The 115,343-nt window shown below is 72.4% G+C and carries 95 protein-coding genes, 1 tRNA gene and 1 other RNA gene (2 of these 97 running past the window's edge); 59 read left to right on the top strand and 38 right to left on the bottom strand.

Annotation, left to right across the window (positions count from 1 at the left end; genetic code table 11):
- Window positions 1–819 carry the 5' portion of an Rv3235 family protein gene (locus IE258_RS41155; RefSeq protein ID WP_373309744.1) on the bottom strand. 39 nt of this gene lie to the left of the window's left edge, so only the first 819 of its 858 coding nucleotides appear in the window; the start codon lies at window positions 817–819; its stop codon lies beyond the left edge, outside the window.
- A 330-nt stretch (window positions 820–1,149) separates the two neighbouring features.
- Between IE258_RS41155 and IE258_RS12020 the strand changes: the two genes are divergently transcribed.
- The 3 genes from IE258_RS12020 (at window position 1,150) to IE258_RS12010 (ending at window position 7,865) form a co-directional block, all read left to right on the top strand.
- Window positions 1,150–1,653, top strand: coding sequence for a DUF6912 family protein (locus IE258_RS12020; protein ID WP_189742577.1), 504 nt, complete (start codon window positions 1,150–1,152; stop codon window positions 1,651–1,653).
- Window positions 1,654–1,711: 58 nt separating this feature from the next.
- Window positions 1,712–2,383, top strand: a complete 672-nt coding sequence (locus tag IE258_RS12015) for an HAD family hydrolase (protein ID WP_189742575.1) — start codon at window positions 1,712–1,714, stop codon at window positions 2,381–2,383.
- A 520-nt stretch (window positions 2,384–2,903) separates the two neighbouring features.
- Window positions 2,904–7,865, top strand: coding sequence for an NAD-glutamate dehydrogenase (locus tag IE258_RS12010; protein WP_189742573.1), 4,962 nt, complete (start codon window positions 2,904–2,906; stop codon window positions 7,863–7,865).
- A gap of 184 nt (window positions 7,866–8,049) precedes the next feature.
- On the opposite strand, the gene IE258_RS12005 is transcribed toward IE258_RS12010, so the two are convergent.
- From IE258_RS12005 to IE258_RS11990, 4 genes are all read right to left on the bottom strand, one after another.
- The gene (locus tag IE258_RS12005; protein ID WP_189742571.1) at window positions 8,050–9,771 is read right to left on the bottom strand and encodes a glycosyltransferase family 2 protein; all 1,722 of its coding nucleotides are present in this window, start codon (window positions 9,769–9,771) and stop codon (window positions 8,050–8,052) included.
- On the bottom strand, window positions 9,768–12,014 hold the full coding sequence (locus IE258_RS12000) for a CDP-glycerol glycerophosphotransferase family protein (RefSeq protein ID WP_189742569.1): 2,247 nt from the start codon (window positions 12,012–12,014) through the stop codon (window positions 9,768–9,770). The genes IE258_RS12005 and IE258_RS12000 overlap by 4 nt, the downstream gene beginning before the upstream one ends.
- Window positions 12,015–12,158: 144 nt before the next feature.
- Window positions 12,159–13,055, bottom strand: coding sequence for an ABC transporter ATP-binding protein (locus tag IE258_RS11995; protein WP_189742567.1), 897 nt, complete (start codon window positions 13,053–13,055; stop codon window positions 12,159–12,161).
- Window positions 13,048–14,004 carry an ABC transporter permease gene (locus tag IE258_RS11990; RefSeq protein WP_189742565.1) on the bottom strand — a complete coding sequence of 319 codons (957 nt, stop codon included), beginning with the start codon at window positions 14,002–14,004 and terminating at the stop codon, window positions 13,048–13,050. The genes IE258_RS11995 and IE258_RS11990 overlap by 8 nt, the downstream gene beginning before the upstream one ends.
- Window positions 14,005–14,176: 172 nt before the next feature.
- Between IE258_RS11990 and IE258_RS11985 the strand changes: the two genes are divergently transcribed.
- Window positions 14,177–14,809, top strand: coding sequence for a TetR/AcrR family transcriptional regulator (locus IE258_RS11985; protein ID WP_189742564.1), 633 nt, complete (start codon window positions 14,177–14,179; stop codon window positions 14,807–14,809).
- 47 nt (window positions 14,810–14,856) lie between these two features.
- Window positions 14,857–15,270, top strand: coding sequence for a nuclear transport factor 2 family protein (locus IE258_RS11980; RefSeq protein ID WP_308434158.1), 414 nt, complete (start codon window positions 14,857–14,859; stop codon window positions 15,268–15,270).
- Between the two features lie 79 nt (window positions 15,271–15,349).
- On the opposite strand, the gene IE258_RS11975 is transcribed toward IE258_RS11980, so the two are convergent.
- Window positions 15,350–16,177, bottom strand: a complete 828-nt coding sequence (locus tag IE258_RS11975; RefSeq protein ID WP_189742562.1) for a M55 family metallopeptidase — start codon at window positions 16,175–16,177, stop codon at window positions 15,350–15,352.
- An 88-nt stretch (window positions 16,178–16,265) separates the two neighbouring features.
- On the opposite strand from IE258_RS11975, the gene IE258_RS11970 reads away from it, so the two are divergent.
- Together IE258_RS11970 and IE258_RS11965 are read left to right on the top strand one after the other, a co-directional pair.
- Window positions 16,266–16,877: a DinB family protein gene (locus tag IE258_RS11970; RefSeq protein WP_189742560.1), complete on the top strand. Its 612-nt coding sequence runs from the start codon at window positions 16,266–16,268 to the stop codon at window positions 16,875–16,877.
- Window positions 16,874–17,311, top strand: coding sequence for a glutaredoxin domain-containing protein (locus IE258_RS11965; protein ID WP_189742558.1), 438 nt, complete (start codon window positions 16,874–16,876; stop codon window positions 17,309–17,311). The genes IE258_RS11970 and IE258_RS11965 overlap by 4 nt, the downstream gene beginning before the upstream one ends.
- Before the next feature lie 189 nt (window positions 17,312–17,500).
- Here IE258_RS11965 and galE read toward each other — a convergent pair whose 3' ends face one another.
- Window positions 17,501–18,481 (bottom strand): UDP-glucose 4-epimerase GalE, encoded by a 981-nt coding sequence (gene galE, locus IE258_RS11960; protein WP_159329917.1) that lies wholly within the window; start codon window positions 18,479–18,481, stop codon window positions 17,501–17,503.
- A gap of 76 nt (window positions 18,482–18,557) precedes the next feature.
- Complete coding sequence (locus tag IE258_RS11955; RefSeq protein ID WP_189742556.1) at window positions 18,558–19,028, bottom strand: MarR family winged helix-turn-helix transcriptional regulator; 471 nt, start codon at window positions 19,026–19,028, stop codon at window positions 18,558–18,560.
- Between the two features lie 129 nt (window positions 19,029–19,157).
- Between IE258_RS11955 and IE258_RS11950 the strand changes: the two genes are divergently transcribed.
- Entirely contained in the window at window positions 19,158–19,571 is a 414-nt protein-coding gene (locus tag IE258_RS11950; protein ID WP_189742554.1) for an organic hydroperoxide resistance protein, read from the top strand.
- A 13-nt stretch (window positions 19,572–19,584) separates the two neighbouring features.
- Here IE258_RS11950 and IE258_RS11945 read toward each other — a convergent pair whose 3' ends face one another.
- The 10 genes from IE258_RS11945 to IE258_RS11900 form a co-directional block, all read right to left on the bottom strand.
- Complete coding sequence (locus IE258_RS11945) at window positions 19,585–21,138, bottom strand: hypothetical protein (protein ID WP_189742552.1); 1,554 nt, start codon at window positions 21,136–21,138, stop codon at window positions 19,585–19,587.
- A gap of 103 nt (window positions 21,139–21,241) precedes the next feature.
- Window positions 21,242–22,573: a hypothetical protein gene (locus tag IE258_RS11940; protein ID WP_189742550.1), complete on the bottom strand. Its 1,332-nt coding sequence runs from the start codon at window positions 22,571–22,573 to the stop codon at window positions 21,242–21,244.
- Window positions 22,570–24,804, bottom strand: a complete 2,235-nt coding sequence (locus tag IE258_RS11935; protein ID WP_189742548.1) for a bifunctional glycosyltransferase/CDP-glycerol:glycerophosphate glycerophosphotransferase — start codon at window positions 24,802–24,804, stop codon at window positions 22,570–22,572. Before IE258_RS11935 ends, IE258_RS11940 begins: the two co-directional genes overlap by 4 nt.
- A 7-nt stretch (window positions 24,805–24,811) precedes the next feature.
- Window positions 24,812–27,022 carry a bifunctional glycosyltransferase/CDP-glycerol:glycerophosphate glycerophosphotransferase gene (locus IE258_RS11930; protein WP_189742546.1) on the bottom strand — a complete coding sequence of 737 codons (2,211 nt, stop codon included), beginning with the start codon at window positions 27,020–27,022 and terminating at the stop codon, window positions 24,812–24,814.
- A 64-nt stretch (window positions 27,023–27,086) separates the two neighbouring features.
- Window positions 27,087–29,372 carry a bifunctional glycosyltransferase/CDP-glycerol:glycerophosphate glycerophosphotransferase gene (locus IE258_RS11925; protein WP_189742544.1) on the bottom strand — a complete coding sequence of 762 codons (2,286 nt, stop codon included), beginning with the start codon at window positions 29,370–29,372 and terminating at the stop codon, window positions 27,087–27,089.
- A gap of 165 nt (window positions 29,373–29,537) precedes the next feature.
- Window positions 29,538–30,455 (bottom strand): carbohydrate ABC transporter permease, encoded by a 918-nt coding sequence (locus tag IE258_RS11920; RefSeq protein WP_189742542.1) that lies wholly within the window; start codon window positions 30,453–30,455, stop codon window positions 29,538–29,540.
- The gene (locus tag IE258_RS11915; protein WP_189742680.1) at window positions 30,452–31,735 is read right to left on the bottom strand and encodes a carbohydrate ABC transporter permease; all 1,284 of its coding nucleotides are present in this window, start codon (window positions 31,733–31,735) and stop codon (window positions 30,452–30,454) included. Before IE258_RS11915 ends, IE258_RS11920 begins: the two co-directional genes overlap by 4 nt.
- A gap of 94 nt (window positions 31,736–31,829) precedes the next feature.
- On the bottom strand, window positions 31,830–33,233 hold the full coding sequence (locus IE258_RS11910; RefSeq protein ID WP_189742540.1) for an ABC transporter substrate-binding protein: 1,404 nt from the start codon (window positions 33,231–33,233) through the stop codon (window positions 31,830–31,832).
- Between the two features lie 159 nt (window positions 33,234–33,392).
- Complete coding sequence (locus tag IE258_RS11905; protein ID WP_373309743.1) at window positions 33,393–33,842, bottom strand: TIR domain-containing protein; 450 nt, start codon at window positions 33,840–33,842, stop codon at window positions 33,393–33,395.
- Between the two features lie 64 nt (window positions 33,843–33,906).
- Window positions 33,907–37,926 carry an FHA domain-containing protein gene (locus IE258_RS11900; RefSeq protein ID WP_189742538.1) on the bottom strand — a complete coding sequence of 1,340 codons (4,020 nt, stop codon included), beginning with the start codon at window positions 37,924–37,926 and terminating at the stop codon, window positions 33,907–33,909.
- A 408-nt stretch (window positions 37,927–38,334) separates the two neighbouring features.
- Here IE258_RS11900 and IE258_RS11895 point away from each other — a divergent pair, with 408 nt between their 5' ends.
- The 4 genes from IE258_RS11895 (at window position 38,335) to IE258_RS11880 (ending at window position 43,704) form a co-directional block, all read left to right on the top strand.
- Window positions 38,335–39,957: a serine/threonine-protein kinase gene (locus IE258_RS11895; RefSeq protein WP_189742536.1), complete on the top strand. Its 1,623-nt coding sequence runs from the start codon at window positions 38,335–38,337 to the stop codon at window positions 39,955–39,957.
- 105 nt (window positions 39,958–40,062) lie between these two features.
- Window positions 40,063–41,325, top strand: coding sequence for a serine/threonine-protein kinase (locus IE258_RS11890; RefSeq protein ID WP_189742534.1), 1,263 nt, complete (start codon window positions 40,063–40,065; stop codon window positions 41,323–41,325).
- A gap of 77 nt (window positions 41,326–41,402) precedes the next feature.
- A complete protein-coding gene (gene prfB / locus IE258_RS11885; RefSeq protein WP_159328787.1) occupies window positions 41,403–42,509 on the top strand; it encodes a peptide chain release factor 2 in 1,107 nt (368 codons plus the stop codon).
- Between the two features lie 325 nt (window positions 42,510–42,834).
- The gene (locus IE258_RS11880; RefSeq protein ID WP_189742532.1) at window positions 42,835–43,704 is read left to right on the top strand and encodes a hypothetical protein; all 870 of its coding nucleotides are present in this window, start codon (window positions 42,835–42,837) and stop codon (window positions 43,702–43,704) included.
- A gap of 145 nt (window positions 43,705–43,849) precedes the next feature.
- Here IE258_RS11880 and IE258_RS11875 read toward each other — a convergent pair whose 3' ends face one another.
- Window positions 43,850–44,044, bottom strand: a complete 195-nt coding sequence (locus IE258_RS11875; protein WP_159328789.1) for a hypothetical protein — start codon at window positions 44,042–44,044, stop codon at window positions 43,850–43,852.
- A 214-nt stretch (window positions 44,045–44,258) separates the two neighbouring features.
- On the opposite strand from IE258_RS11875, the gene ftsE reads away from it, so the two are divergent.
- From ftsE to ssrA, 5 genes are all read left to right on the top strand, one after another.
- Window positions 44,259–44,948, top strand: a complete 690-nt coding sequence (gene ftsE / locus IE258_RS11870; RefSeq protein ID WP_019325705.1) for a cell division ATP-binding protein FtsE — start codon at window positions 44,259–44,261, stop codon at window positions 44,946–44,948.
- A 42-nt stretch (window positions 44,949–44,990) separates the two neighbouring features.
- A complete protein-coding gene (gene ftsX / locus IE258_RS11865; protein ID WP_052841736.1) occupies window positions 44,991–45,908 on the top strand; it encodes a permease-like cell division protein FtsX in 918 nt (305 codons plus the stop codon).
- A gap of 68 nt (window positions 45,909–45,976) precedes the next feature.
- Window positions 45,977–47,164: a S41 family peptidase gene (locus IE258_RS11860; RefSeq protein WP_189742530.1), complete on the top strand. Its 1,188-nt coding sequence runs from the start codon at window positions 45,977–45,979 to the stop codon at window positions 47,162–47,164.
- Window positions 47,165–47,210: 46 nt separating this feature from the next.
- Window positions 47,211–47,690, top strand: a complete 480-nt coding sequence (smpB, locus tag IE258_RS11855; RefSeq protein ID WP_007450171.1) for an SsrA-binding protein SmpB — start codon at window positions 47,211–47,213, stop codon at window positions 47,688–47,690.
- A 104-nt stretch (window positions 47,691–47,794) separates the two neighbouring features.
- Window positions 47,795–48,193, top strand: a transfer-messenger RNA (tmRNA) gene (ssrA, locus tag IE258_RS11850).
- A gap of 105 nt (window positions 48,194–48,298) precedes the next feature.
- Here the strand turns inward: ssrA and IE258_RS11845 are convergent.
- A complete protein-coding gene (locus IE258_RS11845; RefSeq protein ID WP_189742528.1) occupies window positions 48,299–49,594 on the bottom strand; it encodes an MFS transporter in 1,296 nt (431 codons plus the stop codon).
- Window positions 49,595–49,677: 83 nt separating this feature from the next.
- Between IE258_RS11845 and stgR the strand changes: the two genes are divergently transcribed.
- The 7 genes from stgR (at window position 49,678) to IE258_RS11810 (ending at window position 59,850) form a co-directional block, all read left to right on the top strand.
- The gene (stgR, locus tag IE258_RS11840) at window positions 49,678–50,649 is read left to right on the top strand and encodes a LysR family transcriptional regulator StgR (RefSeq protein ID WP_189742526.1); all 972 of its coding nucleotides are present in this window, start codon (window positions 49,678–49,680) and stop codon (window positions 50,647–50,649) included.
- Between the two features lie 853 nt (window positions 50,650–51,502).
- Window positions 51,503–52,444: a hypothetical protein gene (locus tag IE258_RS11835; RefSeq protein WP_189742524.1), complete on the top strand. Its 942-nt coding sequence runs from the start codon at window positions 51,503–51,505 to the stop codon at window positions 52,442–52,444.
- Complete coding sequence (locus IE258_RS11830; protein ID WP_189742522.1) at window positions 52,444–54,648, top strand: bifunctional polysaccharide deacetylase/glycosyltransferase family 2 protein; 2,205 nt, start codon at window positions 52,444–52,446, stop codon at window positions 54,646–54,648. The genes IE258_RS11835 and IE258_RS11830 overlap by 1 nt, the downstream gene beginning before the upstream one ends.
- Window positions 54,649–54,767: 119 nt before the next feature.
- On the top strand, window positions 54,768–56,000 hold the full coding sequence (locus IE258_RS11825) for an acyltransferase family protein (protein WP_189742676.1): 1,233 nt from the start codon (window positions 54,768–54,770) through the stop codon (window positions 55,998–56,000).
- 116 nt (window positions 56,001–56,116) lie between these two features.
- Window positions 56,117–57,058, top strand: coding sequence for a hypothetical protein (locus tag IE258_RS11820; protein ID WP_189742520.1), 942 nt, complete (start codon window positions 56,117–56,119; stop codon window positions 57,056–57,058).
- A 135-nt stretch (window positions 57,059–57,193) separates the two neighbouring features.
- Complete coding sequence (locus tag IE258_RS11815) at window positions 57,194–58,552, top strand: nitrate/nitrite transporter (protein WP_189742517.1); 1,359 nt, start codon at window positions 57,194–57,196, stop codon at window positions 58,550–58,552.
- Window positions 58,553–58,662: 110 nt separating this feature from the next.
- Complete coding sequence (locus IE258_RS11810) at window positions 58,663–59,850, top strand: uroporphyrinogen-III synthase (RefSeq protein WP_189742514.1); 1,188 nt, start codon at window positions 58,663–58,665, stop codon at window positions 59,848–59,850.
- Window positions 59,851–60,366: 516 nt separating this feature from the next.
- Here IE258_RS11810 and IE258_RS11805 read toward each other — a convergent pair.
- Window positions 60,367–60,927: an anthrone oxygenase family protein gene (locus tag IE258_RS11805; RefSeq protein WP_189742511.1), complete on the bottom strand. Its 561-nt coding sequence runs from the start codon at window positions 60,925–60,927 to the stop codon at window positions 60,367–60,369.
- A gap of 213 nt (window positions 60,928–61,140) precedes the next feature.
- Between IE258_RS11805 and IE258_RS11800 the strand changes: the two genes are divergently transcribed.
- From IE258_RS11800 to IE258_RS11775, 6 genes are all read left to right on the top strand, one after another.
- The gene (locus IE258_RS11800) at window positions 61,141–61,731 is read left to right on the top strand and encodes a CGNR zinc finger domain-containing protein (RefSeq protein WP_189742509.1); all 591 of its coding nucleotides are present in this window, start codon (window positions 61,141–61,143) and stop codon (window positions 61,729–61,731) included.
- Window positions 61,732–61,926: 195 nt separating this feature from the next.
- On the top strand, window positions 61,927–62,451 hold the full coding sequence (locus IE258_RS11795; RefSeq protein WP_007450155.1) for a sigma-70 family RNA polymerase sigma factor: 525 nt from the start codon (window positions 61,927–61,929) through the stop codon (window positions 62,449–62,451).
- 71 nt (window positions 62,452–62,522) lie between these two features.
- The gene (gene rsuA, locus IE258_RS11790) at window positions 62,523–63,308 is read left to right on the top strand and encodes an anti-sigma U factor RsuA (protein ID WP_189742506.1); all 786 of its coding nucleotides are present in this window, start codon (window positions 62,523–62,525) and stop codon (window positions 63,306–63,308) included.
- 82 nt (window positions 63,309–63,390) lie between these two features.
- Entirely contained in the window at window positions 63,391–65,718 is a 2,328-nt protein-coding gene (locus IE258_RS11785; RefSeq protein WP_189742504.1) for a HelD family protein, read from the top strand.
- Window positions 65,719–66,136: 418 nt separating this feature from the next.
- Window positions 66,137–67,552, top strand: coding sequence for an NAD-dependent malic enzyme (locus IE258_RS11780; RefSeq protein WP_189742501.1), 1,416 nt, complete (start codon window positions 66,137–66,139; stop codon window positions 67,550–67,552).
- 352 nt (window positions 67,553–67,904) lie between these two features.
- Entirely contained in the window at window positions 67,905–68,186 is a 282-nt protein-coding gene (locus tag IE258_RS11775; RefSeq protein WP_004987462.1) for an HU family DNA-binding protein, read from the top strand.
- Between the two features lie 182 nt (window positions 68,187–68,368).
- On the opposite strand, the gene murA is transcribed toward IE258_RS11775, so the two are convergent.
- Complete coding sequence (gene murA / locus IE258_RS11770) at window positions 68,369–69,715, bottom strand: UDP-N-acetylglucosamine 1-carboxyvinyltransferase (RefSeq protein WP_030180233.1); 1,347 nt, start codon at window positions 69,713–69,715, stop codon at window positions 68,369–68,371.
- 233 nt (window positions 69,716–69,948) lie between these two features.
- Here murA and IE258_RS11765 point away from each other — a divergent pair, with 233 nt between their 5' ends.
- From IE258_RS11765 to IE258_RS11720, 10 genes are all read left to right on the top strand, one after another.
- Window positions 69,949–70,521 carry a YqgE/AlgH family protein gene (locus IE258_RS11765; protein ID WP_161381962.1) on the top strand — a complete coding sequence of 191 codons (573 nt, stop codon included), beginning with the start codon at window positions 69,949–69,951 and terminating at the stop codon, window positions 70,519–70,521.
- Between the two features lie 30 nt (window positions 70,522–70,551).
- Window positions 70,552–70,836, top strand: coding sequence for a DUF3039 domain-containing protein (locus IE258_RS11760; protein ID WP_030402030.1), 285 nt, complete (start codon window positions 70,552–70,554; stop codon window positions 70,834–70,836).
- 231 nt (window positions 70,837–71,067) lie between these two features.
- Window positions 71,068–72,366 carry an extracellular solute-binding protein gene (locus tag IE258_RS11755; protein WP_189742498.1) on the top strand — a complete coding sequence of 433 codons (1,299 nt, stop codon included), beginning with the start codon at window positions 71,068–71,070 and terminating at the stop codon, window positions 72,364–72,366.
- The gene (locus IE258_RS11750) at window positions 72,363–73,328 is read left to right on the top strand and encodes a carbohydrate ABC transporter permease (protein WP_189742494.1); all 966 of its coding nucleotides are present in this window, start codon (window positions 72,363–72,365) and stop codon (window positions 73,326–73,328) included. Before IE258_RS11755 ends, IE258_RS11750 begins: the two co-directional genes overlap by 4 nt.
- Window positions 73,325–74,170, top strand: coding sequence for a carbohydrate ABC transporter permease (locus IE258_RS11745; RefSeq protein WP_052841721.1), 846 nt, complete (start codon window positions 73,325–73,327; stop codon window positions 74,168–74,170). The genes IE258_RS11750 and IE258_RS11745 overlap by 4 nt, the downstream gene beginning before the upstream one ends.
- 4 nt (window positions 74,171–74,174) lie before the next feature.
- A complete protein-coding gene (locus tag IE258_RS11740; RefSeq protein WP_189742491.1) occupies window positions 74,175–75,815 on the top strand; it encodes a beta-N-acetylhexosaminidase in 1,641 nt (546 codons plus the stop codon).
- 266 nt (window positions 75,816–76,081) lie between these two features.
- The gene (locus tag IE258_RS11735) at window positions 76,082–76,975 is read left to right on the top strand and encodes an FAD binding domain-containing protein (RefSeq protein WP_159328805.1); all 894 of its coding nucleotides are present in this window, start codon (window positions 76,082–76,084) and stop codon (window positions 76,973–76,975) included.
- Window positions 76,972–79,278, top strand: coding sequence for a 2Fe-2S iron-sulfur cluster-binding protein (locus IE258_RS11730; RefSeq protein ID WP_189742488.1), 2,307 nt, complete (start codon window positions 76,972–76,974; stop codon window positions 79,276–79,278). The genes IE258_RS11735 and IE258_RS11730 overlap by 4 nt, the downstream gene beginning before the upstream one ends.
- A complete protein-coding gene (locus tag IE258_RS11725) occupies window positions 79,275–81,596 on the top strand; it encodes a xanthine dehydrogenase family protein molybdopterin-binding subunit (RefSeq protein ID WP_189742486.1) in 2,322 nt (773 codons plus the stop codon). The genes IE258_RS11730 and IE258_RS11725 overlap by 4 nt, the downstream gene beginning before the upstream one ends.
- A 171-nt stretch (window positions 81,597–81,767) precedes the next feature.
- Window positions 81,768–82,472, top strand: coding sequence for an SUKH-4 family immunity protein (locus IE258_RS11720; RefSeq protein WP_229892059.1), 705 nt, complete (start codon window positions 81,768–81,770; stop codon window positions 82,470–82,472).
- Here the strand turns inward: IE258_RS11720 and IE258_RS11715 are convergent.
- The 3 genes from IE258_RS11715 to IE258_RS11705 form a co-directional block, all read right to left on the bottom strand.
- Entirely contained in the window at window positions 82,439–83,449 is a 1,011-nt protein-coding gene (locus IE258_RS11715) for an aldo/keto reductase (RefSeq protein WP_189742483.1), read from the bottom strand. The two genes, IE258_RS11720 and IE258_RS11715, sit on opposite strands and share 34 nt — an antisense overlap.
- Before the next feature lie 93 nt (window positions 83,450–83,542).
- Window positions 83,543–83,617, bottom strand: a tRNA-Cys gene (locus IE258_RS11710).
- A 222-nt stretch (window positions 83,618–83,839) separates the two neighbouring features.
- On the bottom strand, window positions 83,840–84,214 hold the full coding sequence (locus IE258_RS11705; protein ID WP_189742480.1) for a MerR family transcriptional regulator: 375 nt from the start codon (window positions 84,212–84,214) through the stop codon (window positions 83,840–83,842).
- A 69-nt stretch (window positions 84,215–84,283) separates the two neighbouring features.
- Here IE258_RS11705 and IE258_RS11700 point away from each other — a divergent pair, with 69 nt between their 5' ends.
- The 5 genes from IE258_RS11700 to IE258_RS11680 all read left to right on the top strand — a co-directional run bounded on the left by IE258_RS11700 (window position 84,284) and on the right by IE258_RS11680 (window position 90,116).
- Window positions 84,284–84,619: an EthD domain-containing protein gene (locus IE258_RS11700; protein ID WP_189742477.1), complete on the top strand. Its 336-nt coding sequence runs from the start codon at window positions 84,284–84,286 to the stop codon at window positions 84,617–84,619.
- Between the two features lie 294 nt (window positions 84,620–84,913).
- A complete protein-coding gene (locus IE258_RS11695; protein WP_189742475.1) occupies window positions 84,914–86,365 on the top strand; it encodes an MFS transporter in 1,452 nt (483 codons plus the stop codon).
- Window positions 86,366–86,509: 144 nt separating this feature from the next.
- Window positions 86,510–88,306 (top strand): DEAD/DEAH box helicase, encoded by a 1,797-nt coding sequence (locus IE258_RS11690; RefSeq protein ID WP_161377752.1) that lies wholly within the window; start codon window positions 86,510–86,512, stop codon window positions 88,304–88,306.
- 313 nt (window positions 88,307–88,619) lie between these two features.
- Window positions 88,620–89,279, top strand: coding sequence for an IclR family transcriptional regulator (locus tag IE258_RS11685; RefSeq protein WP_159328811.1), 660 nt, complete (start codon window positions 88,620–88,622; stop codon window positions 89,277–89,279).
- A gap of 57 nt (window positions 89,280–89,336) precedes the next feature.
- On the top strand, window positions 89,337–90,116 hold the full coding sequence (locus IE258_RS11680; RefSeq protein WP_189742472.1) for a S16 family serine protease: 780 nt from the start codon (window positions 89,337–89,339) through the stop codon (window positions 90,114–90,116).
- Window positions 90,117–90,139: 23 nt separating this feature from the next.
- Here the strand turns inward: IE258_RS11680 and IE258_RS11675 are convergent, their stop codons facing one another.
- From IE258_RS11675 to IE258_RS11655, 5 genes are all read right to left on the bottom strand, one after another.
- Window positions 90,140–91,108 (bottom strand): glycine betaine ABC transporter substrate-binding protein, encoded by a 969-nt coding sequence (locus tag IE258_RS11675; protein ID WP_189742469.1) that lies wholly within the window; start codon window positions 91,106–91,108, stop codon window positions 90,140–90,142.
- The gene (locus tag IE258_RS11670; protein ID WP_189742467.1) at window positions 91,105–91,983 is read right to left on the bottom strand and encodes an ABC transporter permease; all 879 of its coding nucleotides are present in this window, start codon (window positions 91,981–91,983) and stop codon (window positions 91,105–91,107) included. The genes IE258_RS11675 and IE258_RS11670 overlap by 4 nt, the downstream gene beginning before the upstream one ends.
- A complete protein-coding gene (locus IE258_RS11665) occupies window positions 91,980–93,191 on the bottom strand; it encodes a betaine/proline/choline family ABC transporter ATP-binding protein (RefSeq protein ID WP_189742674.1) in 1,212 nt (403 codons plus the stop codon). The genes IE258_RS11670 and IE258_RS11665 overlap by 4 nt, the downstream gene beginning before the upstream one ends.
- 112 nt (window positions 93,192–93,303) lie before the next feature.
- Window positions 93,304–93,951, bottom strand: coding sequence for an ABC transporter permease (locus tag IE258_RS11660; RefSeq protein ID WP_159328817.1), 648 nt, complete (start codon window positions 93,949–93,951; stop codon window positions 93,304–93,306).
- Between the two features lie 29 nt (window positions 93,952–93,980).
- A complete protein-coding gene (locus IE258_RS11655) occupies window positions 93,981–94,496 on the bottom strand; it encodes an Lrp/AsnC family transcriptional regulator (RefSeq protein WP_179235632.1) in 516 nt (171 codons plus the stop codon).
- Between the two features lie 101 nt (window positions 94,497–94,597).
- Here IE258_RS11655 and hppD point away from each other — a divergent pair, with 101 nt between their 5' ends.
- Window positions 94,598–95,743 (top strand): 4-hydroxyphenylpyruvate dioxygenase, encoded by a 1,146-nt coding sequence (gene hppD, locus IE258_RS11650; protein WP_052841708.1) that lies wholly within the window; start codon window positions 94,598–94,600, stop codon window positions 95,741–95,743.
- 23 nt (window positions 95,744–95,766) lie between these two features.
- Here hppD and IE258_RS11645 read toward each other — a convergent pair whose 3' ends face one another.
- The gene (locus IE258_RS11645) at window positions 95,767–97,203 is read right to left on the bottom strand and encodes a tetratricopeptide repeat protein (protein ID WP_189742464.1); all 1,437 of its coding nucleotides are present in this window, start codon (window positions 97,201–97,203) and stop codon (window positions 95,767–95,769) included.
- Between the two features lie 91 nt (window positions 97,204–97,294).
- On the opposite strand from IE258_RS11645, the gene IE258_RS11640 reads away from it, so the two are divergent.
- The gene (locus IE258_RS11640) at window positions 97,295–98,773 is read left to right on the top strand and encodes an FAD-binding oxidoreductase (protein ID WP_373309742.1); all 1,479 of its coding nucleotides are present in this window, start codon (window positions 97,295–97,297) and stop codon (window positions 98,771–98,773) included.
- Between the two features lie 13 nt (window positions 98,774–98,786).
- Here IE258_RS11640 and IE258_RS11635 read toward each other — a convergent pair whose 3' ends face one another.
- Entirely contained in the window at window positions 98,787–99,215 is a 429-nt protein-coding gene (locus tag IE258_RS11635; protein WP_159328819.1) for an SsgA family sporulation/cell division regulator, read from the bottom strand.
- Between the two features lie 246 nt (window positions 99,216–99,461).
- Here IE258_RS11635 and IE258_RS11630 point away from each other — a divergent pair, with 246 nt between their 5' ends.
- Entirely contained in the window at window positions 99,462–100,964 is a 1,503-nt protein-coding gene (locus IE258_RS11630) for an RDD family protein (protein ID WP_189742458.1), read from the top strand.
- A 288-nt stretch (window positions 100,965–101,252) separates the two neighbouring features.
- The gene (locus tag IE258_RS11625) at window positions 101,253–101,909 is read left to right on the top strand and encodes an RDD family protein (RefSeq protein ID WP_189742454.1); all 657 of its coding nucleotides are present in this window, start codon (window positions 101,253–101,255) and stop codon (window positions 101,907–101,909) included.
- Between the two features lie 19 nt (window positions 101,910–101,928).
- Here the strand turns inward: IE258_RS11625 and IE258_RS11620 are convergent, their stop codons facing one another.
- The gene (locus IE258_RS11620; RefSeq protein ID WP_189742451.1) at window positions 101,929–102,222 is read right to left on the bottom strand and encodes a hypothetical protein; all 294 of its coding nucleotides are present in this window, start codon (window positions 102,220–102,222) and stop codon (window positions 101,929–101,931) included.
- A gap of 437 nt (window positions 102,223–102,659) precedes the next feature.
- Between IE258_RS11620 and IE258_RS11615 the strand changes: the two genes are divergently transcribed.
- On the top strand, window positions 102,660–105,005 hold the full coding sequence (locus tag IE258_RS11615) for an immune inhibitor A domain-containing protein (RefSeq protein WP_189742448.1): 2,346 nt from the start codon (window positions 102,660–102,662) through the stop codon (window positions 105,003–105,005).
- Between the two features lie 146 nt (window positions 105,006–105,151).
- Window positions 105,152–105,496 (top strand): hypothetical protein, encoded by a 345-nt coding sequence (locus tag IE258_RS11610; RefSeq protein ID WP_159328823.1) that lies wholly within the window; start codon window positions 105,152–105,154, stop codon window positions 105,494–105,496.
- A 15-nt stretch (window positions 105,497–105,511) separates the two neighbouring features.
- On the opposite strand, the gene IE258_RS11605 is transcribed toward IE258_RS11610, so the two are convergent.
- Window positions 105,512–106,099 (bottom strand): nicotinamidase, encoded by a 588-nt coding sequence (locus tag IE258_RS11605; RefSeq protein ID WP_159328824.1) that lies wholly within the window; start codon window positions 106,097–106,099, stop codon window positions 105,512–105,514.
- A 120-nt stretch (window positions 106,100–106,219) separates the two neighbouring features.
- Window positions 106,220–107,551, bottom strand: coding sequence for a nicotinate phosphoribosyltransferase (locus tag IE258_RS11600; protein ID WP_189742446.1), 1,332 nt, complete (start codon window positions 107,549–107,551; stop codon window positions 106,220–106,222).
- A gap of 109 nt (window positions 107,552–107,660) precedes the next feature.
- Between IE258_RS11600 and clpS the strand changes: the two genes are divergently transcribed.
- The 7 genes from clpS to IE258_RS11570 all read left to right on the top strand — a co-directional run bounded on the left by clpS (window position 107,661) and on the right by IE258_RS11570 (window position 112,537).
- A complete protein-coding gene (clpS, locus tag IE258_RS11595) occupies window positions 107,661–107,978 on the top strand; it encodes an ATP-dependent Clp protease adapter ClpS (RefSeq protein WP_003975895.1) in 318 nt (105 codons plus the stop codon).
- Window positions 107,979–108,031: 53 nt separating this feature from the next.
- Entirely contained in the window at window positions 108,032–108,640 is a 609-nt protein-coding gene (locus IE258_RS11590) for a DUF2017 domain-containing protein (RefSeq protein ID WP_189742443.1), read from the top strand.
- Between the two features lie 368 nt (window positions 108,641–109,008).
- Complete coding sequence (locus tag IE258_RS11585; protein ID WP_189742440.1) at window positions 109,009–110,436, top strand: amino acid permease; 1,428 nt, start codon at window positions 109,009–109,011, stop codon at window positions 110,434–110,436.
- Between the two features lie 168 nt (window positions 110,437–110,604).
- Complete coding sequence (locus IE258_RS11580) at window positions 110,605–111,027, top strand: M67 family metallopeptidase (RefSeq protein ID WP_030180146.1); 423 nt, start codon at window positions 110,605–110,607, stop codon at window positions 111,025–111,027.
- A 79-nt stretch (window positions 111,028–111,106) separates the two neighbouring features.
- On the top strand, window positions 111,107–111,202 hold the full coding sequence (locus IE258_RS42025; RefSeq protein WP_328822939.1) for a putative leader peptide: 96 nt from the start codon (window positions 111,107–111,109) through the stop codon (window positions 111,200–111,202).
- A gap of 99 nt (window positions 111,203–111,301) precedes the next feature.
- Window positions 111,302–111,580, top strand: a complete 279-nt coding sequence (locus tag IE258_RS11575) for a MoaD/ThiS family protein (RefSeq protein WP_159328827.1) — start codon at window positions 111,302–111,304, stop codon at window positions 111,578–111,580.
- Window positions 111,581–111,586: 6 nt separating this feature from the next.
- Window positions 111,587–112,537 (top strand): PLP-dependent cysteine synthase family protein, encoded by a 951-nt coding sequence (locus tag IE258_RS11570; protein WP_189742437.1) that lies wholly within the window; start codon window positions 111,587–111,589, stop codon window positions 112,535–112,537.
- 48 nt (window positions 112,538–112,585) lie between these two features.
- Here IE258_RS11570 and IE258_RS42020 read toward each other — a convergent pair whose 3' ends face one another.
- Window positions 112,586–112,762, bottom strand: a complete 177-nt coding sequence (locus IE258_RS42020; RefSeq protein WP_189742432.1) for a hypothetical protein — start codon at window positions 112,760–112,762, stop codon at window positions 112,586–112,588.
- A 204-nt stretch (window positions 112,763–112,966) separates the two neighbouring features.
- On the opposite strand from IE258_RS42020, the gene IE258_RS11560 reads away from it, so the two are divergent.
- Window positions 112,967–113,719 (top strand): MBL fold metallo-hydrolase, encoded by a 753-nt coding sequence (locus IE258_RS11560; protein ID WP_159328829.1) that lies wholly within the window; start codon window positions 112,967–112,969, stop codon window positions 113,717–113,719.
- A 126-nt stretch (window positions 113,720–113,845) separates the two neighbouring features.
- On the opposite strand, the gene IE258_RS11555 is transcribed toward IE258_RS11560, so the two are convergent.
- Both IE258_RS11555 and IE258_RS11550 read right to left on the bottom strand, forming a co-directional pair.
- Window positions 113,846–115,096, bottom strand: coding sequence for a PTS transporter subunit EIIC (locus IE258_RS11555; RefSeq protein WP_127894851.1), 1,251 nt, complete (start codon window positions 115,094–115,096; stop codon window positions 113,846–113,848).
- Between the two features lie 227 nt (window positions 115,097–115,323).
- Window positions 115,324–115,343, bottom strand: the final stretch of a protein-coding gene (locus tag IE258_RS11550) for a PTS transporter subunit EIIC (protein WP_189742429.1). The gene runs 1,276 nt beyond the window's last position; 20 of the gene's 1,296 nt are visible here — the last part of the coding sequence; its start codon lies off the right edge, out of view; it ends in the stop codon at window positions 115,324–115,326.

Raw genomic sequence — 115,343 nt, 5'->3', positions numbered from 1 at the left:
TTCCACCGCCGTGCAGCGCCAGCGCAGGTCCCGGCCCTGCTCCAGGCGGAACGCCATCGCACGCAGCCGGTCGCCCGCGCCGATGCGCGCGAAGACCTCCAGGGCGCCCGGCCGGGGCTCGAAGTAGCCGATGTCGCGGACGACGGGCAGGGTGCCGCGGGTGCGCAGCGGGCCGCGTTCGGCGAGGTGTGCCAGGTCGTCGTAGGCGCGGCCGACGGTGTGCCGGAGCATCGAGTGGACGGGGCGCCGACCGCTGAGGACGCCTAGCAGGAGCTCGGCGAAGTGGTCGGTGGGGCGCAGCTGCGGGACGGGCCGGCGAGGCGTCTGAGCGGGGACTACAGGCGCCGTGGAGGGCCGGGTGGCCCGGCCCGGTCCCGCCGTGGGCGGGCGGGTGTCCGCCGGTCGCGTACGTGAGCGCTGGGAGCGGCCGGGAGCCCCCGGCGGCCGCCCGCCGGACGCCGCGGCCCGCCCCGCACGCTCCCCCGGCCTGCGGGGCGGCGCACCGCCGCTCGCCCGGGGCGGGGCCCCGCCGGGTTCACCGGACACCGTCGCCCCCGGGCCGTACGACGGTGAGGCCGCCGGGCTGTACGACGGCGCGGTTCCCGGGGCGTAGGCCCCTGACGCCCCCGGGCCGTCCGACACCGTGGCTCCCGGAGCGTAGAAGGGCGCGGCCCCCGCGTCGTACGACGGTGTGGCCGCCCGGGCGTAGGAGGGCAGGGCGTCCGTGCCGGCGTGGGGCGGTGTGGCTCGCGGGCCGTAGGGCGGCGGTGGGGTGGGCGGGGAGGCGAGGGCGGTGGGGCGGGGCTGGGTTCGGGTCATGACCTTGCGCATGGGGGTCCCCGTTCGGCGGCCCGGTTGATACCGGGCGGTAACTTCGCGGTCGGTGATCTTGTACGGGGTGGAGGGGTGGCACGGCAAGGACGCGGGGGGTCGGGGCGAGGGGGTCGGGAGGTTCACCTATCAGAGTGATTCGAGGGAGCGGGGAGGCCCGGACTGCGGGGTGGGGAGGGTGAATTCGGGGACCGGGGTGGACGTGTCGGACGCCTTGGGTGGGGACCCGAAAGGGGACACCCGCACGTATCCTGAAGGCTCTCCCGCCGGGCATCCGAGCGCTCCGGCGGCGTCCCCGACCACGAAAGCGGCAGACTCATGCGCGTCTACGTCCCCCTGACCCTGTCCGGCCTCGCCGAGGCGCACCGGGCGGGGGAGCTGGGGACCGGGCCGCTCGTCGCCTACGCCGTCACGCCCGCGCTGCGCGAGTGGTACCTGTCGGACGACATCGAGGAGCTGGAGTACGCCGCCCTCAACCGGGCCGCCCTGGCCTCGCTGCGGCTGCTGGCGGCCGACCCGGCCACCGCACGGCGCCGGGTCGTGGTCGCCGCAGACGTACCCGACGGCGCCGCCGCGGCCGATCCCGACCGGGGTCTCGATCCGGCGGCGCTGGGCGAGGTGCGGGTCACCGGGCCGCTGCCGCTGGCCAAGGCGGCCGCGGTGCACGTCGACTCCGCCGACGCGGAGACGGACGTGAGCGCCGCGGCCGAGGCACTCGCGGCGGCGGACGGCGGGGACGACGACGCCCAGTTCGTCGTGGACGGCGCTGAGGACCACGAGCTGCTCTGGTACGCGACGCAGGAGCTCCCGAACCTGGTGTGACCAGGCACGTCGCATCGCGGTGTCCCGATTGTCAGTGGCGGCGGGTACGTTTTCGGGCATGGGGATGCAGACGGGCGCACACATCGTGTGGGACTGGAACGGCACGCTGTTCCACGACAACGACGCGATCATCGGGGCGACGAACGCGGCGTTCGCCGAGCTGGGGCTGGCGCCGATCACACTGGAGCGTTACCGGGCGCTGTACTGCGTGCCGGTGCCGAAGTTCTACGAGCGGCTGATGGGCCGGCTGCCCACCGACGCCGAGTGGGCGGTCATGGACGCGACCTTCCAGCGCCACTACAGCGTGCACCGGAGCCGGTGCGCGCTCGCGGACGGCGTCACGGAGCTGCTCGCCCAGTGGCGGTCGGCGGGGCGCAGCCAGTCGATCCTCAGCATGTACGGCCATGACGAGCTGGTGCCCCTGGTCAAGGGCTTCGGCATCGAGGCCCACTTCATACGCGTCGACGGGCGGACCGGGCCGTCCGGGGGCAGCAAGGCCGAGCACATGGTGCGGCACCTCGCGCAGCTGGAGCTGTCCGGGGTGGAGCCCGCCCGCACCGTGGTGATCGGCGACGCCGCCGACGACGCGGTGGCGGCGCGCCATGTGGGTGCGGGGGCGGTGCTGTACACCGGGGGGTCGCACAGCCGGGCCAGCCTGGAGGGGGCCGGGGTGCCGGTGGTGGACACGCTCGGGGAGGCCGTGGCGGTGGCGGAGCGGCTGGCGGGATGACACCGCCGTCCGGCGCCGGGGCGTGCCGGGCATCGGGCGTACCGGGACCACAGGGGTTACCGGTTGCGGGGCGTGCCCGGCGCCGCGTCGTAGCTGTGCGGAACGTCCAAGTTGTGGGCCCGGTTTTGTACACATGCGGCTCATGACGGGGAGCCCGTGGAGGGCGATAGCCTTGTGGGCGTGATCAGCGCGATAGCTCGCGGGGGCACTGGTGCCCCTGCCCTGCGCCCGGCACTCACGGACGACATCCGTGGCCGGGCGGCGGTCGCTGATCCTCGCGGGCGGGACGGGGCATCGAAGACCCCCGGTACGGCGCCGCGCACTCCCCGGACGGTGACGGCGAGAGCGAAGTCACACCCGGTGGGAGCGGCGACATTGGCTGATATGCCCCCGCTCCTCTCATCTTGCGGCATAGCGTCGGAGCAGACCGGACACCCCGTGTCCCGACGTCATGCCGGAAGGCAGGAGACCGTACTTCCTTCTACGTCACGCAACGGCGCGCGACAGGAGTCAGAGGACAATGCAGACCAAGCTGGACGAAGCCAAGGCCGAGCTGCTCGAAAGGGCTGCGCGGGTAGCTGAGAACAGCCCGGTCGGGGGGCACCTACCGACCGGGACGACGGGCGAGGGAACTCCGGGCACCCCGGACGGCCCGGACGGCGCCCCGGACTACGCATCCGTGTTCGCGTTCCTCCAGCGCTACTACCGGCACACCGCCCCGGAGGACCTCGCCGACCGCGACCCGGTCGACATCTTCGGGGCCGCCGTCTCGCACTACCGGCTGGCCGAGAACCGCCCGCAGGGCACGGCGAACGTCCGGGTGCACACCCCGACGGTCGAGGAGAACGGCTGGACGTGCAGCCACTCCGTCGTCGAGGTGGTCACCGACGACATGCCCTTCCTCGTCGACTCCGTGACCAACGAGCTGACCCGGCAGGGCCGCGGCATCCACGTCGTGGTCCACCCGCAGATCGTGGTGCGCCGCGACCTCACCGGCAAGCTCGTCGAGGTGCTCACCGGCGGCCCCGCCGCCGACCTGCCGCACGACGCGCACGTCGAGTCCTGGATCCACGTCGAGATCGACCGCGAGACCGACCGCGGCGACCTCAAGCAGATCACCGCCGACCTGCTGCGCGTGCTGAACGACGTCCGCGAGACCGTCGAGGACTGGGGCAAGATGCGGGACGCTGCCGTCCGCATCGCGGACCAGCTGTCGACCGAGGCGACCCCCGAGGACCTCCCGGCGCGTGAGCTGGAGGAGGCCCGCGAGCTGCTGCGCTGGCTGGCCGACGACCACTTCACCTTCCTCGGCTACCGCGAGTACCAGCTGCGCGAGGACGACTCCCTCGCCGCCGTCGCCGGTACCGGTCTCGGCATCCTGCGCTCCGACCCGCACCACGCGGCCGACGAGAGCCACCCCGTCAGCCCCTCCTTCGAGCGGCTGCCCGCCGACGCCCGGGCCAAGGCCCGCGAGCACCGGCTGCTGGTGCTGACCAAGGCGAACAGCCGGGCCACCGTGCACCGTCCCTCGTACCTCGACTACGTCGGCGTCAAGAAGTTCGACGAGAACGGCAACGTGGTCGGCGAGCGGCGCTTCCTCGGCCTGTTCTCCTCCGCCGCCTACACCGAGTCCGTCCGCCGGGTGCCGGTCGTGCGGCGCAAGGTGGAGGAGGTGCTGGAGCGGGCCGGGTTCTCGCCCAACAGCCACGACGGCCGGGACCTGCTGCAGATCCTGGAGACGTACCCGCGCGACGAGATGTTCCAGACCTCCGTCGAGGAGCTGGAGCCGATCGTCACCTCCGTGCTCTACCTCCAGGAGCGGCGCCGCCTGCGCCTCTACCTGCGCCAGGACGAGTACGGCCGCTACTACTCGGCCCTCGTCTACCTCCCCCGCGACCGCTACACCACCGGTGTCCGGCTGCGGATCATCGACATCCTCAAGGAGGAGCTCGGCGGCACCAGCGTCGACTTCACGGCCTGGAACACCGAGTCGATCCTGTCCCGGCTGCACTTCGTGGTCCGGGTCCCGCAGGGCACCGAGCTGCCGCACCTGTCCGACGCCGACAAGGAGCGCGTCGAGGCCCGTCTGGTCGAGGCCGCCCGCTCCTGGGCCGACGGTTTCGGCGAGGCGCTGACCGCCGAGTTCGGCGAGGAACGCGCCGCGGAGCTGCTGCGCCACTACGGGTCCGCCTTCCCCGAGGGCTACAAGGCCGACCACGGCCCGCGCTCCGCCGTCGCCGACCTCGGCCACCTGGAGCAGCTCGACGAGGAGAAGACCTTCGCGCTGAGCCTGTACGAGCCGGTCGGCGCCGCGCCCGAGGAACGGCGCTTCAAGATCTACCAGAAGGGCGGCTCGGTCTCCCTGTCCGCCGTGCTGCCGGTGCTCAGCCGGCTCGGCGTCGAGGTCACCGACGAGCGGCCCTACGAGCTGCGCTGCGCGGACCGCACCACGGCCTGGATCTACGACTTCGGCCTGCGCATGCCCAAGGCCCCGGCCGGCGGCGCCGACTACCTCGGCGACGACGCCCGCGAGCGCGTCCAGGACGCCTTCGCCGCCACCTGGACCGGCAAGGCGGAGAACGACGGCTTCAACGCCCTCGTGCTCAGCGCCGGCCTGACCTGGCGCGAGGCGATGGTGCTGCGCGCGTACGCCAAGTACCTGCGGCAGGCCGGTTCGACCTTCAGCCAGGACTACATGGAGGACACCCTCCGCAACAACGTCCACACCACGCGCCTGCTCATCAACCTGTTCGAGGCGCGGATGGCGCCCGAGCGGCAGCGGGCCGGGCGGGAGATCGTCGACGCCCTGCTCGAAGAGGTCGACGCGGCCCTCGACCAGGTCGCGAGCCTCGACGAGGACCGGATCCTGCGGTCCTTCCTCACCGTCATCAAGGCGACGCTGCGGACGAACTTCTTCCAGGAGGCGGCGGGCGGCAAGCCGCACGACTACGTCTCCATGAAGTTCGACCCGCAGGCCATCCCCGACCTCCCGGCGCCGCGCCCGGCGTTCGAGATCTGGGTGTACTCGCCGCGCGTCGAGGGCGTCCACCTGCGCTTCGGCAAGGTCGCCCGCGGTGGTCTGCGCTGGTCGGACCGTCGCGAGGACTTCCGCACCGAGATCCTCGGCCTGGTCAAGGCGCAGATGGTGAAGAACACCGTCATCGTGCCGGTGGGCGCCAAGGGCGGCTTCGTCGCCAAGCAGCTGCCCGACCCGAGCGTCGACCGCGACGCCTGGATGGCGGAGGGCATCGCCAGCTACAAGACGTTCATCTCGGCGCTGCTCGACATCACCGACAACATGGTGGCCGGCGAGGTCGTGCACCCCGCGGACGTCGTCCGGCACGACGAGGACGACACCTACCTCGTCGTCGCCGCCGACAAGGGCACCGCGAAGTTCTCCGACATCGCCAACGAGGTCGCCGAGTCCTACAACTTCTGGCTCGGCGACGCCTTCGCCTCCGGCGGCAGCGCGGGCTACGACCACAAGGGCATGGGCATCACCGCCCGCGGTGCCTGGGAGTCCGTCAAGCGGCACTTCCGGGAGCTGGGCGTGGACACCCAGACCCAGGACTTCACCGTCGTCGGCATCGGCGACATGTCCGGTGACGTCTTCGGCAACGGCATGCTGCTCAGCGAGCACATCCGCCTGGTCGCCGCCTTCGACCACCGGCACATCTTCATCGACCCGACACCGGAGGCGGCCACCTCGTACGCCGAGCGCCGCCGGCTGTTCGAGCTGCCCCGCTCCTCCTGGGAGGACTACAACACCGAGCTGCTCTCGGCGGGCGGTGGCATCTTCCCGCGCACGGCCAAGTCCATCCCGGTCAACGCGCACGTCCGCGAGGCCCTCGGCATCGAGTCGGGCATCACCAAGATGACCCCGGCCGAGCTGATGAAGGCGATCCTCAGCTCCCCGGTCGACCTGCTGTGGAACGGCGGCATCGGCACGTACGTCAAGGCGTCCACCGAGTCCAACGCGGACGTCGGCGACAAGGGCAACGACGCCATCCGCGTCGACGGCAAGGACCTGCGGGTCCAGGTCGTCGGCGAGGGCGGCAACCTGGGTCTGACCCAGCTGGGCCGGATCGAGTTCGCGCTGCAGGGCGGGCGGATCAACACCGACGCCATCGACAACAGCGCGGGCGTGGACACCTCCGACCACGAGGTGAACATCAAGATCCTGCTCAACGGTCTCGTCAAGGACGGCGACATGACCGTCAAACAGCGCAACAAGCTGCTCGCCCAGATGACCGACGAGGTCGGCGCGCTGGTCCTGCGCAACAACTACGCGCAGAACACGGCGATCGCCAACGCGCTCGCCCAGTCCAAGGACATGCTCCACGCCCAGCAGCGCTTCATGCGGCACCTGGTCAGGGAGGGCCACCTCAACCGGGCCCTGGAGTTCCTGCCCACCGACCGCCAGATCCGCGAGCGGCTGAGCAGCGGACACGGTCTGACCGGCCCGGAGACGGCCGTACTGCTGGCGTACACGAAGATCACGGTCGCCGAGGAGCTGCTGCACACCTCGCTGCCGGACGACCCGTACCTCAAGGGTCTGCTGCACGCCTACTTCCCGACGGCGCTGCGCGAGCAGTTCGCCGAGCAGGTCGACGGCCACCCGCTGCGCCGCGAGATCACGACGACCGTCCTGGTCAACGACACGGTCAACACGGGCGGTACGACGTATCTGCACCGGATGCGCGAGGAGACCGGTGCGTCGCTGGAGGAGATCGTGCGGGCGCAGACCGTGGCCCGGGCGATCTTCCGCTCGTCCCCGGTGTGGGACGCGGTGGAGGCCCTGGACACCAAGGTCGACGCCGCCGTCCAGACCCGGATCCGGCTGCACTCGCGCCGCCTGGTCGAGCGCGGAACGCGCTGGCTGCTCAACAACCGGCCGCAGCCGCTGGAGCTGGCCGAGACGGTGGAGTTCTTCGCCGAGCGGGTCGAGCAGGTGTGGTCGCAGCTGCCGAAGCTGCTGCGCGGCGCGGACGCGGAGTGGTACCAGCACATCCACGACGAGCTGACCGCCGCCGGGGTGCCGGACGAGCCGGCCACGCGGGTGGCCGGGTTCTCCTCGGCCTTCGCGACGCTGGACATCGTGTCGGTGGCCGACCGCATGGGCAAGGAGCCGCTGGAGGTCGCGGAGGTGTACTACGACCTCGCCGACCGGCTGGGTGTCACCCAGCTGATGGACCGGATCAGCGACCTGCCCCGGGACGACCGCTGGCAGTCCATGGCCCGTGCGGCGATCCGCGAGGACTTGTACGCGGCGCACGCGGCGCTGACCGCGGACGTTCTGGCGGTGGGCAACGGGTCGTCCACGCCGGAGCAGCGGTTCAAGGCGTGGGAGGAGAAGAACGCGGCGATTCTTGGGCGGGCGCGGACGACGCTGGAGGAGATCCGGGGGTCGGACGCGTTTGATCTGTCCAACCTTTCGGTGGCTATGCGGACGATGCGGACGTTGTTGCGTACGCATTCGTAGGCGGGCGGCGTTTGCGTCGTTGCTGTGAGAGGCGCCCTGGGCCGGGTTCGGTCCGGGGCGCCTTTGCGTGTGCGGCGGGGTGGGGGCTGGCCGGGGGTGGGTGCGCAGCCCGGCGTTGCGGGGTGCCGCCTGCGCCCACCTGTGCCGCCCCAGCGGCACGACTGCCCGCAGGTAGGGGGCCGGGTCAACGGAGGACGTTGGACACCAGGCGGGCTGCTCTGCGGGTGCGAGGGGTGGAGAGGCGGCGGGCTGCCGGGCCGAGGATCCTGGCCGTGGCGCCCACCGGCTGCCAGGTGATCTGGAGGCGGCCCGGGTTGTGGCCCTCCGGGCGGAGGGTGACCCGGTGGGGGGTGAGGCCGGCGCGGTGGGGGACGCGGGCCGTGAGCGGTGGGAAGGCCAGCGGCGCCAGGAGGATGCCCGTGTGGGTGCGGCCCCGGTGGCGGAGGCGGAGCACGGGATGGCGGGTGCCGCCGAAGCCGTGGACCGGGAGACGCGCCGCCGCCAGGTCCAGGCGGACGCGGCCCTCGAAGAGACCGGGGCCGACGGGTGACAGGCGGAAGGGGACCGTCAGGCGTCGGCGGCCCGGGGAGAGGTGGAGCACCGCGCGCTGGGGGCCTACCGGAAGGCGCAGGGCCGGGTCGTAGGTGCGGACGGTGAGGTCGACCGAGGCACCGGGGCCACGCGTGATCTCCGTGATCTCGTGCCGGAGCAGGGCGGTGAAGAACGGGCGGGTGTCCAGTTCCAGGTCCGTCAGGTCCAGCTCGCGCCGGGACTCGGGGGAGGCCGGGACCTCCTCGCCCCAGTACACGCGGCCGCCCTCCTCGTCCGGCGTCACCCGGCGCGGTGCCACGTCGTGGCCGAGTCCCCGGGCGGCCGTGCGTACGTCTGCCAGGCGCCGGTCGCGCAGCAGCCGCAGGACGACCCGTTCGGCGCGGGGCAGCCGGGCGTAGGCGCCCTCGGCGAGCGTGTCGAGGTAGGGGTTCATCAGGTCCGCGAAGGCGGTCAGCCACGCCTCGTCCCGGTAGGGGAGGTCACCGGCGTACATCCGGAAGTCGTGCTTGAGGAACTTGAAGTCCTTGTCCTCGCGCAGCGCCTCGTGCCCGCTCTCGGCCAGGAAGGCGTCGATGAGGCGCTGCACGTGGACGCGGTCGCGGACGTTGGTGAGCCTGTGCCGCTGGTTGGAGATGGAGGCGGCGTCGGAGGCGGCGTACGGGGCTATGTACCAGCGGTAGACCGGTTCGGGGACGACCGTGAACGTCTTGGCCAGGCAGTACGCCTGCGCCGAGAAGAGCTGGTCCTCGTAGTGGATGCCCTCGGGGAAGCGCAGGCCGTGCCGGTCGAGGAAGGGGCGGGCGTACATCTTGCTGGTGGACAGGTGCTCGAAGAGGAGCCGCGGGTCGGCCTCGATGCCGTCCAGGGTGCGGCGCTCGGCGACCAGGTGCGGCATCCAGGTCGTACGGCGTCCGCCGTCCACGCGGATGCGGTGCACGGCGCCCATCGCGAAGTCCAGGTCGCGTTCGCGGTGGGCGGCGAGCAGGACCTCGACGGCGCGTTCGGGCAGTTCGTCGTCGCTGTCCAGGAACATCAGGTAGGGCGCCCGCGCGATCTCCAGGGCGCGGTTGCGCGGGGCGCTGCACCCGCCGCTGTTCTCGGGCAGCCGCAGGTACACGATCCGCGGGTCCCGGGTGGCCAGTTCGCGGGCCACCTCCTCGGTCGCGTCGGTCGAGTGGTCGTCGCTGATGACGACCTCGATGTTCGCGTGGGTCTGGCGGAGCACGGACGCGACGGCGCGGGGGAGGCGTTCGGCGTCGTTGTACACGATGACCGTGACGGTGACGTCCGGGGTGCCCGGCGAGAGGGGCGCGAGCGTGTCCGTGGCCGGGCTCGCGGTGGTGGCTGTCCTCATGACGCGCTGGCCTCCTCGGGGCTCGGGGCCGGGGTGCGGTCCTCGACCGGCAGGACCGGGGGCAGGGTCCGTTCGTCCTCGCCGAGGAAGACCCGGCGTACGACGCGTTCGGCGGCGTGGCCGTCGTCGTACTCGCAGAACCGGCGCCGGAAGGCGGCCCGTGCCTTCGTCGCGCGCTCGTCGTGCCAGGCGTCGGTGGTGAGGATCTCCGTCAGCTCCGCCTGGGTGCGGGCGACCGGGCCGGGGGCCTCGGCCATCAGGTCGAAGTAGACGCCGCGGGTGGTGCGGTAGGTCTCCCAGTCGTCGGCGTGGACGACGATCGGGCGGTCCAGGTTGGCGTAGTCGAACATGATCGACGAGTAGTCGGTGACCAGCGCGTCGGCGGCCAGGCACAGTTCCTCGACGGGTTCGTAGGAGGAGACGTCGACGAGGCGGCCGGTGCGACGGAGGCTCCCCAGCAGGCCCCCCAGGGGGGAGGCGGTGCCGTCGTAGAAGTAGTGGGCGCGCACCAGCAGAACCGTTTCCTCGCCGAGTCGGTCGGCGAGGCCGGCGAGGTCCAGGCGCGGGGTCCAGCCGGCCTCGTAGTCGCGGTGGGTGGGCGCGTAGAGGACCGCCCTGCGGCCGGGGGCGATGCCGAGCCGTTCGCGGGCCGCGCGGACCTCCGCCGGACCGGCGGTGTAGTACACGTCGTTGCGCGGATAGCCGTGGTCGAGGGAGATGTGGCGGGACGGGTAGGCCCGCTGCCACATGCGGGTGGAGTGGCTGTTGGCGGAGACGCTGAAGTCCCACTTGTCGACGCGCTCGAGGAGGGCCTGGAAGTCCAGGCCGTGCGCGGCGGCGGGGTACGGCAGCTGGTCCACGCCCATGCGCTTGAGCGGGGTGCCGTGGTGGGTCTGGAGGTGGACGGTGCCGGGGCGCTTGACCACCGCGTCCGGGAAGTTGACGTTGTTGACCAGGTACTTGGCGCGGGCCAGCACCTCCCAGTAGCGGCGGGTGCCGGGCACGACGTGGTCGGTGCCGGGCGGCAGCAGGGCGGCGCCCGCGGCGGTGACCACCCACACGGGGTGGACGCTCGGGGCGAGTTCGGCGAGCTTGGCGGCGATCGCGGCCGGGTTGCAGGCCACCCCGCGGTTCCAGTACGCGGAGAAGACCGCGAGGTGCGGGTCGACCGGGCGGGCCAGGGCGGCGCGGTACTGGAGGGCGCGCAGCCGGGTGCCGGCCCGGCGTCTGCCGGTGCGCGCGGCGGAGCGCACCTCGCGGCGGGCGTGGTTGGCGGTCTGGAGGGCGCGGTACTTGCCGTAGGCGCCCTCCTCGAGGAGAGACCGGCGTACGCCCTCCAGGCCGGCCGGGCGCCGGAGCCCCTCGGGGCGGTGGCGCCGGGCGGTCACGGACGCCCGGTGGAAGAACTCCCGCGCCACGTCGTCCGGCATCCCGGCGCGGGCGAAGGTGTGCAGGCAGTCGCGGATCATCAGGTCGTACAGGACACCGTGGACGGCGGGCCGGTCGGCGGTGAGGCCGAGGAGCGCCTCGTAGCGGTCGACCAGCGCGTACCGCTCGGCCGGCGTGGGCGGCGGGAGGCTCTCGGGCCGCAGCCTGCGGTCCTCGTACGCCGGGTGCGGCAGGCAGGCGACGCGGTCGGCGAGCAGCAGTGCGGCGTACGCGGCGAAGGGCTCGTCCTCGGTGGTCAGGAGCCGTTCACGGGCCCGCCAGAAGCCGGCGCGCACGACGCGGTTGCCGAGCAGCGGGGTCAGGCGGAGCAGCGCCGCGCGGTCGTCGAGGGCGAGGTCGGCGCGGCCCGCGCGGGCGAGGCGGGGGCCGTCGGGGGAGGGCAGGCCCGAGGCCCGCCAGGAGCTGCGGACGTGGTCGAGGAGCAGAACGTCCACGGTGTCGGGCAGGCCGCCGACGCGCTCGGCGACGGCGGGCGCGGCGCCGACGGGCAGCCCGTCCTTGGCGTGCACGAAGTGCAGCCACCGGCCCCGCGCCCGGGCCGCCCCCGCCGAGCGGCCCGCGGCGTCGCCGGCCCCGTCCGGCAGGGGCACCACCGTGAAGGCGGGGGCGTGCCGCTCGGCGACCTCCCGCGCCCAGTCCCCGACGGCGGCGACGATCACCTCGACGCCGGGGAGGGGGTGGGCGTCCAGGGAGTCGAGGAGGTCGGGCAGGTGGTCCTGGACGTTGCGGCCGTGGACGACGATGCTGAGTTCGGGGGCCGTCTCGGCGAACGGATCGGGGACCGTCTCGGGCATCGCGGGGACTCCTTCGCCTCGGCCTTCGCTTCGTCGCTCCCGGGTCACTCCTGTGGGTCGTTTTCTATTCGGTCATAGTGACATCATTCGGGCAAAAGGATTAATCGGGAGGGCGGTGAGTACGCCTTCCGGGGGACGGGGCGCTCAGGCGACCGCCTCGGCCTTGGGGGCGGGCTTGGGGGCTGCCTTGGTCGCTGCCTTGGGAGCCGCCTTGGGTTTCGCCGCCGGTCCGCCGGTGAACTTCTCGTACTCCTTCAGGACCTCCTCCGTCGGCCCGTCCATGCGCAGCTCGCCGCGCTCCAGCCACAGCACCCGGTCGCAGGTGTCGCGGATGGACTTGTTGCTGTGGCTGACCAGGAACACCGTGCCGGCGTGCTCGCGCAGCTCCCGGATGCGTTCCTCGGACCGCTTCTGGAAGGAGCGGTCGCCGGTGGCCAGGGCCTCGTCGACGAGGAGGACGTCGTGGTCCTTGGCGGCGGCGATGGAGAACCGCAGGCGGGCGGCCATGCCGGAGGAGTACGTGCGCATGGGCAGGGTGATGAAGTCGCCCTTGTCGTTGATCCCCGAGAAGTCGACGATCTCCTGGTACCGCTCCTTGACCTGCGTGCGGGACATGCCCATCGCCAGGCCGCCGAGGTACACGTTGCGCTCGCCGGTGAGGTCGTTCATCAGGGCGGCGTTGACGCCGAGCAGGGAGGGCTGCCCGTCGGTGTAGATCCGGCCCCTCTCCACCGGGAGCAGGCCGGCGACGGCCTTGAGCAGCGTCGACTTGCCCGAACCGTTGGTCCCTATCAGGCCGATGGCCTCGCCGCGGTACGCCACGAAGGACACGTTCTTCACGGCGTGCACCCGGCGCACGCCCGCGGCCTTCTCGGTCTTCTTGCGACGCAGGATGCGGTTGAGGGCGGCGGTCGCGGAGCCGCGGCCGGCCCCGGTGCCGTTGACCCGGTAGACGATGTCGACGCCGTCGGCGACGACGGTGGGCACGCGCTCGGCGGGGGCGTTGCCGGCGGGTGTGTTGTCAGCGGGGGTGTCAGCCACGACCGTACGTCTCCTCGGCCTTCCAGAAGTAGATGAAGCCGCCGATCCCGGCGACCAGGGCCCAGCCCACCGCGAGCGCCCACACGTGGGGCGGCAGCTGGCTCCCGGCGAAGCTGTCGATCAGCGCGAAGCGCATCAGGTCGATGTAGACGACGGCGGGGTTGAGCTGGAGGGCGGTGCCCACCCAGGACGGCAGGCCGCTGTCCGGGCCGGTCATGTGGTGGATGCTGAACATGACGCCCGAGGCGTACATCCAGGTGCGCAGCAGGAACGGCATCAGCTGCGCCATGTCGGGGATCTTCGACCCCACCCGGGCCATGACCATGGCCACGCCCGCGTTGAACAGGAACTGCAGCACCAGCGCCGGGACCGCGAGCACCCAGGACGGAGCGGGCGGCACACCGAAGGCCAGCAGGATCACGAGGAGCGCGGCCATCGAGAACAGCAGTTGCTGGAGCTGCTGGAGGCAGAACGACACCGGCAGCGCCGCCCGCGGGAAGTGCAGGGCGCGCACGAGGCCGAGGTTGCCGGAGATGGCCCGGGTGCCCGCCATGATCGAGCTCTGCGTGAACGTCCACACGAACACGCCGGTGACCAGGAACGGGACGAAGTCCTCCACGCCGCGGCTGGTGTTCATCAGCATGCCGAAGATGAAGTAGTACACCGCCGCGTTGAGCAGGGGCGTCATCACCTGCCAGACCTGGCCCAGCTTGGCCTGGCTGTACTGGGCGGTCAGCTTCGCGGTGGAGAAGGCGCCGATGAAGTGCCGGCGCGCCCACAGCTGGCGGACGTACTGGGGCAGGGAGGGGCGGGCACCGCTGACCGACAGCCCGTGCCGGGCGGCGAGCGCCGCGAGGTCGTGGTCGGCTCCGGCGGGGCCGGGTGCGGTGGCTGGGGCGGCCTGGGCCGATGCCCGGGTCGGGGGTGGGGGGTCGAGGACCTGGCTCACATCCGGTGCTTTCGCTCGGGGGAGGGGGCGAGAGGGCGACGCCCGTCGTTCACCTGGGTGACCGTGTGTGTTCACTTACGTCGGGACGGCACCGTATCGTCGTAACGTGAGCGTAGGGCGTGGCGACGCCGGAACGCAACCGTTTCGTCGTGACGCCCTATGCTTGGCCCGCATGACGACCAACGCCGCCGCCGACGAGCCGACGCCGCGCCCGCGCCGCCGGGCCCCCGCGGGGGCGGCGGTGCTCCGCGAGGACGTGACGGAGGCCATCCGGGCGGCGGTCTTCGAGGAACTGGCGGCGGTCGGCTACGCCCGGATGTCCATCGAGGGCATCGCGCGCCGCGCGGGCGTCGGCAAGACCGCCGTCTACCGGCGCTGGCGCTCCAAGCTGCACCTGGTGCTCGACGTCGTCTCCGCCCTCGCCGTGCAGGGCCTGCCCGCGCCGGACACCGGCTCCCTGGAGGGCGACCTGCGGCTGCTGTACGAGGTGACCTCCCGCGCCCTGCGCCACCCGGTGGCCTCGCAGATCATCCCCGACCTCCAGGCGGAGGCGGCCCGCAACCCCGACATCGCCGAGGCGCTGCAGAAGACCCTGCGCGAGGGCCAGGACGGCGTCGCCAGCAGGATCCTCGCGGCGGCGACCGAACGCGGCGAACTGGGTCCCGCCCTCGACACCGACCTGGCCCTCGACCTGATCTCGGGCCCGCTGTACTGGCGCGCGGTGGTCGTCCGCAGCCCGAAGCTGCCGAAGGGCTACCTGGGATCGCTGGCCCGCGCCACGGCGGAGGGCCTGAAGGCGCTCTGAGCAGGGCCGGAGCGCGAATGTCAGTGCCCCCTGGCAAGCTGCGTCCCATGACACGCACACCGTCCGTGGAACCTTTGGAAGCTGTGGAACCGGCTGCGATAGTGCGGGAGTTCTGGGCCCGCATGCAGGCCCGCGACTGGGCGGGCCTCGGTGCGTTGCTCGCCGATGACCTGGTGGTGGAGTGGCCGGTCAGCGCCGAGCGGATCGAGGGCCGCGCCGACTTCGTGAGCGTCAACGCGGAGTATCCGGAAGGCTGGTCGATCGAGGTGATACGCGTCGTGGCCGAGGGCGGGACCGTGGTCTCGGAGGTGGAGGTCCCGCACGAGTCGATGGGCGTCCACCGGGCCGTGTCCCTGTGGACCGTCCGGGGCGGGCGGATCACCGGCGGCCGCGAGTACTGGTCGGCCCTGGGCTCGGACCCGTCACCGCAGTGGCGGGCCCGCTTCGTCCGACCGCTGTAGGCGCCCGCGCGACTCCCGGTGTCCGCACCCCGGCCCGTCAGGGATTCGGCGACACGGTAGCCCGGTGATCGAACCTCGGTCAGCAGTACGGTTGCTGGTTGGTCATGGAAGCCGCCACCCGCATCCAGATGCCGAACTGCCGGTACAGGCCGGGCAGGAGGCCCCGGGCCTGGACCGTGCGGGAGTCCCGGGCGGTGACACCCGGGATCCCTTGGAGTACCGAGGCCACCGAAGCCGACTGCCATCGGACCGCCAGGACGGCCGGGTCCGGATTCGCCGCCGCGATCCTCGATCCGGCCAGAGCCGTGGCAACGGCCTCCTCGATCGCCGCGCGTGCTTCCTCCGGGGGACGCAGTTCGGCGGCGAAACGGTCGTGGGCGTACTTCACGGCCACAGTGGTGACCGAGGGGTCCCACTCCGTCATCTCCTCGCAGGCGCGGTCGTCGCCGGTGAGGACCGCCACGGGAACCCCGAGAGCGGCCGCGGTCGCGTGGGCCAGGCCGATCTCGCCCACCGGTCGGCCGTCGAGCCACATGTCCTCGATCTCGTGTCCCATGAAACTGTGGCTCAGCACACCCAGTTCGCCGGCCCTGGAGTGGTAACCGACGCAGAGCACGGCGTCGTGGCCGGACGTGAGGCCGTCGAGCATGCCCATGTTCTTGGGTTTGCCACGGATGAGCTGTGCGGCCGGGTGCAGGGCCTCCGGCAGGAGGTTGCGCATGGGGCCATGTGCGTCGTTCACGGTGACGTGGGTGGCGCCCGCGGCGACGGCTCCTCTGATCGCCGCGTTGACGTCCTCGGCCATCATCCGGCGTCCGCGCTCGTAATCCCGGCCACTGGGCTGGACGTCGTCGGCGTCGACGAGCCCCGTAATGCCTTCCATGTCCGCGCTCAAGTAGATCCGCACTGAGTCAACTCCTCCGAAAAACCCGATCACCTGGACGACATCACTCAAGTGATCGACGGTTCCCCGGACGGGAGCGGAAACTGGCCCCATGATCCCAACAGACCCCAAGGCCGCCCTCCGCTTCTACCTCCAGTCCGCGCGGGACGCGCTGCTCTGGAAGCTCGAAGGGCTCTCGGAGTACGACATACGGCGTCCGGCGACGCCGACCGGTACCAATCTGCTCGGGCTGGTGAAGCATGCCGCCACCGTGGAGCTGGGCTATCTCGGCGAGGTCTTCGGGCGGTCGTCGGGGGAGCGGTTGCCCTGGATGGAGGAGGGCGCCGAGGCCGACGCGGACATGTGGGTCACCGCCGACGAGTCGCGCGAGTACGTCGTCGGGGTGTATCGCCGGGCGTGGGCCCACGCGGACGCGACGATCGACGCGCTGGCGTTGGACACGGTCGGCAAGGTGCCCTGGTGGTCGGCGGGCAAGGACGAGGTGACGTTGCATCACGCCGTGATCCGCGTGATCGCGGACACCCAGCGGCACGCCGGTCACGCCGACATCGTCCGGGAGTTGACGGACGGCGCCGTGGGGATGCGCGAGGACAACGTCGCGGTGCCGGAAGGGGATGCCGCGTGGTGGGCGGCGTACCGGGACCGGATCGAGCACGCGGCTCGGGAAGCCGGGCGCCGGGGGACGTCGGACCGGACCCGATGAGGCGGGCGTGGTCGGGCCCGGTGCTGCTGCTGATCGCCGGAGCGGGGGCCGTGACCGGGCCGTTCGTCCAGGGGCGCACCGGGACGGGTGCCGTGCTGCTGCTGGTGTTCGTGCTGCTGGCCGGGCTGACCTCGCCGCTGGTGTTCCCCAGGTCGATCGGGGCGCCGGAGGCGCGGCGGCGCAGTGCCGTCGACGGGCGGCCGGTCGTCTTCTGGCGGCCGGGGTGTGCCTACTGCATGCGGCTGCGCATCCGGCTGGGGCGGAAGGCGCGGCGGTTGCACTGGGTCGACATCTGGCGGGACCCGGCCGGGGCGGAGCTGGTGCGGGAGGCCAACGGCGGCGACGAGACCGTGCCCACGGTGCTCGTCGCGGGCCGTACGTACACCAATCCCGATCCGGCGTGGGTGCGCGAGCAGGTCTCCGAGTCCCGCTGACCCGGCGCCGGGCGCGGAGCCCCGCTGCCCAGCCCCGCCGACCCGGGCCCCCTGCCCTGCCTCGCCGGCCGGCGTCCGGCCTCACCGACTCGGCGCCCAGCCGCGCTGCCCCGGCGCCCTGCCTCGCCGGCCCGGCGTCCGGCCCCACCGACCCGGTGCCGACGCTCTGCGTCCCACCCCCAGGGGGCGTCAGTCCCGCGCCGCCTCCGGGTGGAGCCGGACCCAGCCCGCCCAGGCCGAGGCGATCATGTCCTCGACGTCGTACTTGGCCTTCCAGCCCAGTTCGACGGCGGCGCGGTCGGCCGAGGCGACGACGCGGGCCGGGTCGCCGGGGCGGCGGGGCGTGACGGTCGGCGGCTGGTCGTAGCCGGTGAGGGCGTTGATGCGGTCGATCATCTCGCGGACGGAGACGCCCTCGCCCCGGCCGATGTTGAGCGTGAGGGCACGGCCCGGCGAGGACTGCAGGGCGCGGGCCGCCGCCACATGGGCCTCGGCCAGGTCAACGACGTGGATGTAGTCGCGCACGCAGGTGCCGTCCGGCGTCGCGTAGTCGTCGCCGAAGATCCGGGGGGCGGCGGACTCCGTCAGCTTCTCGAAGACCATCGGGACCAGGTTGTACACGCCGGTGTCGGCCAGCTCCGGGCTCGCCGCGCCCGCCACGTTGAAGTAGCGCAGGGACGCCGTGGCCAGCCCCGCGGCCTTGCCGGTGGCCCGGACCAGCCACTCGCCGGCCAGCTTGGTCTCGCCGTACGGCGACATCGGCACGCAGGGCGTCTCCTCGGTCACCAGGTCGACGTCGGGCATGCCGTACACGGCGGCGGAGGAGGAGAAGACGAAGGACGGGACCTCGGCCTTCGTGACCGCGTCCAGCAGGACGCGCAGCCCCTCCACGTTCTCCCGGTAGTAGTGCAGCGGCAGGTCCACCGACTCGCCGACCTGCTTCTTGGCGGCCAGGTGCACCACGCCGGTGACGGAGTGGTCGGCCAGGGCGCGCGTGACCCGTTCGCCGTCCAGGACCGAGCCCACCACCAGGGGGACGCCGTCGGGCACGCGCTCGGCGATCCCCGTGGACAGGTCGTCGTAGACCACGGCCTTCTCGCCCGCTTCGGTCATCGCCCGTACGACGTGCGCCCCGATGTATCCGGCGCCGCCGGTGATCAGCCAGGTCATTCGGCCGTCCCTTTCGTTCAGTGGTCCTTGGTAGCCATGATCCGTCATCGCGGCGCCGGCCGGGCGCCCGCACCCGTCAGGACGGTCCCGGGGCCGGATCGGTGCCGTACGCGTCCAGCGCCGCCGTGAGCCGGTCGAGGCGGGCGCGCAGGTCCTGGACCTCGGCGAGGTCCAGGCCGGTCGCCGCGGAGATCCGGCGCGGCACCTCGACGGCCCGCTCGCGCAGCGCCACGCCCTCCTCGGTCAGCCGCACCTCCACCGAGCGCTCGTCGCGCGCGCTGCGCTCACGCCGGACCAGACCGGCCGCCTCCAGCCGCTTGAGCAGCGGCGACAGCGTGCCTGAGTCGAGACGCAGGTGCTCGCCGAGCTTCTTCACCGGCAGCTCGCCGTGCTCCCACAGCACCAGCAGGACCAGGTACTGCGAGTAGGTGAGCCCCAGATCCTTGAGGACGACGCGGTAGACGCCGCCGAAGGCGCGCGACGCGGCGTTCAGGGAGAAGCAGATCTGCTGGTCCAGGCGGAGCCAGTCGGTTGCGGGCGTGGTCATGCGCTCCAGGGTAGCCGACCTGACCTCGTCCACAATCTAGTTGCGTGTAATTAAGTTGCGCACAACTGGATTGAGTGCTCTACTTGTGGAGGTCAGCACGCAGCCCCTCCTGAAAGGGACGGTTCTCCCATGGACGCGCTCTACACCGCCGCCGCCACCGCCACCCACGGCCGCGACGGCCGTACCGTCAGCTCCGACGGCAGGCTCGACCTCGCCCTCGGCGTCCCCGTCGAGATGGGCGGCAACGGAGAGGGCACCAACCCCGAGCAGCTGTTCGCCGCCGGGTACGCCGCCTGTTTCGGCAGCGCCCTCGGTGTCGTCGGCCGGGCGGCGAAGGTCGACGTCAGCGACGCCGCGGTGACCGCCGAGGTCGGCATCGGCAAGCAGGGCGAGGGCTTCGCGCTCGCCGTCACGCTCCGGGTCGAGCTGCCCGAGGGCCTCGACGAGGAGACCGGCCGCAAGCTGGTCGAGCAGGCCCACCAGGTCTGCCCCTACTCCAACGCCACCCGCGGCAACATCCCGGTCGAGCTCGTCATCGAGTAGTCCCCGGGGGCCTTCACCCGACCCGCGCCAGCACCTCCCCCGTCCGTTCGCTCCACGCCACCACCACCGCCTCCTCGGGCACCGGGTGCCAGCGGGTCAGCAGCAGCCAGCGGACGTGGTAGCGGCGGGTGACGGCGGTGCGCTCGGTGCGGGTCGAGTCCGGCGCGAGGTACGCCTCGACGTCGGCCACCCGCCGCCGCCGCTCCCGCTCGTCCAGCGACGGGTCCGGCCAGGCGGGCGCCGCGAGGTTCGGCCCGTACCCGGCGATGGCGTGCCCGGCGTAGTAGCCGTCGGTGATCACGACCTCGCCGGGGCCGATGTGCCGGGCCGCCCACGCGTACGCCGGCCACTGGGGCGGCTGCTCGAAGCCCACCGGGTCCAGGGCGCGCGGCAGCACCGCCCCCGCGTGGACCGTGAGGAAGCCGAGCAGGGCCCCGGCGGTCGCCGTCCAGCCCAGCGCCGCCCGCCACCGCCCCCAGGGCCGGGGCGCCGCCAGCTCCACCGCCAGGGCGAACTGCAACGGCACCAGCGCGAGCCCGAGGATCCGGCCGTAGGTGTAGTGCCCGCTGAACCAGCCGTACGCCACCGCCGCGCAGTCCAGCGCGAACATCAGCACCAGCGGGTCCCGTGCCGAGCGCCGCCCGCGCGCCCACAGGGCGGGCAGGCCCAGCAGGGCCAGCCAGAACTCCCCGGGCAGGTGGAGGTAGAGGACCCGGTGCATCGCGTCCACGCTGCCGTCGCCGGCCAGCGCGAACACGTCGAAGTACGGCCACAGCGCCCCCGCCCCGACCGCCACGGCGCCCGTCAGCGCCCACCGTCCCACGACCGGCCCACGCCACCCGCGCTGCCATCCGGCCACCAGCGCCACCGCGCCGAGCACCGCCGCCACCGAGGTGATCGGGTGGACGAGGAGGACCAGGGCGTAGAGGACGCCGAGCCCCGCGTATCCGGGCAGGCCGCGCTGTCCGCTCGGCCCCACGTACCGCACCCGCCGCGTGTCCCGCGCCCGTGCGCCGGTCAGTGCCCAGGCCCAGAAGGTGAGTCCGATCGCGAACGTCGACGGGTAGCCGAGGTTGCCCGTCATCGACATCAGCCCGAGGTACCCGCTCCACCAGGCCCGCTCGGTGCCCCACAGCAGCGTCATCGCGCCCAGCGCGAGCACCGGCGCCCACGGCCGCGGGGTCAGCACCCGCACGAAGCGGTTCAGGCCGGTCAGCAGCACCAGCAGGTTCAGCGGCCCGGCGAGCCGCACCACCTCCCAGCCGCCCAGCCCGGTCAGCCGGGCGAACGCGCCCTCGGCCACCGCGTACGGCGAGTAGTACGCGCTGCCCGCACCCGGCAGGTCGGCCATCGGATGCCGGGGGTGGAGGAGGTTCTCCTTCAGGCGCTCGACGACGGCCGCGTGCTGACCGGCGTCGCAGCACAGCGGCACCGCCCAGTACGCCAGCGTCATCACGAGGAAGAAGAGGAAGCCGGCGGCCTGGTACGGGCTGGGGCGCCAGACGCGTCCGCCGCGCAGCGCCGTCGCGCCGCGCACCGGACGTCGGACGAGGACGCCGGCGCTCACGAAGCAGCGGGAGTATGGGGCATTCGGGACATTTGGCGTATGTTCCCGGTGGGGTCGCCCCCGTCAATCGCTCAGCGGCCCAAGTCACCCGGGTAGCGGATGCTCAGCCGACCGCGCCCGCCCGGTCCGGCTGTCCCTGCGCCGGCAGCGGCACCCGGCCGCCCCGCACCACCGGCGCCAGCAGCAGCGGCACCCCCACCACCGGCAGCAGCCACGCCAGCACGATCAGCCGTTCGCCCCAGATGTTGATGTCCGGGTGCCCGGCCTGGGTGAGGATCCCGGTGCACGCCGCCGCGACCAGGAAGCCGCCGACCGCGCCCCCGCGCCGCAGTGCACCCCACGCCCCGGCGGCCAGCGCCGCCGCGAACAGCGGCTGCCACGCCTGCCTGCGCAGCCACTCCACCCAGAAATTGCCCTGCAACTGCCAGAACTCCGGCCACGGATGCTTCCGGTCGGGGCGGTTGAAGTGGTCGGTGAGCAGGTCCTGGAGGCTGTCCGCCTCGGACGGGTAGTGCAGCAGCCGCGCCAGCAGCAGGGTCGCGACCGCACCGGCCAGGCCCACGGCCGCGAGCGCCAGCACGTCCAGGGAGGCCGGACCGCCCCGGCCCCGCAGCCGCCGACGCCGCCGCCGGTACCGGCGCAGGGCGATCGCCCCGCCGGCCGCCGCCAGGCACAGGCCGAGGAACAGCGCCTGGGAGTGCTTGACCGTGAACAGGGCGATCAGTGAGCCGGCGACCACCGCCAGGCCGGCCCGGTTCCGCCCCGTCCGCAGCACGAGTGCGCAGCCCCAGACCGCCGCCAGGGTCAGCGCCATCAGCAGGCCCTCGGTCATCGGGCGCATCGCGGTCGTCCCGCACGGCAGCACGTAGTACAGCGCCTGCCCGGCCAGCGCGAGCGGCACCGGCACGGACAGGGTCCGCAGGATCAGGAAGACCAGGACGCCGCCCGCGCCCGCGATCACGACCCCCGCCGTCCACAGGCCCCAGGTCACCCCGAAGGCCAGGACGAACGGCACCAGGAACGCCGGATAGCCCGGCCGCGCCTCGAAGATCGCCATGAAGCGCTCCGACATGTACGGCACCGTGTGCCCGCCGGTCTGCCCGGCCGCCAGCCGCGGCCGGACCGCCGCCCACTCCTGCTTCCGGCATTCGGCCAGCACCTCGGCGGTGGGGTCGGGGCGGTGGAAGCGGACCACGTGCACGCTCTGGTCCCGGCGGGCCCGCTCCGCCCGGCTCGCGCACACGTAGTCGATGGTGGCCGTCGCCGCCGCGCGCTTGCTCTCACCGGTCAGACTCAGCGCGTACGACAGGTAGTTCCTGGTGTCGGGCGTGTCCCGGCCGGTGACGTTCGCCAGCTGGAGCACGGCGAACACGGCGGCCAGGACCAGCACCCCGACGCCGGCGCCCCGGCCGCCCACCCGGCTGCCGGGTCTCATGTGGAGGGCAGCAGGTCGCGTCCGGCCGGGACGGCGCGGGCACCGGGAACGCCGGACGGCTCCGGCGCGGGCATCGGCTCGCCGAGCAGCAGCGTCCGCACCACCCGCTCGGCCGCCCTCCCGTCCTCGTACTCGCAGTACCGGGCCCGGAAGGACGCTCGCAGCCGCGCCGCCTCCTCGTCCCGCCACGCCCCGGACGCCAGCAGCCACGCCAGCTCCCGGTAGGAGCGCGAGACGTGCCCGGGTGCCTCCTCGGTGATGTCGAAGTACGTGCCGCGGGTCGCCGTGTACGGGCCCCAGTCGTCGGCGTGGACCAGGATCGGCCGGTCCAGCAGGGCGTAGTCGAACATCAGGGCGGAGTAGTCGGTGATCAGCAGGTCGGAGGCGAGCATCAGGTCCTCCACGTGCGGTTCGTCCGTCGCGTCGACCACCACGCCCCGCCGGTGCAGCTCCGCGAGGCCGAGGCCGCGCGCCGGGCCGGTGGCGAGGGACGGGTGCAGCCGCACCACCAGGGTGTGGCCCTCGCCGAGGTCGGCGGCGAGCCGGGCCACGTCGAGGCGTTCGACGAGCCCCCCGCGCCGGTACTCGCGGCGGGTCGGCGCGTACAGCGCGACGGTGTGGTCCTCGGGGACGCCGAGCCGCTCGCGGACCCGGCGGCCGTCCTCGGGACCGGCGTTGACCAGGACGTCGTTGCGCGGGCTGCCGGTGCGCGCGGAGGTGAAGTGGCAGGGGTAGGCCCGTTCCCAGATCCGCTCCGCGTACCGGCCCGCGACCAGGCTGTGGTCCCAGCGGTCGGCCCGGCGCAGCATCTGCGGCACGTCCAGGCCGTGCCGGGCGCCGGGCCTGCCCAGCAGGTCGACGCCCATGTACTTGAGCGGGGTGCCCTGGTGGGTGTGGATGTGGACGCTGCCGTCCCGCTTGGCCACCGTGCCGGGCCAGTTGACGTTGTTGACGAGGAACGCCGCCCGCTCGGTCACCCGGCGGTAGGCGGCACTGCCCAGGACCACGTGCTCGGTGCCCGGCGGCAGCAGCGCGGGGTCCGCCGCGCACTCCTCGTCCCGCACCACCCACACCCCGCGCAGGTGCGGGGCGTGCTCCCGGGCCGCGCGGTGGATCGCGGCGGGGTCGCCGAGCACGCCCCGGTGGGAGAACGCCGAGTACACGACGAGGCCGGGGTCCACGGCGCGGCGGGGGAGCACGGCGGCGACCCGGCGGGCCCGGCCCGCGACCGCGCTCCGCGCCTGCCGGGTCCGGCGCTCCGCCTCCCGCGCCGCCCTCCCCGACTGCCGGCGCACCCGGTAGGCGGCGTACGACCCCTCCAGCACCCGCAGTTCGGCCGGGACCGACGCACCTTCCGGCCGGTACGCGCGGAACATCTCGGCGGTGCGGTGGAAGAACTCCGCCCGGTCGGACGGCGGCAGCCGGTCCGGCTTGGAGAGGATGTCCAGGCAGTGCTCGCCCATCTTGGCGTGCAGGAACGACCGCCACCTGGCCGCCAGTTCGGGGCGGTCGCCCAGGAAGGCGAAGACCCGCTCGTACTGCGCGTGGACGTCGAAGTGCTTGCGGCTGGTGGTGGACAGGATGTTGCCCTGGCGGCGCTGGCGGTAGTTCAGGCAGATCCGGTCCAGGGCGGCGATCCGCTCCGCGCTGAACATGACCGGGAAGGTCCAGGGCGTGTCCTCGTAGTAGCCGGGCGGGAAGGTGAAGCCTTCCCGTTCGACGAAGTCGCGCCGGTAGACCTTGTTCCACACCACCATCAGCAGGTCGAGGATCTCGGGGTGCCCGGCGGCGGTGAAGGTGCCGTCGCCGGCCTCCGCGAGCACCCGGGCCAGGACGTTGCGCCGGGTGCCGCCCCACCAGTAGGTGCGCGCGTAGTCGAAGACCAGCACGTCCGGATCGTCCGTCTCCGCGAGCCGGTCGGCCATGGCGCGCAGGGCGCCCGGGGTGAGGGTGTCGTCGCTGTCGAGGAAGAAGAGGTAGTCGCCGGTGGCGTGCGGCATCCCGGCGTTGCGGGCCCGGCCGAGGCCGACGTTCTCCTCCAGGTGCAGCACCCGCACCCGCTCGTCGCGGGCCGCGTACTCGTCCAGGATCGCCCCCGAACCGTCCGGGGAGCAGTCGTCGACGGCGATCACCTCGATGTCCCGGAAGGACTGGTCCAGGACCGAGTCGAGGCACTCGCGCAGGAAACCCTGCACCTTGAAGCAGGGGACGATGACGCTGAAGCGGGGCACGGCGGGGTCAGCTCCTCACGAGGGTGGCGGCGGCGGGGGCCGGGACGCGCTCCGCGAGCGGGAGCACCGGCGGCAGCGCCTCGGGCGGTTCGCCGAGCAGCACCCGGCGCACGACGCGCTCGGCGGCCCGGCCGTCGTCGAACGCGCAGAACCGCTCCCGGAAGGCCGCCCGCAGCGCCGTCGACTCCCGGCCCGCGTGGGTGCCGTCGGCGAAGACGCGGGCCAGTTCCTCCGGGGTGCGCGCCACCGGTCCGGGCGGGGCCGCCATGAGGTCGAAGTAGACGCCGCGGGTCTCCCGGTAGACGTCCCAGTCCTCGGCGTACACGACGATCGGGCGGTCCAGGTTGGCGTAGTCGAACATGATGGAGGAGTAGTCGGTGACCAGCGCGTCCGCGGCCAGGCAGACGTCCTCGGAGGAGCGGTGCGCGGTCACGTCGATGATCCGGCCGGTGCGTTCGCGGCTCGCGCCCCGGTCGTAGAAGTAGTGCGCGCGCAGCAGCACCACGACGTCCTCGCCGGCCGCCTCGCAGAACGCCTCCAGGTCCAGGCCGCCCGCGCCGAAGCCGGTCTCCCAGTCCCGGTGCGTGGGCGCGTACAGCACCGCCGTCTTCCCCTCCGGGACGCCCAGTTCGCGCCGGACGCGGGCCACGTCCTCGGCACTCGCCGTGCAGTAGACGTCGTTGCGCGGATAGCCGTACTCCAGGTGCTCGTAGGAGCCCGGGAAGGCGCGCTCCCACATCTGGGTGGAGTGCCGGTTCGCGGACAGGTTGAAGTCCCAGCGGTCCACGCGGGCGAGGAGCTTGGTGAAGCTGCCGGTGGCCGCCGCCACCACCGGGTACGTCGACTGGTCCACGCCCATCGTCTTCAGCGGCGTGCCGTGCTGCGTCTGCAGGTGCACGCTGCCGGGGCGCTTGACGACGCCCTCGGCGAAGTTGGCGTTGTTCACCAGGAACTTGGCGCGGGCCAGCACCTCCCAGTACCGGTGGCTGCCGATGACGGCGTGTTCGACGCCCTCCGGCACCGTGTGCGCCTGGTCGGGCTCCACCAGGAACACCGACTTCAGGTGCGGGGCGAGTCGGCGGGCCTCGGCGTGGATCGCGGCCGGGTTGCAGGCGTAGCCGCGGCCCCAGTAGGCGCAGTACACGACGAGGTTCGCATCCAGCGGGCGGCGCAGCTGCCGGCGGTAGCGCAGCCGGGTGCGCAGCCCCCGCGGCCACGGCAGGCGGCGCAGCAGGCCGGTCGCGGCCCGGTTGGCGGCGCGCAGCGCGCGGAACCCGGTGTACGACCCCGACGCCAGCAGCCGGTGCTGCACGCCGAGCCGTCCGCCCGGCGGCCTGAAGCCCGCGGGGCGGTGGCGCCGGTAGAGGCGGCTCGCCCGGCGGTAGAAGGCACGCCGCCCCCGCCCGGTCAGGCGCCGGGGGTGGGCGGCCGTCTTCAGGACCGTCGCGAAGAGCTGCTCGAACAGCGGGCCGCGCCGCTCGGGCGGCAGGCCCAGCTCGGCGGCGTGCGTGAGCGCCAGTTCGACCTGGTCGAGCAGGTCGGCGTGGTGCTCGCCGGGCAGGTTCAGCCGGTTGCCCTGGCGCCGCACCCGGTGCCGCACGACCACCTCGCGCAGCACCGCGACCCGCTCGGCGCGCGCCGCGACCCGGGCGCCGAAGCCGACGTCCGTGTAGTGCCCGGCGGGGAAGTCGAGGCGGCGCTCGGTGAGGAAGGTACGGCGGTGGACCGCGCTCCACGCGGGCAGGTGCACACCGGTCAGCTGCGGGGCGCGCTCGGGGGCGAAGGCGCCGTCCGGTGCCCTCGCGAGCAGCGGGGCGGCAGGGTTGGTGGCCTCGCCCTCCCACCAGGGCACGCGCTCGTACTCGACGTACAGGACGTCGACGCCGCCGGTGTCCGCGAGGCGTGCGTCGAGGGCCGCCAGCGCCCCCGGCACCAGGACGTCGTCGCCGTCCAGGAACAGCAGGTAGGCGCCGGTCGCCGCCCGCATCCCGGCGTTGCGGGCCCCGGCGAGACCGGCCGACGGCGGCGAGTGCACGGGCGTCACCCGGGAGTCCCGCTCGGCGTGCTCCCCGGCGACGTCGGCGGCGGTGCCGTCCGGGGCGTCGCAGACGGGGATCAGCTCGAAGTCGCCGAAGGACTGGCCGAGGACCGAGTCCAGAGCCTGGGAGAGCCGCCCCGCGACCCCATGGGACGGGACGATGATGCTGAAGCGGGGCATACTGCTCTTTCTCTTCTTTCGCTCGTCGGACGGGAGCCCGCGGGCCCCGATGGACAAACGGTGGTCAGAGGCTGTCGGTGACGGTGCGGGGACCCGCGGGTTGCGGCACCGTGGCCAGCGGGGTGCGGGCGAGGGCGGCAGCCGCCGAGGGCGCGGGGCGGCGTTCGGCGAGCGGGACGACCGGCGGCAGGTCCGTCTCGCCCAGGACGACCCGGCGCACGACGCGTTCGGCGGCGCGGCCGTCGTCGTAGGGGCAGAACCGCTCGCGGAAGGCGGCCCGCAGCCGCGCCGACCGGGCGCCGTGCCACTCGCCGCTCGCGAACAGGCCGATCAGCTCGTCCTCGTCCCGCGCGATCGCGCCCGGCGGGAAGGACCGCAGGTCGACGTAGGTGCCGCGGGCCGCCTCGTACGCCTCGGCCTCGTGCGCGTGGATCACGATCGGGCGGTCCAGGCCCGCGTAGTCGAACATCAGGGACGAGTAGTCGGTGACCAGGGCGTCCGAGGCCAGGCACAGCGACTCGACGTGCGGATGGTCGCCGACGTCCAGCACCCGGCCGCCGGACGCGGCGAGCGGGCCGCCGTGGCGGGGATGGGCGCGGGCCAGCACCACGAAGCGCGGACCGAGCCGGCGCACGACGCGCTCCAGGTCCAGGGCGGCGCGCTGGGTGCGCCGGTAGTCGCGGTGGGTGGGTGCGTACAGGATCGCGACCGTGCCCTCGGGGATGCCGAGGGTCTCGCGCAGCCGGACCACGTCCGCGGCCGTCGCCCGCTGGAGGACGTCGGTGCGAGGCTGGCCGCACTCCAGGGTGGTCCAGCCGCCCGGGTGGACGCGTTCCCAGGTCAGGGTGGAGTGGCGGTTGGCGCAGACCACGTAGTCCCAGGAGCCGGCCTCGCGCAGCAGCCGGGCGAAGTCGGTGCCCCGGGCGGCGGCCGGGTGCTCCTGGAGGTCGAGGCCCATGTGCTTGAGGGGAGTCCCGGCCTGCGTCTGGACCAGGACCTGCCCCCGGCGTCTGGCCAGGCCCGCGTCGAAGGCGGCGTCGGACACCAGGTAGCGGGAGCGGGCCAGGGCGGTCCAGTGAGCGGCCGTGCCCGGGGCCAGGCGGCGGGTGCCGGGCGGCACGGTGTGGTGGTGCACCGGGTCGGCGGCCCACGCCGTGCGCACGTGCGGCGCGAGGCGGCGGAACGCCTCCTCCAGCGCGCCCGGGTCGCGGCCGTACCCCCGGTGGCCCTCCACGGCGAAGACGGCACGGTCGGCGCGGAGCGGGAGGCAGCGCTGGACGCGGTAGTGCAGGCGCAGGAGCCCGGTCCGGGCGGTGCGCGCCAGGCTCCCGGTGACCCTCGCGGTACGGCGGCGCAGGGCGGACGCCAGCCGCAGCGCGCCGTAGGTGCGGCGCAGCCCGAGGCGGAGCAGGGCGTGGCGCAGGCGGACCGGCAGCGGGGCCCGGGCGCCGGGGACCCGGTAGCGGCGGCAGTGGACGCGGGCCCGGCGCAGGAACTCGGCACGCAGGGAACGCGGGAGGCGGTCGGGTCGGGTGTACACCGTCGTCAGGTGGTCGGCCATGCGGCGGTACAGGACCGGCCGCCAGCGGGCCAGCTCCTTGCGCGACTCCGGGTGCGTCTCCATGCGCGCCTGGAGGAACGCGAAGACGCGGTCGTACTGGGTGAACACGTCCAGGTGCCGCTCGCCGGGCGTGCCCAGGATGCTGCCCCGCAGGCGCTGCCGGTAGTGGACGCAGACCCGGTCCAGGGTGGCGACGGAGCCCGCGGTCATCAGGACCGGGTACGTCCACGGCGTGTCCTCGTAGTAGCCCGGCGGGAAGGCGAAGCCCTCGCGCACGGCGAACTCCCGCCGCACCGCCTTGTTCCAGGCCACCATCAGCAGCTTCAGCAGGCCCGGCCGGTCCGCGAGCCGGAACGGCGCCGGGCCCTGCTCGGTGAGGTGCGCGGCGGCCTGGTTGCGGACCGTCTCGCCGGTCCAGTACGTGCGCGCGTAGTCGTATACCAGGACGTCCGGCTCGCCCGTCTCCTTGATCCGGTCGGCGATGCCGCGCAGCGCGTGCGGGACGAGGGTGTCGTCGCCGTCGAGGAAGACCAGGTAGTCGCCGCCCGCCCGTTCCATCCCGGCGTTGCGGGCGGGGCCCAGGCCCTCGTTGCGTGCCAGGCGTACGACGCGGACGCGCGGGTCCAGGGCCGCGAACTCGTCGGCGATCGCGCCGCAGGCGTCCGGCGAGCAGTCGTCGACCACGATCAGTTCGAAGTCCGGGTACGACTGGGCCAGCACCGACTCCAGGCACGCGTGCAGATACGCCTGCACCTGGTACGCGGGAACGATGACACTGAACCTGGGCACGGGGACATCCATCGGTCGGCGGGATCGGTGCGGGCGTTCTGCCCGGCAACGGCCGGTGGAGCGGCTTGGTTACGGTCCCCGGGGCATTCGGGGGACGTTGTGCCCGTACGGATGAGGGGGCGGACCGATGACCGGCCCGCCCCCTCACGAGTGGTGTCGCGGCGGCTACTTGACGGCGCCCGCCATGACGCCGGAGACGAACTGCCGCTGGAACGCGAAGAACACGGCCAGCGGGATCACCATGGAGATGAACGCTCCCGGCGCCAGCACGTCGATGTTGTTGCCGAACTGCCGTACCTGGGTCTGCAGGGCGACCGTGATCGGCTGGCTCCCGGAGTCGGAGAAGATCAGCGCGACCAGCATGTCGTTCCACACCCACAGGAACTGGAAGATGCCCAGGCTCGCGATCGCGGGCCCGCCGAGCGGCATCACCACCCGCGCGAACAACCGCAGTTCGCCCGCGCCGTCCAGCCGGGCCGCCTCCAGCAGCTCCCTCGGGATCTCCGCGAAGAAGTTCCGCAGCAGGAACACCGCGAACGGCAGACCGAAACCGACGTGGAAGAGGATCACGCCGAGCATCGAACCGAACAGGCCGATCTTGCCGAAGAGTTCGGCGATCGGGATCAGGGCCACCTGCACGGGCACGACGAGCAGCCCGACCACCGCCAGGAACCACCAGTCGCGGCCCGGGAAGTCCATCCACGCGAACGCGTATCCGGCCAGCGCCCCGATGACCACGACCAGGACGGTCGCGGGGACGGTGATCAGCGCGGTGTTGAGGAGGGAGGAGGTGATGTCGCCGTTCTTGAGCAGCTCCTCGTAGCTCTGGAAGGTGAGCTGCGACGGCTCGGTGAAGACCTTCCACCAGCCGCTCGCCGCCATGTCCTCGGGCGTGCGCAGCGAGGACAGCAGCAGCCCGATCGTCGGGACCAGCCAGAACAGGCCCACCACGATCAGGAACACCCGGACGAGACCGCCGCTGACGGCCTCGGCGAGCCGGGACCCGAGCGGCTGCCTGGCCTTGACGACCGTCTCGGGTGGCTGTGTCGCCGCCGGGATGACGGAACCCGCGTCCGCGGTCATCGCCGCACCTCCCGCCTCAGTCGCCGTACGTTGAACCACATCACCGGGATGACCAGGAGCAGCAGGAACACCGCGATGGCGCTGGCGACGCCCGGCTGGTCCGAGGCGAAGCCCTTGCGGTACAGCTCCAGGGCGAGCACGTTCGCGTCGTCCTGGGAGGAGCCCGGGGCGATGATGAAGACCAGGTCGAAGACCTTCAGCACGTTGATCATCAGGGTGACGACGACGACCGCGAGGACCGGTGCGAGCAGCGGCACCGTGACCCGCCGGAAGACCTGCCACTCGTTGGCGCCGTCGACCCGGGCGGCCTCCAGGAGCTCCCGGGGCATGCCGGCCAGGCCCGCCGCGATCAGCACCATCGCGAAGCCCGCCCACATCCACACGTACGATCCGATGATCGCCGGGGTGACCAAAGAGGGGCCGAGCCAGTTCAGGCCGTTGTACGGCTCCTTGAAGTTGTCGCCGGGCAGCCTCAGCAGCGCCCCGTCGGCCGCTTCGGGCAGCGTGAACGTGCCGTCGCCGGCCGCCGTGGCCGTCGCGACGACCTCGCCGTCCTTGACCGCCTCGATCCTCATCCCGGCATAGCCCAGCTCGGCCGCGTCGACGCCGCCCAGCTTGCCGACGCCCTTGCCGCGGGTGAAGTCCTGCCAGGTGGTGCCGGTGACCTTGCCGTCCGCGGGCCGGGCGGTCGCGGCCTTCTCGGCGTCGTCGGGCATCAGGTCGGGGGCGACGCCCACGAGGGGCAGGACGACCGGGGTGCCCGCGGTCACCGGCTGCTTCGTGATGAACGCGCCGCCGCCCGCGGGCTTCAGCGGCGAGTCGCGGCCCGGGTGCGCCTTCGGGAACGCGGACGACTCGGCGAACGTGTCGTGCACCCCGACCCACACCGCGTTGGCGACGCCCTTGTCCGGGTCCTGGTCGTACACCAGCCGGAAGATGATGCCGGCCGCGAGCATCGAGATGGCCATCGGCATGAAGACGACCAGCTTGAACGCCGTGCCCCAGCGGATGCGTTCGGTCAGCACCGCGAAGATCAGACCGAGCGCGGTGGCGACCGTCGGCGCGAACACCACCCAGATGACGTTGTTCTTCAGGGCGGTGCGGATGCCGTCGTCGGTGAACAGCGTCTCGTAGTTGTCGAACCCGGCGAAGGAGTCGCCGGACTGGTCGTAGAAGCTGCGGATCAGCGAGTACCCGATCGGGTAGACCACGAGCGCGCCGAGCAGCACCAGGGCGGGCAGCAGGAACAGTGCCGCCACGGACCTGCGGGTGCCGGTCACGCTCTTGCGCGACTTGGGTGTCCTGGGGGCGGCGGGGACCGGTGGGCCCTCGGGGGCCGGTCCGGTCCCCGCCGCCGTGGCCGACGTCATGGCGTCAGCCCCCGTAGGCGGCGGCCGCGTCCGCCTCCAGCTTCGCCTGGGCGCCCGCGACGTCCTTCGGGTTCTTGAGGAAGTCCTGGAGCGTCTTCCACTCGCCCTTGCCGGGAGTGCCGCCGAACGCCTGCGGGGCCTGGTCCGACATGTCGAAGCGGAAGTCGTCACCGGCCGCGATCAGCGCGTCGGCGATCTTCTTCTGCACCTCGTTCGGGTACACGGAAGCGTCCACGCTCTTGTTGGGCGAGAGGAACCCGCCGAGCTTCGCCTGGATCGCCGCCGCGTCCGGCGAGGCCAGCCAGGTGGCCAGCGCCTGCGCCGCCTTGGAGTCCTTGAAGACCACGGCCGCGTCGCCGCCGGACACCACCGGCGCGGTGTCGCCCACGGCCGGGAACGGGAACACCTTCGCGTCCGTGCCGACCTTCGCCTTCGTCTCGCCGATGTTGACCTGCACGAAGTCGCCCTCGTAGACCATGCCCGCCTTGGGCTGGTCGCCCCCGGTGAAGGTCTGCGTCACCGAGGCCGGGAACTCCGTCTGGAGCGCGCCGGACGCGCCGCCCGCGACGAAGTCCTTCTTGCCCCAGATCTCCGCGAGGGTGGTCAGGGCCTCCTTCACGGACGGGTCCGTCCACTTGATCTCGTGCTTGGCGAGCTGGTCGTACTTCTCCGGGCCCGCCTGCGAGAGGTAGACGTTCTCGAACCAGTCGGTGAGCGTCCAGCCGTCCGCGCCGCCCACGGAGAACGGGGCGACGCCCGAGTCGTAGACCATCTGGGCCGTGTCGAGCAGCTCGTCCCAGGTCTTGGGCTCGGCGGCGCCCGCGTTCTCGAAGACCTGCGCGTTGTACCAGATCAGCGACTTGTTGGCGGCCTTGTAGTACACGCCGTACTGCTTGCCGCCGACCTTGCCGATGTCCTGCCAGCCCTGCGAGTAGTTCTCGCCCAGCTCCTTGGTCGCCTCGGCGCCCAGCGGCTTGGCCCAGCCCTTGTCCACGGCCTGCTTGATGGCGCCGGGCTGTGGGAGCATCGCCACGTCCGGCGGGGCGCCGCCCGCGATCTTCGAGCCGAGGAAGTTGATGATCGGGTCCTGGGCGGGCACGAAGGTCACCTTGGCGCCGGTGCGCTTCTCGAACTCGGTGAGGACCTGCTTGAAGTTCTTCTGCTCGGTGCCCGTCCAGACGGCGGCGACCTCCAGGCTCTCGCCGTCCAGCTTGGGGAGGGTGACGGAGGAGGCCGGTGCCTTGGTGCCGCCGTCCTTGTCGCCGTTGTCACCGCCGCCGCCGCCGTTGTCGTCGTCGCCGCCGCACGCGGTGAGCGAGAGGGCGAGTGCCGCCACGGCGAGGGTGGCGGCGGCGCGGGTGGTCCTCTTGACGGTTCTGCCTGTCCGGATGGTGCTGCTCGTGCGCATCACTGCCCCGTTCTTCGTTCATCGTCGAACGCTCGGCGCTGTTCCGTGCGCTCTGGTGTACGCCAGGGGGGTGAGGGCGGCAAGGGCGCGTCCGCTGTCAAGAGGGCTTTCGTGACCGCGTCGTGACCGTGATCGGGCACCCGGCGCGGGTGCTGAGGGTCAGGGAGCGGGGGGACAGGCGCCGGGGTCGGCTTCGGGGTGCGTGAACCGCACGGGCTTGCCCAGCGACCGGGCGTAGGTGATTTCGGCCCGGGTGCTGTCTCCGACGTAGGGGCCGACCACGAGCACCTCGTCGGCGAGCCTGATCTTCGCTCGGTGCAGCTCGCCGAGCCGGGTCTTCAACGCGTCGGCCTCGGCAGGGCCGGACCGGAGCCCGTGCGGCGACTTCATGTCGACACCCGGCCTGACGACGATCCTTCCGGCGCAGGTCTCCCGCAGGTCGGCCTCGGCCATCTCGGTCATGAAACGGGTGGAGCCGCAGATCACGACGATGGGCGGGAGGTGCAACCGCTGCTTCGCCTCGGCGAGTTCCGTCTCGCCGAGTTCTGCCTCGGTCGGCTTCTCGGCGGCCGGTTTCTCCTCGGGCGTGAGCGGTTGCGGGTATGACACCGGTTCCTCCTGACGGTGTGGTTCAAGGGGTGTCCGGGGAGACCGAGCCGGGATGGGACACGCATCACAGGAGTGAGGGGACCTCCGCGGCCGAGACCTCCCGGGCCGCCCGCTCCAGGGCGCTGGCCAGGAGGGCCAGGTCGGTGGGGCCGTTGCCCAGTTCGCGTACCGGGCGGCGGGTGGGCGGGTCGCCCATCCGGTGCCACTCCAGGGGGACCACCGTGGGGCGCAGGGTCGCCGTGCGCGGGATGCGGCCGGTGACGCGGCCGCCCTGGAAGACGGTGGTGCGACCGTCGGGGCGGGCCAGCCTCCCGCGCCCGGGCGCCGGTTCGTCCGGGCCCGGCACCGGTGTGTCCAGGGTGACGCGCAGGGTCGCGCGCAGGGCCGGTTCCGTGTTCTCCGTACGGCCGCCGGGGGCGGTCGCCGCCACCAGGTGGACGCCGAGCCGCTCGCCCTCCCGCGCTACGGCCTCCAGGGCCCGCATCACCGACCCCGCCGCGGGCCGCCCGGGGGAACCGAGCGGGGGCGCCACGAGCGCGTCGAGGTCGTCGACGACCACGACCAGGCGGGGGAGCGGCGGAACGGGTCCCGTGCGGCGCTTGGCGGCGGGCCGCAGGCGCAGGGTGGAGCTGGGCGGGGACTCGACGTCCCCGGAGTCGGAGCCCGGCGCGGGCGCCGCCGTGGTCGGTGTGCGCTGGGTGACCAGTCGGCCCGACACCTCGCGTCCCGTGTGCCACTCGGCGAAGTCGGAGCGCCCGAGCAGCTCGGCGCGCCGCTTCAGCTCGGCGCTCAGCGACTGCGCGAACTCCCGCATCCGCACGGGGTCGTTGGCGGTGAGGTGGGTGGTGACGTGCGGTACGTCCGTGCACACGCGCAGGCCCTCGCCGTGGGCGCCGCCCGAACTCACGCTGTCGCGGCCGTCCATGAGGACGACGCCGAGCCGGTCGGGGCGCTCGGCGGAGGCGAGCGAGGCGACGAGCGCCCGCAGCAGCTCGGTGCGGCCGCTGCCGGGCGGCCCCTCGACGAGCAGGTGCGGGCCCTCGGCGGCCAGGTCGACCGGGACGGGGCCGCGCGGACCGGCGCCCAGCACCGCCTGCGCGCGCCCTCCGAGCGACTCCGTGTCGTCGGCCGCGGCGGCCCAGCGGGCCATCAGGGAGGCCGGGGTGGCACGGGCCAGGCCCAGTTCGTCGAGGAGCCGGGCCGTCTGGGGGAGCGGTGCGGACACGCGCGCGTGGTGCTCGCCACCGCCTCCGGCGCTGTCCGTGCGCAGCGGGGCCAGGGCGCGTGCGAACCGCTCGGCCCAGGGCAGGGAGACGGCGTCCACCGTGCCGAGGGTGCCGTGACCGACCGGCCCGGCGGGAGCGGCCGGGGTGTCCGCGCCCGCGTTGGTGCCCGTGCGGGCGACGCGCAGCAGGCGCAGGGTCGTCGCCACGTCGCCGCTGAGCAGCGCCACGGCACCGCACTCCCGGAACACCGGCGACACCGCGCAGGCCGCCTCGTAGGTCCGCGTCACCGGGGAGGTGGGGGAGGCGGCGGCCGTCTCGGCGAGGCACACCACGTGGACGCCGGCGCGCGGCCCCTCCAGGGCCAGCCGCGCCACCGCCTCGCGCACGTCGGCACCGCCGGGGTCCCCGTCCACGACGACCACCGTGTACGGCCCGGTGAAGCCGCTGGAAGGGTCGGCTCCCGCGTCGGGCCGTGCCCAGGAGGGCTGCGGGCGGACCGAGTTCGCGGTCGCCGCCGGGTCCGTCGTCGCCGCCACCGTCGTCGCCGGGTCTTCGCTCGTGCCGTGGGGGCGCGCCCCGGGCCGGGCTTCGTCCGCGAGGCGGTCGTCCAGGCGGCGGAGGAGTTCGGAGGCGCGGGCCGTGGCCTGTTCGCGGTCGTGGGCGAGCAGCAGGCGGCAGTCCTGGCCGTGTCCCGGGCGCACCTGCGGCAGCCAGCCCAGCCAGGACCACTCGGCCGTCCGCTCGGCAAGCGGACGGGAACGGTCCGCGCTGATCAGCACGATCTCCAGGGCGTCCGCGGAGTGCAGCGCGGCAAGCTGGGCCAGCACCGAACGGGCCAGCCCGGTGAGCCGCTCCCGCGGGCCCGCGAGGCCGAGCGCGCCCACCTCGCGCAGGTCGGCGGTCACCGGCACCGCGGGCAGCGGGGCGTCACCGCCCGGCACCACCCGGTCGGCCGTGCCGAGCCGCACGGTGAGCGCCTCCGGGTGGCCGGGGCCGCGCTCCCACAGCCGCGGCCCCGGTCCCAGCGCCGTCAGCAGCAGCGACGCGGGGTCCGGCCAGGTCTCCGGGGCGTGGGAGAGGCCGGACGGGGGCGCCGGTGCCGGCCCGCTTCCTACCTCTTCGGGCGCCTGCGTGCCGGGCGCGGCGGCCTCCGGAGCAGCTCCGCGCCCGCCGGTCAGCCGCCGCGCCCACGCTCCTATCCCACCGCGCCTGCGCACCTCCTGCGGCACGTCGGTACCGCGCAGGGGAGTCCCTTTGCGTCCGGAGCGGGCGCCCGGAGCGCCGTCACGGCCGGTGCCGCGCTCCCGGGCGGTACGGGCGTCCGGGCCGACATCGCCTTCCGGGCCGGGGGCGGAGCCGGCGTCGGGGGCCGCCGTACCGGCCGCGCCCGTACGGGAGACGCCGGTGCCGGCCGCGGCCGCGCGGGCAGCGCCCCCACCGTCCGTGCCCGTATCTGTCGCGCCCCGGTCGCGTGCCCGGGGGTCGGGTGCGCCGTAGTCGCCGGGGCCGGTCCCGGCGGGGTGGGGTGTGCCCACTGTGTCGGCGCCGGGCGTGCCGGGGCCAGCCCCGTACGAGTCCTGGCCTGGGGCGCTCTGGCCGTACGGGTTCTGGCCGCGTGCCCGCTGGGCCGGCGCGCCGTAGGCGTCCGTGTCGGGTCCGTCGGTGCGGGGAGCGCCCGCGGCGGGGCCGCCGGTCGCGTACGACCCCGCGCCCCGCGCGCCGCCGTGCGTCTCGCCTCCGGTGGGCGACTGCCGGGGCAGTCCCGCCGTGGGGCCGGTGCCGTGGCTCTCGATGCGGGGCGCGCCGCCCTGGCCGGGGACCTGCGGCGGCTCGACGGGCACCCGGCCCGTCTCGTACCCGGAGGTGCCGTACGCGTGGTGGGTGCGGCCGCGGGGCCGGGGCGTGCCGTCCGGTCCCGTGCCGTGGGGCGCGGTGTCCGGTGCGGTCCCGTCCGTCGCGGCGGTCCCGTGGACGCTCCCGGCGCCCCCGCCCGTCACCCGGGTGAATCGCGTCGGTCCGGTCGGTCCGTCCGGTCCGGTCGGGCGGCCCTCGGCGGCGCGGACCGGGCCCGCCGCGCGGGAGCCGCCGTCCGCGCCGCGCACCCGTCCCTCGGCGCCGTCGGCCACGCGCGCGTGGGCCACCGTGTCGCCCTCTCCGTCGCCCGACGCGGGCGTCCGGAGCCCGGACAGCCGTACGTGGCCCTCTCCGTCCGGCGCCGTCTCCACCCGCACTTCCGCCGCCGGCGGCACCGGCACGAGCCGCAGGGCCGACTCGCCGATCCGCAGCAGCGCACCCGGCGCGAAGCGGACCGGGCGGTCGCCCACGCGGGCGCCGTCCAGGGTGGTGCCGTTGGTGGAGCCCAGGTCGGCGACGGAGACGCGGGCGTCGGGACCGACGGTCACGGCGCAGTGCATCCGGGAGACGTCCGGGTCGTCGAGCGCGACGTCGGCGTCGGCGGAGCGGCCGAGCCGGATCTGGCCGCCGTGCAGCAGGTGGACGCCGCCCGCGTCGGGGCCCGCGACCACATGGAGCTGGGCGGGGACGTCGGCCGGCTCGGTGTGCGGGTCGGGCTCGCCGGGGGCGCCCAGGCAGAGCACGGCGCCGTCGATCAGCGGGGGCTCGCCCAGGGTGCTGCGCTGGGCGTCGAGGCGCTGCGCCCCGGCGTAGAGCACCACCTGGCCGGATCCCGGGCCCTCGCCGGGGAGTGTGGCGGCCAGCGCGGAGGCGACCGCTGCCAGGGCGGTGCCCGCCGGTGCGGTGACGAGTACGTCACTTCGCGCGGCACGGGCCCCCACCGGATCAGGAGCAGCCGAAGCATGCGGGCCCAGCGGGTCTACGACGGTCAGCCGGATCTGCATCGCCGTAAGCGGTCCCTTCGCGCGGGCGCCCGCACGCCGGGACAGAAGCCGTCACCACGGTCCCCCCACCGCGGACTTCCCCCACCGTCACACGAGCACGTCGGCCAGTACTGCACGCATCCTCGCACCTGCCACTGACAACGCGCCCGCCCTCCTCCGTCAAATGATCTTGATTGGTCGGCTCTGCCCCCAAAAATGCCTGACAGCTGAGCCGCGGATGATCGAATACCGCCCGCTTGAGATCGGTCACGTGCGTGCAGCGGCAACCAAGGGACCGGGTCGAGCGTCTTTCCTTCGAACCTGGCCCGGAGGCGGCACTACAGTTGGGTCCGACTGGGATCCACCGTCGACCGACCGCTTCTGCGACAGTGGGTCCGAACAGCCAGCAAGCAACTAGGAGCGCATGACGTGCGGCCCGTCGGCAGCAAGTACCTCCTCGAGGAGCCCCTCGGCCGCGGCGCCACGGGCACCGTCTGGCGTGCCCGCCAGCGGGAGACCGCGGGCGCCGAGGCGGCCGTGGCCGGACAGCCCGGCGAGACCGTCGCGATCAAGGTCCTCAAGGAAGAGCTCGCGAGCGACGCCGACATCGTGATGCGCTTCCTGCGCGAGCGTTCCGTCCTGCTCCGGCTCACCCACCCCAACATCGTCCGGGTCCGCGACCTGGTCGTCGAGGGCGAGCTGCTGGCCCTCGTCATGGACCTCATCGACGGCCCCGACCTGCACCGCTACCTGCGTGAAAACGGGCCGCTCACCCCGGTTGCCGCCGCCCTGCTCACCGCGCAGATCGCCGACGCGCTGGCCGCCAGCCACGCCGACGGCGTCGTCCACCGCGACCTGAAGCCGGCCAACGTCCTGCTGAAGCAGACCGGCGGCGAGATGCACCCGATGCTCACCGACTTCGGCATCGCCCGCCTCGCCGACTCGCCCGGCCTCACCCGCACCCACGAGTTCGTCGGCACGCCCGCGTACGTCGCGCCGGAGTCCGCCGAGGGCCGCCCGCAGACCTCCGCCGTCGACGTGTACGGCGCCGGCATCCTGCTGTACGAGCTGGTCACCGGCCGTCCCCCGTTCGGCGGCGGCTCCGCCCTCGAGGTGCTGCACCAGCACCTGAGCGCCGAACCGCGCCGCCCCTCCACCGTCCCCGACCCGCTGTGGACGGTCATCGAGCGCTGCCTGCGCAAGAACCCGGACGACCGTCCCAGCGCGGAGAACCTCGCCCGCGGCCTGCGCGTCGTCGCCGAGGGCATCGGCGTGCACGCGAACAGCGCGCAGATCGGCGCCGCGGAGAACGTGGGCGTGCTCCTGGCCCCCGACCCCGCGCCCGCCCAGGTCCCAGGCAGCCCCGACTCCGCCTACGACCCGAACGGCGCGACCAGTGTGCTGCCGCACACCTCGGGCCCGGCGGGCGCCGCCGACCCCACCGCCGTCCTCCCGAACACCGGCGCCCCCGACCCGACCGCCGTCATGCCGCCGGTGCCCCCGGGACAGCCGGGCGCCCCGGGACAGGGCGGCCCCGAGGACCCGCACCCCTGGCAGAACCAGCTCCGTGCCGCCCGCGACCGCAACGAGCAGACGCAGGTCCAGTACCTCGACCCGAACCAGGACCCGCTGCGCCGCCGCCCCCAGCGGCAGGTCTCCCGCCCGCCGCAGCAGCCCCGCCAGGCCCCGCCGCCCCAGCAGCCCGGCTACGGCTACCCGCAGCAGCAACAGCCGCAGCGGTACGCCACCCCGCAGCCCCAGCAGCCGCAGCGGTACGCCCCGCCGCCCGCGCCCGAGCCGCAGCCGCCCCGGCGCGAGCCCAGGCCGCCGCGGCAGCGCAGCGCCAACCCCATGCGCATCCCGGGCCTGGGCTGCCTCAAGGGGTGCCTGGTCACCGTCGTCATCCTGTTCGTGGCCGGCTGGCTCGTCTGGGAGCTGAGCCCGCTGCAGGACTGGATCGGCACCGGCAAGGGCTACTGGGACCAGCTCACCGACTGGTTCACCACCGTGACCGACTGGATCGGGGACCTGGGCGGCTCCAGCGGAGGCTGAGTCTGGAGACTTGTCGACATCCGGAGGGTGATTTCCGCCTCCGCGGTGAAGGCCGGCTCCTCGGACGCGTACTTTTAGGCGCAACACGCGTCGGTAGGAGCAGTCTTGGCACGGAAGATCGGCAGCCGGTACACCGCCCACCAGATCCTCGGACGGGGCAGCGCCGGCACGGTGTGGCTGGGCGAGGGTCCCGACGGACCCGTCGCGATCAAGCTGCTGCGCGAGGACCTGGCGTCCGACCAGGAACTCGTCTCCCGCTTCGTACAGGAGCGCACCGCCCTGCTCGGCCTGGAGCACCCGCACGTCGTCTCGGTGCGCGACCTGGTGGTCGACGGCAACGACCTCGCGCTGGTCATGGACCTGGTCCGGGGCACCGACCTGCGCACCCGCCTCGACCGGGAGCGGCGCCTGGCGCCCGAGGCCGCGGTGGCCGTCGTCGCCGACGTGGCCGACGGACTGGCCGCCGCGCACGCCGCCGGGGTCGTGCACCGCGACGTCAAGCCCGAGAACGTGCTGCTCGACATGCAGGGCCCGCTCGGCCCCGGCGGCTCGCACCCGGCGCTGCTCACGGACTTCGGTGTGGCCAAGCTCATCGACACCCCGCGCCGCACCCGCGCCACGAAGATCATCGGCACGCCCGACTACCTGGCCCCGGAGATCGTCGAGGGCCTGCCCCCGCGCGCGGCGGTCGACATCTACGCGCTCGCCACGGTCCTGTACGAGCTGCTGGCCGGGTTCACCCCGTTCGGCGGCGGCCACCCCGGCGCGGTGCTGCGCCGCCACGTGACCGAGACCGTCGTCCCGCTCCCCGGCATCCCCGACGAGCTGTGGCAGCTCCTGGTCCAGTGCCTCGCCAAGGCCCCGGCCTCCCGGCTGCGTGCCTCCGAGCTGAGCGCCCGGCTGCGCGAGCTGCTGCCGATGCTCGCGGGCATGGCCCCGCTGGACGTGGACGAGCCCGACGCCGAGCAGCAGGAGGACGCCCCCGATGAGTCCGCGGCGTCCCCGGCGTCCCCGGCCGCCTCCGCGTCGGCCGCGCAGCCCGTACGGCGCCGGGGAGCGGTGCCGCTGGTGCCGGGGGCCAAGCCGGCCGACTCCAACCGCGACACCCACACCTCGATGCGCGTGCCCGCCCCCGACGAGCTGGCCGGCGGCGCCCGCGGCACCGCCCGCGCCCCGCGCGCTTCGGGTGCCCCGCGCCCCGGCTCGGCCCGCAACCGCGCCGCCACGCGGCGCCGCCGGCTCGCGGTGGGCGCGGGCGCCGTCGCCCTGGTGGCGGCGATCGGCGTCGGTACGTGGCTGGCCACGGGCGGTGACGAGGAGGGCACCGGGCCGCAGGACACGCGGAACTCGGCACCCGCCTCCCCCTGAGGCCGGGCGCGGCACGGTCACCGCCGTCGGGCGACGGCCCGGCGAAGACCGCTGGACGGAGCCGTTACGCTGGATGCGTGGCAGTCGTCGATGTATCCGAAGAGCTGAAGTCCCTCTCCTCGACCATGGAGTCGATCGAGGCCGTCCTGGACCTCGACAGGCTGAGGGCAGACATCGCCGTGCTCGAGGAGCAGGCGGCCGCGCCCTCCCTGTGGGACGACCCGGAGGCGGCGCAGAAGATCACCAGCAAGCTCTCGCACCTCCAGGCCGAGGTGCGGAAGGCCGAGGCGCTGCGCGGCCGGATCGACGATCTCGGGGTGCTCTTCGAGATGGCCGAGGAGGAGGACGACCCGGACACCCGCGCCGAGGCCGAGTCCGAGCTGACGGCCGTCCGCAAGGCGTTGGACGAGATGGAGGTCCGCACCCTGCTCTCCGGCGAGTACGACGCGCGCGAGGCGCTCGTCAACATCCGCGCCGAGGCGGGTGGCGTGGACGCCGCCGACTTCGCCGAGAAGCTCCAGCGCATGTACCTGCGCTGGGCCGAGCAGCACGGCTACAAGACCGAGGTCTACGAGACGTCGTACGCGGAGGAGGCCGGCATCAAGTCGACCACCTTCGCCGTGCAGTCGCCGTACGCCTACGGCACCCTCTCCGTCGAGCAGGGCACGCACCGGCTGGTGCGCATCTCGCCCTTCGACAACCAGGGGCGCCGACAGACCTCCTTCGCGGGCGTCGAGATCCTCCCCGTGGTCGAGCAGACCGACCACATCGAGATCGACGAGTCCGAGCTGCGGGTGGACGTGTACCGGTCCTCCGGCCCCGGCGGCCAGGGCGTCAACACCACCGACTCGGCGGTGCGCCTGACCCACATCCCCACCGGCATCGTCGTCTCCTGCCAGAACGAGCGGTCCCAGATCCAGAACAAGGCCACCGCCATGAACGTCCTCCAGGCCAAGCTCCTGGAGCGGCGCCGCCAGGAGGAGCAGGCCAAGATGGACGCCCTCAAGGGCGACGGGGGCAACTCCTGGGGCAACCAGATGCGTTCGTACGTGCTGCACCCGTACCAGATGGTCAAGGACCTGCGCACGGAGCACGAAGTGGGCAACCCCGAGGCCGTGTTCAACGGCGAGATCGACGGTTTCCTGGAGGCCGGCATTCGCTGGCGCAAGCAGCGGGAGAAGTAGCGCGCGACGCGGTCGCCGCTTTGTCGACAAGGCAACTGCCGCCTCTCTGGCGGTGGTTGCCTTTTCTCCGCCCCCCGTTCGCCGGTGATGTCTGGGTTTTGCATCACACTCACACCCATTGTGTCCGGCATACGTCCCTTACCTGGACATCGCGTACGCAATGGCCTTGACGTTGCTTTGAACATTCGGAATGGTGAGGCGCGGCATGCGTATTTCTGGGGCGCATGTGAACCGGGGGGCTTGAGCACACACGCAGCCACCCCCGTCGATCACGGCCCCCGAGTGCGGCCTCACCGACTAATCGGCTACTGGGGGTAGCAACTACATGACGAAGAAGACGCGCATCCGTGTCGCGCGCATAGCGGCCGGCGCCGTGATCGCGGCCGGTGCCTCCCTGACCGCCGCGGGTGCCGCCTCGGCGCTCGACATCGGCGTGAGCGCCGGCGCGGGCAGCGACGGTGTCGGCCTCGGCATCAGCGTCCAGGGCGGCGACGAGGAGGACGGCGGTACGACCGAGGGCTCCAGCGTCGGCGTGACCGAGGGCACCTCGCAGGGCACGTCCGAGGGGACCTCGGAGGGTACTTCCGAGGGCACGTCCGAAGGCACCTCCGAGGGCACCTCGGAAGGCACGTCCGAGGGCACTTCGGTGGGTACCTCCGAGGGGACGTCGGAAGGCACGTCCGAGGGCACTTCGGTGGGCACGTCCGAGGGGACCTCGGAGGGTACTTCCGAGGGCACCTCCGAGGGCACCTCCACCGGCACGTCCGAGGGCGGCGACAACGGCGGCACCGGCGACAACGGTGGCAACGGCGACAACGGTGGCGCCGGTGACAACGGCGGCAACGGTGACAACGGCGGTTCCGGCGACAACGGCGGCAACGGCGACAACGGTGGCAACGGCAACGGTGGCAACGGCGGAAACTCCGGCGGCACCGGCGGCGGCGACAACACCACCCCCGACGGCGGCGGCAACGACAACGTCGCTCAGGAGGAGGGTTCCTCCGCGCTGACCGACACCGGCGAGGAGGCCCCGGCCTCCGACGCCTCCGCCCAGGGCAGCGGCGAGGAGCTCGCCGAGACCGGCGCCGCGGAGACCACGTTCCTGCTGGTCGGCGCCGCGACGATGATCGCCGGCGGCATCGGCTTCCGCTTCCTGCCGCGCCTGATGAACGGCCGCGGCGGAGCTGCTGCCTGACGGTAGCCGTCCGCGTACGCACCGCGCACGCAGACGAAGGGGCCCGGAGCGTCATCGCTCCGGGCCCCTTCGGCGTCTTCCGGTCCTCCGGGTCCCGTGGACCCTCCGTCCGCGTCCTGGCGGGCCTGAGGGCCGCTCCCGGCCCTCAGACGGTCTGGTGGGCCAGCAGCGCCACCGCCGCGATCAGCACCGCCAGCAGTGCGATCAGCGTCGTCGGATTCAGCCCCGCGAGGAAGTTGCTCTCCTGCTGCAGCCGCTCGCGGTTGGCCCGGCACACCGGGCACCTGCCCTCGCTCACGGGCGCCGCGCAGTTCGCGCACACCAACCGGTCGTACGTCATGCGCTCGCCCTCCTTGCCACCGGCTCTGTTCGGAAGAACGCCCGCAACGACACGAACGTTCCCCTTCCACTGTGCCAGGTTCCGTGGGGCCCCGCGCGCCCTCCCGTGGGGACAAAACACGCAACTGATGCGCAACCCCGACCGGTGACTGCGGTCCGCTCCCCGGTTCGCGTATGGTCACGCACATCTACCCCCGGCGACCCGTGGTGCATCCGTGATCCGATTCGACAACGTCTCCAAGGTCTACCCCAAACAGAGCCACCCAGCCCTCAGGGACGTCTCCCTGGAGGTCGAGAAGGGCGAGTTCGTCTTCCTCGTGGGGTCCTCCGGCTCCGGAAAGTCCACCTTCCTGCGGCTGATCCTCCGCGAGGAGCGGTGCAGCCACGGACAGGTGCACGTCCTGGGGAAGGACCTCTCCCGCCTGTCCAACTGGAAGGTGCCGCAGATGCGGCGCCAGCTGGGGACGGTGTTCCAGGACTTCCGCCTGCTGCCGAACAAGACGGTCGGCGAGAACGTCGCCTTCGCCCAGGAGGTCATCGGCAAGTCCCGCGGCGAGATCCGCAAGTCCGTGCCGCAGGTCCTCGACCTCGTCGGACTCGGCGGCAAGGAGGACCGCAGGCCCGGCGAGCTGTCCGGCGGTGAGCAGCAGCGCGTCGCCATCGCGCGCGCCTTCGTCAACCGGCCCAAGCTGCTGATCGCCGACGAGCCCACGGGCAACCTCGACCCGCAGACCTCGGTCGGCATCATGAAGCTGCTCGACCGGATCAACCGGACGGGCACCACCGTGGTGATGGCCACGCACGACCAGAACATCGTGGACCAGATGCGCAAGCGCGTCATCGAGCTGGAGAAGGGCCGCCTCGTCCGTGACCAGGCACGCGGTGTCTACGGCTACCAGCACTGACGAGCCACTGACGACGAGGAACGAAAGGCTTAACGAGACGCCATGCGCGCCCAGTTCGTAGTCTCGGAGATCGGAGTCGGTCTTCGCCGCAATCTGACGATGACCTTCGCGGTCATCGTCTCGGTCGCCCTGTCCCTGGCCCTGTTCGGCGGTTCGCTGCTGATGAGCGACCAGGTCAACAACATGAAGGGCTACTGGTACGACAAGGTCAACGTCTCGGTCTTCCTCTGCAACAAGAGCGACGCCGAGTCCGACCCCAACTGCGCCAAGGGTGCGGTGACCGAGGACCAGAAGAAGCAGATCATGTCCGACCTCGACGAGATGGCCGTCGTCGAGAAGGTGACCTACGAGTCGCAGGACGAGGCGTACAAGCACTACAAGGAGCAGTTCGGCGACTCGCCGCTGGCCAGCTCCCTCACGCCGGACCAGATGCAGGAGTCGTACCGGATCAAGCTGAAGGACCCGGAGAAGTACCAGGTCATCGCGACCGCCTTCGACGGCCGGGACGGCGTGCAGTCCGTGCAGGACCAGAAGGGCATCCTGGACAACCTCTTCGGCCTGCTCAACGGTATGAACTGGGCCGCCCGCGCGGTGATGGCCCTGATGCTCGTGGTCGCCCTGATGCTGATCGTCAACACCGTGCGCGTCTCGGCGTTCAGCCGGCGCCGCGAGACCGGCATCATGCGCCTGGTCGGCGCCTCGGGCTTCTACATCCAGGCGCCGTTCATCATGGAGGCGGCGGTCGCCGGCCTGATCGGCGGTGGTGTCGCCTGCGGCTTCCTGGTGATCGCCAGGTACTTCATCATCGATCACGGACTCGCGCTGTCCGAGAAGCTGAATCTGATCAACTTCATCGGCTGGGACGCGGTCCTGACGAAGTTGCCGCTCATCCTGGCCACGAGCCTGCTGATGCCCGCGTTGGCCGCGTTCTTCGCGTTGCGCAAGTACCTGAAGGTGTGACGCATCCCAAGAGGGCCGCGCGGTCAACGGACCGTGCGGCCCTTACGCGTTGTCCTAGACTCACCGGCATGTCAGGTCGTGACCTGTTCTGTCAGCCCCGTCGCGTGCGCCACGGGGCCGCCCTGACCTTGGTGTTCGCGAGCGTGCTCGTCGCGGGCGCGGCCACCGGATCGCTCCCCGGACCGGACCGCAAGTCCGAGCCCGGCACGGCCCGTTCGGCCGCCCCGGCCGACCAGCGGGCCGGCCACGACGACGTCGCCCGCGCGGCGGCCGAGGCGATGGCCGACGGCAAGTCCCCCGTGGAGGCCGCCGAACGCGCGGTCTCCCGCAGCGGGGACCGCTGGGGCGCCGTCTACTCCGAGGGCGAGTACGAGGAGTTGGAGAACGCCCTCGACGGCCGGTACACCGGCGTCGGGCTCTCCGCGCGCCGCGAACGGGACGGCCGTATCCAGGTGACCAAGGTGCGCTCCGGCTCGCCCGCCGCCGACGCCGGGATCCGCGAGGGCGACCGGCTGCGCAGCGTCGACGGCGAGCGGGTCGACGGGCGGCCCGTCACCGAGGTCGTCTCCATACTCCGCGGCGACGCCGAGCCGGAGCCGGCCGGCACCGCCGTCCGGCTGGGCCTGGAGCGCGGCACGCGCGCGTGGACCGAGACCGTACGCCGCGCCCGGCTCTCCACGGACCCCGTGACCGTCCGCACGCTCGCCGACGGTCTCACCGTCGTCAAGGTGGCCTCCTTCACCAAGGGCGTCGGCGGGCAGGTGCGCGAGGCTGTGGCCCGGGTGCCGTCCGGCGCCGGGGTCGTCCTCGACCTGCGCGGCAACTCCGGCGGCCTGGTCACCGAGGCCGTCACCGCCGCCTCCGCCTTCCTCGACGGCGGCCTGGTCGCCACCTACGACGTCGACGGCGACCAGCGGGCCCTGCACGCGGAGACCGGCGGCGACACCACCAGACCCCTGGTCGCGCTCGTCGACGGCGGCACGATGAGCGCGGCCGAGCTCCTCACCGGGGCGCTCCAGGACCGCGGCCGCGCGGTCGTCCTGGGCTCCCGCACCTTCGGCAAGGGCTCGGTGCAGATGCCGAGCCGGCTGCCCGGCGGCTCGGTGGCCGAGCTGACCGTCGGGCACTACCGCACCCCCTCCGGGCGCGGCGTCGACGGCACGGGCATCACGCCCGACCTGGAGGTCGACCCGGCGGACCCGGCCGCCCTCGCGCGGGCCCGGACGGTACTGAGCGGGCTCGGGTCGACCGCGTAATCGGCTTTCCGTCAGGCCCCTGCGTAGTGCCAAAATGGACCGCACTATGGCTAAGGAAAAAGGGCGCAAGCTGATCGCGCAGAACAAGAAGGCGCGGCACGACTACCAGATCCTCGACACCTACGAGGCCGGCCTCGTGCTGTCCGGTACCGAGGTGAAGTCGCTGCGCCAGGGGCGGGCCTCGCTGGTCGACGGCTTCGTGCAGCTGGACGGTCACGAAGCGTGGCTGCACAACGTGCACGTGCCGGAGTACAGCCAGGGCACGTGGACCAACCACAGCGCGCGCCGCAAGCGGAAGCTGCTGCTGCACCGCGTGGAGATCGACAAGCTGGAGTCGAAGTCCCAGGAGACCGGTCACACGATCGTGCCCCTGGCGCTCTACTTCAAGGACGGGCGCGCCAAGGTCGAGATCGCGCTGGCGCGCGGCAAGAAGGAGTACGACAAGCGGCAGACCCTCCGGGAGAAGCAGGACCGTCGCGAGGCGGAGCGGACGATCTCCGCGATCCGGCGCAAGCAGCGGGCCTGAGGCCCGCGGAATAGGCTGGCACGCGTGCGTGTTGTTCACGTACGATGGCACCTGCACCTCACAGCGGGTGCGCGCCCTCTCCGGAGGGGTTGAAAAATCAACATGGGGATGATCGGTTTCGACAGCGGCTGTCGAAGCAGGGGAAGCGTGTCGAGGAAGCGGCCATGATCTCGTAAACCACAGGCCGAAAAAATAATCGCCAACACCAAGCGCGATTCCTCCCAGCAGGCCTTCGCCCTCGCTGCCTGATCTCAGGTAGCGAAGCGAGCCTCCTATTAAGGGAGTGTCAGCCCGGGGCTGTTCCCGACCCGGATCCTGGCATCAGCTAGGGGACTAAACCTTGATCCCGGTCACGGGGTGAAGAGGGAAACCAAACAGTGACTGAGCCCGTCGGAGACTTGTCCGCGTGATCTCCGGGGCTGAGAAAATCGAAGCGGACTGCACACGGAGAAGCCCTGATTCCGCACCGTTGGACGCGGGTTCGATTCCCGCCATCTCCACGAGGTCGAGGGCGACGTGTGCTCGCGCGGTAAGCGCGAGCCACGTCGCCCTCGTCGTTTTTGCGCGTCTGCGCCGCGCGACGCGGGGGCTCCGCCACCCGCACCCCCTCACAAGGTGCGCCGGGTCGGCAGCAGGGCCAGGAGGAGGGCCACTGCCGCCGCGGTGACCGGTACGCCGTAGGCCGCGGTGGGGGAGACGTGCTCCACGGTCCAGCCGCCCGCCGCGCTGCCGCAGGCGATGCCGCCGAGCAGGCCGGTCACCGCGAGGGTCATGCCCTCGTTCAGGCGGCCCTCCGGGGTGCGGTGCTGGACCAGCGTCATCGTGGTCACCATCGTCGGGGCCGTCGCCATCCCGCCGACCAGCAGCGTCAGCGCCAGCAGCGGCAGGGAGCCGCTGAGGGAGGCCGCGAGGAGCGGCAGCGTCAGCAGGGTGGTCATCGCGGCCACGCACCACGGCAGGCGGTGCTCGGCCGGTCCGGCGGGCTTGATCGCGCCGTAGAGCAGACCCGCCGCGCAGGACCCGGCGGCCTGCAGGGCGAGGACCACACCGGCCGCCGCGCGGTGACCCTGTGCGTCCGCGAAGGCGATGGTGACGACCTCCATGGCGCCGAACACCCCGCCCATCGCCAGGCACACCACCAGCAGCGGGGGGATGCCCGGGGCCCGCAGGGGTGCCTTCGCCGTCGGGCGCGGGCGGGCCGGCGGCTCGGTCGAACGCCGGGCGGTGAACAGCAGCATGCCGGTCACCAGCAGCACCACGCCCACGAGCGTGCCCGCCTCCGGGAACAGCGCGGTGCACAGGAACGCCGCGAGGACCGGCCCGAGCATGAAGCACAGTTCGTCCGTGGCCTGTTCGAAGGAGTTCGCGGTGTGCAGCGCGTCGGCGTCTCCCTTCAGCAGGTGGGCCCAGCGGGCGCGGGCCATGCCGCCGGTGTTGGGCGTGGTCGCGGTCGCGGCGTAGGCGGCGAACAGCGTCCAGGCGGGCGCCCCGTACCGCACGCACAGCAGCAGCGCGACGGAGCCCAGCGCGGCGAACAGCGTGGCGGGTACGGCGATCCTGGCCTGGCCGTGCCGGTCCACGAGTCGCGCGGTCCACGGGGCGACCAGCGCCGTCGCCGCGAGGCCGGTCGCGGTGACGGCGCCGGCGAGGGCGTACGAACCACGGGTGCCGGCGATCATCACGACGGCGCTGACGCTGAACATGCCCATGGGCAGACGCGCGATGAGGTTCCCGATCGTGAACGCTCGTGCGCCCGGGGTGGCGAGGAGTCGCCGGTACGGGCCGGGCGGCCGGCGTCGGGTGCGGGGGCGGAAGTCGGCCGCGACCAGGGTGTCGGCGGTGACGGCCAGGAAGGGGGCGGGGTGAGTGGGACGGGGCGGGCGTGCTGGAGTCGGTTGCGGCATGGGCCCACCGTCGCCCGGGGGTGATCAGGAGGTCCAACACCTTCTCCGTGGCCATTCACGCACCGGCGTTGTAAATTCGCCGGATGCCCGCGCCCGCCCACCTCGACCCCCGCCTCCTGCGCGCCTTCGTCGCCGTCGCCGAGGAACTGCACTTCACCCGCGCCGCCGCCCGCCTCTACGTCGCCCAGCAGGCCCTCAGCAGGGATGTGCGGCGCCTGGAGCGGGAGTTGGGCGCCGAGCTGTTCGTCCGCACCACCCGGCAGGTGACGCCGACGGCCGACGGCGAGCGGCTGCTGCCGTACGCCCGCCGGGTCCTCCAGGCGCAGGACGACCTGCTGGCCGCCTTCGGGCAGGCCCGGCCGCTGCTGGTCGACCTCAACTCCCCGGGCCTCGTCACCGGCCGCCTGGTCCTGGAACGGGCCCGTGCGCTCGCGCCGGAGCAGGAGCTGATGGCGCGTTACGAGAGCGGACTGACCCACGCCGCCGGTGAACTGGTCGCGGGTCGCCTCGACGCCTCCTTCGGCCGGTTCGCGGGGCTGCCCGCCGCTCTGCGGGCGGGACTCGGTCATCAGCCGGTGCGCCTGGAACCCATGGCGGTCGTCCTGCCCGAGGACCATCCGCTGGCCCTGCTGCCCGAGGTGCCGCTCTCCGCCCTCGCCGGAGAGGCCGTGTACGCCGGGGCCGGCAACCCGCGCACGCCGGAGTGGACCGACCTCGCGCACCGCCTGTTCGAGGGACGCGGTATCGACGTGGCGTCCCCCGCGCCGCTGGCGGTCGGCGAGGAGGAGTTCCAGCGCATCATGGACAAGACGCGCAATCCGATCCTCGCCGTGGAGAGTTTTCCGGCCATGGCCTCGACCGTGGTGCGCCCCCTCGTCGACCCCGTGCCGCTGTCGCCGGTCTCGCTCGTCTGGCGAAAGGGACTGGTGCATCCGGCGCTCGACGCGCTGCGCCGGGCGGCGTCGCAGGTCGCGACCGAAAAGGGTTGGCTCCGGGTCCCCGACGGGGGATGGATTCCGGCCGCAGACGCCGCTGTGATGTCCGTCCACAAGTGACACGCGGCCACCACACATCCTCCGCGTGCGCTACATTCTTTGCCTGAGCACGGTGTGATACAGGGGGCGCTCGAACCTGGTGGGGGCCGGTTCGGCCGACGAGTGCTCGGAGTCGTATGCGCACCCGGAAGTGTTCCGTGGGGGGAAGTGCGCGCGCGTGAAGAATTGGCAAAAAGACGCCCAACCGGAGTGGCCCGAGGTCGAGTCCGGGGCTCGTGGATACTCGGAGGCCGGACGAGATGCTGACGCCACCGAGGTGCTGCCCCCGACCCGCCCCCTCCCGCCGGCCGGGGAGCCCCCGGTGACCGCGCCGGGTTCGGGGTGGTTCGGCGACTCCGGTGCGGGCCCGCGCGGCCGCGGGCGCTCCGACGCGGACCGGACGGAGGCCCCGGACACCCGAATAGGCGGCCGTGCCCCCCGTGAGCAGAGCCAGGACCCGGTGGTCCGTGGGCGCATAACCTGGGGCACCACCCACTCGTCCGCGGCGCGCCCCGGCAACCCCGCCCCGAGACCCAACCCCTCGGGCACGGCCCCCCAGCCGCCCCGAATGCCCGAAAACGCCCACGCCGGCGACTCGGGCCCTGACATAGGCACCGGCCCCGGCGGCGGAGTCGCCCCGGACTTCGACCGTACGGCCGTTCTCCCGCCGACCGGCACCGGCTCTGGCCCTGGCCTTGGCTCCGGCCCCGGCATCGGTACCGGCCCCGACTTCGACCGGACCACCGTTCTCCCGCCCACCGGCCCCGGCACCGGCTCTGGCCCTGGCCTTGGCTCCGGCCCCGGCATCGGTACCGGCCCCGACTTCGACCGCACAGCCGTTCTCCCGCCCATCGGTGCCGGTTCCGGTGCCGCGATGGGGGCCACCCGTGCCTTTCCCGCGTCCGGTTCCGGGCCCGCGCCCGGGTTCCCGACCGGGCCCGCCACCGCCGCGCTCCGCGATCCCTGGCGGGAGACGCCGGACACGCCGGACACGGACGGCGACGCGGGGGCGGCCGCCGGGCACACCCACGACCCGCACGAGGTCACCGTGCAGCTCGACGCCGTCCACCTCGGTGACGGCGTGCTGCTGCGGGCCGACGGCGGACACCGCAAGAGCGGCCCGGAGCCCTCCGACGGGCCGGTCTTCGTCGACGCGTCCGGCCGCCGCAGCCGCCTGTACCGCCGCCTCGGCATCCTGGTCGCCGTAGCCTGCGCGGTCTACGCCGTCGTCATCGTCTCCACGCTGCTCTCCGGCAACTCCGACGCGCCGTGGATGCCCGTACCGGGCCAGGAGGAGGGCGCACCGGCCGGTCAGGTCGACACCAGCCCGGCACCCTCGCAGTCGGCGCAGCCCCCGGGCACCGGCCCCGCCACCCCGCAGGCCACCCCCTCGGCCGGCGTAGGCGAGACGACCGAACCGGGCGTCGAGGCACCCGCGTCCGGCACCTCCGGCGTGACGGGCGGCGCCACGGGGCAGCCCGGCACGAGCGCCGGCCCCCAGTCCTCGGCACCCGGGACCGACCAGAACCCGGGCGGTGGCGGCGCGACCGGCCCGGACCCGACCCAGTCGACACAGGCCCCGCCCCCCGACACCACGGACCCGTCGGCCCCGACGGGCGGCGGCGACACCAGTGTCGACCCGACCGGGCCCACCGGCGGCTCCACCACCGGCACCGACCCGGGCGCGGACGGCACCAACGCCAACGGCGCGGGCGGTCCGGACCCCGTCGCGGGCCAGGGCGGCGCACCCGTCGTGGTCGCCGGCCCGGCCGACACCTCCACGTCCCCTCACCTGTCCCCGGAGAACACCCTCTGATGGCATCCCGCACCCGCCGTCACGGGGCCGCACGCAGCGCCCGTGAGGGCTCCCGCCGTCGTGTGCCCTTGCGCCTGCTGCTTCCGCTGCTCGTCCTGGTCGCCCTGGTGGCGATGCTCATGCTCCGCGGATACGTGCACAGCGAGATCCTCGCCGACCACCGCGTCCAGCCGCCCGCCGCCACCGACAAGGTGCCGCAGAAGATCCTCGAGGGCGGCCCGGTCATCGACGTGCGCGGCGGCCGCACCGAGAGCCTGAGCGTGCCCGACCACCGCCTCGTCCTCACCTTCGACGACGGCCCGGACCCGACCTGGACGCCGCGCGTGCTGGACGTGCTGAAGAAGCACGACGCGCACGCGGTCTTCTTCGTCACCGGCACCATGGCCTCCCGCTACCCGGACCTGGTCCAGCGCATGGTCGACGAGGGCCACGAGGTGGGCCTGCACACCTTCAACCACCCCGACCTCTCCTTCCAGTCCAAGAAGCGCGTCGACTGGGAGCTCTCGCAGAACCAGCTGGCGCTCACCGGCGCGGCCGGGGTGCGCACCTCGCTGTTCCGGCCGCCGTACTCCTCCTTCGCCGACGCCATGGACAACAAGTCCTGGCCGGTCACCGAGTACATCGGCAGCCGCGGTTACATCACCGTCGTCAACAACACGGACAGCGAGGACTGGAAGAAGCCCGGCGTCGACGAGATCATCCGCCGTGCCACCCCGCACGGCGGCAAGGGCGCCATCGTCCTGATGCACGACTCCGGCGGCGACCGCCACCAGACCGTGCGGGCCCTGGACAAGTTCCTGCCCGACCTGAAGAAGAAGGGCTACGAGTTCGACAACCTCACCGAGGCCCTGGACGCGCCCAGCGCCATGACCCCGGTGACCGGCGCCGAACTCTGGAAGGGCAGGGCGTGGGTCTTCCTGGTCCAGGCGTCGGAGAAGCTCACCGACGTCCTGGTGGTGGGCCTGGCCATCATCGGCACGCTGGTCATCGGGCGCTTCGTCCTGATGCTCCTGCTGTCCGGCGTCCACGCCCGCCGGGTGCGCCGCAGACGCTTCCGCTGGGGCCCGGCGGTCACCGAACCGGTCACGGTGCTGGTCCCGGCGTACAACGAGGCCAAGTGCATCGAGAACACGGTGCGTTCCCTGGTGGCCAGCGACCACCCGGTCGAGGTCATCGTCATCGACGACGGCTCCAGCGACGGGACCGCACGCATCGTGGAGGGGCTCGGCCTGCCGGGCGTCCGGGTGATTCGCCAGCTCAACGCGGGCAAGCCGGCCGCGCTCAACCGGGGCCTGGCCAACGCCCGTCACGACATCGTCGTGATGATGGACGGCGACACCGTCTTCGAACCCTCCACCGTCCGCGAACTCGTCCAGCCCTTCGGCGACCCCAAGGTGGGCGCCGTGGCGGGCAACGCCAAGGTCGGCAACAAGGACAGCCTCATCGGCGCCTGGCAGCACATCGAGTACGTGATGGGCTTCAACCTGGACCGCCGGATGTACGACGTCCTGGGCTGCATGCCGACCATCCCGGGCGCGGTCGGCGCCTTCCGCCGGTCCGCCCTGGAGCCCATCGGCGGCATGAGCGACGACACGCTCGCCGAGGACACCGACGTCACCATGGCGCTGCACCGCGCCGGCTGGCGGGTCGTCTACGCCGAGAACGCCCGCGCCTGGACCGAGGCCCCGGAGTCCGTCGGCCAGCTGTGGTCCCAGCGCTACCGCTGGTCGTACGGCACCATGCAGGCGATCTGGAAGCACCGCCGCGCGGTGATCGAGAAGGGCCCCTCGGGCCGCTTCGGCCGGGTGGGACTGCCCTTCGTCTCCCTGTTCATGGTGCTGGCCCCGCTGCTCGCCCCGCTGATCGACGTCTTCCTGCTCTACGGCCTCGTCTTCGGACCCACCGAGAAGACGGTCGTGGCGTGGCTCGGCGTCCTGGCCATCCAGGCGGTGTGCGCCGCCTACGCCTTCCGGCTGGACCGGGAGAAGCTGACGCCGCTCATCTCGCTGCCCCTCCAGCAGATCCTGTACCGCCAGATCATGTACGTGGTGCTGCTCCAGTCCTGGATCACGGCGCTCACCGGCGGCCGGCTGCGCTGGCAGAAGCTGCGGCGCAGCGGCGGGGTGTCCGCGCCGCCGCCCGGCGCCGACGGCGTGCCGCCCCAGCGGCGGTCCGGCGCCATGGACGGGAGGCCGGTCCGATGACCACCCCGCCCTACGACCCGACGCGGCCGCCTCCCGCAGGCGCGCTGCCCGACCCGCCCCTGCCCGACCCGTACCCGCCCCACCCGTATCCGCCTGGTCCGACCCGGAGCGCCCCGCACATGACCGCACCACCCCTCCAGCCGCCCGTCGGTGCGGACACGGCCGTACCGGCGGCGCCCCAGCAGAAGCAGGCGCGGCGTGCTCCGGTGCGCGACCGGTACTTCGACCTGCTGCGCGCGGTGGCCCTCTTCCGCGTGGTCCTGTACCACCTGATGGGCTGGGCCTGGCTGCCGGTGGTGTTCCCGTCCATGGGCGTGATGTTCGCCCTCGCGGGCAACCTGATGGCCCGCAGCCTCAAGCGCCCGGCCGTCCAGGTCGTCCGCAGCCGCATGCGCCGACTGCTGCCGCCGCTGTGGCTGCTGGGCGTCGTGGGCGTGACCGGCATGGTGCTGCAGGGCTGGGGACCGAACGAGGACGGGCACCCGGGCTGGTGGTGGTTCCACCTCCTCTACTGGATCCTGCCGCTGAGCGACCCGCCCTTCGCCGAGAGCGTGCCGGGCATCCACGGCATCCTGGGCGAGGACTGGGCCGCCGAACTCGGCGGTCCGCTCTGGTACATCCGCGCCTACCTCTGGTACGTCCTGCTCTCCCCGGTCCTGCTGCGCGCGCTGCGCGCCCTGCCGTGGCTGACGATCCTCGCGCCCCTGGTGCTGTCGGCCGCCTTCCAGTTCGGCTACCTGAACCTGCCGGGCGAGCGCTTCCCGTCCGCGCTCACGGACTTCAGCACCTTCGGGGCCTGCTGGATCCTCGGCATGGCCCACCAGGAAGGCGTCCTGAAGCGGCTGCCGCGCTACGTCGTGCCCTCGGTCGCGCCCGTGATCGCCGCACTGGGGCTCTGGTACGCCTTCAGGGAGGGCTTCAAGACCGGGTACGACCTGGACTCCATCCCCTTCGCGCAGGCCGTCTGGTCCTTCGCCACGGTGCTGCTGCTCCTGCACGTCAGCCCGTCGTGGACCGAGTGGCCGCGCCGGCTGCGCCGCTGGGACCGGCTGATCACCCTGCTCAACTCCCGCGCGGTGACGATCTACCTGTGGCACAACGTCTGCATCCTGATCGCGGCCACGCTGTGGGACCAGTTGTGGGGCTTCGACGTCGTGTACGAGAACGTCCCGTGGCTGCTGGAGAGTCCCTGGCCGGTCCTGGTCATCGCCTGGCTGCTCATCGGGAGCTGCATCGTCTGGTTCGGCTGGATGGAGGACGTGGCCGCCAAGCGCAGGCCCCAGCTGTGGCCGGACGGCGGCAAGCGCCCGCCGGCGAAGCAGCCGAGGGCCCGCGCCGCGCACCGGGGCTGACCCCGGGACCGGGGCGGGCCCCGCACCGGGGCTGACGGTTGTCGGCCCTCCGTGCGAGACTGCCCCGGTTGCGGAAGTGAACAGGGTGGCGTGAGCCGGTCAGGGGGAGCAGCGGGATGAGCAAGCGGCAGACGCAGAAGATGCTGCAGTTGATGGCGAGCGGGGAGCCGGTCCAGCTCACCAGCCGGATGTCGTCCGTGAAGAAACTCGCCAAGCTCGCCTTCGTCGCCCAGCAGTTCGGGTACGAGTACGCGGACGTGCGCCAGAGCGGGGGGAACAACGCCGCGCTCACCATGCTGCTCGTCCCCGACCCGAGCCCGCAGGCCCGCACCCGGGCCGCGCAGAACTGGGGGCAGTACCCGAACGCCGGCGACGGCGTGTCGCTGCCGCCGCTCGTGCCGGACGCCTTCGAACTCCTCAAGGCCCGGATCAACTTCGACCTCACCGGCAAGAACGCCCAGAAGAACATGGGCTACGGCGCGCTCGGCGGCACCGTCGCGTGTGTGGTCATCGCCTTCCGCGAGGGCGGCTCGTCCGACGACTTCGTCCTCTCCGGGATCATCTGGCTGGTCCTCATGGTGGCCCTGGGCCTCGGTTTCCTCGTCACCCGCAAGCGCAACGCCAAGTTCGCGGCCCGGCTGCAGGCGGCCGGGTTCATGCCGGTGGCCGACGAGACGGGGCGGGTGCGGTACCTGCCGCCCGGCGGGCAGCTGCCGGGCCACGGGAACCCGTTCGGCGCCGCGCCCGGCGGCTACGGACAGCCGGCCCCCGGCCCGTACGGCGCCCAGCCGCCGCAGCAGCCGTACGGCGGCCCGCCGCAGGCCCCGCAAGCCCCCCAGCCGTACGCGCCGCAGCCCGGCCCGCAGCCCCAGCAGCCCTACGCGGCCCCGCAGGCGTCGCAGCCCTACCCGCAGCCCTACCCGCCGCAGCAGGCCCCCCAGCCGTACGCCCAGCCGCAGCAGCCGTACGGCGGGCCGCCGCAGGCCCAGCAGCCGTACCCGCCGCAGGGCTACCCGCAGCAGAACCCGCACTGGCAGCCCCAGCCCCCGCAGGGCTGACCGGCACGATCTCTCACGCCGCCCCCGCGCCGGGTGAGAGCAACGTTCCCTCCCGGTCATCCACAGCCCCACCGGCGCGAAACGCGTCCTGCCTAGCGTCGGCACCACCGAGCTGTGGAGCACCGTGGAGGCGCGATGAAAGCCCGTGGCGGACGCTGGATCGAGCACTGGGATCCGGAGAACGAGACCTTCTGGAAGGAGACGGGTCGGCGAACGGCCCGGCGGAACCTGCTCTTCTCCGTGCTCTCCGAGCACATCGGGTTCTCCGTCTGGACCCTGTGGTCCGTGCTGGTGCTCTTCATGGGCCCGGAGTACGGGCTGACACCGGCCGACAAGTTCCTGCTGACGTCCGTGGTGACCCTGGTCGGTGCCGTCGTGCGGGTGCCGTACACCTTCGCCGTCGCGGTCTTCGGCGGCCGCAACTGGACGATCGTCTCGGCGAGCCTGCTCCTGGTCCCGACGGTCGCGGCCTTCGTGGTGATGGAGCCCGGGACGTCCTTCTCGACCTTCCTGCTGGTCGGGCTGCTGGCCGGGATCGGAGGCGGCAACTTCGCCTCGTCCATGACCAACATCAACGCCTTCTTCCCGCTCAGGGAGAAGGGGTGGGCGCTGGGCCTCAACGCCGGGGGCGGGAACGTCGGCGTGCCGGTCATCCAACTCGTCGCCCTCGCGATCATCGGGGCGAGCGGCGGACCCCGGGTGCTGCTCGGCGTCTACATCCCGCTGATCCTCGTCGCCGCCGTCCTCGCCGCGCGCTTCATGGACAACCTCACCACGGTGAAGAACGACACCGGAGCCGCCAAGGACGCGGCCAAGGACGCCCACACCTGGATCATGTCGGTGCTGTACGTCGGCACCTTCGGCTCGTTCATCGGCTACAGCTTCGCCTTCGGCCAGGTGCTGACCACCCAGTTCGGGCGGACGCCGCTGCAGGCCGCGTACCTCACGTTCATCGGCCCGCTGCTCGGCTCCCTCGTCCGGCCGCTGGGCGGCAGGCTCGCCGACCGGTACGGCGGTTCGAGGATCACCCTGTGGAACTTCGTCGCCATGGCCGCCGCCACCGCGGTGCTCGTCCTGGCCAGCATGGAGAAGTCGCTGGCGCTGTTCGTGACCGTGTTCGTGGCACTGTTCGTGCTCAGCGGGCTCGGCAACGGCTCGACGTTCAAGATGATTCCCGGCATCTTCCACTCCAAGGCGCTGGCCCGTGGCCTGACGGGGGAGGAGGCCGTGCGGCACGGACGACGCCTGTCCGGTGCGTCGATGGGGCTGATCGGTGCGGTGGGCGGCCTCGGCGGCGTCGGGATCAACCTCGCCTTCCGCCAGTCCTTCCTGTCCTCCGGATCGGGAACCGGTGCCTTCGTCGCCTTCCTGGCCTTCTACGCCGTGTGCATCGTGGTGACATGGGCGGTATACCTTCGCCGGCCCGCCGTGCGCGGTGCGGCGGGGGCATCGGCGGCGAAGACGGAAGCGCAGCTCAGCTATGCCGAGGTGTGACGTAACACTGGTGACATGAAGCGGAACCGAGCCTGTCACGCACGGTTGACAGGCTCGGTCGTCCACGTGACTGGGCACGTGGGTGTGAACGGATCGGAGTGCGGCGAGCGATGGACGACGTAAGCGAGGTGGGCGGCGTGGGCGGCGCGGGCGACGGACCGCAGCGACCCGACCACGGCCCGCTGGCCGGGTTCACCGTGGGCGTCACCGCCGCCCGCCGGGCCGACGAACTGGGTGCGCTGCTCCAGCGGCGCGGTGCCACCGTCCTGCACGCACCGGCGCTGCGGATCGTGCCGCTGGCCGACGACGCCGAGCTGATGGCCGCGACCAAGGGCATCGTCGACCAGGCACCGGACGTCGTCGTCGCCACCACCGCCATCGGGTTCCGGGGCTGGGTGGAGGCCGCCGACGGCTGGGGGCTCGGCGAGACCCTGCTGGAGCGGCTGCGCACGGTGGAGCTGCTGGCGCGCGGGCCCAAGGTGAAGGGCGCGGTACGGGCCGCGGGGCTGACGGAGCGGTGGTCACCCGCCTCGGAGTCCATGGCCGAGGTCCTGGACCGGCTCCTGGAGCAGGGCGTCGAGGGCCGCCGGATCGCCGTACAGCTGCACGGTGAGCCGCTGCCGGGGTTCGTGGAGGCGCTGCGGGAGGGCGGCGCCGAGGTGGTGGGCGTGCCCGTGTACCGGTGGCTGCCGCCGGAGGACCTCGGGCCGGTGGACCGGCTGCTGGACGCCGCCGTGTCGCGGGGCGTGGACGCCGTGACCTTCACCAGCGCGCCCGCCGCGGTCTCGCTGCTGGGCCGGGCCGAGGAGCGGGGCCTGCTGCCGGAGCTGCTCGCCGCGTTCGGCCACGACGTGCTGCCCGCCTGCGTCGGCCCGGTCACCGCGGTGCCGCTCCAGGCGCACGGCGTCGACACGGTCCAGCCCGAGCGCTTCCGGCTCGGCCCCCTCGTCCAGCTGCTCTGCCAGGAGCTGCCGGCCCGTGCCCGTGCCCTGCCGGTCGCCGGGCACCGGCTGGAGATCCGCGGACACGCGGTGCTCGTCGACGGGGAGCTGCGGACCGTGCCGCCCGCCGGCATGTCCCTGCTGCGCGCCCTCGCCCGGCGGCCCGGCTGGGTCGTGCCCCGCGCGGAGCTGCTGCGCGCGCTGCCGGGCACCGGCCGCGACGAACACGCCGTCGAGACGGCCATGGCCCGCCTGCGCACGTCCCTCGGCGCCCCGAAGCTGATCCAGACGGTGGTCAAACGCGGCTACCGCCTCGCCCTCGACCCGGCCACGGACGCCAAGTACACGACGGACTGACCCCCAGCCACCCGGCCCCGCCGGGCCGCGCGGCGAGCGGCACGGTTCGCGTCGCCGCGCCGTGCCGTTGACGGCCCCGGCCCCTCCCACCTCCACCCGCCTGCCGCCCCGGCAGCACAGGCCCACCCGGGCTGCGGTGCAGGCGGGGGGCCAGGCGCGTGCGACTCGCCCAGGCCGTGGGCTGCGGGATGCCGGGTCCTCAGCGGTCGGCCGCGGCTGGGCCCGGCGCCCCACCGGGCGGGCGTTCGCCGGGGTGTTCAGTGCGAGGTCCGGTGCGGTGTGCCGTGGGCGGCGGTGGGGCGTTGCGGTGCCGCGGGCTCCGGTCGGGCCGGGTGACCGGCGCCCTGCCGGGCGGGCGTCCGCCACCTCGGCGCCCCGTCGGGCGGGCGTTCGCCGGGGTGTTCAGTGCGAGGTCCGGTGCGGTGTGCCGTGGGCGGCCGTGGGGCGTTGCGGTGCCGCGGGCTCCGGTCGGGCCGGGTGACAGGCGCCCTGCCGGGCGGGCGTTCGCCGGGGTGCTCAGTGCGACGTCCGGTGCGGGATTGCGGGGGAGGCCGTAGGGGGTCGTGGGGCCGAGGGTGCCGGTCGCGTCGGGCGGTTTCGTGTCGCCAGGCCCGTGGCCAGGCACGCCGTCGCCAGTGTCGACAGGGCGGCGCGTACGACGTTCCAGGCCACCCAAGGGTCCTCGAACCGCTCGCGCAGCGCCGCCGGGTCGCCGGGGCGGGCCAGGGCGTCGTTGAGGGGGATGTTGGCGCCCACCGTGACCAGGAAGGCGAGCGCGTACGCCGTCGCGCCCGCCCAGATCCACCAGCGGCCGGGCGTCCGGCGCGACTGCCACCCCGCGAGTCCCGCGAGGGCGAGCGCGCCCATGAAGGCCAGCAGGAACACCGGGTTCTGGATCACCTCGTTGACGTCGCGCATCACGTCGACGTACACCCGGTCGTCGCTGCGCGCCAGCGCCGGCATCACGGCGCAGGCGAAGACGAAGAAGGTCCCGGCCATCAGGCCCGCGGCGACCGTGGCCGCCACCAGTACTCCACCGGCGGTGCGGGACCGCTGTTCCCCGTTGATGTCTGTCATGCGTCCAGTCAACCGGCCCCGCCGTGCGCCGGACATGGCCGTGGCGCGCGGGCGCATGCGCGAGCGTCCACGCGGGAGCGGTGCGAGGGGTTCCGGGCGCGGGTGCGGGCAGGCACTGTAGAGGGGAGCGGTCCGCGCGCGGCCCGCGTGGTCCCCCTGCTCCCCTTTCCGGGCCCGTGCCTGAGCGGGCAAGCCCTAGGCGGTGACAGGAACATGGCACTGGGTACGGCCACCGACCCGTACGAGCTGCGGTTCGACACCGGGCGGATCTGTCTGGACCTCATCGCCACCACCCACCCCGCGGAACGCCTCGACTCCGTCGACGCCCTGCGCGCCTGGATCACCGGCTCCGGGATCGTCCCGCCCGGCACCCCGCTGGCGCACGCCGACCGCTCCTGGCTGAGCGGCTTCCACGAACTGCGCGCCGAGACCGCCGGGTTGGTGCGGAGCCGGCCGGTGCCCCGCAACCCCCGCCACGCCCTCGCCCTCGCCCGCGTCAACGAACTCGCCCTCGCCGCACCGCCCGCCCCCCGCGCGGTGCCCGGCGAGGACGGCGCACTGGTGCGGGAGCTGACCGGACCGCCGCGGTGCGCCGCGCTGCTCGGCGCCCTCGCCCGGGACGCCGTGGAACTGCTCACCGACCCCGTCGCGCGGGCGAGCCTCAGGCAGTGCGCGGGCGACAACTGCCCCATCGTGTACGTGGACACCTCCCGCGGCCGCCGCCGGCGCTGGTGCTCCAGCGAGATCTGCGGCAACCGCGAACGCGTCGCCCGGCACCGCCGCCGCGCCGCCCTCGCCCGGTAAGTACCCGTAGCGCCCCTCGCGCCCCGTTCGTCGCACCGCCCCCGGGAAATCTTTCATCTCGGTTTGAACACGCCGCACTTCGCGTCCGTACCGGATGGGCGAGCGACCGACTGGGGGATCCCCCGGACACCGGAGGTGGGCGTGCGCAAGGATTCCGTCGTGGCCAACGAACGTGGTGCGAGGGCCCGACATCGCATGTCGCAGTCGTCCTCGGAGCCCGACGAGGAGCTGATGCGCGCGCTGTACCGCGAGCACGCCGGCCCCTTGCTGGCCTACGTGCTGCGGCTGGTCGCGGGGGACCGCCAGCGCGCCGAGGACGTCGTCCAGGAGACGCTCATCCGTGCCTGGAAGAACGCCGGTCAGCTCAACCGTGCGACCGGATCGGTACGCCCCTGGCTGGTGACGGTCGCGCGTCGCATCGTCATCGACGGCCACCGCAGCCGGCAGGCCCGGCCGCAGGAGGTCGATCCGTCGCCGCTGGAGGTCATCCCCGCGGAGGACGAGATCGACAAGGCGCTGTGGCTGATGACGCTGTCGGACGCGCTCGACGACCTGACCCCGGCCCACCGGGAGGTCCTCGTCGAGACGTACTTCAAAGGGCGTACCGTCAATGAGGCGGCGCAGACACTGGGCATACCCAGCGGCACCGTTCGCTCCCGGGTGTTCTACGCGCTGCGTTCGATGAAGCTGGCTCTGGAGGAGCGGGGGGTGACGGCGTGATGAGCGGGTACGGGGGAGCTCAGGGATTCGGCGGGGGATTCGGCCCGGGGGACACGGGTAGTCCTGTCCCCATGCAGGGATCACCGGCGCCGAACGAGCACGAGACCGTCGGCGCCTACGCCCTCGGGATCCTCGACGACGCCGAGGCGACGGCCTTCGAGGCCCACCTCGCCACCTGCGAGTGGTGCGCCCAGCAGCTCGACGAGCTGGCAGGCATGGAGCCGATGATGGCGGCGCTCGCGGACCTGCCGGGCACCGGTACGCCCGCGATCGCCGAGTCGCTCACCGCGAAGCCCAGCCCACGGCTCTCGGAGCGGCTCGTCGACGAGGTCGCCGAGCGGCGCGCGAGCAAGCGCCGCCGCAACTTCTACCTGGTGGGCACCGCGGCCGCGCTGATCATCGGCGGCCCGTTCGCCGCCGTGGCGACCACGGGCGGAGGCGGGGGCGACGACGACGATGGCGGCCGCAAGACCGAGGCGTCGCAGCAGGCCGCGAGCCCGGCCGAGTCCGCCTTCGCCGCCATGCCGGACCGGGTCACCGCCACCGACCCGGCCACCCAGGTCAGCGCCACCGTGGCACTGGAGAAGAAGGCATGGGGCACCGAGACGGTCCTGGAGCTGAAGAACCTCAAGGGCCCCCAGAAGTGCTCCCTGATCGCCGTCGGCAAGAACGGCGAGCGGGAGACGCTCACCTCCTGGACGGTCCCCGACTGGGGTTACGGCATACCGGGCGCCACCACCGAGAAGGGCAAGAAGCCCCTCTACGTGCACGGCGGGGCCGCCTTCGAACCCAACCAGATCTCCCACTTCGAGGTCATGACCTTCGACGGGAAGCGACTGGTGGAGGTCGACGCGTAGCGCCGCCGCCGGGCGCGGCGTAGCTTCCCGGGCCCCCTTCGCGTATTTTTGACGGCTGCCCAGCACGTCAGAAGGGGGCCCGGTGGCCGCACAGGCGCAACAGGATCCGGCGGTCGACTCGGAGCACGACCCCGCACGCGGGGACGCCGCACGGGCGGACTCCGTACGGGACCGAGAGATCGACGTGGAACAGGCGCACCTCGACCGGGTGTACCGACGCCTCGAGGAGAAGATCCACGAGGCGGAGTTCCTCATGCACGACGCCGCCCAGCGCGGCCACGTCGGCACGCCCGGCGCCCTGGCCGAGCGCGACGCGCAGGTCTTCCGGGCCGGCATCCACCTCAACCGCCTGAACAACGAGTTCGAGGACTTCCTGTTCGGCCGCATCGACCTGCTCCTCGGCAAGGACGGCAAGAAGGGCCCGGACGGCGCGTACACCGCGGTGGAGCCCGCCGAGGGCGCCCTCGGACCCGACAACACCGCCGACATCGCCGAGACCCTGCACATCGGCCGCATCGGCGTCCTGGACGAGGACTACGCGCCGCTGGTCATCGACTGGCGGGCGCCCGCCGCCGCCCCCTTCTACCGGTCCACGCCGGTCGACCCGGGCCGGGTCGTGCGCCGCCGGGTGATCCGCTCCAAGGGGCGGCGCGTCCTCGGCGTCGAGGACGACCTCATGCGCCCCGAGGTCACCGCCCGGCTGGACGGCGAGGAGCTGGCCGTCGTCGGCGACGGCGCCCTGATGGCCGCCCTCGGCCAGGCCCGCACCCACTCCATGCGGGACATCGTGGCCTCCATCCAGGCCGAGCAGGACCGGGTGATCCGCGCCCCCGCCGCCTCCGTGACCTACGTCGAGGGCGGCCCCGGCACCGGCAAGACCGCCGTCGCCCTGCACCGGGCGGCGTACCTGCTCTACCAGGACCGGCGCCGGTACGCGGGCGGCATCCTCATCGTCTCGCCGACCCCGCTGCTCGTGGCGTACACCGAGGGCGTACTGCCCTCACTGGGTGAGGAGGGGCAGGTCGCCATCCGCGCGATCGGTTCCCTGGTCGACGGCGCCGAGGCCACGCTGTACGACTCCCCGGCGACCGCCCGCGTCAAGGGCTCCTCGCGCATGCTCCGGGTGCTGCGCAAGGCCGCCCGCGGCGCGCTGGAACCGGCCGACTCGCCGACGCTGCTCAGGGTCGTCGCCTTCGGTCGCCGCCTCGAACTGGAGGCCGAGGAGCTGGCCGGCATCCGCCGCACCGTCCTCGGCGGCACCGCGCCCGTCAACCTGCTGCGCCCCCGTGCCCGCCGCCTGCTCCTGGACGCCCTGTGGGAGCGGTCGGGCGCCGGGGCCCGGCACACCGACCCCGAGCTGGCCGCCGAGCTGCGCTCCTCCTTCGACGAGGACGTCAGCTCGGAGGACTCCTTCACCGCCTTCCTCGACGCCTGGTGGCCCGAGCTGACCCCGGGCGCCGTGCTTGCGGCCATGGCGGACGAGCGCCGGCTGGGCCGCTGGGCCCGGCGCGTGCTGAATCCGGGCGAGATCCGCAAGGTCGCCCGCTCGCTGCGCCGCGAGGGCCGCTCCGTGCACGACATCGCCCTGCTCGACGAGCTCCAGGCGATCGTCGGCACCCCGGCCCGCCCCCGCAAGCGGCGCGAGCAGGACCCGCTGGACCAGCTCACCGGCCTGGAGGAGCTGATGCCGCAGCGCGAGGAGACCCAGTGGGAGCGCGCCGAGCGCCTCGCCCAGGAACGCACCGAGTACGCCCACGTCATCGTCGACGAGGCGCAGGACCTCACGCCCATGCAGTGGCGGATGGTCGGCCGCCGCGGCCGGCACGCCACCTGGACGGTCGTCGGCGACCCGGCCCAGTCCTCCTGGTCCGACCCCGACGAGGCGGCCGCCGCCCGTGACGAGGCCCTCGGCAGCCGCCCGCGCCGCCGCTTCGAACTGACCGTGAACTACCGCAACCCGGCCGAGATCGCCGAGCTGGCGGCGAAGGTCCTCGCCCTGGCCATGCCCGGCGCGCCGTCCCCGTCGGCCGTGCGTTCGACCGGCGTGCGGCCGCGTTTCGCGGTGGTGGAGGAGTCCCTCGCCCGGACGGCACGCGCGGAGGCGGCCCGGCTGCTCGACCTCGTCGACGGCACCGTCGGCGTCGTGGTCGCCATGAACCGGCGCGAGGAGGCCCGGCGCTGGCTGGCCGGGCTCGGTGACCGGGTGGTGGCGCTGGGCAGCCTGGAGGCCAAGGGCCTGGAGTACGACGCCACGGTCGTGGTCTCCCCGGCCGAGATCGCCGACGAGTCGCCCGCCGGACTGCGGGTGCTGTACGTCGCCCTGACCCGGGCCACGCAGCAGCTGACGGTCGTCTCGTGCGAGCGCGACCAGCCGGACGCCTCGGGGGTGCCCGACCTGCTGCGCGACTGAGTGCCGGGCCGGGGCCGGCCCCGGGACGTGCGAAGGGCCCGCGCCGTCGGCGCGGGCCCTTCGCTCTCGTTCAAGTGGCACCGACCCGCCATGCTCGCCTCGCGGCAAGTGGTCGCTCGTAGCGACGAAGGTTGGGCCCGGGGGCTTGGATCGAGCCGGTGCCACGTCCAAGGTAACAAACGATCCCCGCAAGACAATTCCCGTCCCGTGGGTTCCTTCGGCGGCCGGGTCGCGTCCGCCGCGCGTCTTCCGGTGACCCCTTCCCCCGACGGGCTACTTCTCGTATGGTGGAAGTCGTTTTCCGAAATCCGGGTGAACAAAAAGTTCGCAATCCGGGGCGGCTACCGCGTACCCAGTGGTAGGTGCGACGATCGGACGGCACAACCCAGTTACACGGTGAAAGCAGAGGAAGTCGGCCATGGCAACGGCGCCCAGCGTCTCCTACTCGATGACGGTCCGACTGGAGGTGCCCGCCGGCGGAACCGCCGTCTCGCAGCTCACCACAGCGGTGGAGTCCGCCGGCGGCTCGGTCACCGGTCTCGACGTCACGGCCTCCGGCCACGACAAGCTCCGGATCGACGTCACCATCGCGGCCGGCTCGACCGCCCACGCCGACGAGATCGTGGAGCAGCTGCGCGGCATCGAGGGCGTCAGCCTGGGCAAGGTCTCGGACCGTACCTTCCTCATGCACCTCGGCGGCAAGATCGAGATGCAGTCCAAGCACCCGATCCGCAACCGCGACGACCTGTCCATGGTCTACACGCCGGGCGTGGCCCGCGTCTGCATGGCGATCGCGGAGAACCCCGAGGACGCCCGGCGCCTCACCATCAAGCGCAACTCCGTTGCGGTCGTGACGGACGGTTCCGCCGTGCTCGGCCTCGGCAACATCGGCCCGAAGGCCGCGCTGCCGGTGATGGAGGGCAAGGCGGCCCTGTTCAAGCGGTTCGCCGGCATCGACGCCTGGCCGATCTGCCTGGACACCCAGGACACCGACGCGATCGTCGAGATCGTCAAGGCCATCGCCCCGGGCTTCGCCGGCATCAACCTGGAGGACATCTCCGCGCCCCGCTGCTTCGAGATCGAGGCCCGGCTGCGCGAGGCCCTCGACATCCCCGTCTTCCACGACGACCAGCACGGCACCGCCATCGTCGTGCTCGCCGCGCTGACCAACGCCCTGCGCGTGGTCGACAAGCCCATCGAGAACGTACGGGTCGTCATGTCCGGCGCCGGCGCGGCCGGTACGGCCATCCTCAAGCTGCTGCTCGCCGCCGGGGTCAAGAACGCCGTCGTCGCCGACATCCACGGCGTCGTGCACACGGGCCGCGCCGACCTGGTGGACGCCGCGCCCGAGTCCGCCCTGCGCTGGATCGCCGACAACACCAACCCCGAGGGCCTCACCGGCACCCTCAAGGAGGCCGTGCACGGCGCCGACGTCTTCATCGGCGTCTCCGCCCCCAACGTCCTGGACGGCGAGGACGTGGCCGCCATGGCGGACGGCGCGATCGTGTTCGCGCTCGCGAACCCCGACCCCGAGGTGGACCCGGCGATCGCCCGCGAGACGGCCGCGGTCGTCGCCACCGGCCGCAGCGACTTCCCGAACCAGATCAACAACGTGCTGGTCTTCCCGGGCGTCTTCCGCGGCCTCCTTGACGCCCAGTCCCGCACCGTCAACACCGAGATGATGCTCGCCGCCGCACACGCCCTCGCGGACGTGGTGACCGAGGACGAGATCAACCCGAACTACATCATCCCCAGCGTCTTCAACGACAAGGTCGCCGGTGCCGTCGCGGGCGCCGTGCGGGAGGCGGCGAAGGCCGCCGGAGTGGTGGCGTAGGTTCCCCCGCCCGGGGAAGGCGGCCTGTGGCGTGGTGGTGAGGATCACCACGGCGGGCCGCCCCTCCGGCGCGTCGCGGGATGTCGGGCCTCGTATCGCCCTCTAGGGTTGCGCAAGGCTCAGGCCCTCTCGGCGTGTGACTCCCAAGGGTGTTCTCACGACTCCTGGGGGTGCCGGATTGGCTTTACCGCCGCAGGTGGAGGCAGGATGCCTCCCTGGGCGCGAGGGTCTGACGACCGACCCGGGTCCGGGGAATGTCAGAGGGCCCTGGCAGCATCGGCATCGCTGTGCCCAACATGCGGCTCCGCCGCGTGGCACGCCTCAACGGCAAGAAGAACACGGGAGTAACAACATGAACCGCAGTGAGCTGGTGGCCGCGCTGGCCGACCGCGCCGAGGTGACCCGCAAGGACGCCGACGCCGTGCTGGCCGCGTTCGCCGAGGTTGTCGGCGACATCGTCTCCAAGGGCGACGAGAAGGTCACCGTCCCCGGCTTCCTGACCTTCGAGCGCACCCACCGTGCCGCTCGCACCGCCCGCAACCCGCAGACCGGCGAGCCGATCCAGATCCCGGCCGGCTACAGCGTCAAGGTCTCCGCGGGTTCCAAGCTCAAGGAAGCCGCCAAGGGTAAGTAAGCGCTCCGCTTGGAGTGCCGGGGACTGTGCGGATCGTTCGTACGGGGTGCGGTCGTTTCGCGGCTGCGGGCCCGTTGTGGCTGGTCGCGCAGTTCCCCGCGCCCCTTTGGGGCGTTCGACGTAACGCCGATGGGGCGGTCACCCGGGTCCGGGTGACCGCCCCATCGGCGTGTCTGCGCGGGTCAGCCCAGGGCCTTGCCCGGGAGTTCCACCTTTGCGCCCAGCTCCACGAGCTTGTCCATGAAGTTCTCGTAGCCGCGGTTGATCAGGTCGATGCCGTGGACCCGGGAGGTGCCCTGGGCCGCGAGGGCGGCGATCAGGTACGAGAAGCCGCCGCGCAGGTCGGGGATGACCAGGTCGGCGCCCTCCAGCTTGGTCGGCCCGGAGACGACGGCCGAGTGCAGGAAGTTGCGCTGGCCGAAGCGGCAGTCGGAGCCGCCGAGGCACTCGCGGTAGAGCTGGATGTGGGCGCCCATCTGGTTGAGCGCGGAGGTGAAGCCGAGCCGGGACTCGTACACCGTCTCGTGGACGATGGACAGGCCCGTGGCCTGCGTCAGGGCGACCACCAGGGGCTGCTGCCAGTCCGTCTGGAAGCCGGGGTGCACGTCCGTCTCCAGGGCGATGGACTTCAGCCGTCCGCCCGGGTGCCAGAAGCGGATGCCCTCGTCGTCGATCTCGAAGGCGCCGCCCACCTTCCGGAAGGTGTTCAGGAACGTCATCATCGAGCGCTGCTGGGCCCCGCGGACATAGACGTTGCCCTCGGTGGCCAGCGCCGCGGAGGCCCAGGAGGCGGCCTCCAGGCGGTCCGAGAGGGCACGGTGGGTGTAGCCGCCCAGCTCGTCCACACCGGTGATGCGGATCGTGCGGTCGGTGTCCATCGCGATGATCGCGCCCATCTTCTGCAGAACGCAGATCAGGTCCTCGATCTCCGGCTCCACGGCCGCGTTGGACAGCTCCGTGACGCCCTCGGCGAGCACGGCGGTCAGCAGCACCTGCTCGGTCGCGCCGACGGACGGGTACGGCAGCCGGATCTTGGTGCCGCGCAGCCGCTGCGGAGCCTCCAGGTACTGGCCGTCCGCCCGCTTCTCGATCTTCGCGCCGAACTGGCGCAGCACCTCGAAGTGGAAGTCGATGGGCCGGCCGCCGATGTCGCAGCCGCCCAGGCCGGGGATGAAGGCGTGCCCGAGGCGGTGCAGCAGCGGGCCGCAGAACAGGATCGGGATGCGCGACGAACCCGCGTGGGCATCGATGTCGGCGACGTTCGCGCTCTCCACGTGGGAGGGGTCGAGGACCAGCTCGCCGGGCTCCTCACCCGGGCGGACGGTCACCCCGTGCAGCTGCAGCAGTCCGCGTACGACCCGCACGTCGCGGATGTCCGGCACGTTGCGCAGCCGGCTCGGCGCACTGCCCAGCAGGGCGGCCACCATGGCCTTCGGCACGAGGTTCTTCGCACCGCGGACCCGGATCTCGCCCTCCAGCGGGGTCCCGCCGTGGACAAGCAGTACGTCATCAGCGCCGTTGACGGTCATGAATCTCGCGTTCCGTGGGGTTGGGCAGGGGCCAGAAGGGAAAGGGTAATCGTCTTGTACCCCCCATCCATGCGCCTGCGCACGGTCCGGCAACGTCATGGATTTGTCACAACACGCGGTGTTCCCCGGCGCGTACAGGGGGTCACGACCGAGGGACGTGCGCGGGGGCGTGTTCACTCCCGTGCCCCCGATTGCCTCCCCACGGGAGGGGAACATGCGGGATCATGTCTGGCATGACCGAGGTGTCCTCGCTCACGGGGCGGCTGCTCGTGGCAACGCCCGCCCTGGCGGACCCGAACTTCGAGCGTGCGGTGGTGCTCCTCCTCGACCACGACGAGGAGGGCTCCCTCGGTGTCGTCCTCAACCGCCCCACGCCGGTCGACGTGGGCGACATCCTGGAGGACTGGGCGGACCTGACCGGCGAGCCCGGCGTCGTCTTCCAGGGCGGCCCGGTGTCGCTGGACTCGGCCCTCGGCGTCGCCGTCGTCCCCGGCGGGGCGTCCGGCGAGCGGACGCCGCTGGGCTGGCGGCGGGTGCACGGCGCTATCGGCCTGGTGGACCTGGAGGCGCCCCCGGAGCTGCTGGCGTCCGCCGTGGGCGCCCTGCGGATCTTCGCCGGGTACGCGGGCTGGGGGCCCGGCCAGCTGGAGGACGAGCTGACCGAGGGCGCCTGGTACGTGGTCGAGTCCGAGCCCGGCGACGTCTCCTCGCCATTCCCGGAGAGACTCTGGCGCGAGGTGCTGCGCCGCCAGCGGGGCGACCTGGCGATGGTGGCGACGTATCCGGACGACCCGTCGCTCAACTGAAGCGTGTGAGCTTCAGTACCCTTGGCGGTTATGAGCACTCTCGAGCCCGAGCGCGGGACAGGTACGGGAACCCTCGTCGAACCGACGCCGCAGACGTCCCACGGCGACGGCGATCACGAGCGCTTCGCGCATTACGTCCAGAAGGACAAGATCATGGCCAGCGCCCTCGACGGCACCCCCGTCGTGGCGCTGTGCGGCAAGGTCTGGGTACCGGGCCGCGACCCCAAGAAGTACCCCGTCTGCCCCATGTGCAAGGAGATCTACGAATCCATGAGCGGCGGCGGGGACGAGGGCAAGGGCGGCGACAAGAAGTAGCGCCCCTGTCCGTTCGGACCTCTTAGCTCGTCCCGAAGGCCCCCGGAGTGTGCCCGCGCGCACTCCGGGGGCCTTCGTGCGTCCGGGCCCGGTCGGGCTGATTAACAAAGAGGTTTACGAACTGGTTCAGACCTCTTGTGGACAGGTTCATGTCTCCCTACGCTCCTGGGTGTTGTGCAGAGCGAAACCGTCATTGCATATGTTGCAACGCACGCCCGGAGGAAAGACTCCATGAAGCTCGCCCCCCGCCTGGCCGTACTGCTGGCCGCGGCCGTCGTCGCCGCGACCGCCTGCGCACCCCAGACGTCCGACAACTCCTCCTCCGGCAAGGACGAGAAGAGCGGCACGTTGCGCGTCTGGCTGTTCCAGGAGGTCAACAACAAGCCGAAGGAGAAGGTCGTCGACGCGGTCCTCGCCGACTTCGAGAAGGCGCACGAGGACACGAAGGTCACCGTGGAGTACATCCCGGTCGAGACCCGTGCCCAGCGCATCAAGGCCGCCTTCAACGACCCGAAGAGCGCCCCCGACGTCATCGAGTTCGGCAACACGGACACCGCCGGCTACGTCAAGGACGGCGGACTCGCCGACCTCACCAAGGAGTTCGCGGCCTGGGACGAGGCCAAGGACGCCGACCCCACCGCCCGCCAGTCGGTCACCGTGGACGGAAAGGTCTACGGCGCCCCCTACTTCGTCGGCGTCCGCGCCCTCTACTACCGCACCGACGTCTTCGACGACCTCGGTCTCGAACCTCCCAAGTCGCTGGCGGAACTGGCGTCCACGGCCAAGAAGGTGCACACCGCGAAGCCCGACCTCTACGGCATCGCGGTCGGCGGCGCCTACACCTACGGCGCGATGCCGTTCATCTGGGCCAACGGCGGTGAACTCGCCACCGGCAAGGGCGGCTCGTACGCCTCCGCGATCGACAGCGCCGCGGCCCGGAAGGGCATCGAGGCGTACACGTCCCTGTTCGGGGACGGCAACTGCCCCGCCGCCAAGTGCGCCGGCATGGGCGGCAACGACACCGTCACCGCCTTCGCCTCCGGCAAGGCGGCCATGGCCATCGGCGGCGACTTCAGCCACCAGGCCGTGGAGGCCGGCGCGGCGAAGGGCAAGTACGCGGTCGTGCCGCTGCCGGGTGTCGAGTCCGGCTCCATCGCCCCCGCCTTCGCGGGCGGCAACAACATCGGCGTCCTGAAGAGCACCTCGCACCGCACCCTCGCCGTCGACCTGATGCAGCGGCTCGCGTCGAAGAAGGCGCAGGCCGACCTGTTCGACGCGATGGGCTTCCTGCCGACCTTCACGGACGTACGGCAGCAGGTGGCGGCGAAGGAGCCGTTCGTGAAGCCGTTCGTCGACACGCTCGCTGCGGGCACGAAGTTCGTTCCGGCCTCTCCCGCGTGGGCGACGATCGACTCCTCGCAGGTGCTGCCGACGATGTTCCAGGAGGTGGTCAGCGGCAAGAAGGACGTGGACGCTGCCGCTGGGGACGCGGCTCGGAAGATGGACGACGCGTTTGGCTCCGCCGGATGACGGGTTCGCCTATGAGCTCGGGGGGTGCGGTGCGTGGGCGGGTGACGGTGCGTCGTGGTTTCTCGCGCCGTTCCCCGCGCCCCTTCGGGCGCTCCTCCGCCACCCCTTGGATATATCTCGCGCCCGCTCTTGTGGTCCTTGGTGGGCTGCTGGTCTACCCCGTTTATCAGCTTGGGTTGATCTCCTTTCTGGAGTACACGCAGGCTCAGGTCAGTGGTGGGGAGCCGGCTACCTTTCAGGGGTTCGGGAACTATGCCGAGCTGTTCGGGGACCGGGAGTTCTGGCGGGTGCTGCTCGCCACCGTGCTGTTCGCCGCCGCCTGTGTGGTGTCCACGCTGGCCGTCGGGTGCGCGCTCGCCGTGCTGCTCACGCGGGTGCGGGCCGTGCCGCGGCTGGCGTTGATGCTGGCGGGGCTGGGCGCGTGGGCGACCCCGGCGGTGACCGGGTCCACCGTCTGGCTGCTGCTGTTCGACCCGGACTTCGGGCCCGTCAACCGGATGCTGGGGATCGGCGACCACTCCTGGACGTACGGGCGGTACAGCGCCTTCCTGCTCGTACTGCTCGAAGTGGTGTGGTGTTCCTTCCCGTTCGTCATGGTGACCGTCTACGCCGGGATACGGGCCGTACCGGCCGAGGTGCTGGAGGCCGCCGCGCTCGACGGGGCCTCGCAGTGGCGGGTCTGGCGCTCGGTGCTCGCGCCGATGCTCCGGCCGATCCTCGTGGTCGTCACCATCCAGTCGGTCATCTGGGACTTCAAGGTCTTCACCCAGATCTACGTGATGACGAACGGCGGCGGCATCGCCGGCCAGAACATGGTCCTCAACGTCTACGCCTACCAGAAGGCCTTCGCGTCCTCGCAGTACAGCCTCGGCTCCGCGATCGGCGTGTTCATGCTGCTGATCCTGCTCGCGGTGACGCTGGTCTACCTGCGGCTGCTGCGCCGCCAGGGGGAGGAGCTGTGAATCTTCTGCGCGCGCAGGTGCGCCGTCCGTGGCGGCTCGCCGCCGAGGTGTCCGCGCTGCTGATCGCGGTGGTCGTCGCCTTCCCGCTGTACTGGATGGTGCTGAGCGCCTTCAAACCGGCCGGGGAGATCGAGTCGAGCGAGCCCCGGCCCTGGACGCTGACCCCCTCGCTGGATTCCTTCCGGCGGGTGTTCGAACAGCAGGAATTCGGCCGCTACTTTCTCAACAGCCTGATCGTGGCCGGTTGTGTGGTGATCGCCTCTGCGCTGATCGCGTTCCTCGCGGCGACCGCGGTGACGCGTTTCCGGTTCCGCTTCCGGACCACCCTGCTGATCATGTTCCTGGTGGCCCAGATGGTGCCCGTGGAGGCGCTCACCATCCCGCTGTTCTTCCTCATGCGGGACTTCGGGCAGCTGAACACGCTGGGCTCGCTGATCCTCCCCCACATCGCCTTCTCGCTGCCCTTCGCGATCTGGATGCTGCGGGGCTTCGTGAAAGCGGTGCCGGAGGCCCTGGAGGAGGCCGCCTACATCGACGGGGCGAGCCGGACGCGCTTTCTGTGGCAGATCCTTTTCCCGCTGGTCCTGCCGGGTTTGGTGGCCACCAGCGTCTTCTCCTTCATCTCGACCTGGAACGACTTCCTGTTCGCCAAGTCGTTCATCATCAGTGACACCTCCCAGTCGACGCTGCCGATGGCGCTGCTGGTCTTCTACAAGCCGGACGATCCCGACTGGGGCGGCGTCATGGCCGCGTCCACGGTGATGACGATTCCGGTGCTGGTCTTCTTCGTACTCGTACAACGACGACTCGTCTCCGGCCTCGGCGGAGCGGTGAAGGACTGACGACGTGACCGACCCGACGCACTCGACCGACGTGATTCCCCAGCCGCGTCAAGTGGCGACCCAGGACGCCTTCTTCGACCTCGGCCCGGACACCCGGCTGGTGGCCGGCGAAGGCGCCGAGCACACCGAACGCTGGCTGCGCGCCACGCTGGGCGCGGCCACCGGCCTGCCGCTGGCCCCCGGGTCGGGAAGCGGGGCTGGCAGCGGCGGCGCGATCCGGCTGGCCCTGGACGGAGAACTGGCCGACGAGGGCTACCGCCTCGACGTCGCACCGGAGGGCGTGCACCTCGCCGGCGGCGGTCCGGCCGGCCTCTTCTGGGGCGCCCAGACCCTGCGCCAGCTGCTCGGCCCGGACGCCTTCCGGCGCGCCCCGCTGCCCGACCGCCGGTGGCGGCTGCCGCTGGGCCGCGTCGAGGACGCGCCCCGCTTCGGCTGGCGCGGACTGATGCTGGACGTCTCCCGGCACTTCATGCCGAAGGACGGCGTCCTGCGCTACCTGGACCTGATGGCCGCCCACAAACTCAACGTCCTGCACTTCCACCTGACGGACGACCAGGGCTGGCGCATCGAGATCAAACGCCACCCGAAGCTCACCGAGACCGGCTCCTGGCGCTCCCGCACGAAATTCGGTCACCGGGCATCGCCGCTGTGGGAGGACAAACCCCACGGCGGTTACTACACCCAGGAGGACATCCGGGAGATCGTCGCCTACGCCGCCGCCCGGCACATCACCGTCGTCCCCGAAATCGACGTACCCGGGCACTCGCAGGCCGCCATCGCCGCGTATCCGGAACTGGGCAACACCGATGTGATCGACACCACCGCCCTCTCCGTCTGGGACACCTGGGGCGTCTGCCCGAACGTGCTCGCCCCCACCGAGAACACCCTGCGGTTCTACGAGGGCGTGTTCGAGGAACTCCTGGAGCTCTTCCCCTCGGAGTTCGTCCACATCGGCGGCGACGAATGCCCCAAGGACCAGTGGCGGGCCTCCGCCACCGCGCAGGCGCGGATCGCGGAACTCGGCCTCGCCGACGAGGACGAACTCCAGTCCTGGTTCATCCAGCACTTCGACACCTGGCTCGCCGAACGCGGACGCCGGCTCATCGGCTGGGACGAGATCCTGGAGGGCGGACTCGCCAAGGGCGCGGCCGTCTCCTCCTGGCGCGGCTACGCGGGCGGGATCGCCGCCGCGCGCGCGGGGCACGACGTCGTGATGTGCCCCGAGCAGCAGGTGTACCTGAACTTCCGGGAGGACGGCGGCGCGGACGAACCCGTGCCGATCGCCTTCGTACGCACCCTGGAGGACGTCTACCGGTTCGAGCCGGTTCCGGCGGAACTGACCGAGGAGGAGTCCGGACATGTGATCGGCACCCAGGCGAACCTGTGGACCGAGGTGACGGAGAACCAGGAGCGGGTGGACTACCAGCTCTTCCCGCGGCTCGCCGCCTTCGCCGAGGTCGCCTGGAGCGCCCTGCCCGCCCCCGCCGACCGGGACTACGCGGCCTTCGAGCGGCGGATGGCCTCCCACTACCGGCGGCTCGACGCCCTGGGCGTCGCCTACCGTCCGCCCACCGGTCCGCTGCCCTGGCAGCGGCGGCCCGGAGTGCTCGGCCGGCCGATGGACGGGCCGCCGCCGAACAAGTAGGCGCGCGACGGTGTGAGCAAGCAAGGGAAACGCCCCTAAACGTCACCCAAGAGTGGCAACTCGTGCGCATCGCGCGTAACTCCGATCGTCGGAGATCCCGTACGAAAACGGACCATCTCTCCGGCGAGGTGGGCGAATGCCTCCTAGCGGACCCCTGCGTTCGGGCCCTGCAAAGATGTGCCAGAGTTGCCACGTCCGCCCTGTCAGGTCGTACCGTACGGCCACATGGGCGGGACCAGGTGGGACAGCGGGAAGGGGCAGTCGGTTTGACCACGCACGCACCGCAGGCGGCGCAGGCCGTCACGCTGCCCACGACACTGGACGAGGCCGTGGCGGCGCTCACCGCGATGCCCGCGGCCGTTCCGGTCGCGGGCGGCACCGACCTGATGGCGGCCGTCAACTCCGGCCAGCTCAGGCCCGCCGCGCTGGTGGGCCTCGGCCGGATCAGCGAGATCCGCGGCTGGCAGTACCAGGACGGGCACGCGCTGCTCGGCGCGGGCCTCACCCACGCCCGCATGGGCCGCCCCGACTTCGCCGCGCTCATCCCGGCGCTCGCCGCCGCCGCGCGGGCCGCAGGTCCGCCGCAGATCCGCAACGCCGGAACCCTCGGCGGCAACATCGCCTCGGCCGCCCCCACCGGGGACGCGCTGCCGGTGCTGGCCGCCCTGGAGGCGACGCTGATCATCGCGGGCCCGGACGGGGCCCGCCGGGAGATGCCGGTCTCGCACCTGCTTGCGGGCATGGAGATGCTCCGCGCGGGAGAACTCATCGGCTACGTGCGCGTGCCGCTGCTGCACGCGCCGCAGGTCTTCCTGAAGGCGACCGGCCGCACCGGACCCGGCCGCGCGACGGCGTCCGTGGCACTGGTCCTCGACCCCGCCCGGCGCGGCGTGCGCTGCGCGGTGGGCGCCATCGCGCCGATGCCGCTGCGGCCCCTGGAGGCCGAGCAGTGGGTGGCCTCGCTCATCGACTGGGACAACGGCCGCGCCGTCGTCCCGGAGGCGCTGCACGGCTTCGGCGAGTACGTCGCCGCGGCCTGCATCCCCGACGCGGCCCCGGACGAGGACGGCTCCGTGGCGCAGCTTCCGCCCGCCGTACTGCACCTGCGGCGCACCGTCGCCGCGCTGGCCCGACGAGCACTGGGGAGGGCACTGTCGTGACCGACGACCAGCACGGCGACGAGTACGGCGATCAGTACGGCGACCGGCACACCGGGGGCGCGCCCTCGGGCGGCGGACGCTGGGACCCGCTGCCCCAGGGCGACTACGACGACGGCGCCACCGCCTTCGTGAAGCTCCCCGAAGGCGGCGTGGACGCGCTCCTCGCCTCCTCCGAGAGCCCGCTCGCCGCGCCCGGACACGGCTACGTGCCACCCCAGATCACCGTCGCGCCCGCCACCACTGCGGGCACCGACCCGGCCGCCACCGGTTCCTGGGCGGTGCCGACGGCCCCGTCCGCGCCCGTGGACGGCACCCAGTGGCAGGTCCCGGACGCCGGTCAGGACCACGCCGCCCACCAGGGGTACGGGGACTACGCGGCCCAGCAGGACCCGTACGGCGCGGCGGCGCCCTACGACGTGAACGCCGGTCAGGACGACCGGTTCGGCTACCGGCCGGGCGACACCGCACAGTGGGACTTCTCGCAGGCGTCGCAGGCCGAGACCGATGCCGCGGCGGCCAGGCCCGCCCCCGGCCAGGACGTGACCGGGCAGTGGTCCATCCCCGTGGCCGACGGCGACCTGCCGGACGAATCGGGCGAGTTCACCACCTCGTCCCTGGCCGAGCAGTGGGGCGCCGGCGCTCCGGCCACCCTCCCCGGCGGCGCTCCCGCACCCTGGGCGACGCAGCCGACGGGCCAGCCGTGGGGCGAGGGCGCCGTGCCCACCGCACCTGCCGACGAGGAACGGCCCGCCGGGAGCGCGCACGGGCCCGGTCCCGGCGTGGGCGGACCCGGCTACGGCTCGACCGCGACCGAACACGAGCACGGGCAGGGGCCCGACTCCGGTGCCGGCGTCGGTACCGGCCACGAATCCGAATCAACCGTCGGCGGCCCCGGCCCCGCCGCCGGCCCGCACAGCCAGCACCCGACCGGCCCCGCGTACGGGCACGGCCCCGGCGTGGGAGGGCCCGAATACGGCTCGACCGCCAGCGGACACGAGCACGGGCACGGGCTCGACTCCGGTCCCGGTGCCGATGCGGACCACGGACCGGACTCCGCCGTCGGCCCGCACGGACCGCACCCGACCGTACCCGCGGACGCGTTGGCCGCCGGCGCCGACGCGAGCCGGCACGGGGGAGAGGCGGGCGCGGGCCCGGACGGCTCCCACCCCGCCGACGGCCCGTACCCGCACGCGCCCGCAGACTCCGCGGACCCCGCCGTAGCGGTGACCGACGGGCCCCGTGGGGCCGAGGAGGCCGCTGAGGGCCCGGCAGGGCGCTCGGCGGGTCCCGCCGAGGAGGCGAGCGCCGGGGCCCACTCGGAGGACGCTGAAGGGCCCGTGACGGGCCCGGCACCGGGCGCCGCCCGGGAGCGTATGCCCGAGCCCGGCCGGGAGCACGGACAGGCACCCGCGGCAGGGCCGCGCCCGGTGCCGGCCGACGGCCCCCGGAGCAGTGCGGCCGAGGTGTCCGGTCCGGCCGGTCAGGGGACCGGGCCGGCGGACGCGGCCGACGCCCGTACCGTCGCGGACGGAGCCGAGACCGACGCGGGCGCCACCGAGGCCGCCCCCGACCCCGACGGCGCCCCGGAACCGGCGGCCCCCGCCGGCCCGCGGGAGGAACACCCCCTCGCCTCCTACGTGCTGCGCGTCAACGGCGCCGACCGGCCCGTCACCGACGCCTGGATCGGCGAGTCGCTGCTGTACGTGCTGCGTGAACGGCTCGGTCTGGCCGGCGCCAAGGACGGCTGCTCGCAGGGCGAGTGCGGCGCCTGCAACGTGCAGGTCGACGGGCGTCTCGTCGCCTCCTGCCTGGTCCCGTCCGTGACCGCGGCGGGCAGCGAGGTGCGCACCGTGGAGGGCCTGGCCGCCGACGGACAGCCGTCGGACGTGCAGCGTGCGCTCGCCCGGCGCGGCGCGGTGCAGTGCGGCTTCTGCGTGCCGGGCATGGCGATGACCGTGCACAACCTCCTGGAGGGCAACCCGGCCCCGACCGAACTGGAGGCCCGCCAGGCGCTGTGCGGCAACCTGTGCCGCTGCTCCGGCTACCGGGGCGTCCTGGAGGCCGTCCAGGAGGTCGTCGCCGAACGCGAGGCGCACGCCGACGCCGACGCGCAGACGGGCGCCGACTCCGCGGAACCCCGCATCCCGCACCAGGCCGGGCCCGGCGCGGGCGGCGTCAACCCGGCGGCGTTCGACTCCCCGCCACCGCCCGGCGCGCAGGACGCGCCGGGACCGCACGACCAGCCGCCGTACGACGACCACGGCGACCACGGCACCCACGGCCGGGACGGAGGCCACGCGTGAGCAACGACGCCGCTACTGCGGAGGCCGAGGGAACCGCCGAGGCGGCGACCCCGGCCCCCGAGCCGATCCCGCACGGCCTCGGCGCCTCCCTGCCGCCGGCCGACGCCCGCGCCAAGACCGAGGGCACCTTCCCCTACGCCGCCGACCTGTGGGCCGAGGGCCTGCTGTGGGCGGCCGTCCTGCGCTCACCGCACCCGCACGCGCGCATCGTGTCCATCGACACCACCCACGCGCGCGAGATGCCCGGCGTACGGGCCGTCGTCACGCACGAGGACGTGCCCGGCACCCCGCTGCACGGCCGCGGCGGCCACGCCGACCGGCCGGTCTTCGCCTCCGAGGTCGTACGCCACCACGGCGAGCCGCTCGCCGCCGTCGCCGCCGACCACCCGGACACCGCCCGGATGGCCGCCGCCGCCGTAATCGTCGAGTACGAGGTGCTCGATCCGGTCACCGATCCGGAGCAGGCATTCGAGGCCGAGCCGCTGCACCCCGACGGCAACCTGATCCGGCACATCCCGCTGCGCCACGGCGACCCGGAGGCGGCCGGCGAGATCGTCGTCGAGGGCCTGTACCGCATCGGCCGTCAGGACCCGGCGCCCATAGGGGCCGAGGCGGGTCTTGCCGTACCGCGTCCCGACGGCGGCGTGGAGCTGTACCTGGCCTCCACCGACCCGCACGGCGACCGCGACACCGCCGCCGCGTGCTACGGCCTGCCGCCCGAACAGGTGAAGATCGTCGTCACCGGGGTGCCGGGGGCCACCGCCGACCGCGAGGACCAGGGCTTCCAGCTCCCGCTCGGCCTGCTCGCGCTGAAGACCGGCTGCCCGGTGAAACTGACCGCCACGCGCGAGGAGTCCTTCCTCGGCCACACCCACCGCCACCCCACCCTCCTGCGCTACCGCCACCACGCGGACGCCGAGGGCCGGGTCGTGAAGGTCGAGGCGCAGATCCTGCTCGACGCGGGCGCGTACGCCGACACCTCGTCCGACGCCCTGGCCGCGGCGGTGGCCTTCGCCTGCGGCCCCTACGTCGTCCCGAACGCCTTCATCGAGGGCTGGGCGGTGCGCACCAACAACCCGCCCTCCGGCCATGTGCGCGGCGAGGGCGCCATGCAGGCGTGCGCCGCGTACGAGGCGCAGATGGACAAGGTCGCCAAGAAACTCGGCCTGGACCCGGCCGAGGTGCGGCTGCGCAACGTCCTGGCCACCGGCGACGTGCTGCCCACCGGCCAGACCGTCACCTGCCCGGCGCCGGTCGCCGAACTCCTCCAGGCCGTCCGCGACTTCCCGCTCCCGGCCCTCCCCAAGGACACGCCCGAGGACGAGTGGCTGCTGCCAGGCGGCCCCGAGGGCGCGGGCGAACCGGGCGCGGTGCGCCGGGGCGTCGGCTACGGCATCGGCATGGTGCACATGCTGGGCGCCGAGGGCGCGGACGAGGTCTCCACGGCCACCGTGAAGGTCCAGGACGGCGTGGCGACCGTGCTGTGCGCGGCCGTCGAGACCGGCCAGGGCTTCACCACGCTGGCCCGGCAGATCGTGCAGGACACCCTCGGCGTCGACGAGGTGCAGGTGGCGCCCGTCGACACCGACCAGCCGCCGGCCGGCGCGGGCTGCCGGGGCCGGCACACCTGGGTGTCGGGCGGTGCGGTGGAGCGGGCGGCCAAGATGGTCCGCACCCAGCTCCTCCAGCCGCTGGCGCACCAGTTCGGCATGTCCACGGAGCTGCTCCAGATCGCCGACGGCAAGATCACCTCCTACGACGGCGTCCTGTCGACGACGGTCGCCGAAGCGCTGGACGGCAAGGAACTGTGGGCCACCGCCCAGTGCCGCCCGCACCCGACCGAGCCGCTGGACGAGGCCGGGCAGGGCGACGCGTTCGTCGGCATGGCCTTCTGCGCGATCCGCGCGGTCGTGGACGTGGACATCGAGATCGGCTCGGTACGGGTGGTGGAGCTGGCCGTCGCCCAGGACGTCGGCCGGGTGCTGAACCCGGCGCAGCTGACCGCCCGGATCGAGGCGGGCGTCACGCAGGGCGTCGGCATCGCGCTCACGGAGAACCTCCGCACCCCGCGCGGTCTGATCCGCCACCCCGACCTGACCGGCTACGCCCTGCCGACCGCGCTGGACGCCCCGGACATCCGGATCGTGAAGCTCGTGGAGGAGCGGGACGTGGTCGCGCCCTTCGGCGCCAAGGCCGTCAGCGCGGCCCCGGTGGTGGCGTCCCCGGCGGCCGTCGCCTCCGCGGTGCGCGCGGCCACGGGACGTCCGGTGAACCGGCTCCCGATCCGGCCGCAGGCGGCGGTGGCGACCGGTCACTGAGCGGATGTCGCGCCGCTCGCGCGCGTGAGGCAACGCGTGGGGCGCCGGGCGCGTCCTACGGGGCGAACGGGGTCCGTGCGCAGGGGCGTTGTCAGTGGTGGCGCGTAGTCTCCGAAGGAGCGCGAACGACAGCCGTCGGCACACGGACGGCCATACTTTCTCGGGGGAGACATGCACGCGGTCACCGGCGGTACGACGACCACGCGGGACGCGGCGACGGACGTCCGCACGCCGCCCCTCTCGCTGGTCTCCCGCGTCCGCCTCGCGACGTCCGTGGAGGACCCGTCGTGGACCCGCGGCGCCACCCGGCGACCACAGGCGAGCGGCGAGCGCCCGTCCCTGTGGAACACCTCCACCCTGATGAGCTGCCTGCTGCTGGCAATGACCCACCGCGCTGAGCCGGGGACCTCCCGCGACCTGCCGCCCCGCTTCCTGGACCGGGAGTTCGGCCGCCACCGCGTGACACGCTTCGAGGACCTCGACTTCCCGAGAACCCTCACCCACGAGCCCACCCGCCGCCTCCTGCACGACACGGGCCTGCCCGAGGACGCCCACCCCTTCCGCCTCGACGCGGGCGACCTGCCGCTGCCGACGCTCGCGGAGTACTGCGAGGAGCACCCGGACCACCCGGCCCCGCCCGGCGCGGACCACCTCGTACGCCTGGGACGGCTGGCGGACGGCGCCCACGTGGTCGTCGACGGCACGACGGGCACCGTCCTGACCTGGAGGACCCCCGACGGCACCCTCCACCCCCTGGTGGCGGACGTCTCCGCCCTCGCCCTCACCCTCTGGGCACTGCGCCGGGCCGGGCGGTTGGAGGCGGTGGCCGGCGGCGGCCCGGACTACCGGGAGCCGGCCACGGGGCGTGCCTTGTAGAAGGACTCCTCCAGGTAGGCGGCCTCGTGCGGCTGGTAGGGCTCCTCCAGGTAGGCGGCCTCGTCCTCGTCGAGTTCGACGTCCACCGCGGCGATCGCGTCGGCCAGCTGGGCCGGCTTGGTGACCCCGACGATGGGCGAGGTCACCACCGGGTGGCGCATGACCCAGGCCAGGGCGACCTGCGCCGGGGACAGACCCCGCCTGCCCGCGATCTCCTGGACGCGTTCGGCCACCGCCTGGTCCTCGTCGCGGTAGAGGATCCTGCCGCCCTCGTCGGTCCCGGCACGCGCCGTGGCGGTGTCCCGGGCCCGCGTCAGCCTGCCCCGCGCCAGCGGGCTCCACGGGATCACGCCGATGCCCTGGTCGGCGCAGAGCGGGAGCATCTCGCGCTCCGCCTCCCGGTGGATGAGGTTGTAGTGGTCCTGCATCGACACGAACCGGGTCCAGCCGTTCAGGTCGGCCAGGTACAGGGCCTTGGCGAACTGCCAGGCGTACATGGAGGAGGCTCCGAGGTAGCGGACCTTCCCGGACCTGACCACGTCGTGCAGCGCCTCGAGGGTTTCCTCGATCGGGGTGTCGTAGTCCCAGCGGTGGATCTGGTACAGGTCGATGTAGTCCGTCCCCAGTCGCTTCAGGGAGGCGTCGAGCTCGGCGAAGATCGCCTTGCGGGACAGCCCGGCGCCGTTCGGGCCGGGGCGCATCCGCATCCAGACCTTGGTGGAGAGGACGACCTCCTCGCGCCGGGCGAAGTCCCTGACCGCCTGTCCGACGATCTCCTCGCTGCTTCCGGCGCTGTACCCGTTGGCCGTGTCGAGGAAGTTGACGCCGCCCTCGAGGGCCTGCTGGATGATCTCCCGACTGGGGTCCGCACCCAGCGACCAGGGCTCGCCGCCCCGGTCAGGCTCGCCGAAGCTCATGCAGCCGAGGGCGATGGCGGAGACTTCCAGTCCGGTCGTTCCGAGTTTGATGTATCGCACGCCTCGGAACCTACGAGTTGAAGCGCGCTCCAACGCAACACGCCTCGGTCCGCAGTTCGGAGGCGTGGGGAATGCGCGTACTGCTCGCGCTGGTGGAGGCCGTGGCGGGGATCGAACCCGCGTAACTCGCTTTGCAGGCGAGCCCCTCAACCACTCGGGCACACGGCCGGGTCTGTGACTCGGTCCCTCGACGGTAGGCCGGGGCCGGGGATGTGCTCAAGGGATCCGGGCGGGCCGCAACACGACTGCCATACGCCGTTCATGAACGGCCACCGAGCCCAACGGGCCTCGCATGCGGGTCATCGACGGCATCTGGGAGCGGAAGCCAGGAGCACCTCCGGCCGCAGGCGTCCTGCTCTGGTCCGCACGCCGACCCACACGCCGCCCGGTTCAGACCTCGCCGTCCGCCGACCGTGTCAGGTACGCGCGGTTGTCCTCGATGAGGTGGTCCAGCGCGTCTCTGGCGGCGACGAGGCCGTCGATGTCCTCGGACAGCCGGGCTCGCTCGCATTCCATGATCTCCAGTGCCTGCCGCGCCCTGTCCTCGCTCGGCTCGGCCATGCAGGGCACCATCTCGACGAGGGTCCCGCTGGACACGCCCGCCGCCAAAAACGCCTGCACCAGGCGTACCCGCTGGACGTGCTCGTCCTTGTAGTGACGCTGTCCGCTGGGCGAGCGGGAGCTGACGAGCAGGCCCTGCTCCTCGTAGTAGCGCAGCGACCGGCGGCTGGCTCCCGTCCGGGCGGACAATTCACCGATCCGCATGCCGAACCCCTTCCATGCCTCCTGCTTCCCCTTGCCCCTGACATCGATGTGAGCATTTAGGTTAACTCCATGCTGAAGCTCATCTTCATGATCAACCGCGTCGAGGGCATGTCGTACGAGCGTTTCGTCGACCACCACCGGAATCGGCACGCGCCGCTGTTCACCTCCATCCCGGAGGCGGAGCGCTACGTCCGCAAGTACGCCGTGTCGCACCCGGTCCCCGCCGAGAACTACCCGCCCCGGGCCTATGACGGCCTGACGGAGATCTGGTTCGAGGACTGGGAGGACCACAACGCCTTCTTCGCCTCCGACAACTACCGGACGCTGGTCAACCCCGACGAGGCACGGTTCATCGACATGGGCTCCGTGGCCGTGATGGTCACCGAGGAGAAGGAGGTCATCTGACGGACCGGCGCGACGGGCGGGTACGCACGCAACTCCCGCGGTCGACCCGCGTACCGGCAGGGCCACCGCCACCGCCACCGTCGCCGCAGTCTCCCCTCGCCTGAAGCGGGGCCTGCTCGGCCCGTTCAGGGCCACCGTCCCACCAGCGGCGACCGACCTGCCCTCCCGGCCGGGACACCCTCGGCGGCTCGCCGGCCTCTGCGCCGTGACCGACGAGTCGTACGACCAAGGTCCCGGTCCTGGACCGTCTCTCGACAGGGGTCACAGGGGGCTGTGGCCCTTACTCTGGCGACCATGACCGTCCCTGAGCCCCGCGACACCGATGTCGCCGTCCCCGCCGAGCCCGCCCCCGTCACCGCCGCGCCCGCCGAGACTGTGCTGAGCCGCGCCTACCGGGCGCTGAGCATCGGCATCGTCTCCGTCATCGTGCTGATCGCCTTCGAGGCGACGGCGGTCGGCACGGCGATGCCGGTGGCGGCGCGGGAGCTGGACGGGGTGTCGCTGTACGCGTTCGCGTTCTCGGGATACTTCACGACCAGCCTGTTCGGGATGGTGCTCTCCGGGCAGTGGTCGGACCGGCGCGGGCCGCTGGCCCCGCTGACGACCGGCATCGCCTCCTTCGCGGCCGGGCTCGTGCTGTCCGGGACGGCGGGCGCGATGTGGCTGTTCATCCTCGGGCGGGCCGTGCAGGGGCTCGGCGGCGGCCTCGTGATCGTCGCGCTGTACGTCGTCGTCGGGCGGGCCTACCCGGAGCGGCTGCGGCCCGCGATCATGGCGGCGTTCGCGGCGGGCTGGGTGGTCCCGTCCGTCGTCGGCCCCCTCGCCTCCGGTGCGGTGACCGAACACCTCGGCTGGCGCTGGGTGTTCGTCGGCATCCCGGTGCTGGTCGTCGTCCCGCTGGCCCTCGCGCTGCCGCAGATACGCAGCCGCGCGGCAGGTCCCGTCGGCGGAGGGGACGCGCCCGCCTCCTTCGACCGGCGCCGGATCCGCCTCGCCCTCGCCATCTCGCTGGGCGCGGGCCTGCTCCAGTACGCCGCCCAGGACCTGCGCCCGATCGCCCTGCTGCCGGGAGCCGTGGGCGTCGCGCTGCTCGTGCCCGCCGTGCTCGGGCTGCTGCCGCGCGGCACCTACCGGGCGGTGCGCGGCCTGCCCTCCGTGGTCCTGCTGCGCGGGGTGGCCGCGGGGTCCTTCATCGCCGCCGAGTCCTTCGTCCCGCTGATGCTGGTCACGCAGCGGGGGCTCAGCCCCACCCTGGCCGGACTCTCCCTGGCGGCCGGCGGAGCGACCTGGGCCGGCGGCTCCTGGCTCCAGTCCCGGCCGCGCCTGGAACCGTACCGGGAGCGTCTGATGGCCCTCGGCATGCTCCTGGTCGCGGCGGCCATCACCACGGCCCCCAGCGTGCTGATCGACGCCGTCCCCGCCTGGACGGTGGCCGTCGCCTGGGCCTTCGGCTGCTTCGGCATGGGCCTGGTGATCTCCTCCACCAGCGTGCTCCTGCTCAAGCTGTCCGCCCCCGAGGAGGCCGGCACCAACTCCGCCGCCCTCCAGATCTCCGACGGCCTCTCCAACGTCGTCCTGCTGTCGGCCGGCGGCGCGGCCTTCGCGGCGCTCGGCGGCGGAACGGTCAGCCACACGGCCACCGAGGCGACCGGCTCCCACCCGGCCGCCTTCGCGGCGGTGTTCCTGCCGATGGCGGCGGTGGCCCTGGCAGGGGCCTGGGTGGCGACGCGGGTGCGGGAGAAGTGAGCGCCGTGCGGCGGGCGGGGCGGTTGTGACGTCCGTCCCACCCGGGGGTGACCCGCCCCCGTGAGCACGGTGATCGCCGCGGCCCGCCGGTAGGGTGGCCCGGTTGTCATACGTGGCCGAGCCGCTCTACCCCCTTCGGAGACCGTGACTACCACCGCCAGCTCCAGCACCTCGCACCACCTGTCCCCGGCCTTCCCCGGCCGTGCCCCCTGGGGCACCGCCGGCAAGCTGCGGGCCTGGCAGCAGGGGGCGATGGAGAAGTACCTCCAGGACCAGCCCCGGGACTTCCTGGCCGTCGCCACCCCCGGCGCCGGAAAGACGACCTTCGCGCTGACGCTGGCGTCCTGGCTGCTGCACCACCACGTCGTGCAGCAGGTGACCGTCGTCGCGCCGACCGAGCACCTGAAGAAGCAGTGGGCCGAGGCCGCCGCGCGGATAGGGATCAAGCTCGACCCCGAGTACAGCGCGGGCCCGCTCAGCCGCGAGTACCAGGGCATCGCCATCACCTACGCGGGCGTCGGCGTGCGCCCCATGCTGCACCGCAACCGCGTCGAGCAGCGCAAGACCCTCGTCATCCTCGACGAGATCCACCACGCCGGCGACTCCAAGTCCTGGGGCGAGGCGTGCCTGGAGGCATTCGAGCCCGCCACCCGGCGCCTCGCGCTCACCGGCACGCCGTTCCGCTCCGACACCAACCCCATCCCCTTCGTGGCGTACGAGGAGGGCAACGACGGCATCCGCCGCTCCGCCGCCGACTACACCTACGGGTACGGCTCCGCGCTCGCCGACGGCGTCGTGCGCCCCGTCATCTTCATGAGCTACAGCGGCAACATGCGCTGGCGCACGAAGGCGGGCGACGAGATCGCCGCACGCCTGGGTGAGCCCATGACCAAGGACGCCGTCAGCCAGGCATGGCGCACCGCGCTCGACCCGCGCGGCGAGTGGATGCCCGCCGTGCTGCGCGCCGCCGACCAGCGCCTGACCGAGGTCAGGAAGGCCATCCCGGACGCCGGGGCGCTCGTCATCGCCGCCGACCAGGACTCCGCCCGCGCCTACGCCAAGCTGATCCGCGAGATCACCGGCGACAAGGCCACGGTCGTGCTGTCCGACGACGCCGGGGCCTCGAAGAACATCGACACCTTCAGCCAGGGCACCGACCGCTGGATGGTCGCCGTCCGCATGGTGTCCGAGGGGGTCGACGTGCCCCGCCTCGCGGTCGGCGTCTACGCCACGACGATCTCCACCCCCCTGTTCTTCGCCCAGGCGGTGGGCCGCTTCGTCCGGTCCCGCCGCCGCGGCGAGACCGCCTCCGTCTTCCTCCCCACCGTGCCCGACCTGCTCACCTTCGCCAACGAGATGGAGCGCGAGCGGGACCACGTCCTCGACAAGCCCAAGAAGGAAGGCGAGGAGGACCCCTACGCCGAGTCCGAGAAGGAGATGGACGAGGCCAACCGGGAACAGGACGAGGACACCGGCGAGCAGGAGCAGTTCGCCTTCGAGGCACTGGAGTCCGAGGCCACCTTTGACCGGGTCATGTACAACGGCGCCGAGTTCGGCATGCAGGCCCACCCGGGGAGTGAGGAGGAGCAGGACTACCTCGGCATCCCGGGGCTGCTGGAGCCCGACCAGGTGCAGATGCTGCTCCAGAAGCGGCAGGCCCGGCAGATCGCGCACAGCCGCAAGAAGCCCGACGAAGAGGCCGACCTGCTCGAACTGCCCGCCGACCGCCGCCCGGTGGTCTCCCACAAGGAACTGATGGAGCTGCGCAAGCAGCTCAACACCATGGTCGGCGCCTACGTCCACCAGAGCGGCAAACCGCACGGCGTGATCCACACCGAGCTGCGCCGCGTGTGCGGCGGCCCGCCCAGCGCCGAGGCGACCGGCGGACAGCTTCGACAGCGCATCGCCAAGGTGCAGGAATGGGCGACGCGGATGAAGTGACGCGGGGGCGGCAGGGGGCGGTGCGGCACCGGGGGCGTGCGCAGTACGTACCGGGACAAACACCGGCAGTGGATAACGGTTGGCGCCCGGATTCTGGACGGAGCCTTCCGCTGAGCGGACCTGGTAGTTACTGTCCCGCTACGCACACGCCCCGTGGCAGCGCCGCCGCGGAGCGCAGCCGTGAAGCGACTGGGCCCGGGACAAGGCCGGGCCGTCAGCCGATCGGCGGCCTCTGAAGCGCGTCACTGACGGGACTCGGTGACGCACACACCGCGAGGAGGGCCGCCGACCTCACCACTAAGGAGTGGGCGTCGTGACCGCGGAGACCTCTCAGACGCTCGACAGGGGCCTGCGGGTCCTCAAGCTGCTGGCCGACACGGACCACGGGCTGACCGTCACCGAGCTGTCCCACAAACTGGGCGTCAACCGGACTGTCGTGTACCGGTTGCTCGCCACGCTGGAGCAGCACGCGCTCGTACGCCGCGACCTGGGCGGCCGGGCCCGCGTCGGCCTCGGCGTACTGGGCCTCGGCCGCCAGGTGCACCCCCTGGTCCGCGAGGCCGCGATGCCGGCCCTGCGCGCCCTCGCCGAGGACATAGGGGCGACGGCCCACCTGACCCTGGTGGACGGCGCGGAAGCCCTGGCCGTGGCCGTCGTGGAGCCGACCTGGACCGATTACCACGTCGCCTACCGCGCGGGCTTCCGCCACCCCCTGGAACGGGGCGCCGCCGGCAAGGCCATCCTGGCCGCCCGCCGCCCGCCCCAGCCCCCCGGCGAGGACCCGGACGCCCCCGGCTACACCCTCACCCACGGCGAACTTGAGGCCGGCGCCTGCGGCGCGGCAGCGCCCCTGCTCGGCGTGACGGGAGTGGAGGGCAGCGTCGGCGTGGTGATGCTGGCGGACGTCGTCCCCGAGCGCGTGGGCGAACGCGTGATGCACGCGGCCCGAGAGGTGGCGGAGGCACTGCGGTGAGCCGGGGCGTGCCCGGGCGTCGGAGCCCCGCGGACCGCGCCACGTTAGATTGACTTCGTGCTCTCTCGTCTCACGCGTCCCCAGTTCCTCGCCGTCTGCGGTCTGCCCGTCGTGGCGCTGCTCGCGACCGCCCTGTTCGCGCCGTTGCCGTTCTCCGTGGCGCAGCCGGGGCTGACGGCCGACGTGCTGGGCGAGAACCAGGGGGCCGAGGTGATCACGATCAGCGGCGCGCCGACGCACGAGACCAGCGGGCAGCTGCGGATGACGACGATCGAGGCGACCGGGCCGGACGCGAGTGTCCACCTCGGGGACGTGCTCGGCAGCTGGTTCGACACCGACCGGGCCGTGATGCCGCGCGACGCCGTCTACCCGAGCGGCGACGACGTGAGCGAGATCGAGCAGTACAACCAGGAGCAGATGAAGGAGTCCCAGGACTCCGCCACCGCGGCCGCGCTGCGGTACCTCCGGATGGACCAGGACGACGTCGACGTCGAGCTCCGCCTGGAGGACGTCGGCGGGCCCAGCGCCGGGCTGCTGTTCTCGCTCGGCATCGTCGACAAGCTCGGCGCCGGCGACCTCACCGGGGGCAAGGTCGTCGCGGGCACCGGGACGATCACCGACGGCGGCAAGGTCGGCGCCGTCGGCGGGGTGCCGCTCAAGACGCAGGCCGCCCGGCGGGACGGCGCCACCGTGTTCCTCGTACCGAAGGCGGAGTGCTCGGACGCGCAGGCCGAGCTGCCGAAGGGGCTGCGGCTGATCCCGGTCACCACTCTCAAGGGCGCCGTCGACTCGCTCAAGGCGCTGGAGAGCGGGAAGGGCGACGTGCCCGCCTGCTGAGCACCGCGGCCCCGGACCTCTCACTACCCCTCCTTCACGAAGCCCCTCTCCTTCATCCAGTCCAGCGCCACCTGGTGCGGGTCCTCGCCGTCCACGTCCACCTTCGCGTTCAGGGTCTGCGCCACGTCGTTGGTCAGCGCCTTCGTGACCGGGTCCAGGACCGACGCGATCGCCGGCCACTTCTTCAGGGTGGCCGTACGGACCATGGGTGCCGCGTTGTAGTTCGGGAAGAACTTCTTGTCGTCCTCCATCACCACCAGGTTCATGGACTTGATCCGCCCGTCGGTGGTGTACACCTCGCCGTAGGTGCAGGCGCCCTTCGCGGTCTGGGTGTAGATGATGCCGGTGTCCATCTGGGTGATGTTCCCGGCGGGCAGCGACATGCCGTACGCCTTCTCCAGGCCCGGCAGGCCGTCCGCGCGGTTGGCGAACTCGCCCTCCACGCACAGCGTCACCGCGCCCGGGTCCGACTTGGACAGGGCGGTGACCTCCGAGAGGGTCTTCGTCCGGTACTTCTTGTAGTTCGCCTGGTTCATCGCCAGCGCGTACGTGTTGTTCAGCCGGGCCGGCGGCAGCCACGTCAGGCCCTTCTTCGCGTCGGCCTCCTTCACCGCCTTCCACTGCTGCTCCGGGTCGGGGATCGGCTTGCTGTTGCCCAGGTACGTGATCCACGCGGTGCCCGTGTACTCGTACGTGGCGTCGGCGTCGCCGTTCTCGACCGCCGCGCGGGTGCCGACCGAGCCCTGGATGCCGGTGCGGTCGAGCACCTCCGCCCCGGCCGCCTCGAAGGCGATGCCCATGATCGCGCCGAGGACCAGTTGCTCGGTGAACTCCTTCGAGGTGACCGTGAGGTCGGCCCCGTCCAGCGGCTTCCCCTTGCCGATGGTGCCCGGTTCCACGTCGTCGACCATCGGGGAGCCGCTGGTCAGCCCGCAGCCGGCGGGAGCCGCAAGGAGTACCGCGGCCAGGGTCCAGCAGATGCGCCGCCTCACGTGCCCACCTCCAGGCCCCGCGGCCGCAGCAGCAGCTCCGCCAGCGAGGCCAGCCAGTCCACCAGCAGGGCGAGGGCGACGGTGAGGATCGAGCCCAGCACCAGCACCGGCATCCGCTGGCTGGTGATCCCGGTGGTGATCAGCACGCCCAGGCCACCGCCGCCGCCGAAGGTCGCCAGCGTCGCCGTACCGACGTTCAGGACCAGGGCCGTGCGCACACCGGCCAGGATGAGCGGGACGGCCAGCGGGAGTTCCACCCGGGCGAGGACGCCCAGCGGGGACATGCCGATGCCGCGGGCCGCCTCCAGGAGCGTCGGGTCGTTGGCCTTCAGACCGGCGATGGTGTTGGAGAGCACGGGCAGGACGGCGTAGATGATGATGCCGATCAGCGCGGCCCTGCGGCCGATGCCCAGCCAGATCACCAGCAGCGCCAGCAGGCCGATCGCCGGGGTCGCCTGGCCCATGTTGGCGAAGGCCATCGCGAACGGGGTGGCCCTGCGGAACGCCTTGCGGGTGAGCAGGATGCCCAGCGGGATCGCGATGATCAGCACGAAGAAGGTGGAGATCACCGTGAGTTGGACGTGCTGCCACAGCGCCTTGGTGACCTGGCCGTTGCCGAGGGCGTTCCGGCTGAGCGCGTCCAGGTCCGCCTGCCGGTACCACAGCCAGGTCGCCAGCAGTACGGCGATCAGGGCGACGGGCAGGAAGGTCAGCTTGCGCCAGCCGACCCGGGGGCCGGCCGCAACCGGGGACTGCCGAGGAGCCCCGCCCTCCTCCCCGCCGTCGTCCTCCCCCTCGTCCCGGAAGGCGAGCCCCTTCACCTCGTGCTCGCCCGCGGGGCGGCGGCCGGGCAGGGGGCGGGAGGAGCTGCTCACGCGCGGCCTCCGACCTCGCCGAAGCCCTCCTGCTCGGTGTGCGTCTGCGTGGCCCGGGTCTCCTCCAGGTCGTGCTGGTGCTCCAGCGCGTCCAGCCGGTCGGCCTCCAGCAGTTCGTGCACGGAGTTCATCAGCGTCTCCATGTCCACGACGCCCTCGTACGTGCCGCGCCGCCCGGTGACCGCGACCCGCCCCGCGTTGTCGGTGAGCACCGCCTCCAGGGCGTCCCGCAGTGTCGCGTCCCGGGTCACCGTGTCGTGGACCAGCGTCCCGGCCCGCGCCAGCGAGCCCCTGGCCCGCATGAGGTCGCCGCGCCGCAGCCACTTGTAGGGGCGCCCGCGCCGGTCCAGGAGCAGGATCTCGTTGGTGCCCGACTCCCGCAGCCGGTCGAAGATGTCCTGGAGCGGGTCCTCCACGGTCACCGTCGGGTAGTCCGTGATGCCCACGTCCCGCACCCGGGTCAGGTTCAGGCGCTTGAGGGCCGCGCCGGCGCCCACGAAGCCGGAGACGAAGTCGTCCGCCGGGTTGGTGAGGATCGCCTCCGGGGTGTCGAACTGCGCGATGTGCGAGCGTTCGCGGAGCACGGCGATCCGGTCGCCCAGCTTGATCGCCTCGTCGAAGTCGTGGGTGACGAAGACGATCGTCTTGTGCAGCTCGTGCTGGAGGCGGATCAGCTCGTCCTGGAGGTGGTCCCGGGTGATCGGGTCGACCGCGCCGAACGGCTCGTCCATCAGCAGCACGGGCGGATCGGCCGCCAGCGCCCGCGCCACGCCCACCCGCTGCTGCTGGCCGCCGGAGAGCTGACGCGGATAGCGGCTGTGGAACTCCCCGGCGTCCAGGCCGACCAGGTCCAGCATCTCCTCCACCCGGTCCCGGATCCGCGCCTTCGACCAGCCGATCATCTTCGGTACGAGTGCGATGTTCTGGGCGACGGTCATGTGCGGGAAGAGACCGGAGGACTGGATCGCGTAGCCGACCTTGCGGCGCAGCTTCACCGGGTCGATGTCCGTGACGTCCTCGCCGTTGATGCGGATGCGTCCGCCGCTCGGCTCGATCAGCCGGTTGATCATCTTCAGGGTGGTGGACTTCCCGCAGCCCGAGGGGCCCACGAAGATGACCGTCTCCCCGGCCTTGATCTCCATCGACACGTTCTCGACGGCGGGCTGCGGATTGCCGGGGTAGCGCTTGGTGAGGGACTCCAGCTCGATGGTCGCGCCGGTGGTGCCGCCGGACGCCTCGCCGCGGTTGTCGTCGGAAACGGAACCGGAGCTGGAGCCGGAGCTGGAGCCGGAGCCGGAACCAGAACCGGACACGGAAGTCTCAGACACGGATCCCCCTCGGAATGGTCAGCCGTCCCAGCAGCACGTACGCCGCGTCGAACAGCAGGGCCAGGACGATGATCCCGAGCGTGCCCGCGAGGACCTGGTTGAGCGCGTTCTTGCTGCCCAGCGAGGCGATCCCGCGGAAGATCTCGTTGCCGAGGCCCGGCCCGGAGGCGTAGGCGGCGATCGCCGCGATGCCCATCAGCATCTGCGTGGAGACCCGGATGCCGGTCAGGATCGGCGGCCAGGCCAGCGGCAGCTCCACCCGCAGCAACCGCGCCGGACGCGACATCCCGATGCCCTTGGCGGCGTCCACCAGCGCCGGGTCGACCCCGCGCAGGCCCACGATCGAGTTGCGCACGATCGGCAGCAGCCCGTACAGGGTCAGCGCGGTCACCGTCGGCGGCACACCGAGCCCCAGGATCGGGATGAGCAGACCGATCATGGCCAGCGACGGGATGGTGAGGATGGCCGACGTGGACAGGGTCGCCACGTTCCCCGCCCAGTCGCTGCGGTAGGTGAGGACGCCGATCAGCACCCCGATCAGGGTCGCCACGACCATGCACTGGAAGACCGCGCTGGCGTGCTGGTAGGCGTCGGCGAGCAGCTGCTGGTGGCGGCTGCCCAGGAAGTCCCAGAAGTTCACGTCCGCTCACCTCCGGGATCGGGCCCGCCTCAGTCGTGTCCGCCGCTGTCCTCGGCCGCCTGCTCCACCAGCGGGATGATCCGCAGCGGAACGGGGTTCTCCATGACGATCGCCGTGGCGGCCCGGACGATGCCATCAAAACCGACAACCCGGTCGATCACCCGCTGGAGATCGGCGTTCGAGCGGGCCACCAGACGGCACAGCATGTCCCCGGTGCCGGTCGTGGTGTGCAGCTCCAGCACCTCCGGCACCGTCGCCAAGTGCGCCCGTACGTCCGCTCCTTGGCCCTGCCGGATCTCCAGCGTGGCGAACGCGGTGACCGGGTAGCCGAGGGCCGCCGGGTCCACCTCCGGACCGAATCCGCGGATGACTCCGTTCGACTGAAGCCGGTCGAGCCGCGCCTGCGCCGTGCCGCGCGCCACCCCGAGCCGCCGGGACATCTCCAGCACCCCGATCCGCGGCTCCCGCGCCAGCAGACCGATGATCCGTCCGTCCAGCCGGTCGATCCCCTTGCCCGCCACAGCCACACCCTCCCCGCTGGTCATCCTGTACAGATCGCCTGCACCCACCGGCGTATCACTGGGCAGGTTGCCCACTGGAAACGCAAACTATTGCGCACCTTGCGGACAGGGGAGAACCTGCGGCTATGACGCAGACCACACACCACACTCCCGACACCGCCCGGCAGGCCGACCCCTTCCCGGTCAAGGGAATGGACGCGGTCGTCTTCGCCGTGGGCAACGCCAAGCAGGCCGCGCACTACTACTCCACCGCCTTCGGCATGAAGCTGGTCGCGTACTCCGGACCGGAGAACGGCAGCCGGGAGACCGCGAGCTACGTCCTGGAGAGCGGCTCCGCCCGCTTCGTGTTCACCTCGGTGATCAAGCCCTCGACCGACTGGGGCACCTTCCTCGCCCAGCACGTCGCCGAGCACGGCGACGGCGTCGTCGACCTCGCCATCGAGGTCCCGGACGCGCGCGCCGCCCACGCCTACGCGGTCGAGCACGGCGCCCGCTCGCTCGCCGAGCCGCACGAGGTCAAGGACGAGCACGGCACCGTCGTCCTCGCCGCCATCGCCACCTACGGCGAGACCCGGCACACCCTCGTCGAGCGCACCGGCTACGACGGCCCGTACCTGCCCGGGTACGTCGCCGCCAAGCCGATGGTCGCGCCGCCCGAGCAGCGCGTCTTCCAGGCCGTGGACCACTGCGTCGGCAACGTCGAACTCGGCCGCATGAACGAGTGGGTCGGCTTCTACAACAAGGTCATGGGCTTCACGAACATGAAGGAGTTCGTGGGCGACGACATCGCCACCGAGTACAGCGCGCTGATGTCCAAGGTGGTCGCGGACGGCACCCTCAAGGTCAAGTTCCCGATCAACGAGCCCGCCGTCGCCAAGAAGAAGTCCCAGATCGACGAGTACCTGGAGTTCTACGGCGGCGCCGGCGTCCAGCACATCGCGCTGAACACCAACGACATCGTGGCGACCGTCCGCGCGATGAAGGCGGCCGGCGTCGAGTTCCTGGACACCCCCGACTCGTACTACGACACGCTCGGCGAGTGGGCCGGCGAGACCCGGGTGCCCGTCGACATCCTGCGCGAGCTGAAGATCCTCGTCGACCGGGACGAGGACGGCTACCTGCTGCAGATCTTCACCAAGCCGGTCCAGGACCGTCCGACCGTCTTCTTCGAGATGATCGAGCGCCACGGCTCCATGGGCTTCGGCAAGGGCAACTTCAAGGCCCTGTTCGAGGCGATCGAGCGCGAGCAGGAGAAGCGCGGCAACCTCTGACATCAGCTCCTCGAAGGCAGATCTCAGTCGGGCGGGCCCTCCACCGGGGGCTCGCCCAGCTCCGCCAGCGCCCGCCTCGCCTCCGGCGCCCGCAGCGGCGAGAAGTACGGGTTGATCGTCAGCGCCTCCCCGAGGTGCCGCCGCGCGGGTCCTGACCGCCCCAGCTCCTTCTCGATCACCCCCCGGTGGAAGACGTACAGCGCGCTGCGCACCCCGCCGCCCTTGTCGCCGTCGGTCGCGAGCGTCGCGAACTCCAGCGCCTCCTCGTCCGCACCGGTGCGGTGCAGCGCCCAGCCCAGCGCGTCGGCGACCGCCGTCCCCGGCTGCCGACCCCACTCCGCCCGCAGCCGCTCGACCGCCGCCGCCGGATCCCCGTGGTCGGCGTCGAGCAGCCCCAGCACCAGCTGCTCGTCGGCGCCGGCCGCCTCGGCGTCCCGCGCCCGCTCCCGCAGCAGGTCGTACTCCACCCGCGCCGCCTGCCCGAGGCCCAGCGACTCGTACAGCTCGCCCAGCTCCAGCGCGTACTCGGGGGTGGGCCGCTTGGCCAGCGCCGCCTGGTACGCCGACAGCGCCTCCGTCGTCCGGCCCAGCGCCGCCAGCGCCCGGCCCTGCCCGGCCTGCGCGGCCCGCTGGTCGGGGTCGGTGCGCAGCGCCTCCTGGAAGAACCGCAGCGCCTCCTCCCGCTCCCCGCGTTCGAACGCCAGCCGCCCGGCCTGCTCCAGGTACGCCGCCCGCTCGGCCGGTGCCCCGGTGGCCGCCGCCGCGTCCGAGATCCGGGCCGCCGCGTCCTCCCGCCAGCCCCGGTCCCGGTAGACGCCCGCCGCCAGCGCTCCCACGGCCGGCGCGTCCGGGCGCAGCTCCATCACCTTGTCCAGGGCCCGGCCCACGCCCTTGTCGTCGCCGAGCCCGGTGTACGCGCCGATCAGCACCGCGTGCGCCGTCCACCGTTTCGGCGCCGCCCGCACCGCGCTCTCGCCCCACTTCTTCGCCGTGGGGAAGTCCCGGCGGGCCACCGCCAGCGCCGCGAGCCCCTCCAGGGCCTGCGGGTTGCGCTCGGGCCCCGTCCTCAGCGAGGTGCGCAGCGCCTTCTCGGCCTTCGGCCAGTTCGCGCCGTCCGCCGTCCGGCGGCCCTGCTCCACGTACGCGGCGCCGAGCACCGCCCACGACGCCCCGTCCAGCGGATGCGCCCGCAGATGGATCTCCCGGTCGCCGATCAGCGCCGCCAGGTCGGGCAGCGCGGCGGGCACGCCGGTGGTGACCGCCCCGCGTGCCAGCGCCGCCGGCCCGGGTGCGGGCGGGGGAGCGTCGCCACCGCCCCAGGGGAGCAGCACCAGGACCCCGCCGAGTACGGCGGCCCCGGCGACGGAGGCGATCAGCACCCGCCGCCCGCGGCGCGACGGCCGCCCGGGTGCTGGTACCTCGCCCTGTTCCCGTCGGGTGAGCCTCTCCATGACCTCCATGGCGCTCACTGTGCTCCCATGTGACGATCACACCGGGCAGGTGACGGGTGCCGCCCGCGGGGTTCACACCGATGGACGTGGATGCGAGCCTGTGATCATGAGCCGTATCGAAGCGCCTCGCGACGAAGACGACGCAGCCGCGGCGGTCGACAGCACCCCCGGCAGCACCCCGGGCAGCCCCCTCGGCAGCCCTCTCGGCGACCCGAGCACCCTCGTCGACCGGCTGCTGGCCGGTCTGCCCGCCGGGTCCGTCCTCACCGATCCCGACGTCACGGCCTCCTACGCCAACGACATGGCGAGCTTCTGCCCGGCCGGCGCCCCCGCCGTGGTCGTCCTGCCGCGCACCGTGGAGGACGTCCAGCACGTCATGCGCACCGCCACCGAGCTGCGCGTCCCGGTGGTCCCGCAGGGCGCCCGTACCGGCCTGTCCGGCGCGGCCAACGCCACCGACGGCTGCGTGGTCCTCTCCCTGACGAAGATGGACCGCATCCTGGAGATCAACCCGGTGGACCGGGTCGCCGTCGTCGAACCGGGCGTCGTCAACGCCGCGCTCTCCCGTGCGGTGAACGAACACGGCCTCTACTACCCGCCGGACCCCTCCAGCTGGGAGATGTGCACCATCGGCGGCAACATCGGCACCGCCTCCGGCGGCCTGTGCTGCGTCAAGTACGGGGTGACCGCCGAGTACGTCCTCGGCCTGGACGTCGTCCTCGCCGACGGCCGCCTGATGTCCACCGGGCGCCGCACCGCCAAGGGCGTCGCCGGGTACGACCTCACCCGGCTCTTCGTGGGCTCCGAGGGCTCCCTCGGCATCGTCGTGAAGGCGGTCCTCGGGCTGCGCCCCAAGCCGCCCGAGCAGCTGGTGCTGGCCGCCGAGTTCGCCTCCGCGTCCGCCGCCTGCGACGCGATCTGCCGGATCATGGAAGGGGGCCACGTCCCCTCCCTCCTCGAACTGATGGACCGTACGACCGTCAAGGCGGTCAACGACCTCGCCCACATGGGTCTGCCGGAGAGCACCGAGGCACTGCTCCTCGCGGCCTTCGACACCACCGACCCGGCCGCCGACCTCGCCGCCGTCGGCGCGCTGTGCGAGGCCGCGGGTGCCACGCAGGTGGTCCCGGCCGAGGACGCCGCCGAGTCCGAACTCCTCCTCCAGGCCCGGCGCCTGGCCCTCACCGCACTCGAAGCCGTCAAGGGCACCACGATGATCGACGACGTGTGCGTGCCCCGCTCCCGGCTCGGCGAGATGCTGGAGGGCATCGACCGGGTCGCCGCCAAGTACGGCCTCACCATCGGGGTCTGCGCGCACGCGGGCGACGGCAACACCCACCCCACCGTCTGCTTCGACGCCCAGGACCCCGACGAGTCCCGGCGGGCCCGCGAGTCCTTCGACGAGATCATGGCGCTCGGACTGGAACTCGGCGGCACCATCACCGGCGAGCACGGCGTGGGCGTCCTGAAGAAGGAGTGGCTGGCGCGGGAGATCGGCCCGGTGGGCCTGGAGATGCAGCGGGCCGTCAAACAGGTCTTCGACCCGCTGGGCATCCTCAACCCGGGCAAGCTCTTCTGACCGCTGCCGCCCCTCACCGGGCGAGCAGCTCGGCCAGCCCGTCGTCGATCCCGAGCTGGGCGCCCTCGGTCCCCGGCGGCACCGTCCGCAGGGTGCGCTCCAGCCAGGCCGACACCTGCGGCGTGGGCGCCTCCAGGAGGGCGTCGCCGTCCGGGCTGCTCAGCGCGATCAGCACGACGCTGCGGCCCTCCGCCTTCGACGGCCACACCCGCACGTCCCCGTGCCCGGACGGCCGGAAGACGCCCTCCACCAGGAGATCCCGGGCGAACGTCCAGTGCACCGGGTGGCCGGAGTCGATGTGGAAGGTGATGTGGACGGCGTAGGGGTCGTCGGTGTGGTAGACGAGCCTGGCCGGCACCGGGATGCCGTGCTCGGGCGACAGGACGAGCCGCAGCTCCAGTTCGCGTTCCACGACGGTGGGGCCGGTGGGGTTGGTGTGCATGGCGGGTTCCTCTCCCGAGTCTCGAACGGTCCTTGCGTGGAGAGAGCGGCTCGGGCCCGGAGCATTACGCGGGTTCGGAGAACTTTTTTCCGCGCCCCGGACCGGAGCCCGGCCCGGATGTGAAGGTCCCGGCACGAGGTTGCCCGGAAAGGGGTGGGTACGGCGGGACCGGCGGTGCGGATTGCGCCCGTCTGATAGATGTTGAGGCCCCCTTATCAACCCCCGAGCAGATACGGGACGACGGACATGAGCGCCCCAACCCCGGCCCCCGGCGACGACAGGCCCCGCGAAGGGTATTACCCGGACCCGTCCATTCCCGGATACGTCCGCTACTGGAACGGCGCCTCCTGGGTGGCGGGCACGAGCCGCCCCGCCCCCAAGGACGGCGAGCCGCTCGCACCTCCGCCCGGCGCACGGCCCTCCGTCGAGGAGACAGGGCCGCACTTCTTCGACGAGGACCCGGTCGAAGAGGACCCGCCGCCCGCCGCCGCGTCCCAGCACGGCAGCCGTCCCGAGTCCGCCACCGCCTGGGGTGCCGATCGCTCCGGCCCGTCCGGTCCCGCCGACACCCCGGAGCAGCGCGTCGCCTGGCCCGGCACGGCGCGTGGTGCGGACCCGCGAGTCCCGCACGCCCGGCAGGCGGCACCACCGGCCGACGGGGCCGCGGGCGACCCCCGGGCGGGGGCCGCGGGCGCCGGCGCGGCGGGCACGGCGGCGGGCTCAGGGGGCTCGGCGGGCGACGACCGTCCGGCACAGGACGCCGCGGCCGCCTCCGGCACGGCGCGTCCGGACGCCTCGGCGGGCGCCGCGCCCGGCGGGGCGGAGGACCAGGCCGGCAACACCTTCGTCTTCCGCCGGCCCGCGGCGGGACGGCAGGACGCCCCCGCCGCCGCGCAGGACGAGGGCACCATGACCTTCCGCGCGGTCACCCCACGCACGGGCCCGCGTCCCGGCGGTACCGGCCCTTCCGGTCCCGGTGCCGACTCCGGTTCAGGACCCGGCTTCGGTGCCGGCAAGGCCGCCGCCGCCCGGGCCGCCGCCGCGCAGGCTCCTGCGACGCCCGCCGCCCCCGCGGTGCCCCACCAGGCTCCCCCGCCGCAGCCCTCCGCCTCCGCGCCGGTCGCGGCGGGCGGTCCCGGCGGCGGCCAGACCTCCTGGGCGCAGCAGGTGCACCGGCTGGCCGGGGCGGGCGGCGACGAGCAGCCCGTCGCACCGTGGAAGCCGCCGGTCGAGGACGTGTTCCAGGCCGCCGCCCGGCGCCAGGCGGCGGCCCGGCCCGCCGGTCTCGGCAAGCGGCTGGCCGCCCGGCTGATCGACACGGTGGTCCTCGCGGGCGTCACCGCCGTCGCCGCCGTACCGCTCGGCCTCAAGGCGGTCGACCACGTCAACGACAAGATCGACGAGGCCAAGCTCTCCGGCGAGACCGTCACGGTCTGGCTGCTGGACGGCACGACGTCCACGTACCTGGGCATCGTGCTCGCCGTCCTGCTGCTCTTCGGCGTCGTCTACGAGGCGCTGCCCACCGCCAAGTGGGGCCGCACGCTGGGCAAGAAGCTGCTCGGCCTGGAGGTACGGGACATCGAGGCCCACGAGCCGCCGTCCTTCGGCGCGGCCCTGCGCCGCTGGCTGGTCTACAGCGTCCCGGGCCTCCTGGCCGTCGGCGTGGTCGGCGTCGCGTGGTGCCTGTTCGACCGCCCGTGGCACCAGTGCTGGCACGACAAGGCCGCCAACACGTTTGTCGCGGGCTAGCTCGGCCGGGGGGGAGAGCGGGGGGTTCGTTTTCGGGTGCGGGTGCGTCGGGGCTGGTCGCGCAGTTCCCCGCGCCCCTTGAGGTACGTGCACTGAACGCCTCTGAAAGGGGCGCGGGGCTGTATCGGATATGCGGCTCCGCCGCGCGGGCGCGAGCAACCACATCGCACCCGCACCCGCCGACGCACCGTCATACCCCGCCCGGACGGCGTCGGACCACGCACCCGCACTACTCCGGACGGCCGCTCGCCGGATGCGAGGAGAGAGACTCCGGGTTCGACTCGGGACATGAGCAGCGAACCGCCCCCCGGCTCCGGCGGGCAGCAGCCGCCGGAAGACGACCCGCTGAGGAAGAACCCCTACGACAATCCGCCCCCCGCCGGAGGCCCCCCGCCCCCCGGCGGCGGAGGTCCCTACGGTGGGCCTCCTCCCGGCGGCGGCCCCTACGGCGGTGACCCGTACGGCGGTGGCGGTTACCCCGGCGATCCGCTGGCCGGGATGCCCCCGCTCGCGGACAGCGGACGCCGCACGCTCGCGCGGATCATCGACATGATCCTCGTGGGCATCGTCGTCTGGTTGCTCAGCTGGGCCTTCAACGTCCAGGAGTACACGGTGGACGGCGACGACGTCTCCGTCGGCAAGTCCTTCGGGCAGTCCGTGATCGCGGCCGTGCTCTACATCGCGTACGACACCTACATGATCACGAGGACGGGCCAGACCCTCGGCAAGAAGTGGCTCGGGATGCGGGTGGCCAACCTGGACAACGGGGCGACGCCCGCGGTGCAGACGTCGCTCATCCGTGCCCTGGTGCTGTGGATCCCGTTCGCGTTCTGCTGTGCCTGTGTGTGGACGATCATCGCTGGTGGCTGGAGCTTCTTCGACAAGCCCTACAAACAGGGCCTGCACGACAAGGCGGCCAAGACAGTCGTGGTCAGCACCCGGTGACGGACGCGGACGCTCGGGCTCAGGCGGCCCGACCGCGCGTCACCTCGCCCGCACCCGCGGAGACCCGGGCCGCCGCGGGCACCTGCACCGGCTCCCGGTGCGCGGCGAGCCGGTGGGCCGGCACGGCGGTCACCGCGCGCGTCCTGGGCTGGGGGACCGTCATGGCGACCAGCAGCCCGAGGGCGAGGGCCGCGACGGCGATGAGGGCGACTCCGGGGCCCGAACTCGTCTGCGACAGCAGCAGCATGGCGAGCGTCGAGAAGATCACGGTGCACGTACCGTAGGCGAACTGTGCGGCAGTCGGACGGGGCATGGCCATCGTGTCCTCGGAAGGCAATCATGGGGGTGAGACAGGTTGTCGGCCTGGCTTTCCGCCGGTCTCCGGGCGTTCCGCCAAGCGACTCTAACCCGCTGTGTGCCCGAGTGGAACCGGTACTAAGCCCGACCTAACCGGCACGGCCGATGCACGGGGGGCGCACGGATTCATGACGTCCGGGAAGTGGACGGTCCCGCGCGCCCGTCGGGGCCGCCCGGTGCCCGTCGTACCCGGCGAAGGTCACGATCCGGTGTCCGCAAAGCGAACGACGGCTCCGCATAGTGCACTTGTTCTGCTCAAGTCAAGGTCTGTCTTTTCCGTCGAACCTCTAGTCAAATGTCGTCACTTGACTACACGCGTTGATCACGTGTGCGCGGACTATGCACTGTCCTAGGTCCCCCATCCGCGCGCGTGCACGCGGGGGAGGAACTCAAGTGACCAGAAGATCCTGGACGTTCAGAACGGCGGCGACCACCGTCGCACTCGCCGCCGCGACCGCCACGCTCTCGGCGGCCGGCGTGGCGCAGGCGGACTCGCCGTCCCGGCCGGACGCCGTGAACCGCCGCGACCCCAGCCCGGACAAGACCACGCGCTCCCACGACCTCAAGGGCCCCCTGAGCGACACTCAGGCCGCCCAGCGCGAGGAGGCGCTCAAGCAGGTCATATCCGGCAACGCGTCGGTGAAGAAGAAGGACGGCTCCAACGTCGTCCAGCTGAAGAGCAAGAAGGGCGACGCCAAGTACGTCGAGCTGGGCCGGGAGAAGACCGACAAGATCTTCACCATCCTGGTCGAGTTCGGCGACAAGGTCGACAGCCGCTACGGCGGCACCCCCGGTCCGCTGCACAACCAGATAGCCAAGCCGAACCGCAAGACGGACAACTCCACGGCCTGGCAGGAGGACTACGACCAGGAGCACTTCCAGGACCTGTACTTCGGTTCCGGCAAGGGCGTCAACTCGGTCAAGACCTACTACGAGAAGCAGTCCTCCGGCCGCTACTCGGTCGACGGCGAGGTCTCCGACTGGGTCAAGGTCCCCTACAACGAGGCCCGCTACGGCTCCAACAAGTGCGACCCCGACAACTGCGCCTGGTACGCGGTGCAGGACGGCGTCACCGCCTGGGTCGCCGACCAGAAGGCGGCCGGCCGCACCGACGCCCAGATCAAGTCCCAGCTGACCCAGTACGACCAGTGGGACCGCTACGACTTCGACGGCGACGGCGACTTCAACGAGCCCGACGGCTACATCGACCACTTCCAGATCGTGCACGCCGGCGAAGACGAGTCCGCGGGCGGCGGCGCGCAGGGCGAGGACGCCATCTGGGCCCACCGCTGGTACGCCTTCGGCACCGACGCAGGCGCCACCGGTCCCGCCGACAACAAGCTCGGCGGCACCCAGATCGGCGACTCCGGCATCTGGGTCGGCGACTACACCATCCAGCCGGAGAACGGCGGACTCGGCGTCTACGCGCACGAGTACGGCCACGACCTCGGCCTGCCGGACCACTACGACACGGCCGGCGGTGACAACTCCACCGGCTTCTGGACGCTGATGTCGTCCGGCTCGTGGCTGGGCACCGGCCGCAACGAGATCGGCGACCTGCCCGGCGACATGAACGCCTGGGACAAGCTCCAGCTGGGCTGGCTGAACTACGACACCGCCAAGGCGGGCGTCAACTCCTGGCACAAGCTGGGCCTGGCCGAGTACAACACCAAGCACAAGCAGGGCCTGGTCGTCGAACTGCCGAAGGAGGAGGTCACCACCGAGATCGTGACCCCCGCCGAGGGCGAGACCCAGTGGTGGAGCGGCAGCGGCAACGACCTCAAGAACACCCTGAGCCGCAGCGTCGACCTCACCGGCAAGTCGGCCGCCTCCCTCACCCTGGACGGCTGGTACGACATCGAGGCCGACTACGACTTCCTCTACACCGAGGTGTCCACCGACGGCGGCGCCAACTGGACCGCGATCGACGGCACCTTCGACGGGCAGCCGATCCAGCGCGACGGCAGTGACAAGCCCGCCCTGAGCGCCACCGTGGACGCCTACGGCAAGCTGGTCTACCCGCTGGACGCCTACGCCGGCAAGAAGATCGACCTGCGCTTCCGCTACCAGACCGACGGCGGCCTGGCCATGAAGGGCTTCACCGCCGACGAGATCGCGGTGACGGCCGACGGCGAGACGCTCTTCTCGGACAACGCGGAGACCGCGGACGACGCCTGGACGGCGGTCGGCTTCACCCGCAAGGGCGCCTCCTTCACCAAGGAGTACGCGCAGTACTACATCGCCGAGAACCGGCAGTACGTGTCGTACGACAAGACGCTGAAGACCGGCCCGTACAACTTCGGCTTCTCGGAGCGCCCGAACTGGGTCGAGCACTACGCGTACCAGAACGGCCTGTTGATCTGGAAGTGGGACACCTCCCAGGCGGACAACAACACCAGCCAGCACCCGGGCAAGGGCCTGGTCCTGCCGATCGACTCGCACCCGACCGCGCTGAAGTGGAAGGACGGGACGCTGATGCGCAACCGCTTCCAGGCGTACGACTCGCCGTTCAGCCTCTACCGCACGGACGGCATGACGCTGCACAAGGCGGACGTCGCGAAGTACGTCCCGGGCTCGAAGGGCGTCTCGGTCTTCAACGACCGCAAGAACGACTACTACGACCCGGCGAACCCGACCGGCGGTGTCCAGGTCACTGACACCAACACGAAGATCAAGATCCTCAAGGAGGCCAAGAACGGCTCGACGATCGAGCTCGAGGTTGGCCCCGCGGGCAGGTAAATAGCATCTGCCCAGGTCAGAGCATGATCGGCGGTGACCCCCTGGCGGGTCGCCGCCGATCCGTGTTTAGGTGCGTCCTGTGGTTCTCTTATTGACACCGGGTCCGGCACCCGGACCGACCCAGGCTGACTCGGGGGTATGACCGCATGGCCGCAGGAGGCTTCTGCAAGCTGCCGAACGGCACGGTGGTGGTGGCACTGAACCTGCCCAGCCCCGCCGCGTCGAGCGCCGGCAGCGTGCGTTTTCTGGTCCACGCCCAGAACCGGGCGCGCGCCCTGACCAGGCTGCGCAACCTGGGGCTGCGCAGCGTCTACCTGCGGGGCAACGCGGCCCCGCCGACGCCGGACGAGGTCACCGCGGTCCTGCACCACCCGGACGGGCTGATATGGCGCACGGCACCGGTGGCGGGCGCGGTGGGCGGCCCGGACCTGGTCCAGGAGCTGTGGCACCCGATCCGCGCCCTGCTCAGACGCCCGACCGCCCAGACGTAGGCCGGGGCCGGGGCGCTACTGCACGACCGGCTTCCCGGACAGCTCCACGCCCGCCTCCCGCAGCTCCTCCAGCGCCCGCTCGGTGGTCTCCACGGCCACCCCGGCGGTCAGGTCGAGCAGCACCTGCGTACGGAAGCCCTCGCGGGCCGCGTCCAGGGCGGTGGCCCGCACGCAGTGGTCGGTGGCGATGCCCACCACGTCGACCTCGTCGATCTCGCGGGAGCGCAGCCACTCGGCGAGACCCGTGCCGTTCTCGTCGGCGCCCTCGAAGCCGCTGTAGGCGGCCGCGTACGCCCCCTTGTCGAAGACGGCGTCTATCGCGCCGGAGGCGACGGCCGGGGCGAAGTTCGGGTGGAAGCCGACCCCCTCGGTGCCGGCCACGCAGTGCGCCGGCCAGGAGTGGACGTAGTCCGGGTTGTCGGCGAAGTGGCCGCCCGGCGCCACGTGGTGGTCCCGGGTGGCCACGACGTGGCGGTAGCCGGCGGGCGCCTGCCCGATCAGCTCGGTGATGGCGGCGGCCACGTCGGCACCGCCGGACACCGCGAGGCTGCCTCCCTCGCAGAAGTCGTTCTGCACGTCTACGACGATCAAGGCGCGGCGCATGGTCGGTGTCCTTCGACTGGGTCGGCTGTGGGGCGGGAGGGGCGGCGGGAGCGGCTGTGGCCTGAGGGACGGGGCTGATTCGGCCCTTGTGGGGCCGCACCAGCTTTAGCTACCCGAGCCTCACTGTGCGTACTCCGTCGGAATGACGGGTTCCCCTCGGGAGAGCTGGGTGGCGGACAGCGGGAGGTTGGCGCGGGCGGCGGCGTGCCGGTCCCGGGCGGCGTCCAGCGGCTCGCGGGCGACGACCTCGCCGCCCTTGACCAGCTCGACCAGGAGCTGCCGGTCGGCCAGCGCGTCGGGCACCGGCCCGGTGCCGACCACCTCGGCCTCGGCGTACCCGTCCGCGTCCAGGCGCCGGGCGGCCCACTTGCGGCCGCCGACGGAGGTCTTGCCGCCGCTGGACTTCTTGGCCACCGGCACCAGCGGCGCCCCCTCCTCGCCGGACTCGGCGCGGGCGACCAGCTTGTAGACCATCGAGGCCGTCGGGTGCCCGGAGCCGGTGACCAGCTGGGTGCCGACGCCGTAGGCGTCCACGGGCGCCGCCGCCAGCGAGGCGATGGCGTACTCGTCCAGGTCCGAGGTCACCACGATCTTCGTGTCCGTCGCGCCCAGCTCGTCGAGCTGCTGGCGCACCCGGTGGGCGACGAGCAGCAGGTCGCCGGAGTCGATGCGCACCGCGCCCAGCTCGGGCCCGGCCACCTCCACGGCCGCACGGACCGCCTCGGCGACGTCGTAGGTGTCCACAAGGAGCGTGGTGTCCCCGCCCAGGGCGTCCACCTGGGCGCGGAAGGCGTCCCGCTCGTTGTCGTGCAGCAGCGTGAAGGCGTGCGCGGAGGTGCCGACGGTGGGGATGTTGTAACGGAAGCCGGCGGCCAGGTCGGAGGTGGTGGCGAAACCGCCGACGTAGGCCGAGCGGGCGGCGGCCACGGCGGCCAGCTCGTGGGTGCGGCGGGCGCCCATTTCGATCAGCGGGCGCTGCCCGGCGGCGGACGACATCCGGGAGGCGGCGGCCGCGATCGCCGAGTCGTGGTTGAGGATGGACAGGATCACCGTCTCCAGCAGCACGCACTCGCCGAAGGTCCCCTCCACCCGCATGATCGGCGAGCCCGGGAAGTACACCTCGCCCTCGGGATAGCCCCAGATGTCCCCGCTGAACCGGTACTCGGCGAGCCAGTCCAGGGTCTCCTCGTCGACGATGTCGTGCTCGCGCAGGAAGCGCAGCACGCCCGCGTCGAAGCGGAAGTTCTCCACCGCGTCCAGCACCCGCCCGGTGCCCGCCACGACGCCGTAGCGGCGGCCGTCCGGCAGCCGCCGGGTGAAGACCTCGAACACGCTGCGCCGCCCGGCCGTACCGGCCTTCAGGGCTGCCCGCAGCATGGTCAGCTCGTACTGGTCCGTGAAGAGCGCCGTCGAGGGGACGTCCACCGGCAGCCCAAGGTCCGCTGTGTTCATAGGACGGATCGTACCCCCATTTCGTCACTCTGACGATTTCCGGGCCCGCCCGGTTCGCGTGGCGCCCGCCACAGGCCCGTTTGTGCGGGTGCCCCCCTGTGGTGGCAGCATGGGCTGTGTGACGGCAGCCGCACCCATGGAGATCGAGAAGACCGAGTCGGCGGAGGAGGTCTTCGCCGTACCCGAGCCCGACGTGCCCTGGGTGACGATCGTGCACAACGACCCCGTCAACCTCATGAGCTACGTGACGTACGTCTTCCAGTCGTACTTCGGCTACTCCAAGGACAAGGCCACCAAGCTCATGATGGACGTCCACCACAAGGGCCGGGCGGTCGTCTCCAGCGGCAGCCGGGAGGAGATGGAACGGGACGTACAGGCCATGCACGGCTACGGCCTGTGGGCCACCCTCCAGCAGGACCGGAAATGAGCCCGGAAACGACCCACGCCCGCCCGCAGGACGGAAGCAGCTGAATCGCCTTCATGCCCGGACAATTCGAACCGCTCCCCGGCGGCGGCGCGGCCGTCGCGCTCGACGACGTCGAGATCTCCATCATCCGCTCGCTGGCCGTGCAGCTCCTGGAGCTGATCGGCCCGGGGCCCGCCGAGGACGCCTCCGACGACCCGCTCGCCGAGCTGTTCGCCGACGGCCCGAGCGAGCCGCCCTCCGACCCGGTGCTGCGCCGCCTGTTCCCGGACGCCTACGGCGACCCCGAGGGCGCCCCGCAGGCCCAGGAGGCCGAGGAGCAGCGGGCGCACTCCGCCGAGTTCCGCCGCTACACGGAGAACGACCTTCGGGCCGGCAAGCGGGACAACGCGCTGGCGGTGGTCCGCACCCTGGACGCCCTCTCCTCGGCGTCGGCGGGCGAGGAGGGCGCGGTGCTGAAGCTGTCGCCCCAGGAGTCCCAGCAGTGGCTGCGCGCCCTGAACGACCTGCGCCTGGCGATCGGCTCCCGGCTCGAGATCGCCGACGAGGACGACACCGACCTCCTCTACCGGCTGCCGGACGAGGATCCGCGCAAGCCGATGGTGATGGCGTACCTGTGGCTCGGCGGACTCCAGGAGTCACTGGTGGCCACGCTCATGACCTGAGTGGGGTTATGCCCTGAACCGGACGGTTCCGTCACGCTCCGTGTCCGCTCAGCGGAGCCTCAAATCCGGATAACGATCCCGTCAAAGCCGCGCCTCTTTTGCACCGCAGGCGCGGCTTTTGTCTGCTTCTACCTGTGGGACACGTCACAGTCGACCCCTGTGATCAGCGCCGCCGCCGTGGTAAATCTTCACGACCGCCCGGCGAACACCACCCGAATGTTCGGCCGGGTGCGCCACCGAGCCGGCAGACCGCCGGCCAGGCACCGAGCGGGATGTGAGGCCCGCTCAGCTCCATCATCCGGGGGGATCGAGACCCGATCCGAGGCCGACAGAAGGTCCGGATCGGCATGGAGAAAGGCGCACCACACATGACCTCTGCGCAGGTCGACACGGACAAGGCCCCCGAAGAGGGCTACGAGCGCGGTCTCAACAGCCGCCAGGTCCAGATGATCGCGATCGGCGGCGCCATCGGCGTCGGTCTCTTCCTGGGCGCCGGGGCCAACATCGCCAAGGCCGGCCCCAGCATCATCCTCATGTACGCCCTCGCGGGCGTGATCATCTTCTTCATCATGCGGGCGCTCGGCGAGCTGCTCCTGTACCGACCCGTCTCCGGCTCCTTCGCCGAGTACTCGCGCGAGTTCCTCGGCCCCTTCTTCGGTTACTTCACCGGCTGGACGTACTGGCTGATGTGGGTGGTCACCGGCATGGCGGAACTCACCGCCGCCGCCATCTACATCCACTACTGGTTCCCGGACATCCCGCAATGGGTCTCGGCCCTGGTCTTCCTGGTGCTGCTGTTCGTGGCCAACCTGATCTCGGTGAAGCTGTTCGGCGAGATCGAGTTCTGGTTCTCGATGGTCAAGGTCACCGCCATCATCGGCATGATCGTGATCGGCATCGGTGTGCTCACCTTCGGCTTCAGCCAGGCCGGCGACACCGCCGCCGTCTCCAACCTGTGGGAGTTCGACGGCTTCTTCCCCAAGGGCATCGGCTCGTCCCTGATGACCCTCCAGGGCGTCATGTTCGCCTACCTCGCCGTCGAGCTGGTCGGCGTCACCGCCGGTGAGTCCGAGAACCCGGAGAAGACCCTCCCCAAGGCGATCAACACCCTGCCCTGGCGCATCGCCCTCTTCTACGTCGGCGCCCTCACCGTCATCCTGGCGGTGGTCAAGTGGACCGAGTTCGCCGAGGGCGTCAGCCCCTTCGTGGAGGCATTCGCGGTCATCGGCATCCCGGCCGGCGCGGGCATCGTCAACTTCGTGGTGCTCACCGCCGCCCTGTCCTCCTGCAACTCCGGCATGTACTCCACGGGGCGCATGCTGCGCACCCTCGCGGACAACGGCGAGGCCCCCAAGGTCTTCAACAAGCTGTCGTCGACCAAGACCCCGGCCATCGGCATCGCCGTCTCGGTGGTCTTCATGGCCATCGGCGTGGTCCTGAACTACCTGGTCCCGGAGAAGGCCTTCGGCTACGTCACCTCCGTCGCCACCGCCGCCGGCATCTGGACCTGGCTGATGATCCTCATCAGCCACGTGCTGTACCGCCGCAAGGTCGTCGCGGGCCGCCTGCCCGCCTCCTCCTTCCCGGCGCCCGGCGGCTCGGTCTGCTCCTACATCGCCATCGCCTTCCTCCTCTTCGTGACCTGCCTCATCGCCTACGACGCCGACGCCCGCGTCTGCCTGTACGTGATGGCCGGCTGGGCCGCCGCCCTCGGCATCGGCTGGGCGGTGCTCAAGAGCCGCAACCCGCAGGTCACCGAGCGGCCCGGCGAGCCGGAGTTCGAGAAGATCGGCTGACAGACCCGCCGAACGCCGCTGACCAGCGCCTTCGTGCGCACACCAGGACGTCCGGCCACCGGGGACGCTCGTGGCTTCCCCTACGGCCACCGCTCAGGGATGTCCGGCATGTGGGCTCCCCCGTACCACCCACCGGTACGGGGGAGCCCGTCTGCTTATCCTGGCCGCATGCTGACCATCACCCAGGCCCTGTACGACCAGATCGTCGCCCACGCGCGCGAGGACCACCCCGACGAGGCGTGCGGCGTGGTGGCCGGTCCCGTCGGCGAGGGCCGCCCCGAGCGGTTCATCCCGATGCTCAACGCCGCCCGCTCGCCCACCTTCTACGAGTTCGACTCGCAGGACCTCCTCAAGCTCTACCGAGAGATGGACGACCGGGACGAGGAGCCGGTGGTCATCTACCACTCCCACACCGCCACCGAGGCCCACCCCTCCCGCACCGACATCAGCTACGCCAACGAGCCCGGGGCCCACTACGTCCTCGTCTCCACCGCGGACACCGACGGCGCCGGCGAGTTCCAGTTCCGCTCGTTCCGCATCGTGGAGGGCGAGGTCACGGAGGAGGAGGTCAAGGTCGTAGAAGCGTACTGATCTCGCGCCTCGGACGGAAAGGGTCCGCCAGGTGAGATCACACTCCGGAAGCCGGGCCGGGAATCGATACGATGAGCCCATGGTTCTTCTCGACGTGAGCGACAAGGCGCCGGGCGCGATGCTCGTGGCGCGGCTGCACGTCGACCTGTGCAGGCTGAAAAGCGCCATCTGTTGATCTTCGTTGCCGCCGTACGGCCGTGAGCCGCGGCGTGCTGACGTGTGCCGCCGCGCGCCCCACGAACCCACGACAAACTTCCGACAGGAGCACTCAGCCATGGCCATCGAGGTCCGCATCCCGACCATCCTCCGCCAGTACACCGACGGCCAGAAGGCGGTGGAGGGCACCGGGAACACCCTCGCCGAGCTCTTCGCCGACCTCGAGACCCGGCACGCGGGCATCCAGGCCCGCATCGTCGACGGCGAGCAGCTGCGCCGCTTCGTCAACGTCTACCTGAACGACGAGGACGTCCGCTTCCTCGACGGCATCGACACCAAGCTGTCCGACGGCGACAGCATCACGATCCTGCCGGCGGTCGCCGGCGGTATGGCCTGATCGCCGATGCGTTACGACTCCCCGCTGGCCGCGGTGGGCAACACCCCCTTGGTGCGCCTGCCGCGGCTGTCGCCGTCCGACGACGTCCGCATCTGGGCCAAGCTGGAGGACCGCAACCCGACCGGCTCCATCAAGGACCGCCCCGCGCTCCACATGATCGAGCAGGCGGAGAAGGACGGCCGCCTCACCAAGGGCTGCACGATCCTGGAGCCGACCAGCGGCAACACCGGCATCTCCCTGGCCATGGCCGCCAAGCTCAAGGGCTACCGCATCGTCTGCGTGATGCCCGAGAACACCTCGCAGGAGCGCCGGGACCTGCTCGCCATGTGGGGCGCGGAGATCATCTCCTCCCCGGCCGCCGGCGGCTCCAACACCGCCGTACGGGTCGCCAAGGAACTCTCCGCCGAGCACCCGGACTGGGTGATGCTCTACCAGTACGGCAACCCGGACAACGCGGGCGCCCACTACGCCGGCACCGGCCCGGAGATCCTCGCCGACCTGCCTTCGGTCACCCACTTCGTCGCGGGCCTCGGGACGACGGGCACGCTGATGGGCGCCGGCCGCTACCTGCGCGAGCACAAGCCGGACGTGAAGATCGTCGCCGCCGAACCGCGCTACGACGACCTCGTGTACGGGCTGCGCAACCTCGACGAGGGCTTCGTACCCGAGCTGTACGACGCCTCCGTCCTCACCACCCGCTTCTCGGTGGGCTCCGCCGACGCCGTCACCCGCACCCGTGAGCTGCTCCAGCAGGAGGGCATCTTCGCGGGCGTCTCCACCGGCGCCGCCCTGCACGCCGCGATCGGCGTCGGGCAGAAGGCGGTCAAGGCTGGCGAGAGCGCGGACATCGTGTTCGTCGTCGCCGACGGCGGCTGGAAGTACCTCTCCACCGGTGTCTACACCGCCGAGACGACCGAGGCGGCCATCGAGACCCTCCACGGGCAGCTCTGGGCCTGACTGCTCCACCCGGCGAACCGCCCCGCGACGCACGCGTCGCGGGGCGCGTCAGCTCTCGGGCCCCCGCGCGTCGGGCCCGTCCCGTCCGCCGCTTCCGCCGCGTCCGTCCGGGGGGCGCCGCCCCCGGCGACGAGGCCGCCGGCCCCGGCCCCAGCCGTCGACGACCGTGGCGACGAGCGCGAGCAGCACCACCGCCGCGAAGACGAGCCACCAGGACGTGTCCATACCGACGACGGTACCGGCGCGCGCCGATACCGCGCGCCCCTTCCAGGTCCCCGCACGCCCTGCTTCCAGCCGAACCGGTGATCCCGCAGGTGAGTTCGCCCACAACGGCCCCTGGCGGAGGAGCGACCGCAGGTTTTGCGCCTTACGCTCGACGGACCGCACGACCCCCGTCTCTCCACACGCGCCAGCGGAGGTTTCTGCTTCATGAAGCTCACCGTCGTCGGCTGCTCGGGGTCGTTCCCGTCCGCGGAATCGGCCTGCTCGAGCTACCTCGTCGAGGCCGACGGCTTCCGGCTGCTTCTCGACATGGGCAACGGTGCCCTCGGCGAGCTGCAGCGCCACTGCGGTCTCTACGACCTCGACGCGATCTTCCTCAGCCATCTGCACGCCGACCACTGCATCGACATGTGCGCCTATTTCGTGGCGCGCTACTACCGGCACGACGGCGGCCGCTGCGCCCCGCTCCCGGTCTACGGACCCGAGGGCACCGAGCACCGGCTGACCACCGCCTACGCCGACACCCCCACGGCCTCCTCCATGAGCGAGGTGTTCGACTTCCACACGGTCAAGCCCTCCACCTTCGAGGTCGGTCCGTTCACCGTGCACACCGAGCGCGTCGCCCACCCCGTGGAGGCGTACGCCATCCGCGTCGAGCACGGCGGCCGTTCACTGACGTACTCCGGCGACACGGGCGTCACCCCGGTGCTGGACGAACTCGCCCGCGACACCGACCTGTTCCTGTGCGAGGCCGCCTTCACGCACGGCAAGGAGAACATCCCCGACCTCCACCTCAACGGACGCGAGGCGGGCGAGAGCGCGGCCCGGGCCGGCGCCCGGCGGCTGGTGCTTACCCACATCCCCCCGTGGACCGACCCCGCCGTCAACCTGGCCGACGCCCGCGAGGCGTACGCCGGGGCGGTGGAGGTCGCCACGGCGGGCGCGGTGTACGAGATCTGATCCCGCGGCAGCCGCGAGAGCCACGAGAGCCCCGTCAGCCGCGAGAGCCACGACAGCGCCGGCACGGCAGGAAGGCCCCGGAACCTTCGCGGTTCCGGGGCCTTCGTCACGCCGTACGGCCGGGGCTCACGCCTTGGTGAGGTCCTCGACCTCCTCCTCGGGCTCGCGGCCCGGGGTCTTCAGGTTGAACTTGACGATCGCGAAACGGAACGTCACGTAGTAGATCGCCGCGAACACCAGACCGATCGGGATGATCAGCCATGGCTTGGTGGCGAGGTGCCAGTTCAGCGCGTAGTCGATGAAACCGGCCGAGAAGTTGAAGCCGGCGTGCACACCCAGGCCCCATGTGATCGCCATCGAGATCGCGGTGAGCACCGCGTGCAGCACGTACAGGACCGGCGCGATGAACATGAACGAGAACTCGATCGGCTCGGTCACACCGGTCACGAACGAGGTCGCGGCCAGGGAGATCATCATGCCGAGGACGGCCTTGCGGCGCTCCGGGCGGGCGGTGTGCGCCATGGCCAGGGCGGCGGCCGGCAGACCGAACATCATGATCGGGAAGAAGCCCGCCTGGAAGATACCGGCGGAGGGGTCACCGGCCAGGAAGCGGGTGATGTCACCGTGCACCACGTCACCCGCGGAGTTGGTGAAGTCGCCGAGCTGGAACCAGGCCACCGTGTTCACGAACTGGTGCATGCCGACCGGGATCAGCGCGCGGTTCACGCCACCGAACAGGGCCGCGCCGCCGGAGCCGAGGCCCGTCATCCACTCGCCGAAGTTGGAGATGCCGTCGCCGATGGGCTCCCAGACCAGACCGAAGAAGACACCCACGACGATGCCGACGAAGGCCATGATGATCGGCACCAGGCGGCGGCCGTTGAAGAAGCCGAGCCAGTCCACCAGCTTCTTGCGGTGGTACCGCTGCCACAGCACGGCGGCCAGCAGACCCATGATGATGCCGCCGAGGACACCCGGGTCGTTGTAGGTCGCGGCGACGTCCTCGCCGTTCTTGACCACCGCCTCGGTGACCGGGAAGGCCTCGAGCACCTTGCTGTAGACGAGGAAGCCGACCACCGCGGCCAGCGCGGTCGAGCCGTCGGCCTTCTTGGCGAAGCCGATGGCCACGCCTATGCAGAACAGGATCGGCAGCGAGCCGGTGAGGGCACCGCCCGCGTTGTTGAAGACCGCGGCGACCTTGTCCCAGCCGAGGCCGTCCTTGCCGAAGATGTCGTCCTGGCCGAGCCGGACCATGATGCCCGCCGCCGGCAGCACGGCGATCGGGAGCTGGAGGCTGCGTCCTACCTTCTGCAGCCCCTGGAAAAGACCGGATCCCCGCTTCTTTGCGGGGGCCGCCGTGTCGGTGGCGGTGCTCATGCTTCCTCCATCGGGTGGTGGTCTACACCACTCAGTGGTGTAGACCTGTTGTAGCACGATGAAGGCGGCGTAAGGAACCCGTGATTCCGCGACCGGGCCGCTACGCGCAGTACCCGCCCAAGTCCCCTGATCACAGGCGCCGGAGCGCGCGGAGAAGGCCCCCGGACCGACGGTCCGGGGGCCTTCGCGAGACCACCCTCAAAGGGTACGTGAGGAACGGAAGAGGTCTACACCTTGGTGACGTCCT

Origin of the sequence: Streptomyces tendae (assembly GCF_014650435.1) — a bacterium.
Lineage (GTDB): Bacteria > Actinomycetota > Actinomycetes > Streptomycetales > Streptomycetaceae > Streptomyces > Streptomyces tendae.
This window is presented reverse-complemented; position numbering and strand designations above follow the sequence as displayed.

Coding starts and splice junctions, on each gene's coding strand:
- IE258_RS11775 (WP_004987462.1), top strand. CDS start 67,905: ATGAACCGCAGTGAGCTGGTGGCCGCGCTGGCCGACCGCGCCGAGGTG.
- IE258_RS11555 (WP_127894851.1), bottom strand. CDS start 115,096: ATGAGCACCGCCACCGACACGGCGGCCCCCGCAAAGAAGCGGGGATCC.
- IE258_RS11825 (WP_189742676.1), top strand. CDS start 54,768: ATGACCGCACCACCCCTCCAGCCGCCCGTCGGTGCGGACACGGCCGTA.
- IE258_RS11610 (WP_159328823.1), top strand. CDS start 105,152: ATGGCCGCAGGAGGCTTCTGCAAGCTGCCGAACGGCACGGTGGTGGTG.
- rsuA (WP_189742506.1), top strand. CDS start 62,523: ATGCAGGGATCACCGGCGCCGAACGAGCACGAGACCGTCGGCGCCTAC.
- IE258_RS12000 (WP_189742569.1), bottom strand. CDS start 12,014: ATGCCCGAGACGGTCCCCGATCCGTTCGCCGAGACGGCCCCCGAACTC.
- IE258_RS11795 (WP_007450155.1), top strand. CDS start 61,927: ATGTCGCAGTCGTCCTCGGAGCCCGACGAGGAGCTGATGCGCGCGCTG.
- IE258_RS11755 (WP_189742498.1), top strand. CDS start 71,068: ATGAAGCTCGCCCCCCGCCTGGCCGTACTGCTGGCCGCGGCCGTCGTC.
- IE258_RS11910 (WP_189742540.1), bottom strand. CDS start 33,233: ATGCGCACGAGCAGCACCATCCGGACAGGCAGAACCGTCAAGAGGACC.
- IE258_RS11800 (WP_189742509.1), top strand. CDS start 61,141: ATGGCACTGGGTACGGCCACCGACCCGTACGAGCTGCGGTTCGACACC.
- IE258_RS11820 (WP_189742520.1), top strand. CDS start 56,117: ATGAGCAAGCGGCAGACGCAGAAGATGCTGCAGTTGATGGCGAGCGGG.
- IE258_RS11970 (WP_189742560.1), top strand. CDS start 16,266: ATGATCCCAACAGACCCCAAGGCCGCCCTCCGCTTCTACCTCCAGTCC.
- IE258_RS11860 (WP_189742530.1), top strand. CDS start 45,977: ATGTCAGGTCGTGACCTGTTCTGTCAGCCCCGTCGCGTGCGCCACGGG.
- IE258_RS12015 (WP_189742575.1), top strand. CDS start 1,712: ATGGGGATGCAGACGGGCGCACACATCGTGTGGGACTGGAACGGCACG.
- IE258_RS11985 (WP_189742564.1), top strand. CDS start 14,177: ATGACGACCAACGCCGCCGCCGACGAGCCGACGCCGCGCCCGCGCCGC.
- clpS (WP_003975895.1), top strand. CDS start 107,661: ATGGGCTGTGTGACGGCAGCCGCACCCATGGAGATCGAGAAGACCGAG.
- IE258_RS11655 (WP_179235632.1), bottom strand. CDS start 94,496: ATGACCAGCGGGGAGGGTGTGGCTGTGGCGGGCAAGGGGATCGACCGG.
- stgR (WP_189742526.1), top strand. CDS start 49,678: ATGCCCGCGCCCGCCCACCTCGACCCCCGCCTCCTGCGCGCCTTCGTC.
- IE258_RS11760 (WP_030402030.1), top strand. CDS start 70,552: ATGAGCACTCTCGAGCCCGAGCGCGGGACAGGTACGGGAACCCTCGTC.
- IE258_RS11700 (WP_189742477.1), top strand. CDS start 84,284: ATGCTGAAGCTCATCTTCATGATCAACCGCGTCGAGGGCATGTCGTAC.
- IE258_RS11635 (WP_159328819.1), bottom strand. CDS start 99,215: ATGCACACCAACCCCACCGGCCCCACCGTCGTGGAACGCGAACTGGAG.
- galE (WP_159329917.1), bottom strand. CDS start 18,481: ATGACCTGGCTGATCACCGGCGGCGCCGGATACATCGGGGCGCACGTC.
- smpB (WP_007450171.1), top strand. CDS start 47,211: ATGGCTAAGGAAAAAGGGCGCAAGCTGATCGCGCAGAACAAGAAGGCG.
- IE258_RS11835 (WP_189742524.1), top strand. CDS start 51,503: ATGGGGGCCACCCGTGCCTTTCCCGCGTCCGGTTCCGGGCCCGCGCCC.
- IE258_RS11940 (WP_189742550.1), bottom strand. CDS start 22,573: ATGAGACCCGGCAGCCGGGTGGGCGGCCGGGGCGCCGGCGTCGGGGTG.
- IE258_RS11695 (WP_189742475.1), top strand. CDS start 84,914: ATGACCGTCCCTGAGCCCCGCGACACCGATGTCGCCGTCCCCGCCGAG.
- IE258_RS42025 (WP_328822939.1), top strand. CDS start 111,107: ATGGTTCTTCTCGACGTGAGCGACAAGGCGCCGGGCGCGATGCTCGTG.
- IE258_RS11705 (WP_189742480.1), bottom strand. CDS start 84,214: ATGCGGATCGGTGAATTGTCCGCCCGGACGGGAGCCAGCCGCCGGTCG.
- IE258_RS11600 (WP_189742446.1), bottom strand. CDS start 107,551: ATGAACACAGCGGACCTTGGGCTGCCGGTGGACGTCCCCTCGACGGCG.
- IE258_RS11620 (WP_189742451.1), bottom strand. CDS start 102,222: ATGCCCCGTCCGACTGCCGCACAGTTCGCCTACGGTACGTGCACCGTG.
- IE258_RS11645 (WP_189742464.1), bottom strand. CDS start 97,203: ATGGAGGTCATGGAGAGGCTCACCCGACGGGAACAGGGCGAGGTACCA.
- IE258_RS11720 (WP_229892059.1), top strand. CDS start 81,768: ATGCACGCGGTCACCGGCGGTACGACGACCACGCGGGACGCGGCGACG.
- IE258_RS11570 (WP_189742437.1), top strand. CDS start 111,587: ATGCGTTACGACTCCCCGCTGGCCGCGGTGGGCAACACCCCCTTGGTG.
- IE258_RS11585 (WP_189742440.1), top strand. CDS start 109,009: ATGACCTCTGCGCAGGTCGACACGGACAAGGCCCCCGAAGAGGGCTAC.
- IE258_RS42020 (WP_189742432.1), bottom strand. CDS start 112,762: ATGGACACGTCCTGGTGGCTCGTCTTCGCGGCGGTGGTGCTGCTCGCG.
- IE258_RS11900 (WP_189742538.1), bottom strand. CDS start 37,926: ATGCAGATCCGGCTGACCGTCGTAGACCCGCTGGGCCCGCATGCTTCG.
- IE258_RS11605 (WP_159328824.1), bottom strand. CDS start 106,099: ATGCGCCGCGCCTTGATCGTCGTAGACGTGCAGAACGACTTCTGCGAG.
- IE258_RS11805 (WP_189742511.1), bottom strand. CDS start 60,927: ATGACAGACATCAACGGGGAACAGCGGTCCCGCACCGCCGGTGGAGTA.
- IE258_RS11845 (WP_189742528.1), bottom strand. CDS start 49,594: ATGCCGCAACCGACTCCAGCACGCCCGCCCCGTCCCACTCACCCCGCC.
- IE258_RS12020 (WP_189742577.1), top strand. CDS start 1,150: ATGCGCGTCTACGTCCCCCTGACCCTGTCCGGCCTCGCCGAGGCGCAC.
- murA (WP_030180233.1), bottom strand. CDS start 69,715: ATGACCGTCAACGGCGCTGATGACGTACTGCTTGTCCACGGCGGGACC.
- IE258_RS11880 (WP_189742532.1), top strand. CDS start 42,835: ATGACGAAGAAGACGCGCATCCGTGTCGCGCGCATAGCGGCCGGCGCC.
- IE258_RS11750 (WP_189742494.1), top strand. CDS start 72,363: ATGACGGGTTCGCCTATGAGCTCGGGGGGTGCGGTGCGTGGGCGGGTG.
- IE258_RS11765 (WP_161381962.1), top strand. CDS start 69,949: ATGACCGAGGTGTCCTCGCTCACGGGGCGGCTGCTCGTGGCAACGCCC.
- IE258_RS11815 (WP_189742517.1), top strand. CDS start 57,194: ATGAAAGCCCGTGGCGGACGCTGGATCGAGCACTGGGATCCGGAGAAC.
- IE258_RS11950 (WP_189742554.1), top strand. CDS start 19,158: ATGGACGCGCTCTACACCGCCGCCGCCACCGCCACCCACGGCCGCGAC.
- IE258_RS11580 (WP_030180146.1), top strand. CDS start 110,605: ATGCTGACCATCACCCAGGCCCTGTACGACCAGATCGTCGCCCACGCG.
- hppD (WP_052841708.1), top strand. CDS start 94,598: ATGACGCAGACCACACACCACACTCCCGACACCGCCCGGCAGGCCGAC.
- IE258_RS11980 (WP_308434158.1), top strand. CDS start 14,857: ATGACACGCACACCGTCCGTGGAACCTTTGGAAGCTGTGGAACCGGCT.
- IE258_RS11575 (WP_159328827.1), top strand. CDS start 111,302: ATGGCCATCGAGGTCCGCATCCCGACCATCCTCCGCCAGTACACCGAC.
- IE258_RS11625 (WP_189742454.1), top strand. CDS start 101,253: ATGAGCAGCGAACCGCCCCCCGGCTCCGGCGGGCAGCAGCCGCCGGAA.
- IE258_RS11875 (WP_159328789.1), bottom strand. CDS start 44,044: ATGACGTACGACCGGTTGGTGTGCGCGAACTGCGCGGCGCCCGTGAGC.
- IE258_RS11810 (WP_189742514.1), top strand. CDS start 58,663: ATGGACGACGTAAGCGAGGTGGGCGGCGTGGGCGGCGCGGGCGACGGA.
- IE258_RS11830 (WP_189742522.1), top strand. CDS start 52,444: ATGGCATCCCGCACCCGCCGTCACGGGGCCGCACGCAGCGCCCGTGAG.
- IE258_RS11930 (WP_189742546.1), bottom strand. CDS start 27,022: ATGCCCCGCTTCAGCATCATCGTCCCGTCCCATGGGGTCGCGGGGCGG.
- IE258_RS12010 (WP_189742573.1), top strand. CDS start 2,904: ATGCAGACCAAGCTGGACGAAGCCAAGGCCGAGCTGCTCGAAAGGGCT.
- IE258_RS11560 (WP_159328829.1), top strand. CDS start 112,967: ATGAAGCTCACCGTCGTCGGCTGCTCGGGGTCGTTCCCGTCCGCGGAA.
- IE258_RS11965 (WP_189742558.1), top strand. CDS start 16,874: ATGAGGCGGGCGTGGTCGGGCCCGGTGCTGCTGCTGATCGCCGGAGCG.
- IE258_RS11780 (WP_189742501.1), top strand. CDS start 66,137: ATGGCAACGGCGCCCAGCGTCTCCTACTCGATGACGGTCCGACTGGAG.
- IE258_RS11630 (WP_189742458.1), top strand. CDS start 99,462: ATGAGCGCCCCAACCCCGGCCCCCGGCGACGACAGGCCCCGCGAAGGG.
- IE258_RS11590 (WP_189742443.1), top strand. CDS start 108,032: ATGCCCGGACAATTCGAACCGCTCCCCGGCGGCGGCGCGGCCGTCGCG.
- ftsX (WP_052841736.1), top strand. CDS start 44,991: ATGCGCGCCCAGTTCGTAGTCTCGGAGATCGGAGTCGGTCTTCGCCGC.
- IE258_RS12005 (WP_189742571.1), bottom strand. CDS start 9,771: ATGAGGACAGCCACCACCGCGAGCCCGGCCACGGACACGCTCGCGCCC.
- IE258_RS11920 (WP_189742542.1), bottom strand. CDS start 30,455: ATGACCGCGGACGCGGGTTCCGTCATCCCGGCGGCGACACAGCCACCC.
- IE258_RS11955 (WP_189742556.1), bottom strand. CDS start 19,028: ATGACCACGCCCGCAACCGACTGGCTCCGCCTGGACCAGCAGATCTGC.